General features: G+C 64.7%; 97 protein-coding genes (2 of these 97 cut by a window edge). 49 read left to right on the plus strand and 48 right to left on the minus strand.

The genetic code is table 11. The features are described from left to right. From H8B03_RS08750 to H8B03_RS08790, 9 genes are all read left to right on the plus strand, one after another. Positions 1-998, plus strand: partial view of a LacI family DNA-binding transcriptional regulator gene (locus tag H8B03_RS08750; protein WP_193141361.1) — the 3' portion only. It extends 31 nt beyond the left edge of the window; 998 of the gene's 1,029 nt are visible here — the last part of the coding sequence; its start codon lies beyond the left edge, outside the window; it ends in the stop codon at positions 996-998. A 134-nt stretch (positions 999-1,132) separates the two neighbouring features. Further along, positions 1,133-2,155 carry a hydroxyacid dehydrogenase gene (locus H8B03_RS08755; RefSeq protein WP_193141362.1) on the plus strand — a complete coding sequence of 341 codons (1,023 nt, stop codon included), beginning with the start codon at positions 1,133-1,135 and terminating at the stop codon, positions 2,153-2,155. Then, positions 2,152-2,937 carry a TIM barrel protein gene (locus H8B03_RS08760; RefSeq protein WP_193141363.1) on the plus strand — a complete coding sequence of 262 codons (786 nt, stop codon included), beginning with the start codon at positions 2,152-2,154 and terminating at the stop codon, positions 2,935-2,937. The genes H8B03_RS08755 and H8B03_RS08760 overlap by 4 nt, the downstream gene beginning before the upstream one ends. 29 nt (positions 2,938-2,966) lie before the next feature. Further along, positions 2,967-4,856 (plus strand): ABC transporter substrate-binding protein, encoded by a 1,890-nt coding sequence (locus H8B03_RS08765; protein ID WP_193141364.1) that lies wholly within the window; start codon positions 2,967-2,969, stop codon positions 4,854-4,856. 66 nt (positions 4,857-4,922) lie between these two features. Next, the gene (locus tag H8B03_RS08770; RefSeq protein WP_193141365.1) at positions 4,923-5,921 is read left to right on the plus strand and encodes an ABC transporter permease; all 999 of its coding nucleotides are present in this window, start codon (positions 4,923-4,925) and stop codon (positions 5,919-5,921) included. After that, entirely contained in the window at positions 5,921-7,111 is a 1,191-nt protein-coding gene (locus H8B03_RS08775) for an ABC transporter permease (protein WP_193141366.1), read from the plus strand. Before H8B03_RS08770 ends, H8B03_RS08775 begins: the two co-directional genes overlap by 1 nt. Positions 7,112-7,121: 10 nt before the next feature. Continuing rightward, complete coding sequence (locus tag H8B03_RS08780; protein ID WP_193141367.1) at positions 7,122-8,804, plus strand: ABC transporter ATP-binding protein; 1,683 nt, start codon at positions 7,122-7,124, stop codon at positions 8,802-8,804. A gap of 17 nt (positions 8,805-8,821) precedes the next feature. Next, positions 8,822-10,702: a DUF2264 domain-containing protein gene (locus H8B03_RS08785; protein ID WP_193141368.1), complete on the plus strand. Its 1,881-nt coding sequence runs from the start codon at positions 8,822-8,824 to the stop codon at positions 10,700-10,702. A 210-nt stretch (positions 10,703-10,912) separates the two neighbouring features. Beyond that, on the plus strand, positions 10,913-12,559 hold the full coding sequence (locus H8B03_RS08790) for a serine hydrolase (protein ID WP_193141369.1): 1,647 nt from the start codon (positions 10,913-10,915) through the stop codon (positions 12,557-12,559). Positions 12,560-12,584: 25 nt separating this feature from the next. On the opposite strand, the gene H8B03_RS08795 is transcribed toward H8B03_RS08790, so the two are convergent. From H8B03_RS08795 to glpD, 9 genes are all read right to left on the minus strand, one after another. Beyond that, positions 12,585-13,733 carry an iron-containing alcohol dehydrogenase gene (locus H8B03_RS08795; protein ID WP_193141370.1) on the minus strand — a complete coding sequence of 383 codons (1,149 nt, stop codon included), beginning with the start codon at positions 13,731-13,733 and terminating at the stop codon, positions 12,585-12,587. A gap of 3 nt (positions 13,734-13,736) precedes the next feature. After that, on the minus strand, positions 13,737-15,221 hold the full coding sequence (gene glpK / locus H8B03_RS08800; RefSeq protein WP_193141371.1) for a glycerol kinase GlpK: 1,485 nt from the start codon (positions 15,219-15,221) through the stop codon (positions 13,737-13,739). Between the two features lie 99 nt (positions 15,222-15,320). Further along, on the minus strand, positions 15,321-17,030 hold the full coding sequence (locus H8B03_RS08805) for an ABC transporter substrate-binding protein (protein ID WP_193141372.1): 1,710 nt from the start codon (positions 17,028-17,030) through the stop codon (positions 15,321-15,323). Positions 17,031-17,112: 82 nt separating this feature from the next. Next, complete coding sequence (locus H8B03_RS08810; RefSeq protein ID WP_193141373.1) at positions 17,113-17,385, minus strand: DUF2160 domain-containing protein; 273 nt, start codon at positions 17,383-17,385, stop codon at positions 17,113-17,115. 22 nt (positions 17,386-17,407) lie between these two features. After that, positions 17,408-18,250 (minus strand): carbohydrate ABC transporter permease, encoded by an 843-nt coding sequence (locus tag H8B03_RS08815; RefSeq protein WP_394355459.1) that lies wholly within the window; start codon positions 18,248-18,250, stop codon positions 17,408-17,410. A gap of 12 nt (positions 18,251-18,262) precedes the next feature. Next, a complete protein-coding gene (locus H8B03_RS08820) occupies positions 18,263-19,132 on the minus strand; it encodes a carbohydrate ABC transporter permease (protein ID WP_193141375.1) in 870 nt (289 codons plus the stop codon). Between the two features lie 94 nt (positions 19,133-19,226). Further along, positions 19,227-20,303 (minus strand): ABC transporter ATP-binding protein, encoded by a 1,077-nt coding sequence (locus tag H8B03_RS08825; RefSeq protein WP_193141376.1) that lies wholly within the window; start codon positions 20,301-20,303, stop codon positions 19,227-19,229. 11 nt (positions 20,304-20,314) lie between these two features. Beyond that, positions 20,315-21,403 (minus strand): ABC transporter ATP-binding protein, encoded by a 1,089-nt coding sequence (locus tag H8B03_RS08830; protein WP_193141377.1) that lies wholly within the window; start codon positions 21,401-21,403, stop codon positions 20,315-20,317. Between the two features lie 13 nt (positions 21,404-21,416). After that, on the minus strand, positions 21,417-23,021 hold the full coding sequence (gene glpD, locus H8B03_RS08835; RefSeq protein ID WP_193141378.1) for a glycerol-3-phosphate dehydrogenase: 1,605 nt from the start codon (positions 23,019-23,021) through the stop codon (positions 21,417-21,419). A 250-nt stretch (positions 23,022-23,271) separates the two neighbouring features. Here glpD and H8B03_RS08840 point away from each other — a divergent pair, with 250 nt between their 5' ends. The 9 genes from H8B03_RS08840 to H8B03_RS08880 all read left to right on the plus strand — a co-directional run bounded on the left by H8B03_RS08840 (position 23,272) and on the right by H8B03_RS08880 (position 34,258). Then, positions 23,272-24,054, plus strand: a complete 783-nt coding sequence (locus H8B03_RS08840; protein WP_193141379.1) for a DeoR/GlpR family DNA-binding transcription regulator — start codon at positions 23,272-23,274, stop codon at positions 24,052-24,054. A 206-nt stretch (positions 24,055-24,260) separates the two neighbouring features. Continuing rightward, positions 24,261-25,271 carry an IS30 family transposase gene (locus H8B03_RS08845; RefSeq protein WP_193141380.1) on the plus strand — a complete coding sequence of 337 codons (1,011 nt, stop codon included), beginning with the start codon at positions 24,261-24,263 and terminating at the stop codon, positions 25,269-25,271. 187 nt (positions 25,272-25,458) lie between these two features. Continuing rightward, the gene (locus H8B03_RS08850; RefSeq protein ID WP_193141381.1) at positions 25,459-26,556 is read left to right on the plus strand and encodes a LacI family DNA-binding transcriptional regulator; all 1,098 of its coding nucleotides are present in this window, start codon (positions 25,459-25,461) and stop codon (positions 26,554-26,556) included. Between the two features lie 22 nt (positions 26,557-26,578). Then, entirely contained in the window at positions 26,579-27,928 is a 1,350-nt protein-coding gene (locus H8B03_RS08855; RefSeq protein WP_193141382.1) for an ABC transporter substrate-binding protein, read from the plus strand. 71 nt (positions 27,929-27,999) lie between these two features. Next, positions 28,000-29,244 (plus strand): carbohydrate ABC transporter permease, encoded by a 1,245-nt coding sequence (locus H8B03_RS08860; RefSeq protein WP_193141383.1) that lies wholly within the window; start codon positions 28,000-28,002, stop codon positions 29,242-29,244. Next, positions 29,241-30,449, plus strand: coding sequence for a carbohydrate ABC transporter permease (locus H8B03_RS08865; RefSeq protein WP_193141384.1), 1,209 nt, complete (start codon positions 29,241-29,243; stop codon positions 30,447-30,449). Before H8B03_RS08860 ends, H8B03_RS08865 begins: the two co-directional genes overlap by 4 nt. Next, the gene (locus tag H8B03_RS08870) at positions 30,446-31,681 is read left to right on the plus strand and encodes a hypothetical protein (protein WP_193141385.1); all 1,236 of its coding nucleotides are present in this window, start codon (positions 30,446-30,448) and stop codon (positions 31,679-31,681) included. The genes H8B03_RS08865 and H8B03_RS08870 overlap by 4 nt, the downstream gene beginning before the upstream one ends. Next, positions 31,681-32,727 carry an ABC transporter ATP-binding protein gene (locus H8B03_RS08875; protein WP_193141386.1) on the plus strand — a complete coding sequence of 349 codons (1,047 nt, stop codon included), beginning with the start codon at positions 31,681-31,683 and terminating at the stop codon, positions 32,725-32,727. The genes H8B03_RS08870 and H8B03_RS08875 overlap by 1 nt, the downstream gene beginning before the upstream one ends. A 301-nt stretch (positions 32,728-33,028) precedes the next feature. Then, a complete protein-coding gene (locus tag H8B03_RS08880; RefSeq protein ID WP_193141387.1) occupies positions 33,029-34,258 on the plus strand; it encodes a PAS domain-containing protein in 1,230 nt (409 codons plus the stop codon). A 9-nt stretch (positions 34,259-34,267) separates the two neighbouring features. On the opposite strand, the gene H8B03_RS08885 is transcribed toward H8B03_RS08880, so the two are convergent. Further along, the gene (locus H8B03_RS08885; RefSeq protein WP_319022455.1) at positions 34,268-35,455 is read right to left on the minus strand and encodes a GAK system CofD-like protein; all 1,188 of its coding nucleotides are present in this window, start codon (positions 35,453-35,455) and stop codon (positions 34,268-34,270) included. Between the two features lie 77 nt (positions 35,456-35,532). Between H8B03_RS08885 and H8B03_RS08890 the strand changes: the two genes are divergently transcribed. The 5 genes from H8B03_RS08890 to H8B03_RS08910 all read left to right on the plus strand — a co-directional run bounded on the left by H8B03_RS08890 (position 35,533) and on the right by H8B03_RS08910 (position 39,932). After that, a complete protein-coding gene (locus H8B03_RS08890) occupies positions 35,533-35,991 on the plus strand; it encodes an NUDIX domain-containing protein (RefSeq protein ID WP_193141388.1) in 459 nt (152 codons plus the stop codon). Next, positions 35,984-37,621, plus strand: a complete 1,638-nt coding sequence (locus H8B03_RS08895) for a phosphotransferase (protein WP_193141389.1) — start codon at positions 35,984-35,986, stop codon at positions 37,619-37,621. The genes H8B03_RS08890 and H8B03_RS08895 overlap by 8 nt, the downstream gene beginning before the upstream one ends. After that, positions 37,614-38,495: a GAK system ATP-grasp enzyme gene (locus H8B03_RS08900; RefSeq protein ID WP_193141390.1), complete on the plus strand. Its 882-nt coding sequence runs from the start codon at positions 37,614-37,616 to the stop codon at positions 38,493-38,495. The genes H8B03_RS08895 and H8B03_RS08900 overlap by 8 nt, the downstream gene beginning before the upstream one ends. Beyond that, complete coding sequence (locus tag H8B03_RS08905; RefSeq protein WP_193141391.1) at positions 38,492-39,583, plus strand: HprK-related kinase B; 1,092 nt, start codon at positions 38,492-38,494, stop codon at positions 39,581-39,583. The genes H8B03_RS08900 and H8B03_RS08905 overlap by 4 nt, the downstream gene beginning before the upstream one ends. A gap of 79 nt (positions 39,584-39,662) precedes the next feature. Further along, positions 39,663-39,932 carry an amphi-Trp domain-containing protein gene (locus H8B03_RS08910; RefSeq protein WP_193141392.1) on the plus strand — a complete coding sequence of 90 codons (270 nt, stop codon included), beginning with the start codon at positions 39,663-39,665 and terminating at the stop codon, positions 39,930-39,932. Between the two features lie 52 nt (positions 39,933-39,984). Here the strand turns inward: H8B03_RS08910 and H8B03_RS08915 are convergent, their stop codons facing one another. The 6 genes from H8B03_RS08915 to pedF all read right to left on the minus strand — a co-directional run bounded on the left by H8B03_RS08915 (position 39,985) and on the right by pedF (position 45,175). Beyond that, entirely contained in the window at positions 39,985-41,049 is a 1,065-nt protein-coding gene (locus H8B03_RS08915; protein ID WP_193141393.1) for a TRAP transporter substrate-binding protein, read from the minus strand. Between the two features lie 26 nt (positions 41,050-41,075). Further along, positions 41,076-42,629, minus strand: a complete 1,554-nt coding sequence (locus H8B03_RS08920; protein ID WP_193141394.1) for a TRAP transporter large permease subunit — start codon at positions 42,627-42,629, stop codon at positions 41,076-41,078. Beyond that, positions 42,619-43,035, minus strand: coding sequence for a TRAP transporter small permease subunit (locus H8B03_RS08925; RefSeq protein ID WP_319022456.1), 417 nt, complete (start codon positions 43,033-43,035; stop codon positions 42,619-42,621). The genes H8B03_RS08920 and H8B03_RS08925 overlap by 11 nt, the downstream gene beginning before the upstream one ends. A 160-nt stretch (positions 43,036-43,195) precedes the next feature. Beyond that, complete coding sequence (locus tag H8B03_RS08930) at positions 43,196-43,414, minus strand: hypothetical protein (RefSeq protein WP_193141395.1); 219 nt, start codon at positions 43,412-43,414, stop codon at positions 43,196-43,198. A gap of 154 nt (positions 43,415-43,568) precedes the next feature. After that, the gene (locus H8B03_RS08935) at positions 43,569-44,483 is read right to left on the minus strand and encodes an ABC transporter substrate-binding protein (RefSeq protein ID WP_193141396.1); all 915 of its coding nucleotides are present in this window, start codon (positions 44,481-44,483) and stop codon (positions 43,569-43,571) included. After that, positions 44,483-45,175, minus strand: a complete 693-nt coding sequence (pedF, locus tag H8B03_RS08940) for a cytochrome c-550 PedF (RefSeq protein WP_193141397.1) — start codon at positions 45,173-45,175, stop codon at positions 44,483-44,485. The genes H8B03_RS08935 and pedF overlap by 1 nt, the downstream gene beginning before the upstream one ends. Before the next feature lie 152 nt (positions 45,176-45,327). Between pedF and H8B03_RS08945 the strand changes: the two genes are divergently transcribed. The 5 genes from H8B03_RS08945 (at position 45,328) to H8B03_RS08965 (ending at position 49,625) form a co-directional block, all read left to right on the plus strand. Next, entirely contained in the window at positions 45,328-46,494 is a 1,167-nt protein-coding gene (locus tag H8B03_RS08945) for an ABC transporter substrate-binding protein (protein ID WP_193141398.1), read from the plus strand. A 145-nt stretch (positions 46,495-46,639) separates the two neighbouring features. After that, positions 46,640-47,599 (plus strand): YVTN family beta-propeller repeat protein, encoded by a 960-nt coding sequence (locus H8B03_RS08950; RefSeq protein WP_193141399.1) that lies wholly within the window; start codon positions 46,640-46,642, stop codon positions 47,597-47,599. A 52-nt stretch (positions 47,600-47,651) separates the two neighbouring features. Next, the gene (locus tag H8B03_RS08955) at positions 47,652-48,095 is read left to right on the plus strand and encodes a hypothetical protein (RefSeq protein WP_193141400.1); all 444 of its coding nucleotides are present in this window, start codon (positions 47,652-47,654) and stop codon (positions 48,093-48,095) included. Further along, a complete protein-coding gene (locus tag H8B03_RS08960; RefSeq protein WP_193141401.1) occupies positions 48,092-48,832 on the plus strand; it encodes an ABC transporter ATP-binding protein in 741 nt (246 codons plus the stop codon). The genes H8B03_RS08955 and H8B03_RS08960 overlap by 4 nt, the downstream gene beginning before the upstream one ends. After that, on the plus strand, positions 48,819-49,625 hold the full coding sequence (locus H8B03_RS08965) for an ABC transporter permease (RefSeq protein ID WP_193141402.1): 807 nt from the start codon (positions 48,819-48,821) through the stop codon (positions 49,623-49,625). Before H8B03_RS08960 ends, H8B03_RS08965 begins: the two co-directional genes overlap by 14 nt. Before the next feature lie 46 nt (positions 49,626-49,671). Here H8B03_RS08965 and H8B03_RS08970 read toward each other — a convergent pair whose 3' ends face one another. Further along, a complete protein-coding gene (locus H8B03_RS08970) occupies positions 49,672-50,319 on the minus strand; it encodes an ATP-binding cassette domain-containing protein (RefSeq protein ID WP_193141403.1) in 648 nt (215 codons plus the stop codon). A gap of 5 nt (positions 50,320-50,324) precedes the next feature. Further along, a complete protein-coding gene (locus H8B03_RS08975) occupies positions 50,325-51,302 on the minus strand; it encodes an ABC transporter substrate-binding protein (protein ID WP_394355457.1) in 978 nt (325 codons plus the stop codon). A 158-nt stretch (positions 51,303-51,460) separates the two neighbouring features. Between H8B03_RS08975 and H8B03_RS08980 the strand changes: the two genes are divergently transcribed. Both H8B03_RS08980 and H8B03_RS08985 read left to right on the plus strand, forming a co-directional pair. Next, on the plus strand, positions 51,461-51,880 hold the full coding sequence (locus H8B03_RS08980) for a c-type cytochrome (RefSeq protein WP_394355458.1): 420 nt from the start codon (positions 51,461-51,463) through the stop codon (positions 51,878-51,880). Positions 51,881-52,160: 280 nt separating this feature from the next. Beyond that, positions 52,161-53,927, plus strand: a complete 1,767-nt coding sequence (locus H8B03_RS08985) for a PQQ-dependent methanol/ethanol family dehydrogenase (protein ID WP_193141404.1) — start codon at positions 52,161-52,163, stop codon at positions 53,925-53,927. 240 nt (positions 53,928-54,167) lie between these two features. On the opposite strand, the gene H8B03_RS08990 is transcribed toward H8B03_RS08985, so the two are convergent. Then, positions 54,168-54,944, minus strand: a complete 777-nt coding sequence (locus H8B03_RS08990) for an ABC transporter permease (RefSeq protein ID WP_193141405.1) — start codon at positions 54,942-54,944, stop codon at positions 54,168-54,170. 104 nt (positions 54,945-55,048) lie between these two features. Between H8B03_RS08990 and H8B03_RS08995 the strand changes: the two genes are divergently transcribed. From H8B03_RS08995 to H8B03_RS09005, 3 genes are read left to right on the plus strand one after another with little or no spacing between them, the layout of a single operon-like run. Further along, complete coding sequence (locus tag H8B03_RS08995; RefSeq protein WP_193141406.1) at positions 55,049-57,172, plus strand: 4Fe-4S binding protein; 2,124 nt, start codon at positions 55,049-55,051, stop codon at positions 57,170-57,172. Continuing rightward, positions 57,169-58,068, plus strand: coding sequence for an FAD:protein FMN transferase (locus H8B03_RS09000; protein WP_193141407.1), 900 nt, complete (start codon positions 57,169-57,171; stop codon positions 58,066-58,068). Before H8B03_RS08995 ends, H8B03_RS09000 begins: the two co-directional genes overlap by 4 nt. A 53-nt stretch (positions 58,069-58,121) precedes the next feature. Beyond that, on the plus strand, positions 58,122-59,039 hold the full coding sequence (locus H8B03_RS09005; protein ID WP_193141408.1) for a glycosyltransferase family 2 protein: 918 nt from the start codon (positions 58,122-58,124) through the stop codon (positions 59,037-59,039). Here H8B03_RS09005 and H8B03_RS09010 read toward each other — a convergent pair. The 8 genes from H8B03_RS09010 to H8B03_RS09045 form a co-directional block, all read right to left on the minus strand. Further along, a complete protein-coding gene (locus H8B03_RS09010; protein ID WP_193141409.1) occupies positions 59,030-61,429 on the minus strand; it encodes a glycosyltransferase in 2,400 nt (799 codons plus the stop codon). The genes H8B03_RS09005 and H8B03_RS09010 overlap by 10 nt on opposite strands. Before the next feature lie 184 nt (positions 61,430-61,613). Further along, positions 61,614-64,079 (minus strand): glycosyltransferase, encoded by a 2,466-nt coding sequence (locus H8B03_RS09015; protein WP_193141410.1) that lies wholly within the window; start codon positions 64,077-64,079, stop codon positions 61,614-61,616. 95 nt (positions 64,080-64,174) lie between these two features. After that, the gene (locus H8B03_RS09020; RefSeq protein ID WP_193141411.1) at positions 64,175-64,591 is read right to left on the minus strand and encodes a hypothetical protein; all 417 of its coding nucleotides are present in this window, start codon (positions 64,589-64,591) and stop codon (positions 64,175-64,177) included. A gap of 18 nt (positions 64,592-64,609) precedes the next feature. Continuing rightward, positions 64,610-65,173 carry a membrane integrity-associated transporter subunit PqiC gene (locus H8B03_RS09025; RefSeq protein ID WP_193141412.1) on the minus strand — a complete coding sequence of 188 codons (564 nt, stop codon included), beginning with the start codon at positions 65,171-65,173 and terminating at the stop codon, positions 64,610-64,612. A gap of 2 nt (positions 65,174-65,175) precedes the next feature. Next, positions 65,176-67,860: a PqiB family protein gene (locus H8B03_RS09030; RefSeq protein WP_193141413.1), complete on the minus strand. Its 2,685-nt coding sequence runs from the start codon at positions 67,858-67,860 to the stop codon at positions 65,176-65,178. Then, positions 67,832-68,461, minus strand: a complete 630-nt coding sequence (locus H8B03_RS09035; protein WP_319022457.1) for a paraquat-inducible protein A — start codon at positions 68,459-68,461, stop codon at positions 67,832-67,834. Before H8B03_RS09035 ends, H8B03_RS09030 begins: the two co-directional genes overlap by 29 nt. Beyond that, entirely contained in the window at positions 68,458-69,102 is a 645-nt protein-coding gene (locus tag H8B03_RS09040) for a paraquat-inducible protein A (protein ID WP_193141415.1), read from the minus strand. Before H8B03_RS09040 ends, H8B03_RS09035 begins: the two co-directional genes overlap by 4 nt. Positions 69,103-69,169: 67 nt before the next feature. Next, entirely contained in the window at positions 69,170-70,147 is a 978-nt protein-coding gene (locus tag H8B03_RS09045; RefSeq protein WP_193141416.1) for a zinc ABC transporter substrate-binding protein, read from the minus strand. 79 nt (positions 70,148-70,226) lie between these two features. On the opposite strand from H8B03_RS09045, the gene H8B03_RS09050 reads away from it, so the two are divergent. The 4 genes from H8B03_RS09050 to H8B03_RS09065 all read left to right on the plus strand — a co-directional run bounded on the left by H8B03_RS09050 (position 70,227) and on the right by H8B03_RS09065 (position 74,802). Continuing rightward, a complete protein-coding gene (locus H8B03_RS09050; RefSeq protein ID WP_226925812.1) occupies positions 70,227-70,709 on the plus strand; it encodes a Fur family transcriptional regulator in 483 nt (160 codons plus the stop codon). Between the two features lie 166 nt (positions 70,710-70,875). Further along, positions 70,876-72,867, plus strand: a complete 1,992-nt coding sequence (locus tag H8B03_RS09055) for a hypothetical protein (protein WP_193141417.1) — start codon at positions 70,876-70,878, stop codon at positions 72,865-72,867. Next, positions 72,864-73,904 (plus strand): hypothetical protein, encoded by a 1,041-nt coding sequence (locus H8B03_RS09060; protein WP_193141418.1) that lies wholly within the window; start codon positions 72,864-72,866, stop codon positions 73,902-73,904. Before H8B03_RS09055 ends, H8B03_RS09060 begins: the two co-directional genes overlap by 4 nt. Further along, a complete protein-coding gene (locus H8B03_RS09065) occupies positions 73,897-74,802 on the plus strand; it encodes a hypothetical protein (RefSeq protein ID WP_193141419.1) in 906 nt (301 codons plus the stop codon). The genes H8B03_RS09060 and H8B03_RS09065 overlap by 8 nt, the downstream gene beginning before the upstream one ends. A 41-nt stretch (positions 74,803-74,843) precedes the next feature. On the opposite strand, the gene H8B03_RS09070 is transcribed toward H8B03_RS09065, so the two are convergent. Beyond that, on the minus strand, positions 74,844-76,868 hold the full coding sequence (locus H8B03_RS09070; RefSeq protein ID WP_193141420.1) for a DEAD/DEAH box helicase: 2,025 nt from the start codon (positions 76,866-76,868) through the stop codon (positions 74,844-74,846). Positions 76,869-77,113: 245 nt separating this feature from the next. On the opposite strand from H8B03_RS09070, the gene H8B03_RS09075 reads away from it, so the two are divergent. Then, positions 77,114-78,529, plus strand: coding sequence for an alkaline phosphatase D family protein (locus H8B03_RS09075; RefSeq protein WP_193141554.1), 1,416 nt, complete (start codon positions 77,114-77,116; stop codon positions 78,527-78,529). Between the two features lie 53 nt (positions 78,530-78,582). Here the strand turns inward: H8B03_RS09075 and H8B03_RS09080 are convergent, their stop codons facing one another. Further along, the gene (locus H8B03_RS09080; RefSeq protein ID WP_193141421.1) at positions 78,583-79,902 is read right to left on the minus strand and encodes an aspartate aminotransferase family protein; all 1,320 of its coding nucleotides are present in this window, start codon (positions 79,900-79,902) and stop codon (positions 78,583-78,585) included. After that, entirely contained in the window at positions 79,899-80,657 is a 759-nt protein-coding gene (locus H8B03_RS09085) for a 3-keto-5-aminohexanoate cleavage protein (protein WP_193141422.1), read from the minus strand. The genes H8B03_RS09080 and H8B03_RS09085 overlap by 4 nt, the downstream gene beginning before the upstream one ends. A 93-nt stretch (positions 80,658-80,750) precedes the next feature. Between H8B03_RS09085 and H8B03_RS09090 the strand changes: the two genes are divergently transcribed. Further along, a complete protein-coding gene (locus H8B03_RS09090) occupies positions 80,751-81,641 on the plus strand; it encodes a MurR/RpiR family transcriptional regulator (protein WP_193141423.1) in 891 nt (296 codons plus the stop codon). A gap of 6 nt (positions 81,642-81,647) precedes the next feature. Here H8B03_RS09090 and H8B03_RS09095 read toward each other — a convergent pair whose 3' ends face one another. After that, positions 81,648-83,105, minus strand: a complete 1,458-nt coding sequence (locus tag H8B03_RS09095) for a glycosyltransferase family 39 protein (protein ID WP_193141424.1) — start codon at positions 83,103-83,105, stop codon at positions 81,648-81,650. 257 nt (positions 83,106-83,362) lie between these two features. Here H8B03_RS09095 and H8B03_RS09100 point away from each other — a divergent pair, with 257 nt between their 5' ends. From H8B03_RS09100 to H8B03_RS09125, 6 genes are all read left to right on the plus strand, one after another. Further along, complete coding sequence (locus H8B03_RS09100) at positions 83,363-84,310, plus strand: lysylphosphatidylglycerol synthase transmembrane domain-containing protein (protein WP_193141425.1); 948 nt, start codon at positions 83,363-83,365, stop codon at positions 84,308-84,310. A 355-nt stretch (positions 84,311-84,665) separates the two neighbouring features. Then, positions 84,666-86,096: a circularly permuted type 2 ATP-grasp protein gene (locus H8B03_RS09105; protein WP_226925813.1), complete on the plus strand. Its 1,431-nt coding sequence runs from the start codon at positions 84,666-84,668 to the stop codon at positions 86,094-86,096. A 6-nt stretch (positions 86,097-86,102) separates the two neighbouring features. Then, a complete protein-coding gene (locus tag H8B03_RS09110) occupies positions 86,103-87,044 on the plus strand; it encodes an alpha-E domain-containing protein (RefSeq protein ID WP_193141556.1) in 942 nt (313 codons plus the stop codon). After that, positions 87,037-87,855 carry a transglutaminase family protein gene (locus tag H8B03_RS09115; protein WP_226925814.1) on the plus strand — a complete coding sequence of 273 codons (819 nt, stop codon included), beginning with the start codon at positions 87,037-87,039 and terminating at the stop codon, positions 87,853-87,855. Before H8B03_RS09110 ends, H8B03_RS09115 begins: the two co-directional genes overlap by 8 nt. A 34-nt stretch (positions 87,856-87,889) precedes the next feature. Then, positions 87,890-88,654 carry a proteasome-type protease gene (locus tag H8B03_RS09120; protein WP_193141426.1) on the plus strand — a complete coding sequence of 255 codons (765 nt, stop codon included), beginning with the start codon at positions 87,890-87,892 and terminating at the stop codon, positions 88,652-88,654. A 136-nt stretch (positions 88,655-88,790) separates the two neighbouring features. Continuing rightward, positions 88,791-89,939, plus strand: a complete 1,149-nt coding sequence (locus H8B03_RS09125) for a fumarylacetoacetate hydrolase family protein (protein WP_193141427.1) — start codon at positions 88,791-88,793, stop codon at positions 89,937-89,939. 58 nt (positions 89,940-89,997) lie between these two features. On the opposite strand, the gene H8B03_RS09130 is transcribed toward H8B03_RS09125, so the two are convergent. From H8B03_RS09130 to H8B03_RS09185, 12 genes are all read right to left on the minus strand, one after another. Then, entirely contained in the window at positions 89,998-90,900 is a 903-nt protein-coding gene (locus tag H8B03_RS09130) for a 5-dehydro-4-deoxyglucarate dehydratase (protein ID WP_319022462.1), read from the minus strand. Between the two features lie 21 nt (positions 90,901-90,921). Beyond that, the gene (locus H8B03_RS09135) at positions 90,922-91,722 is read right to left on the minus strand and encodes an NAD(P)-dependent oxidoreductase (protein WP_226925815.1); all 801 of its coding nucleotides are present in this window, start codon (positions 91,720-91,722) and stop codon (positions 90,922-90,924) included. Between the two features lie 124 nt (positions 91,723-91,846). Next, entirely contained in the window at positions 91,847-92,725 is an 879-nt protein-coding gene (locus tag H8B03_RS09140) for an SMP-30/gluconolactonase/LRE family protein (protein ID WP_193141429.1), read from the minus strand. 1 nt (position 92,726) lies between these two features. Further along, positions 92,727-93,449 (minus strand): FadR/GntR family transcriptional regulator, encoded by a 723-nt coding sequence (locus H8B03_RS09145; protein ID WP_193141430.1) that lies wholly within the window; start codon positions 93,447-93,449, stop codon positions 92,727-92,729. A gap of 111 nt (positions 93,450-93,560) precedes the next feature. After that, the gene (locus H8B03_RS09150; protein WP_193141431.1) at positions 93,561-95,189 is read right to left on the minus strand and encodes an MFS transporter; all 1,629 of its coding nucleotides are present in this window, start codon (positions 95,187-95,189) and stop codon (positions 93,561-93,563) included. Positions 95,190-95,414: 225 nt separating this feature from the next. Next, positions 95,415-95,996 (minus strand): cytochrome c, encoded by a 582-nt coding sequence (locus H8B03_RS09155; protein WP_193141432.1) that lies wholly within the window; start codon positions 95,994-95,996, stop codon positions 95,415-95,417. Then, entirely contained in the window at positions 95,993-97,252 is a 1,260-nt protein-coding gene (locus H8B03_RS09160) for a sorbosone dehydrogenase family protein (RefSeq protein ID WP_193141433.1), read from the minus strand. Before H8B03_RS09160 ends, H8B03_RS09155 begins: the two co-directional genes overlap by 4 nt. A 164-nt stretch (positions 97,253-97,416) precedes the next feature. Beyond that, on the minus strand, positions 97,417-99,288 hold the full coding sequence (locus H8B03_RS09165) for a sigma-54-dependent Fis family transcriptional regulator (protein WP_193141434.1): 1,872 nt from the start codon (positions 99,286-99,288) through the stop codon (positions 97,417-97,419). A gap of 215 nt (positions 99,289-99,503) precedes the next feature. After that, on the minus strand, positions 99,504-100,937 hold the full coding sequence (gene cls / locus H8B03_RS09170) for a cardiolipin synthase (RefSeq protein ID WP_193141435.1): 1,434 nt from the start codon (positions 100,935-100,937) through the stop codon (positions 99,504-99,506). Positions 100,938-101,025: 88 nt separating this feature from the next. After that, positions 101,026-102,261 (minus strand): efflux RND transporter periplasmic adaptor subunit, encoded by a 1,236-nt coding sequence (locus H8B03_RS09175; protein ID WP_193141436.1) that lies wholly within the window; start codon positions 102,259-102,261, stop codon positions 101,026-101,028. Positions 102,262-102,264: 3 nt separating this feature from the next. Next, positions 102,265-104,628: an FtsX-like permease family protein gene (locus H8B03_RS09180; RefSeq protein ID WP_319022459.1), complete on the minus strand. Its 2,364-nt coding sequence runs from the start codon at positions 104,626-104,628 to the stop codon at positions 102,265-102,267. Continuing rightward, positions 104,625-105,353 carry an ABC transporter ATP-binding protein gene (locus H8B03_RS09185; RefSeq protein WP_193141559.1) on the minus strand — a complete coding sequence of 243 codons (729 nt, stop codon included), beginning with the start codon at positions 105,351-105,353 and terminating at the stop codon, positions 104,625-104,627. Before H8B03_RS09185 ends, H8B03_RS09180 begins: the two co-directional genes overlap by 4 nt. Positions 105,354-105,563: 210 nt before the next feature. Here H8B03_RS09185 and H8B03_RS09190 point away from each other — a divergent pair, with 210 nt between their 5' ends. From H8B03_RS09190 to H8B03_RS09205, 4 genes are read left to right on the plus strand one after another with little or no spacing between them, the layout of a single operon-like run. Further along, positions 105,564-106,442, plus strand: coding sequence for a metal ABC transporter substrate-binding protein (locus H8B03_RS09190; RefSeq protein ID WP_193141561.1), 879 nt, complete (start codon positions 105,564-105,566; stop codon positions 106,440-106,442). Continuing rightward, positions 106,439-107,323: a manganese/iron ABC transporter ATP-binding protein gene (locus H8B03_RS09195; protein WP_193141437.1), complete on the plus strand. Its 885-nt coding sequence runs from the start codon at positions 106,439-106,441 to the stop codon at positions 107,321-107,323. Before H8B03_RS09190 ends, H8B03_RS09195 begins: the two co-directional genes overlap by 4 nt. Continuing rightward, complete coding sequence (locus H8B03_RS09200) at positions 107,320-108,216, plus strand: metal ABC transporter permease (RefSeq protein ID WP_193141438.1); 897 nt, start codon at positions 107,320-107,322, stop codon at positions 108,214-108,216. The genes H8B03_RS09195 and H8B03_RS09200 overlap by 4 nt, the downstream gene beginning before the upstream one ends. Beyond that, positions 108,213-109,046 (plus strand): metal ABC transporter permease, encoded by an 834-nt coding sequence (locus tag H8B03_RS09205; RefSeq protein ID WP_193141439.1) that lies wholly within the window; start codon positions 108,213-108,215, stop codon positions 109,044-109,046. The genes H8B03_RS09200 and H8B03_RS09205 overlap by 4 nt, the downstream gene beginning before the upstream one ends. 41 nt (positions 109,047-109,087) lie before the next feature. Here the strand turns inward: H8B03_RS09205 and H8B03_RS09210 are convergent, their stop codons facing one another. The 5 genes from H8B03_RS09210 to H8B03_RS09230 form a co-directional block, all read right to left on the minus strand. Beyond that, a complete protein-coding gene (locus H8B03_RS09210; RefSeq protein WP_193141440.1) occupies positions 109,088-111,148 on the minus strand; it encodes a TRAP transporter fused permease subunit in 2,061 nt (686 codons plus the stop codon). Position 111,149: 1 nt separating this feature from the next. Continuing rightward, a complete protein-coding gene (locus tag H8B03_RS09215) occupies positions 111,150-112,169 on the minus strand; it encodes a TAXI family TRAP transporter solute-binding subunit (RefSeq protein WP_193141441.1) in 1,020 nt (339 codons plus the stop codon). Positions 112,170-112,272: 103 nt separating this feature from the next. Next, complete coding sequence (locus H8B03_RS09220) at positions 112,273-113,736, minus strand: exopolysaccharide biosynthesis polyprenyl glycosylphosphotransferase (RefSeq protein ID WP_193141442.1); 1,464 nt, start codon at positions 113,734-113,736, stop codon at positions 112,273-112,275. A gap of 122 nt (positions 113,737-113,858) precedes the next feature. Continuing rightward, complete coding sequence (locus H8B03_RS09225) at positions 113,859-115,016, minus strand: Gfo/Idh/MocA family protein (RefSeq protein ID WP_193141443.1); 1,158 nt, start codon at positions 115,014-115,016, stop codon at positions 113,859-113,861. Next, positions 115,016-115,343, minus strand: the 3' portion of a protein-coding gene (locus H8B03_RS09230) for a sugar phosphate isomerase/epimerase (protein ID WP_193141444.1). The gene runs 728 nt beyond the window's last position; only the last 328 of its 1,056 coding nucleotides appear in the window; the start codon falls outside the window, past its right edge; it ends in the stop codon at positions 115,016-115,018. Before H8B03_RS09230 ends, H8B03_RS09225 begins: the two co-directional genes overlap by 1 nt.

Raw genomic sequence — 115,343 nt, forward strand, 5'->3', positions numbered from 1 at the left:
TCGCGCGCGTCGTGGGGGTTTCGATATCCACCGTGTCGCGGGTGCTGTCGGGGGCACCGGGGATCAGCCCGACTACAACGAAGAAGGTTCTGCAGGCCGCAGCGGACCTTGGCACCCCGCTGCCGCACGTGCACCATACGCAGCCACCGGCGCAAGGCCACGGCCTGAAGCGCGCCTTGCTGTTTCTCAACCAGGTGGACATCAACAGCGGATCCGGATCGATCTATCATTTCGTGATGACCGGCATCCAGAAGGCCGCACAACGGATCGGGCTGCCGGTTGAACTGGCGCTGCAAAGTGAAGACGGCGAAATCCCCGATCAATTCCTCGATCGGGCGGATACGGGCATTCTTTTCGCCGGGGTGGATCCATCCGCAAGCCTGTCAAAGAAGCTTAAAAACAAGGGGCTTGCGACGGTGTTCGTCAATGGTCTGGATCCAGACATGATCCACGATCAGGTCGCCCCCAACAATTTCTACGGCGGTCGGTTGGCCGCGCGGCACCTTGTGGGCATGGGTCATCGGCGCATTCTTCATTTTGGCACAAAGCGTCGCGGAACCCTGCGCGCCCGCACCGAGGGGTTTCGTAACGGGATCGAAAATGCAGGTGTTGGCGGCATTGAATACGACTATGTCGAACTGGGAAACGTCACCGAAATCGACGCAGGCACCGCGCTTAGGGAACTGCTGAAAGACGGGCAGTTTCCCTTTTCCGCGGTGTTCTGTTCGGCCGACAATGTGGCGCTGACCGCCCTGCAGGCGCTGCGCCTGCGCGGGATTGATGTGCCGCGCGATGTCTCGCTGCTGGGATTCAACGGGCTGCCCGTGGCCGAACTGTCGTCACCGCTGCTCAGCACCCTTGCCGTGGACTGGGAGTTTCTTGGCACGGAAGCGATTCGTCTGTTGGCCTTGCGCAGCCTTGAACCGGACCGTCCGGCGCAACAAACCCTCACGCAAGTTATCCTGAAGCAGCGGGACACCGTTCTGGATGTGAATTAAGCAATTTAAAACAGTGATATAAACGCCAGTCCACAAGTTACGCAAGTAATTTGCATGATCACGGAAAAACTTGCGATATAACGCAATCTGTGCAAGGTTCTTTGCAGTCGCACTGACGCTGCAAGGAGACCTGAATGCGCCTTTCCTCTCTGATCCAACTGGCAAGGCCGCAGTTCGACATCCATTTCCCGGCCAGTTGCCGTACCCGCAACACCGACCGGCTTGCGTCCCTGACCAACCTTTTGCACCCCGAACCTGTGGCCGATCTGCGCTGCAACGCGGTTGCCGGGCTGCTGCCGCAGGTGGAAATCCTGGTGACCGGCTGGCGTTCCCAGACTGTCGATGCCGACCTGCGCCGCAGGATGCCGAACCTGAAGATGATCGCCCATCTGGCGGGAACGGTGAAAGGGGTACTGACGCAACAGGTGGCCGGCACGGGACTGGTGGTGCTCAGCGCCGCCGACGCCAACGCCCGCCCCGTTGCCGAATTCACCCTTGCCCACATCCTGCTGCACCTGAAGCGCGTTTCCGAATGGCGCAGGGTCTATCAGGCAGAGCGGTCGCATATCGCCACGCGGGACATCCAGCTTGCCGGTCCGGTGGGCAATTCCGGCCGTACGGTCGGCATCGTCGGAGCCTCGCGCATCGGCCGTCGTGTGACTGCGGAACTGCGCCGTCACCGCGTGTCGGTCCTGCTGCACGATCCGTTTGTCAGCGCCGAAGCCGCTGCCGCCATGGGGGCCGAAAAGGTCTCGATGACCGATCTGCTGATGCGCAGCGACGTGGTCAGCCTGCACCAGCCGCTGCTGCCCACGACCGAAGGCAGTTTCGGCGCCCGCGAATTTGCACTGATGCGGGATGGCGCGCTTCTGATCAACACGGCGCGCGGCAAGATCATCGATACCGCCGCGCTTGAGACGGCCATGGCCGACGGTCGCCTGTTCGCCGTACTGGACGTGACCGAACCCGAACCGCTGAACGACGACTCTCCCCTGTGGGACATGCGGAATGTCACGATCACACCCCATATTGCGGGCTCTTTCGGCTGCGAGGTCTGCGACATGACCGAACAGGTGCTGGACGATATCGAGCGCTTCTCAAACGGCCAGCCCATGCAAAACGAAGTCGCGATCTCGGATTGGGAGCGCGTGGCATGATCCACCCCGGCCTGTGCTCTGTCACATTTCGGGCGCTCGACGTCCCGGCGCTGATCGATCTGGCCGCCACCACCGGCGTGCAAGTCATCGAATGGGGCGGCGACAAGCATGTCCCGCCGGGGGATCCGGACTTTGCCGCGCAGGTGCAAACGCTGTGTGACACCAAGGGCATCCTGCCGGCCTCCTATGGGTCTTATGTCCGGGCCGGGATGCCGGGTGCCCGCGCGGAGTTTGCCAAAGTGCTGGCGTCCGCCCGCGCACTTTGCGCCAGAAATATCCGGGTGTGGGCCGGTGACGCAAAGCGTGCCGATGCCGGAGCACAGGCCTTCGACACCGCCGCTGCCGACCTTGCGCATTTCGCCCGCAGCGCGGCCCAGGACAACATCACCGTCAGCGTCGAATACCACCGCCGCACCCTGACCGAAGAGGCCGAGGATGCCCTGGCGCTGCTGAACGCCGCCGCCGAGGACAATCTTTACAGCTACTGGCAGCCGGTTCCGGGGCGCGGTCTGGCGCGCTGGCTGGAAGAACTCGACATGCTCTCGCCGCATCTGGGCGATCTGCACGTGTTCCACTGGATCATGACCGATGGTGGACAGAAGCGGCGTCCGCTGGCCGAAGGCCTGCCGGACTGGCGCGTCCTGTTCGATGCCTGGACACCCGCGCCGCGCTGGCCGCATCCGCGCACGGCCTTTCTTGAATTCGTCCGCGACGACGAGATCGGCCAGTACCTCGACGACATGCACAACCTGAAAACGCTGTGCGGTCTGTCCACGGACTGACCGCGAACCAATCAAGGGAGGAAACCATAATGTTCAAACGCAACCCAATGGCCGTATCGCTGGCAGCCTTGCTGGCCCTGGCCGGTCCGGCGCTGGCGCAGGACTACACCCAGGCGCCCGATCTGAAGGCCGCCGTCGATGCCGGCGATCTGGCCCCAGTGGCCGCGCGTCTGCCGGCCAACCCCTATGTTGTCACCCCGCTGGACTCGGTGGGCACCTACGGCGGTGTCTGGCGGTCGGCCTTGAAGGGCACCTATGACACCGGCTGGATCCGCCGCACGATAGGCTATCAGCCGCTGGTGGCCTATGATTTCGAATGGACCAAGGTCGTCCCGAACGTGGCCGAGAACTTCGAGGTCAACGAGGACGCCACCGAATTCACCTTCCACCTGCGCGAAGGCCACAAATGGTCGGACGGAGAACCCTTCACCGCCGAAGATCTTCTGTTTGCCCTGAACGTGATGAAAAGCCCGGCCTACGGCGGCCGCAAGGCAAATGGCTTCGAATGGGACAAGATCACCGGCGAAGTCATCGATCCGCAAACCTTCAAGATCACCCTATCGGACCCCAACGGCCTGCTTCTGGAACGTCTGGCCTCGGTCGAAGGGCAGTTCATCGTCAATGCCGCCAAGCATTATTGCGGCAAGTATTTCCCGGATGTGACCGCCGATGCGAACGACATCGCCAAGGCCGCGGGATTTGAAAGCTGGTCGCAAGCGATGGAGCAAAGCTGCTTTTTCAACTTCGTTGACGAAGACCGCCCGCTGCTGTTCGCCTGGCGGCAGGTCACGCCCTATGACGGGCTGAACCAGCTGATCGAATGGGAACGCAACCCCTATTTCTTCAAGGTCGACACCGACGGCCAGCAGCTGCCCTATATCGACAAGGTGCAGATGGTGCAGACCGAGAACGTCGAGGACATCGTTCTGAAGGTCGTCAACGGCGAGATCGATTTCTCGAACCGGCATTTCGCCACCGTCACCAACAAGCCGGTGATCTACGATGGTCAGGAACAGGGCGGCTATACGCTCAAGCCCACAACCGACGCCCGGATGAACCACGCGATCTTCCAGCTCAACCTGACCCATGAAGATCCCGAGAAGCGCAAGCTCTACAACGAAAAGGACTTCCGCGCGGCGCTGTCGATGGCGATGGATCGCGAAGAGATCATCGACGTGGTCTTTGCAGGTCAAGGCGAGCCATACCAGGCCGCGCCGCGCCCCTCGTCGCAGTTCTACAACGAAACCCTGGCCAAGCAGTTCACCGAGTATGATCCGGACACCGCCAACGACCTGCTCGACGGGCTTGGCCTGACCGAGCGCAACGGCGACGGCATCCGTCTGGGCTTTGACGGCGAACCGATCCGCATCCAGCTGTTCTCGCCCTCGGACCAGACCGAGTTCAACGACATCGCGCAGCTTGTGGTCGAGCAGTGGAAAGAGATCGGCATCGATCTGGATGCCCGCAACGCCGAACGCAGCCTGGTCTATGAACGGATCCAGAACAACAGCCACGACATGCACATCTGGTGGGGCGACGGCGGCATGAGCGACGCGCTGCTCGACCCGCGGTTCTACTTCCCGTTCAACCTGGAGTCCGCCTATGCCGAGAAATGGGCGCAGTACTTCATGAAGAACGGCAGCACCCTTGCCGAGGCCCCGCCGGCTGATGTTCAGAAACAGATGGATCTTTACATCGAGCTGATCGCTTCGCCGGACAAGGAAGAGCAGAAGAGGATCTTCGGCGAAATCCTCGATATCGCGGCTGACCAGTTCTACGTGATGGGCACGGTCCTTCCGGCGGATGGCTACATCGTGGCCAACAACAAGCTGGGCAACGTGCCGGAGCGTCAGGTCTATACTTGGGTCTACCCGCAGCCCGGCCCGATGGAAACGTCGCAGCTCTACTACAAGAAGTAAGTCTCTTCCGGGCGCGGCCGCTGGCGGTGCCCGGACCACCCACATGCAATACTCGGGGGAAAGAGCATGTTGAATTATCTGGCCCGCAGACTGGTGACCATGATCCTGACGCTTCTGGCATTGTCCGTGGTCGTCTTCGTCGTGATCCAATTGCCACCGGGAGACTTCGTCACCTCCTACATCGCGAGCCTTTCGGCAGCCGGCGAAAGCGTCGATCAGGAAACGATCATTGCGCTGCGCGACCGCTACAAGCTGGATTCCCCGGTCCTGGTTCAATACGCGGCCTGGCTGTCGGACATCCTGCGCGGCGATTTCGGCTACAGCTTCGAAATGCAGCGCCCGGTGTCCGAGATCTTCTCGCAGCGGATCGGCATCTCGCTGGCCGTGGAACTGACCGCCGTCATCGTCATGTGGGCCGTGTCGATCCCGATCGGCATCTATTCCGCCGTGAACCAGTATTCGGTGGGCGACTACATCGCCACGATCCTCGGCTTCCTTGGACTGGCGATCCCCAACTTCCTGTTCGCGCTGGTCCTGATGTATGTCTGCTACAACTGGTTCGGCGTGACCATCACCGGCCTGTTCTCGGCCGAATACATGAACGCCCGCTGGTCCGTGGACCGTTTCCTTGATTTCGCCAGCCACGTCTGGGCGCCGATCCTGGTAATTTCCACTGCCGGGGCCGCACAGTTGGTCCGGGTGCTGCGCGCCAACCTGCTGGATGAGCTGAACAAACCCTATGTCCTGACCGCCCGCGCCAAGGGGCTGACCAAGCGTCGTCTGATCTGGCGCTATCCGGTGCGCGTGGCGATGAACCCGCTGGTGTCGACGATCGGCTGGGTGCTGCCCACGGTGATCTCGTCGTCTTTCGTGACCGCCATCGTGCTGAACCTGCCGACCCTGTCGCCCATCCTTCTGCGCGCCCTGCTCAGCCAGGACATGTACCTTGCCGGGGCGCTCATCATGTTCATGGGGCTGCTGACACTGGTCGGCACCCTGATATCCGATCTTCTGCTGGCCTGGATCGATCCGCGCATCCGGCTTGGCATGGTGGGAGCCACCTGATGACCCTCACAACCCCCGCAAACTCTCCTGACGCCCGCATCGGCCAGGTCCGGGACACCCCCGAGCTTGCCGTGGGCGAAATCGATCCCCGCATCGACCTTACCCACGGCACCGAAAGCCAATGGCAGCTGATCCGCCGTCGTTTTTCCAAGCATCGGCTGGCGGTCGTCAGCCTCTGGATCCTGTCCCTTTTTGTGTTCGTCGCGATCTTCGCGGGCTTCGTGGCCCCCAACGATCCCGGCAACGTCAAGGCGCGTTACACCTATGCGCCGCCGCAGGCGCTGCATTTCATCGACAAGACAGACGAGGGCTGGGCCTTCCGCCCCCATGTCTATGGCTACACCGTCGAGATCGAGCCCGAGGCCCTGCGCCGCACCTTCGTCATCGACGAAGACAAGAAAATCTACCTGACGTTCTTCAAGCGCAGCTGGGAGTACAAGCTGTTCGGCCTGATCCCGACCGACATCCACCTGATCGGACCCGAACGGTCGCGCGATCCCTTCTATCTGTTCGGTGCCGACCGTCTGGGCCGGGACATGTTCTCGCGGCTGGTCTATGGCACCCAAATCTCGCTGTCGGTCGGCCTGGTCGGGGTGATCATGAGCCTTGTTCTGGGCGTCATCATCGGCGGGGCGGCCGGGTATTTCGGCGGCTGGTTCGACGCCGTGACACAGCGCGCCATCGAATTCCTGCGCTCTTTGCCCACCATCCCGCTGTGGATGGGCCTGGCCGCCGCGATGCCGTCGGACTGGTCACCGCTGCAGACGTATTTCGCCATCACCCTGATCCTGTCGTTCCTTGGCTGGACCGAACTGGCGCGGGTGGTGCGGGGCCGGTTTCTGGCGCTGAACGGCGAAGACTACGTGGCCGCGGCCCGCTATGACGGCTGCTCGCACCTGCGGGTCATCGTCCGCCACATGGTGCCGGCCTTCACCAGCCACATCATCACCGCAGCATCCTTGGCGGTGCCCGCCATGATCCTTGCGGAAACGGCGCTGTCCTTCCTTGGGCTGGGGTTGCAAGCACCGGTGATTTCCTGGGGCGTGCTGCTGCAAGAGGCGCAGAACATCCGGACGCTGGCCACCGCCCCCTGGCTGCTGCTGCCGGGCGCGGCCATCGTGATCGCCGTGCTGGCGATGAACTTCATCGGCGACGGGCTTCGCGACGCCGCAGATCCCTATGCCAAGTGAGGACACAGCCATGACTGCACAGACCGGCAAGACGGTTCTGGAAGTGCGCGGCCTCAGCGTCGCCTTCCCCGGCCGAAAGGGCGAAACCACGGCCATCTCGAACGTCAGCTTCGACCTGAATCTGGGCCAGACCACCTGTTTCGTGGGTGAATCCGGATCGGGCAAATCGGTGACGGCACGGGCGGTTTTAAACATCGTCGAACCCGCCGTCATCAAAGCGGGCGCGATCAACCTTGTGGATGTCGAGGCCGGCCAGCGGATCGAACTGTCGGGCCTGAACCCGGACGGGGCCGAGATCCGCGCCGTGCGCGGTGCCCGGATCGCCATGATCTTCCAGGAGCCGATGTCCTCGCTCAGCCCGGTGCACACCATCGGCGAGCAGATCATCGAGGGGATCATGCTGCATCAGGACGTGGACACCGCCACCGCCCGAGATCGCGCGATCAAGGCGCTGCGGGCCGTGCAGATCAAGAACCCCGAAGACGCCATCGACCGCTATCCGTTCGAGTATTCCGGCGGCATGCGGCAGCGGGCGATGATCGCCATGGCGCTTGGCTGTGAACCGGACATCCTGATCGCCGACGAGCCGACCACGGCACTGGACGTGACGACCCAGGCCGAGATCCTGAAGCTGCTGAAAGGCTTGCAGGAAAGCCACGGCATGGCGGTGATGTTCATCACACACGATATGGGTGTGGTGGCCGAGATTGCCGATCAGGTCGTGGTCATGCTGCACGGCTCGGTGGTGGAAACCGGCGCGGTGGATCAGGTGTTTCATGCCCCCGTGCACGCCTACACCAAGAAGCTGCTGAAGGCCTCGATGGGATTGGACGAAGCCGCGCACGGTCGCGGCGCGGCCTCCTCTGACGAGATCCTGATCGAAACCCACAATCTGTCGCTGGCATTTCCGTCGAAGAAAAAACTGCTCAGGAAGCCCGGCAGCGGCGTGCAGGCCCTGGACGAGGTGTCGGTCGAACTGCGGCGCGGGGAAATCCTTGGCATCGTCGGCGAATCCGGGTCGGGCAAGACAACGCTGGCGCGGGTGCTGATGGGCCGCTTCCAGCCGCAGTTCGGCGAGGCGATCTATCATACGCGCGACGGCGTGGCCAAGGATCTGAACGATCCCGCCACGTTCCGCGACGGGCAGGTCTACCGCGAGATGCGGATGATCTTCCAGGATCCCTATGGCTCGCTCAACCCGCGCATGACCGTGCAACAGATCATCGGCGAGCCGCTGCTGGTCAACGGTCTGCTGAAGGGCGCCGCCCTGCGTGACCGGGTGGGCGAACTGCTGGAGCGCGTCGGCCTTCCCGCCAGCGCGATGGAGCGCTATCCGCACGCCTTTTCCGGCGGTCAGCGGCAGCGGATCGGCATTGCCCGGGCTATCGCGCTGGACCCGCGCGTCATCATCGCCGACGAGGCGACAAGCGCGCTGGACGGATCGATCCGGGCGCAGATCCTTGATCTGCTGCTGGATCTGCGCAGCGAACTGGATCTGTCGATCCTGTTCATCGCCCATGACATCGGCGTCGTGCGCTATTTCTGTGACCGGGTTGCCGTGATGCACAAGGGCCGGGTGGTCGAAACCGGCACCGCCGTCCAGATCTGCGACGCCCCGCAAGACCCCTATACACAGCGCCTGATTTCCGCCGTGCCGATCCCTGATCCGCGCAAACGGCATCTGGTGGCCTGATGAAAGGCCTCAATCCCATGTCCAACGTGCTTCTGACCGAAACCCCGATCACCGGGAATCCCTTTGCGACCCGCGCCGATGCGCAGCGGGCGGTGGTGGATCTGATCGCACCATTGAAGGTCGGGTTTTCGCCCGGTCGTGCGCGGGTGAAACTGGGCGATACCTCGGCCCATTTCCACGATGCCGCCGCCCATCTGGAGGGGCTGGTGCGCCCGTTCTGGGGGTTGGCGCCGCTGCTGGCCGGGGGCGGAACCTTTGACGGCATCGAGATGTTCGTCGAAGGCCTGCAATACGGCGCGGACCCCGAGCATCCGGAATACTGGGGGCCGGTGACCGACTTCGATCAACGCATGGTGGAAAGTGCTGCCATCGGCTATGCGCTGGCGCTGGCGCCCGAGGTATTCTGGGATGGCATGACGCAGCGTGGGCGCGATTGCCTCGGCGACTGGCTGTTGAATTCTCTGCAACACAGGCCAGCGGCCAACAACTGGCACTTCTTTCACGTGCTGGTCTCGTTGGGCCTGACCCGCGTCGGGGTCGCGCATGACCTGTCGATCATCGAGGCCGATCTCGATCGGCTGGAAAGCTGGGACATGGGCAACGGCTGGTACCGTGACGGCGGCAAACGGCAGGCGGATCACTACATTCCCTTTGCCATGCATTTCTACGGCCTGATCTACGCGCAATACGGCCCCGAAGCCGACGCCGCGCGCCGTGACCGATTCCGCGACCGCGCCCGCACTTTCGCGCCGCAGGTTGCCCATTGGTTCGCCGCCGATGGCGCGGCGCTGCCCTATGGCCGATCGCTGACCTACCGCTTCGCCCATGCCGGATTCTGGGGCACGCTGGCGATGGCCGGGGAAGAGGCTCTGCCCTGGGGCGAGATCCGCGGGTACTGGGCGCGCAATCTGCGCTGGTGGTCGGACAAGCCGTTCACCGACACGCGCGGGGTGATGACCATCGGGTACGGCTATCCGCAGTTGCACATGGCCGAACGCTACAATTCGCCCGGCTCGCCCTATTGGGCGATGAAGGCCTTCGCGCCGCTGGCACTGCCGGAAACCCATCCGTTCTGGGCCGCCGAAGAAGCCGCCCCCTTAGCGCGTGATCAGGTTGTCACCCTGCCGGAACCGGGGATGGTCAAATTCGAACATCTGGGCGATGTGACGGTTCTGTGCGGCGGCCAGCACCCGCCGGCCCTTGGCCGCTCGGCCGAGAAGTACAACAAGTTCGCCTATTCCACCCGCTATGGCTTCAGCGTGGACTTCGAAGCGCGCGGCTTTGCCAATGCGCCTTCCGACAACATGCTGACATTTTCCGAAACCGGCGAATATTCAGCGCCGCGCAGCGGGGAAACCATGGCGCGGATCGGGAACGGCTGGCTTTACTCGGCATGGTCGCCCATGCCCGAGGTGGAGGTCGAAACCTGGCTGCTGGCCCATGCGCCCTGGCATCTGCGCCTGCACAGCATTCGCACCAAGCGCGGGGTACAGACGGTCGAGGGCGGTTTTGCGATACGCAAAAGCGATGCAATCCCCGGACCGGACCTGCAACCGGACGTTCGCGCCGAAGGCCCCGGTGCCTATGCCCGAATGACCAATGCCACAGATACGACCACCATCGTCGATGTGGCGGCACCGATCGACACCCCCGTTGCACGGGCGGGTCGGGTCATTGCGCCGGACGCCAATACCAACCTGATCGCCCCGCGCACCTGGGTGCCGCAACTGACCTGCGATCTGGCCCCCGGCACCTGGTCGCTCGGGGCCTGGGTCTATGCCGGCCGCACGGTGGGTGCGGTGCCAGCCTTGCCCGATGCCGACAGCCTTCCCACAAGCGCCGATCTGGACCAGATGCGCACGGGCGGAGAGATCATCCGGGTCTGGGACCTGCCATGAACCCTGCCCGGTGTTCCTGACATCGGCCGGGGCAGGGCGTACCACATGCGCCCCAGCGCAGGCCGGAATGCACGGTGGGCCGCGCGGCCCCCACATACGGCCATACAACTTGAAATTGATCCGTTTTCCAGAGACCTTGAGGACATTGCAAACCCACGCGAGGCTCGGGCGCATTCTGCCCATCGGTCTGGCATAGCGGAGAGAGATGTCATGTCGTCTGCCCGGACCATTCCAGACTTTGCACGTAAGACGCGCCTGCGCCTTGGCACCCTGTCCGCCTGTCTGTGCGCCGCGCTGTTTCTGTCGCTTCCCGGCACCGCTCAGGCCGATGCAGACCTGCCCCGGATCGCCCTGCCAGACCCGATGCCCGCCCCGCCGTTGACCATGCTTCTGCCCGTGCCTGAAACGCGGATCGACGCGGCGATTTCCGCGCTGGATGAGCTTGGCCAGTCGATCCTTGATCGCTCTGGCGTGCCCGGTCTGGCCGTCGCGGTGGTCCACGGTGGGCAAACCGTCTATGCGCGCGGTTTCGGCCTGCGGGCGGTGGGCGATCCGGCGCTGGTTGATGCGGACACCGTGTTCCTGCTGGCGTCAGTGTCGAAACCTGTCGGTGCCACGGTGGTGGCCACCCAAGTTGCGGCGGGCCGGGTGTCATGGGACGATCCGGTGCGCAGCTATCTGCCGTGGTTCGATCTGGGCGATCCGTGGATCAGCGAACATGTCACCATCGGCGATCTCTATGCGCACCGTTCCGGTCTGCCGGATCATGCGGGCGACGATCTGGAGGATCTGGGCTTTGACCGCCGCGCGGTGCTGGACCGCCTTGCCCTTCTGCCCAAGGGGCGTTTCCGCCTGGACTATGCCTATACCAATTTCGGCCTCACCGCCGCTGCCGAGGCCGTGGCCAGCGCGGCGGGAACGGATTGGGCCAGCCTGTCCGAACAGACGATCTATCAGCCGCTGGGCATGACCGCGACCAGTTCGCGCCACGTCGATTTCATGGCGCGCGACAATCGCGCGTCCAGCCATGTTCCGAACGGCGACACTTATGTGATCGCGGACCGCCGCCAGCCTGACGCGCAAAGCCCGGCGGGCGGGGTCAGTTCCAGCGTGCACGACATGGCCCGTTGGATGGCGATGGTGCTGGGCAATGGCACATTGGACGGCACCCCGGTGATCGCGCCCGAGGCCTTGCGCCCGGCGTTGTCACCGCAAATGATCCCAGGCCTGCCGATGCAGGTTTCGGCCCGCAGCGGCGCCTATGGCTACGGGTTCAACGTCGGTGTCCGGCCGTCGGGCCGGGTCGAGCTGAGCCATTCCGGCGCTTTCGCCCTGGGAGCGTCGACCAGCATCTCGATGCTGCCCGATCTGGGGCTGGGCATTGTCGTTCTGACCAACGCCCCGCCGACGGGAGCGCCCGAGGCCCTTGCGGCGGCCTTTCTGGACCGGGTGGAGCTTGGCCTTGAAACCCGCGACTGGCTGGCAGGCTACAGCCGCCTGATGGCGCCGCTGTCCGCACCGGTGGGGCAGCTTGTTGGGGCGACCCCCCCGACCGACCCGGCCCCCGCCCAGCCTGACCCGGCCTATCTGGGCACCTACCACAGCGCCTATTTCGGACCTGCCGAAGTGTCGGCCGGGCCAGACGGGCTGGAACTGGCGCTTGGCCCGGACAAGCAGACGCTGGCCTTGCAGCACTGGGATGGTGACAGCTTCGTGGTCACCCCCGATACCGAGAACCAGCCGACGGGATCAATCTCGCAGGTGACGTTCCAGATCGATGCAACGGGCGCGGCTGCAAACATGTGGGTCGAGCATCTGGACGGCGACGGGCTGGGCGCGTTTCTGCGGCAAGACTAGGGTCGCAGGCCGCCCGCCGGAGATCTCAGCCCCGTGCCGCCTGGGCCAGAATGTCGGTGATGTCCTGCGCCGAAAGCGGCACCGGGTTGCCCTTGGTGGAGGAGGCGGTCAGCGCCTGTTCGGCAACCGCATAGAAATCCGCCTCGGGCACGTGAAGCTGCGCCAGGGTCGGCACCCGTTGCGCAGTCACGAAGGCTTGCAACGCCACGATGCCTTGACCGGGGTTCGCGCCAAGCGCCTCTGCAAGCCAGCGTTCAACCGCCTCGAACCGCTGCATCGACATGTCCAGCTGCCGCGCTTTTTGCGCGTTCACGGTCAGGGCTGCGGCCAGCAAGCGCCCGCAGATGGCACCATGCGCCCCGCCCCGGCCACCGATGACCGAGGCCAGACCATGCACCACGCCCAGCCCCGAGTTGGCCAGCGCAAGACCGCTGAGATGACTGGCCCGCGCCATGGTGTCCCGCGCGGCGGGATCTTCCGCCTTGGCCAGTCGGCACAGGGCCCGCATCGCGTCGGGAATGGTGGCGCTGCACAGGGCATCGGTCACCGGATTGGCGCGGATGCACAGGTAGCTTTCGATCAACTGGGTAATCGCATCCAGTCCGGTGGCCATGGTCAGCGCCGAGGGCGCACCATCGGTCAGGGCCGGGTCGACGATGGCCAGATCCGGTAACAGGCGCGGATCGCGCAGGCTGATCTTCATCTGCCGGTCCGGCACGCCGATGACCGCGTTGCGCGTGGCCTCCGCCCCGGTGCCGGCGGTGGTGGGCAGCGCGACGAAGGGCAATGGATCGGACAGGTGGCGCGGCCTGGCATTGCCAAGTTCCAGGAAGTCGGCCGGATCCCCGTCACTGGGACACAGGCCCGATATGGCCTTGCCCAGGTCGATGACCGCGCCGCCGCCAACGGCCAGGATGCAATCGGCCCCGAAGTTGCGCGCCGTCTCGACCCCCTGCCGAACTTCGGGCAGGCTCGGCTCACCCTGTGACAGCAAGCTTTCGACCGCGATCCCGGCGGTGGCGAGGGCGGTTTCCAACTCGCTCACCCAGGCCACGGATCGACCGCGCACCACAAGCACGCGGGCCCCCAGCGCGCCCACTTCGGCAACCGTCTGGTCCCGGCATCCGCGGCCAAAGATTGTGCGGTCCGGGGCGGTCAGCGCGAAATCCGCCATGTTTCAGGCCCGCGTCGTTGCGTCGACGGCGCGACGCCAGGCGGCGTATTTGGCCTCGCGGGTATCATCGGGCATGGCCGGTTCGAAACTGCGCTCCAACGCCCATTGAGCCGCGAATTCGGCCTGTGTAGGATAGATGCCCGCGCGTTGCCCGGCCAGCCAGGCCGCGCCCATGGCGGTGGTTTCCAGCACTTTCGGCCGGTCGACGCGGGCGCCCAGGATGTCGGCCAGAAACTGCATCGTCCAGTCCGAGGCGCTCATGCCGCCATCGACACGCAGGATGGCATCCCCGGCACCGCCCATGTCGGCATGCATCGCCTCCAACAGGTCGCGGGTCTGGTAGCCGACGCTTTCCAGTGCGGCGCGGGCGAATTCGGCGGGCCCCGAATTCCGCGTCAGACCGAAGATCGCACCGCGGCAGTCGGGCCGCCAATAGGGCGCGCCCAATCCCGTGAAGGCGGGCACCAGGATGACGTCCTGTCCCGGATCGGCGCTTTGCGCCAGCGGCTGGGTCTCGCGCGCGTCGTTGATGATCTTCAGCCCGTCGCGCAGCCATTGCACCACCGCGCCCGCGATGAAAATCGAGCCTTCCAGCGCATAGGTCGGTTTGCCGTCCAACTGGTAGGCGATGGTCGTCAGCAGCCGGTTTTGCGAGGTCACCGGCGTATCGCCGGTGTTCAGCAGCGCGAAACAGCCGGTGCCATAAGTGGATTTCAGCATGCCGGGTTTGAAACAGGCCTGCCCGACGGTGGCGGCCTGCTGATCGCCGGCAATGCCGCAGATCGGGATCGGACGGCCAAACAGGTCGGCGCGGGTTTCGCCGAAATCGGCGGCGCAATCACGCACCTCGGGCAGCATCGACATGGGGATGTTCAGCCGGTCGCAGATCGTTTGCGACCAGCGGCCCTTGCGAATGTCGTACAGCATGGTGCGGGCGGCATTGGTGGCATCGGTGACATGCACCTTGCCGCCGGTCAGGTTCCAGACCAGCCAGCTGTCGACGGTGCCGAAGATCAGCTCTCCGGCCTCGGCGCGGGCGCGGGCGCCTTCGACGTTGTCCAGCAGCCAGGCCAGCTTGGTGCCCGAGAAATAGGGATCCAGCAGCAGACCGGTGCGGGTGGTCACCGCCGCTTCGAACCCGTCGTCCTTCAGCGTCTTGCACTGGGCGGCAGTGCGGCGGTCTTGCCAGACGATGGCGTTGTGAATGGGTTTGCCGGTCTTGCGATCCCAGACCAGCGTGGTTTCGCGCTGGTTGGTGATGCCGATGGCGGCGATGCCCTCGGCGCCGATCCCGGCCGTCTTGATGGCCGCGCGGCAGGTGTCCACGGTGGTCGACCACAGATCGTTCGCGTCATGTTCGACCCAGCCCGAGGCCGGGTAGTGCTGGGCAAATTCTTCCTGCGCCGATGCAACCGCCGTCAGCGACGTATCGAACAGGATCGCGCGGGTCGATGTGGTGCCCTGATCGATGGCCAGAATGTGGGACATGACCGCCTCTCCTCAAAGCGAATTCGGGGCGCTCAGGCGGCGCCTCTGGATCTTGCATGCAGATGGTCGGGGCCCCGAGGAGCCCCGACCGGGGGGAGGTTACTGCCAGGAATTGATCAGCTCGTCATAGCTGACGGTCTGGGGCTCTTCGTCCTCGTTTTCCAGCTTGGCGTAAGGCGCGCCGGGCTGGGAGAACCAGTATTCCGCGTCACGCTCTTCGTTCAGCTTCGGACCGATATCGCCCTGGATGCCGGCGCGTTCAAGCCGCTCCAGCACGCGTTCCTGGTCGGCGCACAGCGCATCCAGCGCTTCCTGCGGGGTCTTGGCCCCCGACATGGCGTCGCCGATGTTCTGCCACCACAGTTGTGCCAGCTTCGGATAGTCCGGGATGTTGGTGCCGGTCGGCGACCAGGCCACGCGGGCGGGCGAGCGGTAGAACTCGACCAGACCGCCCAGCTTGTCCGCACGTTCGGTGAAGCTGTCATGCTGCACGGTGGATTCGCGGATGAAAGTCAGACCGACGTGGGATTTCTTCACGTCCACGGTCTTCGAGGTCACGAACTGGGCATAAAGCCAGGCCGCCTGCGCCCGATCGACCGGGGTCGATTTCATCAGCGTCCAGGAACCCACGTCCTGATAGCCGACCTTCTGGCCATCCTTCCAATAGACCCCATGCGGCGAAGGGGCCAGGCGCCACTTCGGCGTGCCGTCTTCGTTCATGACCGTCTCGGAGGCCACCAGCGGCGGCACGAAGGTGGTGTACATGAACATCTGCTGGGCAATCTGGCCCTGCGCGGGGATCGGACCCGCCTCGGAGAAGGTCATCCCCATGGATGCGGGCGGCGAGTACTTCTGCAACCATTCAATGGCTTTGGTCACCGCATAGACCGCCGCCGGCGCATTGGTTGCCCCGCCGCGCGCCACGCAGGACCCGGTGGGCTGCGAGTTCTCGTTCACGCGAACACCCCATTCGTCCACGGGCAGGCCGTTCGGCTCGCCCACGTCGCCCATACCGGCCATCGACATCCACGCGTCGGTATAGCGCCAGCCCAGCGAGGGATCTTTCTTGCCATAGTCCATGTTGCCATAGACGTCGCCTTCGATACCCATGTGCGACAGGTCGCGGCCAGTGAAGAATTCGGCAATATCCTCATAGGCCGACCAGTTGACCGGAACGCCCAGATCATAGCCGAAGGCTTCCTTGAAATCGGCCTTGTTCTTCTCGTCGTTGAACCAGTCATAGCGGAACCAGTACAGGTTGGCGAACTGCTGGTCAGGCAGTTGGTACAGCTTGCCATCCGGTGCGGTGGTGAACTGGGTGCCGATGAAATCATCCAGGTCCAGTCCAGGGTTGGTTACATCCGCGCCTTCGCCCGCCATCCAGTCTGTCAGGTTGCGCACCTGCTGATAGCGCCAATGGGTGCCAATCAGGTCAGAGTCGTTGACGTAGGCATCATAGATGTTCTCGCCCGACTGCATCTGGGTTTGCAGCTTTTCGACCACATCGCCCTCGCCGATCAGGTCATGAGTGACCTTGATGCCGGTGATGGCTGTGAAGGCCGGGGCCAGAACCTGGCTTTCATAGCTGTGGGTGTCGATGGTTTCGGAAACGACCTTGATTTCCATCCCTTCATAGGGCTTGGCCGCATCCACGAAGAACTGCATCTCGGCTTCCTGCTCGGCGCGCGACAGCGTCGACTGATCGCCGATTTCCGCATCCAGAAACGCGGTCGCCGCGTTCATGTCGGCGAATGCCGGACCCGCCAGCACCAGCAAGGCTGCCGTGGTGGATTTGAGGTTGAGGTTCATGTGAGTCCTCCCGTTTGAACCATAGTTGAGGATGTCTTATGCGCGACCGGGTCTCCTCCTTCCCCGGCCACGGGGCCTGTCCCTACACCCAGCGGAACACCGCGGCGGCGTAGATCAGGCAGACGATCAGGGCGTATGGTTGATGCGCCCCGACGATCCCGAGCCAGGCCAGATTGATGAAGGCCGAACCCAGAAGAGTGATGAAGAGCCGGTCGCCCCGCGTGGTTTCGATCCGCAGAATGCCCGTCCGGGGCGATTCCGGGAACTTGATTGCAAGCACCGTAAAGGTCACCAGCAACGATGCAATCACCATGAAGAAGATCGCGGTCGGCCAGGTCCATGCCATCCATGCCATTGTGAATCCTCCCTTTTCTGTCTTACACGCGGCCCAGGGCAAAGCCCTTGGCGATGTAGTTGCGGACAAAGTAGATCACCAGCGCGCCGGGAACGATGGTCAGCACACCGGCGGCGGCCAGCACGCCCCAGTCGATACCGGCGGCGCCCTGCGTTCGGGTCATGATCGCGGCGATGGGTTTGGCATCCACGGTGGTCAGCGTGCGGCTGAGCAGCAGTTCCACCCATGAGAACATGAAGCAAAAGAAGGCCGCGACCCCGATTCCGCTGGCGATCAGCGGCATGAAGATCTTCACGAAGAAGCGCCCGAAGCTGTAGCCGTCGATATAGGCGGTCTCGTCGATCTCTTTCGGGACACCGCGCATGAAGCCTTCCAGGATCCAGACCGCCAGCGGCACGTTGAACAGGCAATGCGCCAGCGCCACCGCGATATGCGTGTCGAACAGGCCGACCGAACTGTAGAGTTGGAAGAAGGGCAGGGCGAAGACCGCCGGCGGCGCCATCCGGTTGGTCAGCAGCCAGAAGAACAGATGCTTGTCGCCCATGAAGGAATAGCGGCTGAACGCATAGGCCGCGGGCAGGGCCACCGCCAGGCTGATGGCGGTGTTCATCACCACATAGATCAGCGAGTTCACATAGCCCATGTACCACGCCGGATCGGTCAGGATCGTGGCGTAATTGGCAAAGGTCAGGTTGCGCGGAATCAGGGTGAACTCGTTCAGGATCTCGGTGTTGGTCTTCAGGCTCATGTTCAGCAGCCAGTAGATCGGCAGCATCAGGAACAGCAGGTAAAGACCCATTACCACGGCGCGGCTGTTGACCTTCGGCAGCGACAGGCGGCGCGGGCTGGATTGGTTGACGGTCATGTCGGCCATGTCTCAGCTCTCTCGCTTTTCAAGGGTGGTCATCACGGTGTAGAACACCCAGCTGACCAGAAGGATTACAAGGAAATACATCAGCGAGAACGCCGCCGCAGGTCCAAGGTCGAATTGTCCCAGCGCCATCTTCACAAGGTCGATCGACAGCAGGGTCGTGGCGTTGCCCGGTCCACCGCCGGTGACGACGAAAGGTTCGGTGTAGATCATGAAACTGTCCATGAAGCGCAGCAGGATCGCGATCATCAGCACGCCGGTGATCTTGGGCAGCTCGATGTAGCGGAACACCTTCCAGCGCGAGGCCTGGTCGATCTTGGCGGCCTGATAATAGGCATCCGGGATCGACTTCAGCCCGGCATAGGCCAGCAGCGCCACCAGCGAGGTCCAGTGCCACACGTCCATGACCACCACGGTGATCCAGGCGGCAACGGTGTCCTGCGTGTAGTTGTAGTTGATACCGAGGCCGTCCAGCGCATAGCCCAGCAGGCCGATGTCGACACGTCCGAAGATCTGCCAGATGGTACCCACCACGTTCCACGGGATCAGCAGGGGCAGGGACATCACCACCAGGCAGAAGCTGGCCCAGAACCCAGATTTCGGCATGTTGAGCGCCACGAAGATGCCCAGCGGCACCTCGATTGCCAGAATGATCCCCGAGAACATCAGCTGACGCCCCAAGGCATCCCACATTCGTTCGGAGTCCAGCATTTCCTTGAACCATTCCAGGCCGGCCCAGAAGAACTGGTTGTTGCCGAAGGTGTCCTGCACGGAATAGTTGACCACGGTCATCAGCGGGATCACCGCCGAGAAGGCCACCAGCAGCAGCACCGGCAGTACCAGAAACCATGCCTTTTGGTTGACTGTCTTTTCCATTAGCTCGCCCCCTCCTCGGACGATTGCGCCGCATGGCGCGCTGTCACAGCGGATGCCCGGCCGATGCCGCGACCCGGTTGGTCGCGCGGCGGTGTCATCCGGCCTCTCCCTGTACGCGCCAGTCGTTGGCGTAGACGTTCACATGCGCCGCATCGAAGCTGACGCGGTTCATGTCGGCGCTGACGTGATCGTCCTCGCCGGCGATGATGTTGATGTCGGTGCCAAAGAACTCGGCCCGGATGATCTTGTGGCGGCCCACGTCCTCGACCCGGCGCACCTTGACCGGCAGGCCCTCGGTCTGCGACAGCCGCGCGAATTCCGGGCGCACGCCGATCTCGACCTTGCCTGACAACGGCTTGTAACCCTGCGCCAGATCCATATGGGCACCGTTCAGATAGGCCTTGTTGCCGTCGATCCGCACCGGGATCACATTCATCCCCGGCGAACCGATGAAATAGCCCACGAAGGTGTGCTCGGGGCGCTCGAACAATTCATCCGGTGTGCCGATCTGCACGACGCGGCCGTCGTACATGACCACCACCTTGTCGGCGAAGGTCAGTGCCTCGGTCTGGTCGTGAGTCACATAGATCATCGTGTGACCGAAATCGTGGTGCAGCTTTTTCAACTGGGTGCGCAATTCCCACTTCATGTGCGGGTCGATGACGGTCAGCGGTTCGTCGAACAGCAGCGCGTTGACGTCCTTGCGCACCATGCCACGGCCCAGGCTGATCTTCTGTTTGGCATCCGCCGTCAGGCCACGCGCCTTCTTGCTCAGCATGTCCTCCATGCCGATCATGCGGGCGATTTCCTGCACGCGCTCGGCCACATAGGCCTCGTCGCGGCCCCGGTTGCGCAACGGGAAGGCCAGGTTGTCGCGCACCGTCATGGTGTCATAGACCACCGGGAACTGGAAAACCTGCGCGATGTTGCGTTCCGCCGTGGGCGCAGCGGTCACATCCTTGCCGTCGAACAGGATGCGCCCCTGCGAGGGATGCAACAGCCCCGAAATGATGTTCAGCAACGTGGACTTGCCGCACCCGGACGATCCCAGCAGGGCATAGGCGGCGCCGTCATCCCAGTCGTGGTTCAGCTCTTTCAGCGCGTAGTCATCCTCGCTGGTCGGGTTCGGCAGGTAGGAATGGGCGAGGTTGTCGAGTGTGATCTTGGCCATCTGTTTCTCCCTCAGGCCGCCAGCGCATAGGCGGCGGGCGCAACCAGCTTGCCATCTTCACCGAAGATGTAGACGTGACGCGGATCCAGCCAGACCGACAGGGCCTCGCCGATCGGCAGGTCGTGAATGCCGTGCACCAGCCCGACCCAGCGGTCGCCGTGATGATCGAGATGAATGAAGGTCTCGGACCCGGTCAGCTCGGTGACGTTCAGCGTGGTCTTGAATTCCATGGCGTCGCCGACATGCTGGCCGATTTCCAGATGGTTGGGCCGGAACCCTGCGGTATAGCGGCCATCCGCCAGATCGCCCAGCTTGCCCGCGGCAGGCGTGCTTTGGCCGTCGCCGAACATGATGCGGTCGCCGGTTTTCGAGATCTGCAGGAAGTTCATGGGCGGATCGCTGAACACCCGCGCGGTGGTGGCATCCACCGGCCGGCGATAGACATCGGGTGTCGGACCGAACTGGGTGACGCGACCTTCCCAAAGGGCGACGGTATTGCCGCCCAGCAGCAGCGCCTCTTCGGGTTCGGTGGTCGCGTAGACGAAGATCGCGCCGGAGGCCTCGAATATCTTCGGAATCTCGACGCGCAATTCCTCGCGCAGCTTGTAGTCCAGGTTGGCCAGCGGTTCGTCCAGCAGCACCAGGCCGGCGTTCTTGACCAGCGCGCGGGCCAATGCGCAGCGCTGCTGCTGCCCGCCGGACAGTTCCAGCGGCTTGCGGTCCAGCATCGGCGTCAGTTGCATCAGCTCGGCGGTTTCACGCACCCGGCGATCCACCTCGGCCTTGTCGATCCCCAGCAGCTTCATCGGCGACGCGATGTTGTCGTAGACGCTCATCGACGGGTAGTTGATGAACTGCTGATAGACCATGGCCACCTTGCGATCCTGCACGCGTTGCCCGGTGACGTCCTCTCCGTTCCACAGGATCTGACCCGCCGCGGGCGCATCCAGCCCGGCCATCAGGCGCATCAAAGATGTCTTTCCCGACAGCGTCGGCCCGAGAAGCACGTTCATCGTGCCGTTTTCCAGCGTCAGATCCGTGGGATGGACATGGGTTTGTCCGTCCTTGATCTTGGATACGCCTTTCAGTTCCAGCGTCATCAGGTCCTCCTCCTTATCCCACGGCCGATGTTTGGGTCGTGGTGTGGCGGCGCTCTGCCATCCAGGTGTTCAATGCGGTGATCTCGTCGCGCGTCAGGCGCAGGCCCAGCTTGTTGCGGCGCCAGACCACATCTTCGGCGGTTAAGGCAAATTCGTGCACCATCAGCCAGGTGACCTCGGTTTCGGTCAGGGTCGCGCCGAAATTGCGCCCCAGATCGCCAGCTTGGGTTGCATTGCCCAGAATGTCACGCGCTTGTGTGCCGTAGGCGCGCGCAAGGCGGCGGGCCCAGAACGCATCCAGGAACGGATAGACCCGGCGCAGGCCCTCGACCAGCGCGTCAAACCCGTCCACCGGAAAGTCACCGCCCGGCAGGGGTACACCGGCGGTCCACGGCTTGCCCTTGCTGTCCAGATGATGCGCGATCTTTTCCAGCGCGTGTTCGGCCAACCGGCGATAGGTGGTGATCTTGCCGCCAAAGATGTTCAACATCGGCACGCCGCTGCTGGTGTCCACCTTCAGGGTATAGTCGCGCGTCGCCGCCGTGGCGCTGCTGGCGCCGTCGTCATACAGCGGGCGAACCCCGGAATAGGTCCAGACCACGTCGGACTCGTCCAGGTCCTGCTTGAAGTACTGGTTGGCGAATTTCAGCAGATAGCGCCGTTCCTCAGGGGTGCATTCCGGCTTGGCTGAGGGGGCGGGATGTTCGGCATCGGTGGTGCCGATCAGGGTGAAGTCGGTTTCATAGGGGATGGCGAAGATGATCCGACCATCAGTCCCCTGGAAGAAGTAGCACTTGCCGTGGTCGAACAGCTTGCGGGTCACGATATGGCTGCCGCGCACCAGCCGTACGCCTTCGCGCGAATTCAGCCGCACCTTGGTCTGGATGATGTCCCCGACCCAGGGACCGCCGGCATTGACCAGCATCCGGGCGAAATGGGTGTGCTCCGCGCCGGTTTCGCTATTGCGCGTTTTGACCCGCCACAAGGCGCCATCCTTTTCGGCGCTGACAACCTGCGTGCGGGTCATGATCCGGGCGCCGCGCGCCTCGGCATCGCGGGCGTTCAGCACCACGAGACGCGAGTCCTCGACCCAGCAGTCGGAATACTCATAGGCGGTAGAGAACCGGTCCTGAAGCGGCGCACCTTCGGGCGTGCCGGTCAGTGCCACGGTCGAGGTTCCCGGCAGGATCTTCCGCCCGCCAAGGTTGTCGTACAGGAACAGCCCCAACCGGATCAGCCACGCGGGCCGACGTCCCTTCATCCATGGCATGAAGATGCCCAGAAGTTTCGACGTTGGCGTGTCGGATTCGAAGCGCATATCTTTATGATAAGGAAGCACAAACCGCATCGGCCAGCTGATGTGCGGCATGGCGCGCAACAGCACCTCCCGCTCGATCAGGGCCTCACGCACAAGGCGGAACTCGAAGTATTCCAGGTACCGCAGCCCGCCGTGGAACAACTTGGTCGAGGCGGAAGACGTGGCCGAGGCCAGATCGTTCATTTCGGCCAGGGCCACCGTCAGACCGCGCCCCGCGGCGTCGCGGGCAATGCCACAGCCGTTGATGCCACCGCCGACGATGAACACGTCCGTCGTCTGGTCTTCGGTCGCTTGAGCCACGCGAATCTCCCCCTAACGCGTCTACGAGGCGGTTATCTCAAACAGTGACGCTTCGAGCAAGAAGAATGTTCGTTTATGATCGTTTTATAGGGTTCAGCCAAGATTTCGCGGATTTCTCGGGGGAAAGACTCCGCAAAACACCACAGAAACGAAAATCCTTCAGCCGTTTGTTGCTTTTCTGCGCGCAGTACGCCCTGATGACGGGTACGCAAGAATAGAACCGAACACTCTTCAGGACCACGCCAGATCCATGTCGCAGACCTTTCGCCATCCGGAGATCCTTGAAATCGCGCGCCGCGAGGGCAAGGTGACCGTCGAAGGTCTGGCGGCGCATTTTAGTGTCACCCTTCAGACGATCCGGCGCGACCTGACCGATCTGGCCGAAGCCGGGCGGCTGGAGCGTGTGCATGGCGGCGCCGTTCTGATGTCGGGCACCACCAACATCGGGTATGAAGAGCGCCGCTCGCTCAATCCCTCCGCCAAGCAGGCCATCGCGCGGGCCTGCGCGGCACGGATTCCCAATGGCATTTCCCTGTTTCTGAACATCGGCACCTCGACCGAGGCGGTGGCACAAGAGTTGCGGCATCATGAAAACCTCATGGTGATCACCAACAACATGAACGTGGCCAACATCCTGGTCGCCAACCCGTCCTGTGAAATCCTGGTGACGGGGGGCCAGTTGCGCCGCGCCGATGGCGGGTTGGTGGGCAATCTGGCGGCCGAAACCATCCACCAGTTCAAGTTCGACCTGGCGGTGATCGGCTGCTCGGCCCTCGATCAGGACGGGGATCTGCTGGATTTCGACATTCAGGAGGTCAGCGTCAGCAAGGCCATCCTGCACCAGTCGCGCAAGACCTACCTGGTGGCCGACCACACCAAGTTCTCGCGCAGCGCGCCCGCCCGGATCGCCTCGATCGCCGATGTGGATGCCTTCTTCACCGACCGACACCTGTCTGCAGATCTCGCGGCCTCCTGCAAGGACTGGCGCACGGAAGTTGTGGTGGCCGAACAGGATGATCCCGACCGCTCATGATCCCGCGCCTTCGCGCGGCCACGAGACCGGGGCATCCCACACGAACCGCTTCACACGCTGAACCGCCCGGGACTTGCGCCAAGGTGAAAAACTGCACTCCAAATATTACATAATTCGGTTTACGGGTATCTTGCGGCACACGCGGTGGATTCACAAACGAAGTGCAAATTCTGTACTGAAACAGAGAGTTGCATGGAGCAAGAAGAATGGGAAGCCACTACTGCCACCTGAATTTGGATGAACGACGCAAGATAGCAAAGTGGCTTGAAGCCAAAATGCCGGTTGCTGAGATTGCGGATCGACTGGGCCGTGACCCCTCCACGATCTACCGAGACATCAAGCGGAACCGATATACGGACAACGAGCTGCCAGACCTGAACGGCTATTACGCGCTGAATGCACAGGACATGTACGAGAAGCGCCGTGCCATCCATCGAAAGATGATCGTGCATCCGGAACTCAAGGAAGCCATTGAAGATCGCCTGAAGGCTGGATGGTCGCCCGAACAGATAGCCGGACGCATGCGACTTGAACACCATCCGATCCGCGTGAGCCACGAGACCATCTATCGGTTTGCCTATTCCAAGGATGGTCGCGACGAACAGTTTTATCGCCACTTGCCTGAACATCGCCGTCGCCGCAGGCCGCGTGGGTATCGCAGGCACAACCGGACCCACATCTTTGATGCCCGAAGCTTGTCACACAGGCCTGACCGCATCTCAGAACGCGCTGAATTCGGCCATTGGGAGTGTGATCTGATGATGTTCCGCAAAGAACATGGGAAGGTAAACGTGACGTCCCTGGTCGAGCGCGTGAGCCGATACGCCGTCGTCATGCGCAACGAGGATCGCCAAACCAAACCCATCATGGAAGCGCTGATCCAGGGGTTGGCTCCCCTGCCCGCCGATGCCCGCCAATCGATCACCTTTGATCGCGGCACCGAGTTCTCAGCCTGGCGGCATCTCAAGGTCGGGATCGGCGCGGATGCGTGGTTCTGTGATCCACAAGCGCCGTACCAGAAAGGCACCGTAGAAAACACGAACAACAGGCTGAGGAAATACCTGCCCCGCTCAACCGAACCGACGGCGCTGACAAATCGATACTTGAGGTCGATTTGCCACCGCCTCAATGCAACGCCGCGCAAATGCCTCGGGTATCACACGCCAGCAGAAGTCTTCGAAACCAAGCTGATGGAAATCCAGAACCGACCGGGATAGATCGACATACTAGGACCTGCACTTCAGTGTGAGTTCACATCACAAGCCCGTGCCACATTCGCAGGCATCCGTACCGCCGTTGTGCGCCGACCCTTCCCTGATCCCAGGCTTTTTTGCATTTTCTTGTTGCCGAAACCGGTTTCGGAATGGATCGTGAAGCCCAGGAGGATGAAATTTGCAGCCCAACATGGAAAACCCAGTACGGCAACCCACCGCACGGCGTGTCACGATTGCGGATGTGTCCGAGGCTCTGGGCCTGACCAAAAGCACGGTCAGTCGTGCCATGAACGGCTATCCCGACATTGCCGAAAGCACGCGCGCCCGGGTCATGCGCATGGCCGAGAAGATGGGCTATCGTCCGCTTTCCCACGCGCAGGCGATCCGGACCGGACGTGTGCGCTCCATCGGGTTCATCATCGAAACCGCCGAGCATGACGCGCACCGCCCGTTTCTGGCCGAGTTTCTGGCCGGGATATCCTCGGCCGCCAGTCTGGAGGGCTGGACCCTGACCGTCGCGGCCGCCTCCAGCCCCCTCAACACCTTGCAGATCATCGAAGGCCTGTGCGCCGATCGAAAGGCCGACGGCTTCATCCTGCCGCGCACGTTGCGCACCGACGACCGCATTGCCACCCTGCGCCGGTTGCAAGTGCCTTTTGTCATGTTCGGACGCACTGGCGATCCCACCGATTGCGCCTGGTACGACATTGCCGGCGAGGATGCGATGCAATCCGCCGTGCAGAAACTGGCCGCTTCAGGACACCGGCGCATTGCTTTCGTGAACGGTGGAAAACAATACAATTACACACACTTGCGACACGAAGGTTATGCTGCTGGCCTGCAAGCCGCCGGTCTGACTTTCGATGCGGCGCTGGTGCGTGAAAACTGCATGTCCCCCGAAGATGGCCGCCAGGCCGCCCGCGCCCTGCTGGCGCTGGACCAGCCGCCCACGGGGTTCGTCTTTGCGATGGATCGCGCCGCGCTGGGGCTCTACGACGCCGCGCGGGACCTGGGTCTGCAAGTGGGACGGGACATTTCCGTCATCGCCTATGACGGCATCATCGAGGGGGCAACCATGACCCCACCCCTGTCCACCTTTTCGGTCAACATCCGCCGGGCCGGCGAACGTCTGGGTACGCTTCTGATCCGCCGCGTGCGGGGGTCCGCCCCCGAAACCCTGCGCCGGGTGGAACAGGCAACCTTTCTGGATCGCGGCTCGGCAGCAACGCCGGCCCGATCTTCCGAGCAACTTGCAAACCTGCTTCGCGACACTGCTGCGAAGCCCTGAACTTTCAATGGGAGGTAGAACAATGACGAAACCGACTCTGCGCTTGTGGTCCACTGCGGCCCTTGCCCTTGTGCTTGCCGCACCCGGTATCTCCGCCGAGGAGCTGCGCTTCTGGACCACCGAAGAGCAGCCAGACCGTCTGGCCAAACAGCAAGAGATGGCCGCCGCTTTCGAAGCCGCAACCGGCCATTCGGTGGAGGTCATCCCGGTCACCGAAAGCGACCTTGGCACCCGGGCCACGGCAGCCTTTGCCGCGGGCGATCTGCCGGACGTGATCTATCACACTCTGCAATATGCCCTGCCCTGGTACGAAGCCGGCATCCTTGATCCGGATGCCGCCACCGATGTGGTCGAGAATCTGGGCGCCGACACTTTCGCGCCGGGCGCTCTGGCGATGGCGGCCACTGAAGACGGCTATGCCTCGGTTCCGGTGGACGGCTGGACGCAGATGATCGTCTATCGCAAGGATCTGTTCGAAGCGGCCGGGCTTGAGCCGCCCTCCTCCTATGGCAACGTATTGGCCGCCCTGGAAGCCCTCCACAACCCGCCCGAGATGTATGGTTTCGTGGCCGCCACCAAGGTGGATGAAGCCTTCATGAGCCAGGTTCTGGAGCATGTGTTCCTTGCCAACGGCGTCAGCCCGGTAGACGAGAACGGCTTCGCGCCGCTGGACGAAGCCAGGACCACCGAGGTTCTGGACTTTTACAAGGCGATCGCCAAGGCTTCGCCTCCGGGCGAGTTGTACTGGGATCAGTCGCGCACGATCTATTTCGCCGGCGATGCCGCGATGATCATCTGGTCGCCCTTCATCCTTGATGAACTGGCCGGTCTGCGCGACAGCGCACCGCCCACCATCAACGATGATCCGACTTCGACCGACCTGGCCTCGAAGACCGGCATCGTGACCAACTTCGCCGGCCCGTCCAATCCCGACGGTGCTGCCTGGGGCGACGTTCGGTACTTCGGCATCACCAACGATGCGTCGACCGACGCGGCGATGGAGTTCGTCGAGTTCAACCTGAGCGACGCCTACACCCAGACCTTGTCGATCGCGCCCGAGGGCAAGTTCCCGGTCCGTCGTGGCGATGGCGAAAACCCCACCGCCTATATCGACGCCTGGGCCACCCTGCCCGTCGGCGTGGATCGCAAGGCACCGCTGGGCGAACTTTACGATCCGGCGATGATTGCCGAGATCGTGGGCGGTCTGGATGTGGCGCAACGCTGGGGCGTGGCTGAAGGGCAGCTGTCACTGGCTTCGAAGATGATCAACAGCCAGGTCATCAACCGCATCGTGCGGCAGTATATCGACGACGAACTTGATGCCGCGGCCGCGGTTGCCGCGCTGAACGAGGAGCTGGGCGCGATCCAGTAGGGACCGCTTGCTGCCAACGGGGGTGCCGTGACCCAACGGTGCCCCCACCCCGAACACATCGGACTGTCACCATGACCACTGCATTGCCGCCTACGGGCACCGGGCCGCTCGCCAAGCGCGAGGCCCGGCTGGCCTGGGGTTTGCTTTCTCCCACCATCACGGCGGTCGCCCTTGTGGTGATCCTGCCGCTGCTGGCGGTGTTCTGGATCAGCGTCAAGCCCGTGGGGCTGGCCGATCTGCGTGCCGCCGCCCCCATTGTGCGCGCCGACCTGCGCGGCGACGCCGCTGCTGCGGGCGATCAGGTCAACCTGCGCTACCGCATCCGAAACTCCAGCCAGGACAAGGAAATCCGCAACGTCACCATGATCGACGGCTGGCCCGACGGCCTGACCCCGATCGAACTGGATCCGCGCTGTACCATCGACGGGGCGCAGTTGCGCTGCAACTTCGGCACCATGGAGGGCGGGTTTCGCGACCAGATCCTCATCCCCGTCACCGTTGGACAGGCCTTTCTGGACGCCGGCGGAGACCTGGACGACATCGATCCGGTGCTGACCGGCAAGGCCGACAGCATCCTGACCAACAGCCAATTCACCTTCGACAACTTCTCGCGCATCTTCGATGGGGACGAGTTCTGGGGCGTGCTGGGCGTCACCCTGTTCTACACGGTCTTCGGCACCATTGGCGCGCTGGTCTTCGGCCTGTTCGCGGCGCTGTTGCTGAACAAGTCGTTCCGGGGTCAGGGCATTCTGCGCGGGCTGTATCTGTTTCCCTATGTGGCGCCGGTGATCGCCGTGGCCTTTGCCTGGATCCTGCTGTTCGACCCGTTCTCCGGCTCGGCCAACGCGCTGCTGATCCAGATGGGCGTGACCGAAGGGGCCATCAACTTTTTCGGCGAACGCCCGCTGGCCCTGATCATGGTCACGGTGTTCGAGATCTGGCGCTATTTCCCGCTGTCCTTCCTGTTCATCCTCGCCCGGATGCAATCCATCGACGGCGACATGTACGAAGCGGCGGACATGGACGGTGCCTCGCCCTTCCAGAAGTTCTGGTATCTCTCGGTGCCGCAGCTTGTGGGTATCCTGTCGGTGCTGTTCCTGCTGCGCTTCATCTGGACCTTCAACAAGTTCGACGACATCTTCCTGCTGACCGGCGGCAACGCGGGCACCCGGACGCTGACCGTGAACGTCTATGAACAGGCCTTCGCGATCTCGAACATCGGCGCGGGCGCGGCGGTGGCGGTGGTGATCTTCTTCTGCCTGCTGATCTTCTCGTACGTCTTCTTCCGTTATGGCAATCAGGAGGAAGGGCTATGAGCTTCCTGCGCAACGGCCTTGTCACCAGCCCGCTTCTGGGCGCGCTGTGGACTTTCATCATTGCCACCACGGTGGCCGTGGCCATGTCCTTCATCACCGGGGCCGAGTTCCGCCCATCGCTGCTGCTCTCGCTGTTTTGGGGCGCGGGGCTGGGCGTGTTGTGCCTGCCGGGACCGCGGTGGAAACCGTTGGCCGGTCTGGCCGTCTTGACACTTCTGTCGCTGGTGGGTTTCGGCCCGCTGGTGATCGGACCCAAGGTATCCTTTCTGTCGGGGCTGATCGGTGCGGCAGCAATGGCCGGGTTCAGCACGCTGGGAATGCTGCGTATCCTGACGGAGTGCCCGCAAGGCACATTGAACCGGCATGAGTTCGAGGCGGCGGTGATCCGCTTCCTGACCGGCTTTGGCTACATCTTCTTCACCGCCATCGTCGTCATCCCCTTTTACGTGATGGTGATGACCAGCCTGAAGAACCAGTCCGAGCTGATCCAGAACCCGCTAGATTTCTCGCTGGACCTGTCCAAGGGCTTTGACCTGTTCCGCAGCTACACCGAGTTGTTCAGCCAGTTCAGTTTTGGTTCCTACCTGTGGACCTCGTTCTACATCTCGGTACTGACGGTTCTGATCACCCTGGCCTTCGCCATTCCCGGCGCCTATGCGGTGGCCCGGCTGCGGTTCAAGGGGCGGGCGGCGTTTTCACGCTCGATCCTATTGATCTACATGGTGCCGATGATCGTTCTGGCGCTGCCCATCTACATCGCCTTTTCCATGGCCGGGCTGCGCAACTCGATCACCGGGATCGTGATGATCTACCCGGTCACCACCATCCCCGTGGCATTGTACATGCTGCAGGGCTATTTCCGCGGCCTGCCCGCGGAGGTCGAGGAAGCCGGGCTGATGGACGGGCTGTCGCGTCTGGCGGTGATCTGGAAGATCACCCTGCCGCTGTCGCTGCCGGCCATGGCCTCGGTCTCGCTCTATGTCTTCATGATTGCGTGGAACGAATTCCTGCTGGCCTTCATGCTGCTGGATGATCCCACGAAATTCACCCTGACGCGCGGCATCGCCTCGCTCAACTCTTCGGAAATCCCTCGCCAGCACCTGATGGCCGGTTCGGTGATCGCCACCGTTCCGATCATGGCGCTGTTCCTGGGGCTTGAACGTTTCATGACCAAAGGTCTCACAGCAGGATCCGTCAAAGGATGACACACATCAACGAAACTGCCCGCCAAATCCTTCGCAAGAACGATCGCGGAGGCTACACCGTGCCCACAGACGGGCTGTATCCCTACCAGTGGAACTGGGACAGCGTCTTTGCCGCCTGGGGGTTCGCCACCTTCGACAACGACCGCGCCTGGACCGAGGTCGAGACCCTGTTTTCGGGCCAATGGGACGACGGGATGGTGCCGCACATCATCTTCCACCAGTCCGATCCGGGATACTTCCCCGGCCCCGATGTCTGGGGCACCAACAAGACGCCGCAGACGTCGGGCATCAGCCAGCCACCGGTGGCCGCGACGCTGGTCCGCAAGATCTACGAGATGGATCCGGAAACCGGGCGGACCCGCCTCGCCGCGCTCTATCCCAGGATGGTGGCCTGGCATCGCTGGTGGCACGAGGTGCGCTGCGCCCCCGGCCCGGCCTGCATCACCCATCCGTGGGAATCGGGCCGCGACAACTGCCCCGACTGGGACGTGGGCATGGCCAATGTGGATGGCTCCAACGTCGGCCCCTACCAGCGGCGCGACACCGGCCATGTGGATGCCTCCATGCGCCCGGGAAAGGAGGATTACGACCGCTACATCGCGATCCTGCAATTCGGAAAGGCCTGCGGCTGGAACCATGCCGAGATCATGGCAAACGGTCCCTTCCTGATGGCCGATCCCGGCATCACTTTCATCCTGCTGCGCGCCCATCGCGACCTGATCGCACTGGGGCAGGAGCTGGGCGAGGATGTGTCCGAGATCACCGGCTGGGCCGACGCGCTGGAAGCCGCCGTGCCCAGCATCTGGAACCCCGATCTTGGCGCCTATGACGCGCGCGACATCCGCACCGGCACCTGGGCCAACAATCTCAGCTCGGCCGCCTATCTGTTCCTCTATGCCGGGATCGAAAACCCCCAGATGGACGCGCAGATGCAACGCACCTGGGACGCGGTGACCTACGGCATCCCCTCGTCCGATCCCGAGGCTACGCATTTCGACCCCCGCCGCTATTGGCGCGGGCCGATGTGGCCGGTGGTCAATTCGCTGATCGCCGTGGGCCTGAAGGACAGCAGCCGGGATGCCGACGAAGCCCGCCTGCGCCGCGAAACCGCCACCTTGATCAAGAAATCGGGGTTCTACGAATATTTCGATCCCGTCGACGGCACCCCCTGCGGCGGATCAAACTTCACCTGGACAGCCGCCATCTGGCTGACCTGGGCCGGGAGGGACTGATGGCATCCATCGAACTGAAAGCGGTCGAGAAATGGTTCGGCGAGGTTCAGGTCATCAAGGGCGTCGACCTGACCATCAACGAAGGTGAATTCGTCATTTTCGTCGGCCCCTCGGGCTGCGGGAAATCTACGCTTCTGCGCATGATCGCGGGGCTGGAAGAAACCTCGCGCGGGCAGATCATCATCGACGGGCGCGACGCCACTGCCGAACCGCCGTCGAAACGCGGACTGGCCATGGTGTTCCAGTCTTACGCGCTGTACCCGCATATGTCGGTGCGCGACAACGTGGGCTTTCCACTGAAATCCGCCGGTGTTCCCAAGGAGCAGATCGACGCCAAGGTCGCCGAGGCCGCGCGGGTGCTGAAGCTTGACCCCTATCTCGATCGCCGACCCAAGGATCTTTCGGGCGGACAGCGCCAGCGGGTGGCCATCGGGCGTTCCATCGTGCGCGACCCCACCGCATTCCTGTTCGACGAACCGCTGTCGAACCTCGATGCGTCCCTGCGGGTCGAGATGCGCTACGAGATCGCCAAGCTGCACCAGACCCTGAACGCCTCGATGATCTATGTGACCCATGATCAGGTCGAGGCGATGACACTGGCCGACCGCATCGTGGTGCTGGAGTTTGGCAAGATCGCGCAGGTCGGCACCCCGCGCGAGCTGTACGATCGTCCAGCCAACCTGTTCGTGGCGCAGTTCATCGGCAGTCCCAAGATGAACATCCTGCCTTGCTCCTCGAACGGCGGGCAGTACACCGTCGCCGGCGGGCGCGGCGGGCCGGTTTCGGGCGCAGCCGTGCATCTGGGCATCCGCCCCGAACACATCGTTCTGGGCGCCGAAGGCACCGGTCAGGTCGATGGCGTGGTGGACGTTCTGGAATACCTCGGCGCTGACACTTTCCTGATCTTCGACTGCGGCGACGCCGGGCAGGTGACAGTGCGGATCAATGGCGACACCGACCTGAAGCCGGGTGACCGTCTGGGGCTGACCTTCGACCCGGACCGGCTGCATTTCTTCGGCGAGGACGGCTTGGCAATCCGGAGCTGAGCGGAAGCTGGCACGACATGGATGCCGCCCGAAGTTTGGGCGGCATCCGGCACTCTCAATACCTCATGTTGTTTATTACGTTATTTCATTTATTTGCACTGGTTTTCTCTCGCAATTTTGCATCCTTTGGTCTGACGATCCCCCGTCATATCCCGTTGCCTGACCCCAGCCCGACCCGCCGCCTCGCCTTCCGCCCTTGCAGGTCTCGCGCCGGGCGGGCAAGAACCTAGGCAAGGATCGCACGCCACGCGATGCCACGGGAAGGGAGCGGGACATGTCGCCCACAGGCCGGCGCCCATATATGACAACACGCGCCTCCGGCTTTCGGGACGTTGGCGATCGCTGGGCCGTCTGGCTGGCATCAGGCCTTTGGGCGATCTGGGCCTGGGCCACTGCATCGGGCGGTTGGGCCGCATCCACAACGGCGGACTTCCCCCTTGCCGGCCTTCCACACCCCGTTGCGGCGGCGGCGGTACTGGCCGTGGTCTTGTTTTCTGCAGGCCGCAAGTTTCTGGCACTGGTCCTGCCGCTGATGCCCCTGGCAACGCTGGTGCATCTGAACGGCGGCCTTCTGGCCACCGTCCTGACCCGATCCGACCTTGTGCTGCTGGTCCTGAACCTGATCCTCGGCACCTGCATCGGCATGGCGGCCCTGCGGCTGTCGCGCCTGCGGATATTGCCTGATCCGCACCCGGTGTTGATTGGGGCAGCAGCCGCCGGTTTGGCGGCGCTTGGGCCCGGGCTTTGGGGCATCCTGTGGTTGCTGTCACAGGCCGAGCCCTCGATGCGCCCCGATCCCTTGACCTTGCCACTGGCGCTACAAAAATCGGTTCTGGCTGCCCTTGTCACTACGGCCGCGTTTGTTCTGATGGCCAGCGCGCATCGCTGGCTGCTGCGCCTGTCGGACCTGTTCGGCCTGCTCCTGCTGGGGGTTGCGGCAACCCTTCTGACCCTTCCCGGCACAGCCCCCGGATTGACCCCGATCTTGCTGGCGCTGCTGCCTGTCCTGTTCCTGCCGCTGCCGGTGGCCACCTTGGGCCTGATGCTGGTGGCCGGCGCGGTGGTGCTCTGGCCGTCGATCCTGACCGTCCTGCCGACGCCGGTGCCCATGGCCGGCCAGATGATGCCCCTGGTCGTGTTGATGGCGATCTGGGTCCTGGTCAGCCGTCTGGCGGGTTTGCGGATGCAGGACGGTCTGGCCCGATCAGGGGCCGAATTCCGTCAACTTCTGCGCGTCACAGACAGCGGGCGCCTGACCATCGACCCGGACAAGGGCGTCGTCCACGCCGATCCCGCCGCTGCGCGACTGTTGGGTCTGCCGCAAGAATTTCCCCTGCAAACCCTGCTGGCCCGCCTGCCCGGCACGCCCAATATCGAGGAATTTCTGGACGGCATTGCCCTGCCACCGACCCCGACCGAACGCACCTGCCTGCACGGCGCGGGCGAGACGGCACTGGCCGGGTTCTGGCACACCCCCCGGGGCCGGATCGAGGGCGTGGTCAGCGCCCTGCCCGCCAAGCCCAGTTCCTGAGCCAACATCTCAGACCAGCGACACCAGCGCATCGCAGAACCGCGCCGGGTCATAGCGCGCGATCCCCTCGGCCCCGCACAGGTCCAGGCCGACGCAGGGCAGACCGTGGTCGTCGTGGATCCGCCGGACATCCGCATCACGCAGCCCCCGCTTGTCGCACACAACCGCCGTCAGCAATCGATCCGCCGGACAGTCCTGCCCGGCATCGGCACGCAGCGCCGCCAGCAGGGCCCTTACCTGATCGGGCAAATCCATCCCCAGGCATTCGGGATCGGCGCCGAGGCTGGTGAAATAGACCTTGGGCACCGCCCGCTGCGCCACGCTGCGGCCCACGCCGCGCGGCAGAAGGTTGGCGATGACGCTGGTGAACAGGCTGCCCGGCGGATAGCAGATCAGGTCCGCACGCTCGATCAGCCTGCGGTTGCGTTTGGGCAGTTTCACCGCGTTGCGCTCCAGCCGCGCGCCATCGCGGGTCAGGAACAACTCGCGGATCGGCGCAGCGATGGGCGGCACTTCCTTGCCGGTGATCTCCCGCTGGCCCACCACCGTCTGGCCATCCGCCAGTACCGCGCCAAGGCCAAGATTGCTGTCGATGATCGACCGCACGGTGCCCTGCACCGCCACCATCTTGGACATGATGAACAACACCGGCTCCAACGCCCGGTCGTGGGTCAGATAGCCGCCCGCCAGGATCAGGTTGCCGACGCTGGCCCCGGCGAAATCGAACCCCTGCGGGCAATGCGCCGCGAAGGCCCGCAGGTGCGACAGGATCAGGCTGCGCATGGGCTGGGACACCGCATCCATCAGCGGATGGGTGGTGTCCAGAAGGGCCGCGAACTCGCGCTCCAGCTTTGCCCGGCTGGCCCCGACGGGAAAGCGATGGGTAAACAGGGCGAAGATATCGGGCTGGCCCAGATCGCTTTCATCGGCCAGCGCCATCAGACGGCTGCGCAGATCGCCTACCGCGGGCATGTCGAAGGCCGTGCGCAGCACTTGCGAACTGCCGCCGCTGTCGAACGGGGTCATCAGGTGGATCGAATTGTGGGTATAGGCCTTCAGGCGGCGTGAAATGCCGTTCAGGGCGCTGCCGCCGCTGAAAAACAGCAGTCGCGGCCCAAGCCCCGGCAGACTGCGCGCGCGGGCCACCCGCAATTCGTCGGGGATTTCGGCAATGCGCGAGATATGCAGTTGTGACACGGTAGGTCTCCCGGAAAATCGCGACACGGCCAGAGAATTGACATGCATCTGTTCTGTCATGGCTATATCACCCGCCCATGTCCGGCTTGAACCGCTTTCTCGACCAGATCCGTCCCACCGTGCGCGCCGTCATCCGGCGCGACGGGCGTCTGCTGGTGCAGGTCAAGCAAAAGTCCGGAAAACCGCCCTATCTGACCCTGCCCGGCGGGCGGCAGGATCCGGGCGAGACCATGGAAGCCGCTGTCGCGCGCGAATGCCTTGAAGAAATCGGCGCCGAAGTCGCGGTCGGCCCGCTTCTGCATGTGGCCGATGTTTTCAAACCCAAACACGGCAAGCTGCGCCACCAGATCGAGGTTCTGTTCGCCTGCGAGGTGGCTGCGAACTACATCCCGCGCCTTGGGCCGCAGCCCGACAAGTCCCAGATCGCCACCATCTGGGTATCGCCGGACGATCCGGTGCGCGCCTTTCATCCGAATTACGGCACGGCCCTCGGCGACAGCGCGGCGCCGCTCTATCTGGGGCGGCTGGATGGCTAGGCTGCCGCATGCGATGGACGAGAACCTGCATTTCCTCTGCGCCGAGGTAGAGGGGCAACTGACCAGCCTGCAGGAATATTTCGCCCGACCCGACACCGCGACGGCGCGGAAGGTGCTGCTTCGGGCGGGCTATTCCCACAACCTGCAAACCCGGATTCAGCGCGCCAGCCAGCAAGCCTTGTCCCGCAGCAAACCGGGGGCCGCGCGGCAGCTCGTGCTGCGCAACACGGCCCTTGTGGCACGCAACCTTGACCTGATCAGCCGCATGGCGCGCCGCAGCCTGTTGCATGCCGAGGAGGTCCGGCACACCCCGTTGCTGCGCCCCGAGGCCTATCCCAAACCCATCAAGCGCGTGCGTCAGGCGGTGACCGGGATCAATGCGGCCATCGATGCGCGTGACAGCGGTGGTGCGGTGAAAATCGGGCAGGTGAAAGGCGATCTGGACGCGCTTTATAAGCATCTCTTCGCGACCTACACGCAGGACATGCGCAAGTCCAAGCACACCGAAGATCTGTCGAACGCCCTTCTGGCCGCCAATGAAATCAGACGGATGGGCGACGCGCTTCAAGGGATCAGCGAGGCGCTGCTGTCGGTCTCCATCGGTCAGCCGGTGCAATTCGAACGTTATTTCGCCCTCAAAGGCATCCTGTCGGATCAGAACGTGGACGAGGCCGATCTGACCCTGAAACCGCTTGCCGAGACCCGCTCGGGCAGTGGCATTTCGGGGCTGCATGGCAAGACAGCCGCAGGCGACGAGATCAACGCGGTGTTCAAGGATGGCGAGATCGCCAAGGTGAAAGAGGAACGTCAGGGCGTGAAGAAATGGGACTCGGTCTATCCCGGTCTCGCGCCCAAGATCCTGTCCTATGAAAAGCGCGGCCAATCGGCGGCGCTGTTGATCGAATACCTGCCGGGCCATACCTTTCAGCATGTGCTTCTGAACGCAAGCGACGCGCTGCTGGCCGAGGCCCGAACCGCCCTGACCCGCACCCTGCGCGATGTCTGGCGGCGTACCCGCACCGAGGAACCGGCCGACATGGCTTCGATGCGGCAGTTGGCGCAGCGGATGCCCGATGTCTACCGAGTGCATCCCGAGTTCCGGCGCGGCGAGACGCGCCTGGGCAAACTGTCCCTGCCCGCGTTCGACACGCTGGTCGAACTGGCCGGGGGTCGGGAAACCGCGCTGCCCGCGCCCTTCTCGGTGCACATCCATGGCGACTTCAACCTCGACAACGTGATCTATGACCCGGCGGATCGAAAGATCCATTTCATCGACCTGCACCGATCGCGCTTCATGGACTACGTGCAGGATGTGTCGGTGTTCATGGTGTCGAACTATCGCCTGCAGATCCAGGACGCGCAGTTGCGCAACCGGGTGGCGGATGTGGCGGGCGATGTGCACGCCATGGCCACGAAATTCGCCCGCGCGCAGGGCGACAAGACTTTCGAATACCGGCTGGCGCTGGGGCTGGCGCGCTCCTTTGCGACCTCGACCCGTTTCGTCTTCGACAAGGCGCACGCCCGGCGGATGTTCCTGCGCGCGCGCTATCTGCTGGAGCTGGCGCTGGCCTGTCCGGACGGCAAGGAAGCGCGGCTGCGGCTACCCATCAAGGACCTGTTTTGTGACTGATCTGCGTATCGGCGTAATCGGCATTCCCGGCAAATGGTCGACCGAGGCGCTGGCCGATGCGGTCGCGGCGCGCACCGGGTTCCGGCTGGTGATCGACATGGCCCAGGTGGTGCTGGACCTGAGTACGGGCCGATTGCTGCACGGCGATCTGGACCTGTGCGAGTTGGACGGGCTGATCGTCAAGAAGATCGCCGAGGTTTACAGCCCCCACGCGCTGGACCGGCTGGAGATGCTGCGGCTGGCCGAGGCGCGCGGCGTGCGGGTCTTTTCGCGCCCCGAGGCGATCCTGCGTCTGATCGACCGGCTGGCCTGCACCATGTCCCTGACCCTCGCCGGCACACCGATGCCCGACACTGTGGTGACCGAGGACCCAGGCAAGGCACGGGAAGCGGTCCGGGTCTTTGGCACCGCCGTCTTCAAACCGCTCTACAGCACCAAGGCGCGCGGCATGTGCCTGATCCCGGACGGGCCTGACGCCGCTGCCGAAATCGCCACCTTCGCCGCCGACAACCCGGTCATGTACATCCAGAAGAAGCTGAACCTGTCGGGGCAGGATCTGGGCATGGTGTTTCTGGGCGGCGACCACCTGTGCACCTATGCGCGGGTGTCCGGTGGCGGCACCTGGAACACCACCATCCACAGTGGCGGAAAATACGCGCCCTTTACCCCAGACCCGGCCCTGATCGCGTTGGGCCGCAAGGCACAGGCCCCCTTCGGCCTGGCCTTCACCACCGTCGACATCGCCCTGACCGACGACGGCCCCATCGTGTTCGAAGTGTCGGCCTTCGGCGGGTTTCGCGGCGTGCGGGATGGCTGCGGGATGGATGCCGCTGCCCTGCTGACTGACCATGTTCTGGCAAGGATCACCGCATGACGCCCTCTACCACCGCCGAGGTTCTGGCCCGGCTTGACCGCACACCGCTGGACGACGTGCCACCGCTTTGGATCACGGTCGGCCCGTGGCGCCTGCGCCTGCTCTGCCAACCGGCCCTGCGCGCGGAACTGGCCGAGTACTTCACGGAAACGCTGACCGGAGACGGCCCGGTTGCGGCGACCATCGAGGTTCTGGAAGGCCAGACCCTGGACCCAGCCCCGACGTGGCACGACTGGCGGCGCGACGCTGGCAAGATCGGGCGCAAGGATGCCACCTGGGACCTGTCCGATGGCCGGCTGATCCACAAACGCCGCACTGGCATGACCTTCCTGCAATCGCCCAAGGCGCTGGTCGCCTTCGGCCCTTGCCGCGCCAACCCGCAGCAGATCATCAATTTCGTCAACACCCAGATCCTGAACCACGGCCAGCGCGCGGGCTGGCAGATGTGCCATGCGGCGGCGGTGACCAACGGCCCCTGCGGTCTGGCCATTGCCGGGCTGTCGGGGGGCGGGAAATCAACCTCGATCCTGCGGATGCTGGACATTCCCGGCACCGCCTTTGTCACCAACGATCGTCTGCTGGTGCGCGCGGCGGACCGGGGCACCAGCGCCCTTGGCATTCCCAAGCAGCCGCGCATCAACCCCGGCACGATCCTGCACAACCCGCGCCTGCATCCGCTGCTGTCCACGGCCCGGCGGGCAGAGCTTGCCGCGTTGCCGCCGGCAGACCTCTGGACGCTGGAGGAAAAGCACGACCTGATCGTGCCCCGGATCTATGGGCCGGGGAGGGTGCGCCATGACTGCGCGCTGACCGATTTCTGGGTGCTGAACTGGCAGCACGACAGCTCCGCGCCCACCACGGTGCGCGACGTTTCCTTGCCCGACCGCCCCGATCTTCTGGCCGCGATCATGAAGGCCCCCGGTCCGTTCTATCAGGATGCGCAGGGCCGCTTTCGCGCGGACTCCGACCCGCTGGACCCGGCGGCCTATCTGGCCGCGCTGGACGGGGTGCGGGTGTGCGAGATCGCGGGCCGGGTCGATTTCGACAGGCTTTTCCGGGCAGGCGCGGATCTGCTGACGCCTGTTTGAAGGGGGATTGGCGCAAGTCGCGCCGTGGTCTATCCCCCACCCAACCGCGCATAAGCACGCAACAGGAGCAGGCAGCCCCATGGCCGCGACCGACGGAAAGTTTCGCCACGAATCCCTGCAGGATCGCAAATCGATCAAGGCGCTGCTGGAGGCCATCACCAAGGGCATCGGCAAGGGTGAACTGACGCTGAGCGAGGGCGATGACAGCCTGACCCTGCCGCTGGACCAGTTGATGACCCTGCGGGTCAAGGCCGACCGCTCGGACGGGACCTGTCGCGTCGATCTGCGTATTTCCTGGAGCGAGCGTCAGGCCGATCTGGCCGAACGCCCGGCCCCCACGGTCAAGTGACCCACGAAAAAGGCCGCCCCGAAAGGCGGCCTTGAAACGCGGATTTCCCGGCTCAGGCGCGTTGCGAGAACACCGCACCCTTCACCATGGTGCCATAGGGGCGCGCGAGGGCGAGGTAGGCGTTGTAGCTCTCCTGCACTTCGGCGAACACCGGGTTCTCGGTCGCGAGGTCTTGCATGACCTCGGCCACGGCGGTTTTCAGGGCGGCGATGACATCCACGGGGAAAGCGTCGAACTGTACGCCCTGTTCCTTCAATTGCTTGTAGGCCACGGCGTTGAAATATTCGAACTGTGCCGTGGTCTCGACCGAGGCCGCTTCGGCCGCATTGGCGATGACCGCCTGAAGATGGGCCGGCAGGCTGTCATAGGCTTCCTTGTTCACCACAACCTCCAGCGCCGCCGAAGGCTCATGGAACGCCGGCATGTAGCAATAGTTGGCCACCTTCTGCAGGCCGAAGGCCTGATCCAGCAGCGGGCCAACCCATTCGGCAGCGTCGATCGCACCGGACTGGAAGGCTGGGAAAATCTCGGGCGGCGGCAGCAGAACCGCGTTGACCCCCAGCTTGCGCATGGCCTCGCCGCCCAGACCGGCGATGCGCATGTTCAGCCCCGCCAGATCGTTGACGGTGGTGATCGGGTTCTTGAACCAGCCCGCCGCCTGCGCGCCCGAGTTGCCCGAGTAGAACGGCACCAGCCCGCGTTCGGCGTAGATCCGGTTCCACAGATCCTGCCCGCCGCCATAGCGCAGCCAGGCCGTGGTTTCGACGGCGGTCATGCCGAAGGGCACCGCCGAGAAGAAATGCAGCGCCGAGTTCTTCGAAGCCGCGTAATAGGGTGTCGAATGGCCGATCTCGGCCGTGCCCTGCTCGACCGCGTCCTCGACGCCGAAGGGCGGCACCAACTCGCCGCTGGAGAAGACCTTGAGGGTCAGCTGGCCATCCGACATGGCCGCCACACGCTCGGCAAAGGTGGTGGCATTGGTGCCCACCCCCGGCGCGCGGGCCGGAAAGGATGTCGGCATTTTCCAGGTGATCTTGCCCTGGGCAATCGCCGGCGCGGCCAGCGCGGTGGCGGGCAGCGCAAGCGCGCCGGATTTCAGAAGGTCACGCCGTTTCATCACGGTCTCCCTGTGGTTGGACTTGGTCAGAATAGTACTCCGGGCAGCCATGTCGCCAAGCCCGGAAACAGCGCCAACAGCCCGATTGCGGCAATCTGGATCGCCACGAAGGGCACGATCGCGCGATAGATCGAAGCGGTGCGGATTTGCGGGGGTGCGACCGAGCGATAGTAGAACAGCGCAAAGCCAAAGGGCGGTGTCAGGAAACTGGTTTGCAGGTTCATCGCCACCAGCACCGCGAACCACACCGGGCTGATGTCCTGTTGCAGCAGGATCGGCCCGACGATGGGAATGACGATGAAGATGATCTCGACGAATTCCAGCAGGAAGCCCAGCAGAAAGATCACCAGCATGGTCAGCGCCAGCATCCCCCAGGTGCCGCCGGGCAGACCGTGCAGCAGGTCGGCCACCATCTCGTCTCCGCCAAAGCCGCGAAACACCAGCGACAGGATCGACGCCGCGATGATGATGCCGAAGATCATGCCCGAGACGATCAGCGTCTCGACAATGGCCGGGCCAAGGATCCCGGCGCGCAGCAGCACCGTGCAGGCATAGAGCAAGCCCAGCCCCAGAAGGGCCACCAGCCCCGCCAGCAGCAGGGTTTGCGGCCCCATCACCAGCGCGCCTGCGGCGAAATCGGCCCGGATCCCCGCGCCCGAGGCCAGCAGCAGCAGGCAGGTCAGCCCGGCCAGCATTCCGGCCAGCCACGCATGGCGGCGTCCGGTCTGGGCCAGCGCGATCAGCAGGGTTCCGGCCACGCCCACGCCTGCGGCCTCGGTCGGCGTGGCGACCCCCATCAGGATCGACCCCAGAACCGCCACGATCAGCGCCAGCGTCGGCAGCGTCCCAAGAAGCAGTTCGGACAAGGCCATCGGTTCGGGGGCGGGCGCCTTGGGCGCAGGCGTGGCCCCGCCGCGCAAGCGGACCACCGCATAAAGTGCATAGAGCCCCACCAGCAGCAGCCCCGGCAGCAGCGCGCCTGCGAACAGGTCGCCCACCGTCACCGGATCTGGGGCGAAATTCCCGGCGATCTGTTGAGCCTCGATATAGGCATTGGACACCTGATCCCCCAGCAGGATCAGCACGATCGACGGCGGAATGATCTGGCCCAGCGTGCCGCAGGCGCAGATCAGCCCGCTGGAAGTACGCTCGTCAATCCCGGCGCGCAGCATGCTGGGCAGGGTGATGGTGCCCAGCATCACGATGGTCGCCCCGATGATCCCGGTCGAGGCCGCGATCAGGGCCGAGACAAGGATCACCGACAGCGCCAGCCCGGTCCGCGATCCGCCCACGGCGCGGGTGATGTTGTTGAGCATCCGCTCGGCCTGCTTTGAGCGGTCCAGCATCACCCCCACCAGCACGAACAGCGGCACCGCCAGCAGCAGGCGGTTTTCCATGATGCCGAAGATCCGTTGCGGCACCGCCTGGAAGTAGACCGGCTCGAACGCGCCGAACAGGGCGGCGATCAGCGCGATCAGGGTCGGCACTCCCGCGATCACGAACAGCACCGGCAGCCCGGTCAGCAACCCGGCCAGCAGCGATCCGGCCAGAAACAGCACCCACAGGGTTTCAGCTTCCATGACCTGCCCTCTGCCGTCGCAGCAGCGGCACCAGATCGGCCAGCGCAACCAGGATGACCAGCAGGCACAACACCACCACCGTAGACTTGACCAGGAACAATCCCGCCAGCCCCCCGGTCTCGCGCGAGCCTTCGTGGATCGCCCAGGACGCCGTGACCAGCGGCCACGCGTTGACCAGCAGCAGGGCGAACACCGGCAGGGTCAACAGCAGATGCCCGGCGCGATCCACGCCCGCCTGCCAGCGCGGCGGCATCCGTTCGCGCAGCACATCGACGCGCACATGACGGCCCGCGCGCATCGCCAGCGGAATGGTCAGCACCACGAGGCAGGCGAAGGCATAGCTGACCGCGTCCTGAAGCTCCAGAAACCCAACGCCCAGCACATAGCGCAGCAAAACGATTGTCACTTGTCCGGCAAACATCACGGCGAAAAGCCCGATGCAAAGGGCCAACAGGCCTCGGTTCAAGACATCGACCAACTGGTTCACAACACGGCCCCTTTCTTGGGCGAGCCATGCCCGAAATCCGACGCCGACGCAAACCGCTTTGCACCGGGCCAGCGCCCCTTCACCCTTGAAACCGCAGCCGTGCCGCGACTTGCCGGGCCAGATTGCCCTGTACCTCGATCATCATGATGGCGCGGATCAGGCCGTCGGCACTGGTGTCGGCCAGATCGACGGGAAACCACTGGATCACGCCACGGCGCATCAGCCGGTCCAGATGGGTTTGCGGCCCGACGATCCCGCCGAACAAGCGCGGCTGCAGGGTCCGGGCATGTCGGTGCACGACTTGCGCGCGCTGGACGAACGCGGAGTCAGCGCGCCGTTGCTGGCCTTCCTCGACCGGGTCGAACAGGCATGCAACAAACTAGTTTTTTCCGGACCGGTCGTGTTCCACAGCCACATCTTTTCCGCGATCCTCTGGCGCCGCGGCCGGGCCCCTAGCGCTCGGGCCTCAGATGCGTCAGGCCCTGGTCGGCATAGATTTCGGCGATGCGCCCCGATTGCAGCCCCTCCAGAACGGCGTCATCCACCATGTAGGACAGCGGGCGATAGCGGAAATGCACCCCCACGCCCAGTGTCCAATCGCCCACCGCAAGCCCCGGCAAGGGCGGCTGGTGCAGGGCGGTGGCATCGGTCAACCCGTGCTCCAACTGGCCGCGCGGGCCCATCACCGCCATGACCTCGCCCGCCGTCAAGGCCGCCATGGCCTCGGCCACGCTGGCAAAGCGGCTGATGTTTCCGCCCATCTGTCCACCGGCAAAACTGGTCAGGTAGAAATCGGCAATCGAGTCGTTCTCCACCCCCACGGTGTCGAAGCGGAAATAGGCCGGGGTCGGAAGATCGTCCGGGTCTGGATAGGCGGCGGTGGCATAGGCGATGGCCAGCGCCTCGCCCGCGTATTGGCCGGTGAACACCACCTGCTCCACCCGGCACTTGAAGGCGCTGTCATAGGGGATGCGCATCATGACGTTGGACACCGCCCCACCGACGATCGGACCTTTCCAGATGTTGTTGCGCAGGTCGGCCTCAAGGTTCTCGCCCGCCGCCACGAAATGAAACCGCGGCGCGACACCGATGTAGTCGGCGATCAGGCGCGCGATTTCCACGTCGACCCCGCGCGCGGTGCTGCCGTCCTGCCAGGAATAGGGCGGATAGTCCTCGTACAGCGCGAAGGTCATGAAGCCCCGCTCAAGGATCTGGTCCAGATCCTGCCCGACGATATCGCGCGAGGCATTCTGCGGCTTGGCCTGCGGCACCCAGTCGGCACAGGGATCGGCGGCCCATCCGGGGGCCGCCGACAGGACCAGCGCCAGCAGGGCGCCGCCCAGGGGGATCGTGAAGCCCCGTCGCATCAATGCGCGGCGGACAGGCCGACGGTCAGGATCTCGGCCGCCTGATCCAGGTTGCCACCATCCAGGTTCAGCACCAGTGCCGCGCGCAGGGCCACGCTGTCGGCCACCGGTGCGCCGGACAAGGTTTCGATCTCGTTGGCGATCTCCATCAGCCGGTCGGCGGTGGCCGCGGGATCGACCTCCGCCGTCCCGCTGGCGGCGGTGGCCAGGCGATCGCGGATTTCCTTCAGCTCGTCGGACCGCTCGGCCACGGCTTCGTCATCGGGGCGGGTCTCGATGAAGGTACGGATCGCCCAGGCGGCTTTCTGGCCCAGCAGTTCGCCGAAGGCCGGCATCTTGGTGGTGCCGTTCTGGGTGTAGCCGAACTGGAAACGTTCCACGTACCATTCGTCGCCGTATTCCTCGGCCTCAAGGAAGCGCAGGTCCGGGGCGAGCCCGCCCGAGATCACTTCCAATCCATGGCAACGGGCGCAGTTCTGGTTGTAGCCAGAAGCGCCGATCTTGACAGCTTCGCTCCAGACATCCTCGCCCACTTCTTCGACGCGGTAGGGATTTTCGGTCAGCCATTCCTCGCCCACATCGGGCAGGACATCGGTGTTCACCGGTTGCGGGGCGACATCGCCATGGGCAAGCGCCAGGCTTGGGGCCATGGCCAGGGTCAGGGCGGTCAGCGCGGGACGGATCAGGGTCATGTCGGGTCCTCCTCAGGGCAATCCATGCCATCGAGAGCCGTTTTACGCAGTCCGCGCCGGTAGCGATATTCGACCTTGGTTGGCCCCGCGACCATGGTCGTATGGCTGAGCCTGACGCGATCCGTAACCTTGGCGGCGGAGGAGATGATCGCATGAAACCACTTGCCGCCCTGATGCTGTCGCTGGTCCTGCTGCCCTGGGCAGCGGTCGCCGAAACCCGCATCGATGTCACCTACCTGCACGTGGAAACGCCGCAACCGCCGGTCCTGTCCAACCTTGACCCGGAGCCCGCCGACCTTGGCCTGGCAGGCGCGCAACTGGCCCAGCAGGACAATGCCACCACCGGCCGGTTCCTGGGCCATGTCTACACGCTTGACGCGGTTTCGATCCCCTTGGACCAAGATCCTCTGGCCGCTGCGCGCCAGGCGCTGACCGGCACCGACCTGCTGATCGTCGATGCCCCGGCTGATGTGCTTCTGGCCATTGCCGATCTGCCGGAGGCCGCCAAGGCACTGATCTTCAACACCTCCGCCGAGGACATCTCTTTGCGCAGTCAGGACTGCCGCGCCAACATCCTGCACAGCGCACCGTCGCTGGCCATGCGCACCGATGCGCTGGCGCAATTTCTTGTGAAGCGGCGCTGGACCAAGCTGGCTATGATCGAAGGCAGTCATCCCGAAGACATGGCTTTCGCCACAGCACTGGAGCATTCGGCAGAAAAATTCGGCCTGAAGATCGGGGCGCGGAAAACATGGGCTTTCGACGCCGACATGCGGCGCCAGGCGGCCCAGGAAGTCCCGCTCTTCACCCAGGATCTGGGCACATACGATGCCCTTCTGGTGGCCGATGAAACCGGTGATTTCGGACGCTACATCGCCTACAACACATGGCTGCCGCGCCCGGTCGCGGGTTCTGAAGGGCTGACCGCAACGGCCTGGGCACCCGTGGTCGAACAATGGGGCGCGGCACAGCTGCAGTCCCGCTTCCGGGCGCTGACAGGCCGCCAGATGCACCCCCAGGACTACGCGGCCTGGGCCGCCCTGCGCAGCATCGGCGAGGCCGTGACCCGCGGCGCGACCAGCGACGCGCCCACGCTGCACGAGTTCCTGATGTCCGCGGACTTCGAACTGGCCGGGTTCAAGGGCCGCCCCCTGACCTACCGCGCCTGGAACGGGCAATTGCGCCAACCCATCCCGCTGACCCACCCCCGTGCTCTGGTGACCCAGGCACCGCTGGAAGGCTTCCTGCATCAGCGCACCGAGTTGGACACGCTCGGGCTCGATGCCCCCGAATCCGACTGTGCCGCCTATGCGGCCTGATCCCTTCCATGCGGGGGCCAGCCCCCGCACCCCCGGAGTATTGTCACCAAGAAGAAACGCCCACTCTTCTTCTTGGTTCGAAGTACTCGCCGGGGGTGTGGGGGTGGCAAACCCCCACGCTGCCCTTCGAGAAAAAGGACCGACCATGACCATTCTTCGAACTGCTGCCCTGCTTGCCTTGGTCACGATGCCCGCCAGCGGCGCGGAGATCTGGGTGACCAACGAAAAGGATGACACCATCAGTGTCATCGACGTGGACACGCTGGAGGTGATCCGCACGCTCCCGACCGGAGAACGGCCGCGCGGCATCACCTTTTCCCACGATTTCAGCCGGGTCTATATCTGCGCCTCGGACAGCGACACGGTGCAGGTCATGGATCCTGTTTCGGGCGAGATCCTGCACGATCTGCCATCGGGGGAAGACCCCGAACAGTTCGTGCTGCATCCCGATGACCGCCACCTCTATATTGCCAATGAGGATGACGCGATCACCACCGTGGTGGACACCGAAACGCGCCGGGTCGTGGCGCAGATCGATGTCGGCATTGAGCCGGAGGGCATGGCGGTCAGCCCCGATGGCAAGGTCGCCATCACCACCTCAGAGACCACCAATATGGCGCATTGGATCGACACCGAAACGCAGAAGCTGTTTGCCAACACGCTGGTGGATTCCCGGCCCCGGCACGCGGAGTTCGTCAAGGACGGGCGCGAATTGTGGGTCAGTTCCGAGATCGGCGGCACCATCACCGTGTTCGACACCGCGACACAGGCCGAGATCGCGAAGATTGCCTTCGAGGTGGACGGCATCCATCCGGACCGGGTTCAGCCCGTGGGGTTCGAGTTCACCCAAGGCGACAGCCATGCCTTCGTGGCGCTTGGGCCATCCAACCATCTGGCTGTCGTCAACGCCGAAACCTACGAGGTCGAGGACTACATCCTGGTTGGGCGCCGGGTCTGGCACATGGCGTTCTCGCCCGACAAGGACCTGCTGTTCACCACCAACGGTGTGTCGGGAGATGTGACCGTCGTGGACGTGGCCAAACGCACGGCGATCAAGTCCATCAAGGTGGGCCGCTTTCCCTGGGGCGCGGCCCTGCGCCCCTGACACTCGGGCCCCCTGGATCCGAAACATTCCAACTAGACACGAGGAACACACCATGAAAACCCTGATCACCGCCCTGGCCCTGTTCGCCCTGCCCCTTGCGCCCGCGGCATTGGCCGATGATGACGATGGCTTCGGTCTTGCCGGCATCCTGTCGGCCAGCAACAAGGAAGATCTGCCGCCCATCCAGCTTTCGGCAGGGGTGCCATTGACCGACGCACCGTGGGAGTTGGCATCGGGCACCTATTACGAATTCGAAATCCAGGGCGACGGCAGCCAGGAACTGGCACTGGTGGGACCGGAGTTCTTCCGCGCGATCTGGATCGACGAGATCGTGGTCGAGGGGCTGGAGATCCGCCCGCTGGGACTGGACAGCATCGAGTTTGACGAGGCCGGCGAAATGGAGATCGGTTTTGTCGCCATCAAGCCCGGCCAGTACTACCTGAAGATCCCCGGCTCCACAGGCGAAACCCAGCGGCTGGAGATCACCATCAAGTGACGGCGGCACCCGCTCTTTCCGTTCAGGGCCTGGGGTTTTCCTATGGTGCGAAGCGGGCCTTGGACGGGGTTGGCTTCGACCTGGCGCCGGGGGCTTTCTGCGCCCTGCTGGGGCCGAACGGGGCGGGGAAATCGACACTGTTCAGCCTGATGACCCGGCTGTTCACGACGCCCGAGGGGCGGATCGAGGTCATGGGTCACGATCTGTCGCGGGCGCCCAATGCGGCGCTGGCCACCATGGGTGTGGTGTTTCAGCAAACCACGCTGGACCCTGACCTGAGCGTGCGCCGCAACCTGGCCTATTTCGCGGCGCTGCATGGGATCGCGGGCCGTGACCGCGAGCATCGCATCGACGCGGTGCTGGACCGGCTGGCGATGCGCGCCCGGGGGCACGAGCGGGCGCGCGACCTGAACGGCGGGCACAAGCGCCGGGTCGAGATTGCCCGCGCGCTTCTGCACGATCCCAGGGTGCTGCTGCTGGACGAGGCCACAGTCGGGCTGGACGCCGCCACGCGGGCCGATATCACCGCCCATGTGCACACGCTGGCCGCGGAACGGGGCATCACCGTGCTGTGGGCCACGCATCTGACCGATGAGGTCTTGCCCGAGGACCGGCTGCTGGTGCTGCACCAGGGCCGCATTCTGGCCGATACCACCGCCGCCGCTTTTGCGCCGCAGGGTCCTCTGCGCGACGTCTTTCTGGACCTGACCGACGGGACGCAACATGGCGCCATTTGATCCCCGCGCCGCGCGCATCGCCCTTGTGGCCATTGTCACGCGCGAGGCGCTGCGCTTTGTGCACCAGCGCGAGCGGTTCCTGGCAGCACTGGTGCGTCCGCTGGTCTGGCTTGTGGTCTTTGCCGCCGGGTTCCGGGCCGCACTTGGCCTGTCGATCATCCCGCCCTACCAGACCTATATCACCTACGAGACCTACATCGTGCCGGGATTGTGCGGGATGATCCTGCTGTTCAACGGGATGCAATCCTCGCTGAGCCTTGTCTACGATCGGGAAACCGGCGCCATGCGCTTGCTGCTGACCTCGCCGCTGCCACGCTGGTGGTTGCTGACCTGCAAGATCCTTGCTTCGACCCTGATCTCGATGCTTCAGGCGCTTGTGTTTCTGGCCATTGCCGCCGCCTTCGGGGTGCGGGTGGGCTGGACCGGGTATATCGCGGTGCTGCCCGCCCTTCTGGTGGCGGGGCTGATGCTGGGCGGTCTGGGGCTGGCCCTGTCGAGCCTGATCAAGCAGTTGGAGAATTTCGCGGGCGTGATGAATTTCGTCATCTTCCCGATGTTCTTCCTGTCGTCGGCCCTGTATCCGTTGTGGAAAATGGCCGAAAGTTCGCAGATTCTTTATGTGATTTGTGCTACAAACCCATTTACTTACGCGGTGGAGTTGATCCGATTTGCCTTGTACGGGCAGTTCAATTTGCCGGCGCTTCTGGTCACCCTTGGCGCGGCTGCTGGCTTCATGGGGCTGGCCTTGTGGGGCTATGACCCGGCCCGTGGGATGATCCGGCGCAAGGGGTAGGATGTGCGCCGCCGCACCTGGCGTCCGGCACAGACTCTCGGCCCGGTCAGGCGGGCAACAGAGTCGCGGGTTTGCCGTCCAGCCGCAGGACGCGGGTTGCGAGCCTGCCGATTTCAACCTGGGAATGGGTGACGAGGATGGCCGCACTGCCGCGGGCGGCACGCATCCGGGCAAACAAGGCCATCATGTTGTCGGCCAGATCGGGATCCAGCGACACGAAGGGCTCATCCAGCAACAGCAATTGCGGCGCGCGGGCAAAAGCGCGGGCCAGCGACAGCCGCCGCTGCTGGCCCAGCGACATCTGACCCGGAAACAGGTGATCCTTCCCGGCAAGCCCGACCTCGGCCAGGGCCTTGCCGGCGGCGGCACGGGACAGGCCGGTCGTCAGGGTGAGATTGTCACAAGCGCTGCGCCAGGGCAGCAGGGTCGGGCTTTGAAACACCATGCCGATGCTGCCACGCGTGGTCAGTTGCTGACCTGGCGCGGTGATCTGCCCGGCGATGAGGTTGAGAAGCGTGGACTTGCCGATGCCCGAGGGGCCGGTCAGCGCCAGGGTCTCTCCCATGGCCACCGACAGGGACACGGGGCCGAGAATTTCGGCCCCGTTCAGCGACAACCCCGGCAAGGACAGATCCAGCACCGGGCGCCCGGCATCGGGCGTGTTCAGAACGATGTCGCGGGAATGCCGGGTCATCGGGCTCAGGAGCCGGGCCGCAGGAACACGCCGTCGGGCAGTTGCGTGGCACTGCCAAGCAGGTCTTCGCCGCCCAGCTCGGCCATCAGCCGCAACATGCGGTCGGCGGCGGCTTCATCCACCGGACCGGGGGCCGGGATACCGGCCCGGAAGCCCGCCTTCAGCGCCTCGAACTGCACATCCGTCTTGGCATTCATGCGCGGGCGCAGGCGATCCCATTCGGCATCATCGCTGGCCAGAAGCGCCTTGGCATCGCCCGAAGCCGCCGCAAGCGCCTGAACGATCGCGGGGTTTTCGGCCACCAGGTCGCCGGTCACCACATAGCCCAGAAGCGGGGTTTCCGGGTCCAGCCCAAGGGCGGCGGCGGCGTCGGAGACATCGACCAGCCGACGCATCCCGGCGGCCTCCATCTTGGCCATGAAATGCCAGTAATTTATTGCACCCTGCGTCTGCCCCTGCAGCGCGGTCTTGAAGATCAGCGGCGGCGCGCCGAACACCTGTTCGGTGTCAGCCGCCAGATCCATGCCGTATTCCTGCGCCGCATAGGCCCGCAGGATCAGCCAGCTTTTGTCGAGCGGCCCGCCGGCAATGCCGATCTTCATCCCCTTCAGATCCTCGATCGTCTGGGCCGGGCTGTCCTGGCTGACCAGAATGCCGCCCACCGCCTTGGAATAGGGAATGAACACATAGTCCTTGCCCGCCGCGCGCTGCCGCGCCACCCAGAGCCAGTCCGAGACGATCACATCCGCCTCGCCGGCCTGGAAGGCAACCTTGGCGGCGGCACCCCCGGCCAGACCCTGCACCTGCAGGTCAAACCCGTGGGCAGCGTCGAGACCGTGATGCTGGATCGTATCCAGCTCCCAGTTGACGGTGCCGAATTCCAGAACGGCGGCACGCAGGACCGGCGTTTCCGCCATTACCGCGACGGCGCTCAGGGCCAGGCCGACGGCCGCGCCGGTCAGGGATTTCATCATCATCATCATTCCCTCCTCCAAGGTCTGCGGGAACGTACCACGATCAGACATGTCGGGAATTACGACCAAAGCACCGCCTGCCAGATGGTCGTAGTTTTGACTCCGATCAAGATCGGCTCTGTGGAGGGCGCGATAGCTGACACCCACCCAAACCACAGGAGAATCCCATGACCAGGACCAAACGGTTCATGACACCCCTCGCTCTGGCGCTGGCCTGCACCGGGGCCATGACGCTGCCCGCCGGGGCCGATATCCGCTATGAGCAGATCAAGATCGACGCCGGGGCGGCCCTGTTCGACGCCGAATGCCGCCGCTGCCACGCGGTCGATGTAGAGCATGCCTCGTACGGGCCGCCGCTGGAAAACATCGTGGGCCGCACCGCGGGCAGCTGGCCCGACTTCGACTATTCCGACGCGCTGGTCGCCTCGGGCATCGTCTGGACCCCGGCGGCCCTGCGCGCCTGGATGGAGGACAACGACGGCTTCATGCCCGGCACCAAGATGCGCCACGTCGGCATCGAGGATCGCACAGTGCAGGACTTCATTCTGGCCTATCTGGACAGCCTGAGTGTCGAGACGTCAAACTGAACCGTCAGGTACAGATCCGGCTTCGGGGACGCCCGGCGGCCACAAGCAAGATCAGGGGGGCGTTGCGGCGCCCCTTGCCATGTCGCGGGTACAGTCGGTGTCCACCGGATCGGGGCGGCAGATCTGAATCACCCCGTGTGGACACCCTGTGTGCGCTGTCAACAGGGTCAAAGTCGTACGACCTAAGCAGCGTTGAAGGAAATGTCCCCGCCCGTAGGCTTGCGGTCAGACAGATGTGCCCGAACCGGCCCATCTGCACCGGAACCCGAGGGAGGACCCCATGAATCGATTCATTGCCACCGTTGTCTTGACGACCTTGGCTGCTGGCGTGGCCCAGGCCGACGTCACCGAGACCGACCTGGCCAACGACCAGACCGTCACCACCAGCGTGCTGACCAACGGCATGGGCCGCCACCTGCAGCGCTACAGCCCGCTGGAGACACTCAACAAGGACAACGTTGCCAACCTGGTGCCGGCCTGGGCCTTCAGCCTGGGGGGAGAAAAGCAGCGCGGGCAGGAAGCCCAACCGCTGGTGCATGACGGGATCATGTATGTCACCGGCTCCTATTCGCGGCTCTATGCCATCGACGTGAAAACCGGCAAGGAAATCTGGCAGTATGACGCGCGTCTGCCCGAAGGCATCCTGCCCTGCTGTGACGTGATCAACCGGGGCGGCGCCATCTACGGCGACAAGATCTTCTTCGGCACCCTGGATGCGCGCATCGTGGCGCTGGACCTGAAGACCGGCGATGTGGTGTGGCGCGACAAGATCGCCAACTACAAGGAAGGGTATTCCTACACCGCGGCCCCCCTGATCGTGAACGGGCTGGTCATCACCGGCAACTCGGGCGGTGAATTCGGCGTGGTCGGCGAGGTGCAGGCTCGCGATGCCGACACCGGCGACGTGGTCTGGACGCGCCCGGTGATCGAAGGTCACATGGGCACGCTCAACGGCGAAGAAAGCACCATGACCGGCACGCTGAACGCCACCTGGCCAGGCGACATGTGGAAGACCGGCGGCGGGGCAACCTGGCTGGGCGGCTCGTATGACATCGACACCGACACGCTGATCTTTGGCACCGGCAACCCGGCCCCCTGGAACAGCCACCTGCGCAACGCCGGCACGCCGGTCGAAGGCAACAAGGGCGACAACCTGTATGCGGCCAGCCGCCTTGGTATCGATCCGGCCACCGGCGAGATCAAGTGGCACTTCCAGACCACCCCGCGCGAAGGCTGGGACTATGACGGTGTGAACGAGGTCGTCGCCTATACCGATGCCGATGGCAACAAGCGCTTCGGCACCGCCGACCGCAACGGGTTCTTCTACGTCCTGAACCGCGAGGATGGCAGCTTTGTCGATGCCCATCCCTTCGTGAAGGACATCACCTGGGCCTCGGGCATCGACGAGACCGGCCGCCCGATCTTCGTCGAGGAAAACCGCCCCGGCAATCCGGCGGAGGCAGCCGAAGGCAACAAGGGCCAGACCGTGTTCTCGGCCCCGGGCTTCCTGGGTGGCAAGAACTGGATGCCGATGGCCTTCAGCCAGAAGACCGGCCTGTTCTACGTGCCCTCCAACGAATGGGGCATGGACATCTGGAACGAGCCGATTTCCTACAAGAAGGGCGCTGCCTATCTGGGATCGGGATTCACCATCAAGCCCATGTACGAAGATCACATCGGCAGCCTGAAGGCGATCAATCCGGCCACCGGCGAATGGGTCTGGGAATACAAGAACGACGCGCCGCTGTGGGGCGGGGTGATGACCACCGCGGGCGGTCTGGTCTTCACCGGCACCCCCGAAGGCGAGTTCCTGGCGCTGGATGACGCAACCGGCGAGATCCTGTGGAGCTTCCAGACCGGATCCGGCATCGTCGGCCAGCCCATCACCTGGGAACAGGATGGCGAGCAGTATGTCGCCGTGATGTCCGGCTGGGGCGGTGCCGTGCCGCTGTGGGGCGGGGAAGTGGCCTCGAAGGTCAACTACCTGAACCAGGGCGGGCTGCTGTGGACCTTCCGTCTGCCCAAGCAGCTGGCCGCGGCCAACTGAGCCACGCCACAACCACGGGCCCAGGGCCCTGCGACGCACTCCGGGAGACCGGGGTGCGTTTTGCTATTCGGGGATTGCGGGGCGCGGGGCGAAAGAGATTTCATGCCTCCGGCGGGAGTATTTTTGCCAAGAAGAATTGGCGGGGGGGGGCGCGTCACCACGGCGGCGGCGCCTGTGCCGGGGATGGCGGGTCGGACGGGTTGCGGCGGTCGACTTCGGCCCTGACAGGAAGCCCCGCGATCAGCTTGCGGTGGCGGTGGCCTGCCAACGCCGGCTGCGACGGTCGAGTGGTTGCAGCAGACCATATTCAAGGGCCAGCATCACCGCCACGAAACTGAGCGCATAGGCCAGCACATGGCCGGTTTCGAACAATTGGAAATAGAGGTGGATCTGGAAACCGACGCCGTTTGAGCGGCCAAGGAATTCCACCACCAGCACGATCTTCCAGATCATCGCCAGACCGTTGCGGGTGCTGGCCGCCACATAGGGCCAGAGCTGCGGCCAGATCACATGGGCGAACCGGGCCAGAGGCGACATGCGGTGCAGGCGCGCCATGGCGCTGAGCTGGGGATCAAGGCTGCGCACCCCCTCCCGTACAGTCACGGCCACCATCGCGGTCTTGTTGACAGCAACCGCCAGGATGGCCGCGGGTTCGTTCAACCCGAACCAGAGATAGCACAGCACGATCACCACCAGCGCCGGCAAGTTCAGAAACACCGTGACCCAGGGCGATATCCAGCGGTCGAGCGCGGACCAGCTTCCCAGAGCAAGACCCAGGGCCCCGCCCAACCCCATGGCCAGCGCAAAGGCTACCGCCACCCGGCCCAATGTGGCCAGCACGTGATACTGAAGCTTGCCAGAGGCGAACTCTTGCCCGGCGATGGTCAGCACGGTCAACGGACCGGGCAACACCGAGGGATCGTCGGTCAGATGCGCGGCCACGATCCACAGCAGCAGAAGACCGGCCAGAGAGACAACGGGCTCGATGCCCTTGGGACTGCGGTACGGTGTTGACATGACGGCCTCCTCTGGCTGGTTGCGATCATAGTCGAAGACGCAAGCGGCCACGTTTCGACCTAAGTCGCATTTGGGCGCACGGGGGCGGCGTCTAGGGTTGGCCCATGACCCTTCTGTCGCGCCTTTTGCTGTGCCTTGCCCTGTGGACCTGCGCCCTGCCGCTGGCCGCCGAGCCGCTGCCGCGCGACGAGATCGCAGCGCGAATCGTGCCGCCGTTTTCGCTGGGCGAGCCGTTGAATGCCCAAGGGGTCTACAGCCTGCTCAATTCGGGGGGTGCGGAAGCCGGGTTCGTGTTCGAGACCGAGCCGATGGCGCCCCTGCCCGGCTTTTCCGGCGCGCCGATCAACCTGCTGGTCACGCTGGATCTTCAGGGCACTTTTCAGAACGTCCAGCTTGTCAGCCACAACGAGCCGATTTTCGTCTCCGGTCTTGGTGAGGCGGCGTTTCACAGGTTCTTCGAACAGTATCGCGGCCATTCGATCAGCGATGTGCTGGTGGTGGGCACGCCCTATGGCGCCGGCGGCGATGGCAGCGAGTTGGTGTATCTGGACGGGGTGACCAAGGCCACCGCCAGCGTGCGCATCGCCCACGAAAGCCTGATGGCCGCTACCCTGCAGGTCGCGCGTGAGAAGATGCAGGGGATTGCCGCCGGTCCCCCGGCCCATCCCGACCCCGACCATACCGAGGATCTGGACTGGCAGACGCTGGTCGATCAGGGGCTGGTCGGGCATCTGCACGTCACCAATGCCGAAGTGCAGCAGGCCTTTGCCGGGACGATCTGGGCCACGGATGATCCCGAGGCGCTGGCCGATCCTGCTGGCGCCTATCTGGATCTTTGGGTCATCGACATCGGCCCGCCGTCCATCGCGCGGGCGGTTCTGGACCCCGACTCGCTGGAGGACTTGGCGCGGTTCAAGGCCGTGTCGGGCAGCGACGAGCCGCTGCTGGTCATCGACACCGCCCGTCACGGGCTGGTGTCGGATGACTTCGTGCGCAACACCGCGCCTGACCGGCTGACCGCGGAACAGGACGGGTATCCGGTGGCACTGCGCGATGCCGATCTGTTCGTGGAACTGGCCGAGGATCTGCCCGAGGCGCTGCACGATGGGGTGAGCATGATCCTGCGCACCGACCGGCGGTTGGGGTTCGACCCGACCCGGCCCTGGCAATTGCACGCCCAGGCGATGCGCGCGCATGGCATGTTCCAGCCCGAACTGGGTTCAGCCAGTTTCAGCCTGACCCACACCACGGATCCACGGTTCTTCATCCGCCCCGAACCGGTCACCCCCCTGCCGCCATGGCGCGAGGCGCTGCTGAACCGGCAGGCCGATCTTCTGGTGCTGGGGGCTTTTCTGGCCGGGCTGCTGCTGGTGCTGGGGACCGCGCAAAACCGGGTGGCGGCCCTGCGTGGTTTCACGCCGCTGCGGCTGGCCACATTGGCCTTCGTGCTGGGGTTCGTCGGCTGGTGGGGCCAGGGACAATTGTCCATCGTCACCGTGCTGGGCGTCCTGCGCACGATGACCGAGGGCGGCAGCCTGTCGTTTCTTCTGTATGATCCGTTCTCGCTGCTGGTCTGGATCGCCGCCATACTGGGTCTGATCGCCTGGGGACGCGGATTCTTCTGCGGCTGGCTGTGCCCTTTCGGCGCGCTGCAGGAGTTTGCCCATCACATCGGACGGTTGCTGCGCCTGCCCCGGATCGAGCCCGCGCCGCGTTGGGATGCCCGGCTGAAGCTGGTGAAATACGGGCTGCTGGCCGCCCTGGTGCTGACCGCGCTGCTGGTGCCCGCCGAGATCGACACGGTGGCCGAGATCGAGCCCTTCAAGACCGCCATCACCGTACATTTCCAGCGCGACTGGCTGTATGTCGCCTATGCCGGGCTGTGGCTGGCGCTGGGGCTGGTGCTGTTCAAGGGATTCTGCCGCTATGCCTGTCCGCTGGGGGCTTTCATGGCCGGGGCCGGCGCGGTGGGGCGCGTCTTTGGCAAGCGCAGCTGGATCGCCCGGCGGGTGGAATGCGGCAGCCCCTGCCAACTGTGCAAGGTGCGTTGCAACTACGGCGCCATCGATGCACGGGGCAAGGTGAATTATTCCGAGTGCTTCCAGTGCCTCGACTGCGTCTCGATCTACCAGGACGAGACCACCTGCGTGCCGCTGGTTCTGGCCGGGCGCAAGGCCGCGCGGCCGCCACGGAAGGGTGCCGAATCCGGTGGCGTGGTGATCCCATGAGCCAGACCCGCCGCCGCTTCCTGACCATTCTTGCCGCAGCCACCGCCGCAGGCGTGGCCCTGCCCGCGCAGGCCCACGCTGTCTGGACCGGACATGCCCTTGGCGCCGAGGCGCGGCTGGTGCTGCAGGGGCCCGCCGATCAGACCGCCGCCGTGATGGCCGAGGTGCAGGGCGTGCTGCGCCATGTCGAGGCCCAGTTCAACCTGTTCGACGACGCCTCGGCCCTGTCGCGCTTGAATCGCACGGGGCATCTGGCCGACCCGCACCCTGATTTCATCCGCCTGCTGGCCTTGTGCGACCGGCTGCACCGGGCCACGGGCGGCCTGTTCGATCCCACGGTACAACCGCTGTGGCGCGCTTTGGCGGAAGGGCGGCCGACTGCCCCGGTGCAAGCACTGGTGGATTGGACCGGGGTGCAACAGGGACCGTCTGCGATCACCCTGCAGCCCGACCAGCAACTGACCCTGAACGGCATCGCGCAGGGGTTGGCCACGGATCTTGTGGCCGATGTCCTGCGTCGGCACGGCATGGCACGGGGGTTGGTGCAGGTCGGCGAACTTGCGGCCCGTGGCGGGCCGTGGCGCATCGGGGTCGAGGATCCGACCCTTGGCCCTGTCCTGACACGCCGCCTGACCGATGGGGCGATGGCGACTTCCAGCCCCGATGCCATGCGTCTGGGTTCCCGGGGGCACATCCTTGGCCCGCAGGGCCAGCCCGCGCTGTGGTCCACCGTCAGTGTCGAGGCCGAAACCGCAACGCTGGCCGACGGGATGTCCACGGCGCTGTGCTTTGTCCCGGCCCGCGCCCTGCGCGAGATGGCAGCACAACTGCGCCGCGATCTGGGCCTGCGGCAGATCATAGCCATCAGCCCCGACAGCGATATCCGCACTTTCTAGCCCGAACGCATCGTCCTATAGGGGGGGCATCCGCCCCAATTGCCCGGTTCCGCGTGTCCTCTGTCACCATCCTTCTTTGCACCCACAACGGCGCCCGCTTCCTGCAGGCGCAACTGGAGTCCATCGCGGCCCAGACCCTGACCGACTGGGCCCTGTGGATAAGCGATGACGGCTCGACCGATGGCACGCTGGAAATCCTGAAGGACTTCCGCGAGGCCCATCCCGATCGCGAGATTCGCCTGCTGAGCGGTGCGGGGCGCGGGGCGGCGGCCAACTATCTGGCCCTGCTGTGCCACCCGGACCTTGGCCCCCGCCGGATTGCCTTTTGCGATCAGGATGATGTGTGGCTGCCCGAAAAGCTCGCGCGCGCCGTGGCAAGCCTGAGGAATCACGGGGACGACACCCCCGCTTGTTATGCGGCGGGCAGCACCGTCACCGATGCCGACCTGACACCGATCGGACGCCTGCACACCAACGGCACCACGCCCAGCCTGCACAATGCACTGGTGCAGAACGTCCTGCACGGCAGCACCATCGTCCTGACCCCCGCCGCCCATGCCCTGCTGCGGCAGGCCGGCCCGGTGTCGGTGCCGTTCCACGACTGGTGGTGCTATCTGGCGCTGTCTGCCTGCGATATCCCCATTGTGCTTGAGGATGACCCGGTGCTGCTCTACCGGCAGCATGGCGACAATCACATCGGCTATAACAAGGGCACGGGCGCCGGGCGCAAGCGGTATCGGCTGATCGCCGAGGGCATCTATCGCGGCTGGCTGACGCAGAACGCCGAGGCGCTGTTGCAGGCCGATCTGCCGGCGACACCCGAGGCCCGGTCATTGTGCCATGACTATCTTGCCCTGCAGGAGCGTCCGGGCGTTGCACGCATGGTGGGCTATCGCCGGTTGGGCCTTTGCCGGCAGTCCCGGCGCGCCACGCTGATGCTGCGGGCCTTCGCCGGCCTGGGCTATGTCTGAGCGGCCAGCCCGGCGCGCCTGAGCATCGGCACCCGTTCTTGCGCAGCGCCGATCACGCCGGCCTGTTCCAGACCTGCGGCAAAGGTCATTGCATCACCCCCCGGCACGAAGGGCAGCGGGTGACCATTGGGCGCCGCCCGCAAGGCATCGCCCTGCCCGCCCAGATCATAGGCAAAGACCGGCAACCCGGTGGCCAGCGCCTCATGGGTGACGAAGGAGAAGGTCTCGGGCCAGATCGACGGAATCATCCAGCAGGTGATGCCATAGCGCCGGACCAGCGCGGGAATGTCCGAGGTTCGGTAAGCGCCATGAATGGTCGCGCTGCGCGCCAGACGGAACGACGGCTCTACCGTGCCCAGCACGACCACTCGCGCCTGCCCCCCGCGCGCCAGAAGTTGCGACATGTCCCGCAACAGGGCCGCGCCCTTGTGTTTGCGGATATGGCCCAGCACCCCGATCACCGGCGCGGCGGCGGGGTCGGGCCGGGGCAGCACGGGTGGCAGGTTCTTCAGCGGGTGCGGCTGCACGACCATCCGATCCACCGTCTTGGGAAAGACCTCTGCCATGATGTCGAAACTGGAGTGCGAGAAGACGGTGACGCGACTGGCCGCGCGCATTACGCCCTGCCAGGTCTCTTGCCAGGTCTCCAGCGACACCCGCAACCCGCGGCGGCCCCGGAACACATGTGCGCTGCCCGCGTCCGGGGGATGCGGAACCCCGTTGTAGAAGCCCTGCCCGTCCAGCAGGGTCTGGGACGGCGAGATCGGGAAGAAGTCATGTACCTCGATCTCCAGCAGATCCGAGGGACGCCGGCGCAGACAGGCCAGATGACGCGGCAATTCATGTGCCCAGGGGTCGCCGACCCCGCAAGAATAGATCACGTGGCGCGTGGTGACCCCGGACAGCAACTTCTCGATCATGGCGAAATCGCCGGTCGCACCCTTGGTGACACCTTGCGGGGTGTGCGCCTCCAATTGCCAGCGCTGCACACCGCCCACGCGCAGGACCACGGCACCCAGGCCGGCCCGCGTGCGCGCCTTGATCCGTGCCTGTACCATGGCATCGGCCCCGCCACCCAGCGAATGGGCCAGAAACACCGGCACCGGCGTGTCCCCATGGGCGCCGATCCAGGCACAGGCCAGAAACAACCGTTCGGTCAGCAGCGGGTCGTCGCTGACAAAGCGCTGCACCTGCCGGGCAAACTCAGGATAGCGCTGCGCGATCAGGCGATCGTTCTTGCGTATACGCGCGGCCTTCTGTTCGGTCCCGAAGGACGCCGCGCCGCGATGTTCGACGAAAACGCCGGGATGGGCACAGTGAAAGCCGCCCAGGGCGCGGATCTTCTGGCACCAGTCGACCTCCTCGCCATAGCCCGTGCCGAAGGCGGTGTCGTAAGCCGGAACCTTGAGCAGATAGTCGATGTCGATGGCCATACAGAAACCAACGCCCGTGGGCAGCGGCGTCAGCGAGGGCGGCAGGTCGGCCAGGCGGGCCGCAGCGTCGATACGGTCCACCGCGCCTTCGGCCAGCGGTCCGCGCCGGGCCAGCATCGGCACCGACAGAAGCTCGGCATCATTGGCCATGGGGGTGACCGTGGCCACATGGCGTTGCGCGCGCAGCGGCGACAGCAGGCGGCTGGCCCAGGCGTCCGGCAGGAAGCAATCGGAGTTCAGCAGCACAACGTCCTGCCCGATCTCGACCGCCCGTGAAAACGCCAGGTTGACGCTGCCGACAAATCCCCGGTTCTCGTCCTGCTCGATCAGCTCGACACGCCCCTGTTCGATCTGGTTCATCTCGGCCGCCCAGTCCCGCAGCAAGGGCCGGACCCTGTCGTCGGTCGAGGCGTCCTCAATGAGGATCATGCGCCATTGCAGATCGGTGTGGCGCTGGATCCGGTCCAGAACCGGGGACAGCAGATCAAAAGCGTTGTGGACGGGCAGGATCAGGGTGATGGGCGTCGGGTCGGGCGCGTCGGCTTCGTCGGACGCAGGCTCCAGAAAGCGAGGATCCAGATCGGTCCAGACGGCTTGCTGCGCAAATCCCAGACGGCGCTTGATGCGCTCGCGCGCCTCAAGATCCTGCGTAAACCGCCAGCGGATGCCGTCGGGCACAAGCCGCGCCGTGGTGACCAGAAAACGCGGCAGTACCGCCACGCGCGACCACATCCGACGCGTCCGCGAGATCGGGGGCAGCGGATATTCATGGCGTTCCCCGTCGACCTTCAGAACCAGCCACGGTGTCGAATGGCCGACCGGCAGGTCCAGCACAAAGCGTCCGTCGGCGGACATGGTGCCCAGGTCCGCCCGCGCCTCGGCGCGCGTGGATTTGCACACCAAGGCCACCTCGGCCCCCGGTGCAACACCCTCCACGATGCGGCGACAGCGCTCCACCCGGCAGCCCGCAACCGTCCCGAATTGCCCGCCGCCCGGTGCCTTCAACGGAAAGCCCGGTTGCTCAATTCGAGCCTGTTCATCGGCAAACCGATGGAAAAGGCGCACAAGAAGGGTCAAAAAATCCTGCCAGTCATCTGAAATCCTGCGACAATGAAGCGATGCCGCGACTGCGAAAACCCTACTACTCTGCCGCGCTGGAATCCAAGCCAAGTTTTTTTTGTGGCTCAGTCCGGCGGATCAGCGCCTGTGCCAGGGCTTTGGGATCGTCGGCCAATGCCAGCGGCAGCAGGTGACCGTTGACAGCCGGGGCCACCCCCTCGGCCTGGCCGCCCAGATCGAAGCAGAAGACCGGCAACCCGGTCGAGATCGCCTCGCGCGTGGTATAGGAGAATGTCTCGGGCCAGATCGACGGGATGAACCAGCGGTCGATGCCGTATGTGGCGGCAAGCCGGGGAAGATCGTCCAGCGCATAGCGCCCGTGCACAGTCACATGGGCAGGCGGCGTATGGGCCGGATCGACGCGGCCGATGATGGTCAGACTATGCCGCGCGGGATCCAGCACACCGCCCAGCCGCGCCACGACCTCGGCCCCTTTCTGGAACCCGATGTCGCCCAGCACACCGATGCCCGGCGTGCCGGTGGCCGGCGGGGTGATCCGCGGCACCACGTGGGTGTCGCCATGCGGCAGCAGCCGAATACGATCCGCGGCCTGCGGATAGGCTTGCGCCACGATGTCCCGGCTGGCGCGGGAGAACACCACCAGCGCCCCGGCAGCCGCTACCAGACGCCCCCATTCGGCCCGCCATTGCTCCAGCGACACCGGCGTGCCATCGGGCCGCGACGTGGCATGGGCGTCGTCTTCCGTACCCGGATGCGGAACGCCGCGATAGTGTCCGTCCCTGTCCAGCAGGGTGTAGGACGGGCTGACGGGGAAGTAGTCGTGGAACAGAACCTCGATCACGTCCCGGTCGGGCTGGATCAGGTCCAACAGCGCGCCGGGCAGGCCAACCGGATCGCCGTCGCCAACGCCGCAGGAATAGACCAGCCGGCGCGTGCCAGGACCCGCGAACAGGCCCCGCAGGGTGTCGCTGCTGCCGGTTGCGGCAGAAAGAACCTCATCCGGCGTGTGCAATTCGATCCGCCAACGGCGATCTCCGCCGACACGCACCACGATTGCGGCACCGTAGTCGTCCAGATCTTCCAACACGCGGCGCGCCAGATAGTGCTCGGCCCCGCCGCCCAGCGAATGACCCAGATAGATCGGCAGCGGCGCATCCTTCAGGGTCAAAGCCCAGGCGATCCCAAGCGCCAATCGGGGCGCGGACAGGGGGTCGGCACGGATGAAATCCTGCACCTCGCCATCATAGGACGGATAGCGCCGGGCCACGGTGGCGTTGTTCTTCGCCACCAGCGCCTGCTTGGTGGCACTGCCGAACGAGGCGCCGCCGCGATGTTCCACGAACAGATTGGCCAGCCCGATGTGCCGCCCGCCAAGCGCGCGCGCTTTCTGGCACCAGTCGACTTCTTCGCCGTATCCCTTGCCGAAGACGGTATCGAAGCTTGGCAGCTTCTCAAGGAAGTCGCGGTTGAGCGCCATGCAGAAGCCCACGCCGGTGGGCACCACGACCCTCGCCAGCCTTGGTGACAGGGCGGCTGCGGCTGCGTCCAATGCGTCGACCTGATCCGGGGCAAGATCGCTGCGGCTCACGATCCTTGGAACCGAGAGGATCTCGGCATCGTTGGACATCGGCGTGACCGAGGCCACGTTTTCCATGTCCGTCAGCGGCGCCAGCAGGCGCGACGCCCAGCCCGCAGGCACCATCGCGTCCGAGTTCAGAAGGATGACCGGATCAGGACACTCCAGCGCCCTTGCGAACGCGCGGTTGACGCTTCCGATGAAGCCGAGGTTTTCGGGGTTTTCCAGCAGTTCGACCGGCATCGGCAATCGCGCGGCCTCGGGCCCCTTGATCCAGTCGCGCAGGAAGGGACGCACACGTTCGTCGGGCGAGGCATCTTCGACCAGTACCAACCGCCCTGATACGTCCGTGTGCCGTGACAGGCGCGACAGCAGGTCCGGCAAAAGATCGAAGGCGTTGTAGATGGGGACGATGATCGTGGCGGCAAGGTTCGGGTTGGCCGTGACGGCAGAGGCTTCAAACAGGCCATCCGGCAGGTCCAGCGTGCGCGCAGTCAGCGCCGCGGTCAGCCCCAGCCTGTCGCGCATTCGCGCGTAGGCGGCCTCGTCGCCGTGTACCACTGCCGCGATGACGTCCGGCACATTCCGCAGCCCCAGCCACGCCAGCCTCAGGGCCGCGCCGGGCAGTCGGACGCGACGCTGCCACTTGCCGGGACAGGGCAGATCGATCACTCGTACCCGCGCCGCTGTTTCGCAGGCCAATCTCAGGGCCCGCCCATCCCAGGGGGCTTCGATCAGGAAGCCCGGATCGGCGGTGATGTCACCCGCCGGCACATCCGGCCGGGCAAAGCGGTCGCTGACCGGCAAATCCCCTGTCGTCATCAAGAGGTGAAGGGTCTGGTCCTGCGACCATCCTTCGATGCGCACGCGGCCCTGCGCAAAACCGAGGGTATCCACGCAGCCAACAATCTCGCCATGCCGGTCCCGGATGACCTTGGGGCCAAGCTGCATCTGCAACCCTGCAGTAGAGAAGCGACGAAACAGGGAGAGAGCTCTGCTAAGCATTGGTAGGACCCGGTACGAGAGCGCCGTCAGGCGTGACGGTGTTACAGGTTGGCCAACTCGTAAACAAACATCTGGCCGCGGAATGGAACCGACAGATGCACCACTCCGCCGGTGCAGTCCAGATCCTCCCGAAACCCGGCTATATTCTGTGCGCCGAGGCACAGTTTGGGATCGGGGTCGGGGATCGGGAACCGCTCGGTGATCTTGATCTGGCCGGTTCGGGTCTCCAGGAAAAGGCTCTCGCTTTGGCACCAGCCTTCCACACGCACCGATCTTCCGTTGAAGACCAGCTTGTCGACCCGGCCAAGTGTCTTGCCGTTGAAGCCGGCCAGAACAACGGGCGTGAACCATGCGCCGCCCAAAAGACCGCGGACCCGTCGCAGTATGCGCCGTCTGACCCCGGTCACGGTCATGGATGCGCCCACATCGGCCCCGTTGGTCTGGCCTTGCGTCGTCATCCGGGACCCTAGGCCTGCTTAGCGCGCAATGCGGCGGGCGATGGTTTCCGCCAATTCCGTGATGGCGCGCGATTGGGCCTGCGCGACGGCGTGCGGCGTGTCACCTGTCAGCGGCGTGGTGATGTCAAACTGCCCCGAACGGTCGGCCAGCCCCGAGGCCACCGGCGAGATCGCATACTGGCCTTTCAGGCGAAACACACCGCTGGCATCGCCGTGCATCTGGCTGACGCGCACCTGCACCTGCGCGGCGGGCGAATCGGTGAAGGGCCAGGGTTCTGCCGCCACCCTTGCGCCGGTGATGGTGCCAAGGGCATCGGCCAGCGCATAAGTGCTGGCGCGCGACGGGGTGTCGGCCCAGAGGTTGCCAGACAGCGTTTCCAGCCCGCCATCTTCGTTCAGCAGAACGATCTCATCGGCATCCGCATAGCGTGGCAGCGACATGTCGCGCACCTCGATCGAGGACACCAGCGGGCGCAGACGCAGACTGGTCGACGCCTCGGGCAAGGGGATCTGCGTGTCGATGCCACCGCATCCGGCAACAAGGCCAAGCAGGATCACGGCGAAAGGGCGGAAAAAGCGCATGGTCATCGTCCAACAAGCAGGGAATTGGGTTTGCGTTCAATGGTGCGGGCCAGCGAGGTCACAGCCTGCGCCGCATCCCGCATGTCGCGGATCGCGGCCAGGGTCTGGGCGCTGAACTGCGACCGCTCGCCATAGGTGGCCATCAGGGCCTCGGACTGGCGCACCAGCCCGTCCAGACGTGCCGCTAGTTCAGGCAGATCGGCGGCGGCGGCGGCCACTGCGTCGGCGGCGGAACTGGCCGAGGCCAGCATGGCGTTGGTATTGGCCACCGCCCCGCCTTCGCGCAGTTCGGCCAAGGCCGCACCCAACTCGTCCAGCGCATAGGCCAGCGCCGGCGGGATCTGCGCGGTTTCATCGGAACTGACCAGCGCTTCGGCGCTGTTCACCAGACTGGTGGCCGAGGCCATCAACTCGTTCAGCGGCAGTTCCTCGGCGGTGCGGGCAACCGCGTCGATGCGCGCCACAAGGTCCGGCAAGCCGGCAGAGGCGGATTCGATGGACTGGGCAATCTCGTCCGTCCGGCCCAGGGCGGCCAGAAGCGCGTCCACCTCGGGGCCTTCACGCAGGCGGCTTGTGATCTGTTCCACATCCGCCACCGTTGCCGTCACCGTCTGCAGCGCCGCGTTCAACTGACCCGGCAGCGCCTGCGTATCGGGCGAGGACGCCACCGCATCGACCGAGGCCACCAGCGTCGCGGCCCGCGACACCAGATCCTGCAACGGCAGCCCGGCGGCGGTGCTGGCCAGCGTCTGGATGTTGGCGATGATCGGGTCCAGCCCGGACACCGTGCCTTCGACGTCCTTCGCGATGGTATCGACCCGCGCCATGGCCGCCACCAGCGAGTCCACGGCGGTCGAGGCGGCAAATTCGTTGACCATCTTGCGCACGTCGCCGACCGAGGTTTCCACATCCGCAAGGATGCGCGTCAGGCTGTCGGGCATGGTGGTGAAATCGGGACTGCTGATGACCGTATTGGCCGATGCCACCACGGCCGTGGCTTCTTCGATCAACTGGTCCAGCGGCAGATCATTGGCCTTGACCAGCAACGCCTGAATTTCGGCGGTGATCTGGGGCAGGCCGTTGCTGACCTCGGCCACCCGGCTGGCGACCTGTTCGGTGCTTTTCAAGGTGGCCACCAGGCTGGCGGCAGCCTCGCTCTGCTGCACCTGATCAAGGATGGATTTCAGGCTGACCAGCGAGGCCGCGGCATCGGTCACGGCTTCGGTCACCGCATCCGACCCGACAAGCTTGCGGAAATCCTCGATCAGTCCCAGCACTTCGGCCGGGGCATCCTGCACGCCGTCCGAAGCCACCACGCTGTTGACATGGTCGATCAGGTCGGTGACCGCCTTGAACATGTCCTCGTAAGGCAGGTTCACGATCCGCTCGGCGGCGGTCTGCATGGAGCCCGCAACATCGGTGATGTTGGACGCCGTGGCCGGGATCACCGGACGTCCGGTGGTCAGGCTGGCCAGATTGGCGGGTGGCGCATCCGCCACCTGCACGAGATCGACGCGCAGCGAGGTGCCCAGCAGCCCCTGGCTGACCAGTTGCGCCCGGTACCCCTTTCCGACCTGTTCGGCCACAAGTTCGATCGTGCGGACCTCTGCATCATCGCCCGAGATCCCAAACCGGTCCGGCAGCAGGCGCACATCGACGCGCATCATGACTTTCGGCTCGTCGCCGCTTTCATCCAGAAAACTGCCCAGCCCGATGACGGACCCAACCGTCAGGCCGCGAAACTTCACCGGAGCGCCCGTGGCCAGACCATCGATGGACCCATCGAAAAGGATCGAGAACGGCACTTCGGCGCCGACAACTTCGATCACCGAGGCACTTCCGGCAGCATCGCGCGAGGCAAAGACGCTGAAGGAATGCCCCTTGCCGATTTCCTGGGCATCCAGCGCCAGGTTTTCGAAGGCGACCCCGCCCTTGATGATCGACGTCAGGTTGCCGATGTCCAGCTTCAGACCGCCGGTGCCCAGCGAGACATTGATGCCCGACGCGCTCCAGAACCGTGTGCCGGTTGTAACGAGGTGATGATAAGGGGCGCGCACGAAGGCCTGTGCCGTCACCAGCGAACCGTCGTCCGACAGCACCGGACGGTCGATCAACCCGACCTCGACACCCTTGTAGAGGATCGGTGCCCCGGCCGCGATGCGCCCGCCCAGCGGCGCGGTCAGCAGGAACTCGACCCCCTCTTCGTTCTGCGAAAACAGCGGCTGCTTGGCCAGACCGACGAATGTCGACCGTGGCATGCCAGGATCCGCATCCCATGCGCCTTCCAGAAACACACCGCCCAGAAGCGTTGCCAGACCGCTGACGCCCTGTGCGGAAATCTCGGGCCGGACGATCCAGAACTCGGCATCGGCATCCACGTAAGGCGCGATGGATTTGTCGAGCCGCACCTCGACGATCACATTGGTCAGCCCGGTGCCGAAGGTCACGTTCTCGACCTTGCCAACGGTGACATCCCGAAATTTCAGCTCGGTCTCGCCCGCGACCACCCCTTCACCGTTGTTGAAGGTGATCTCGATCAGCGGGCCGCGCCCGGCCAGCGATTGCCATGTCATGAACCCAGCCAGCGACAGCGCGATCAGCGGCACCAGCCAGATCATGGTCAGCCCGGCCATACCGCGCGGCTTGCGCATTTCGACTTCAAGCTCGCTCGGTCCGCTTTCGCTCACTCGGTTTATCCCCGTAGGCGTCCCAGATCAGCCGTGGGTCCAGACTGAGTGCCGAGAACATTGTAAAGATGACGGTCGCTGCAAAGCAGATCGCCGCGATGCCGGGATAGATGTCGGCAACGCCGCCAAGATGGACCAGCGCCGACAGAATGGCCACGACGAATACGTCAATCATCGACCAGCGACCGATGAATTCCACCACTTCATACAGAAGATGCAGCCGATGCGGGTCCCGGTTGCCGGGAAACTGGATCATCAGGGCCAGATAGGCGACGGCAAAGAACTTCGCCACCGGGATGACGACCGAGGCCAGAATCACCACGGCGCCGACAAAAACGTCGCCATGGTGGATCAGCTCCAGCGCGCCGCCCAGGATGGTCGAGGAAAACCGCGCCACAAGGGTATCGGTGATCATCATCGGATAGATGTTGGCGGGGATGAAGGCGATCAGCCCGGCAAGCCACCAGGCCCAGACCCGTTGCAGGCTGTTGACATACCGGCTTTGCAGCGGCGACCAGCAGCGCGAACACTCTGTTTGCGTGATCGGCGCAACCAGACCGCAATGGCCGCAACCGACCAGCCCGGCCTGTCGCGCGGTCACCTTTTTCCCAGAACGCGCCATATGGACCTTTCACAGATCATGGTGTCTTTGGCAGCGATCAGCAGGACCAGCCCGACGAACGCCCAGAAGGCCGACCCGAAGCCGACCGATGCCAGGCCGACGATCTTGACCAGAGCGACGGCGACGCCAAGGATGAAAATCTCGGCCATGGCCCAGGGGCGCAGACGCATCGCCACGCGAAACGCCAGCCCGGCATGGGCCGCGGGCGGGCGCCCCAAGGCCAGCGGCCCCAGCGCATAGATGATGCCCGCAAGACGCCCCACCGGCAGCAGGATGATCAGCGCAGCGACGATCACCGATAGCGGCGCCATCATGCCCGATGCCTCGGCAAAGGCGGTCACCGCGTCAAGGACCGAAGCTGCGCTGGAGAGGCCCGACGCCTCGATTTCGAGAAACGGAAAGGACACCGCTGCGATCATCAGGATCAGCGCCCCGAAGGCCAGCGACACGATGGTGGCAATCGCCCCGCGACGGGGCGACAGCAGGACAGAATGACACCGCGCACAGCGCGCCGTGGCGCCAACCGGCACAGAGGCCAGGTTGTGCAGGCAATCGCAGTGCGGGCAAGCAATCAGATTGTCCAGCCGATCAGGGCGCAGGGACGGTTCAGCAAGGGTCATGCGCGGATAGTGGGATGTGTCGCGCCCCGGCACAAGCCCCGCCATTGCTTCGGGCGCGGCAAACTTGTCATGAGGACAGGCATTCGACCAGCGTTTCGGCCAGCCCGGACAGCAGGTGCGGGTAAAGCTGCGGGCCGGGAACAAGACCGGCGCCCAGCGGATCCATGACGCGCACCGCGACACCGCTGGTTTCGAACACGGCTTGCACCAGCTTGGGATCGAACTGCGGCTCGGTAAAGACACAGACAATGCCATGCTCGGCCACCGCCGCCTTGATGCTTGCGATCCGGGCCGCTCCCGGATCGACGGCGTCCGATACCGCCACGGCGCCGGTGGCCGGGATGCCGAAGGCGGCTTCGAAGTATTGATAGGCGTCATGGTAGACAATGAAGGGTCGATCCCGGACCGGCGCCAGTGCGGTTTCGATCTGCGCCGTCAACCGCACGAGGTCATCCCGCGCCGATTGCGCGTTGTCGCGATAGGTCGCGGCATTGTCAGGGTCTTGCGCCGCAAGGCTGTCGGCAATGATGTCGAGCCACGTCATGGCATTGGCCGGGTCCAGCCACATGTGCGGATCGGTGCTGCCGTGATCATGATTGTCGTGGCCTTCGTGATCATCGTGCCCCTCATGATCATCGTGCCCCTCATGGTCATCGTGGTCGTCATGGGGCTCCCTGTCCTCGGCAAACACCGGGATATCGCGGCTGGGCAATTGCAGCACGCCCGGCGCGTCGGACAGCGTGATCACCGCCTCTTCCGCCGCCAGCGATCCCAGCGCTTTGTCCAGCCAGGGCGTCAGCCCTGCCCCCACATGAAAGATCACGTCGGCCTGTTGCAGCGCCCGCGCCTGCGAGGGCCGCATGGCATGGTCGTGCGGACTGGCACCGGGCAGGACCAGCATTTCCGGCGCGCCGACGCCGTCCATCACGCGCGCGACCAGTGCATGCACCGGCGCGATATCCGTGACCACATCCGGCGCGGCCTGGACGGGGGCGGTGGCCAGAAAGCCAACAGCAAGAACGGGGACGAGACGGGAAAAGGGCATCGGGCGCACTCACGTTATTGTATAACAATTGTGCCTCACGTAGAACCTTCTCACCGCCAGCGCAACCCGGAGCCTGTCCTTGTCCGACCCAGCCCCCCCCTTGGAAGGGTTTGCCGCCCATGATCACCGGCGCTGCCGCACCGAAACCCTGGCCGTCGCCGAACGCCTGAGTACCGAACGCGGCCTGAAGCTGACACCGATCCGCCGACGGGTGCTGGAGATCCTGCTGGAAGGCCACCGCGCCCTTGGTGCCTATGACATCCTGCACCGGCTGGCGCAGGACGGGTTGGGCAGCCAGCCGCCGGTGGCCTATCGGGCGCTGAACTTCCTGCGGGATCTGGGCGTTGTGCATCGCATCGAGAAACTCAACGCCTTCGTGGTGTGCACCCATCCGCGCGATGCCCATGTGCCAGCATTCCTGATCTGCCGGAAATGCAGTTCGGTGGCCGAAGCCTCGGCGCCCTCACAAGGCGGCTTGCTGGGTGCTGCGGCGCAGGCCGGGTTTGCCATCGAAACCTCGGTCCTGGAGGCCGAAGGCCTGTGCCCGGACTGCCAGGGATAGGCCTGGGTAAAACTGCATCCCACAACCCCCTGGCCCACCCGCATCGGGTCAATCAATTCCCGTCGTCTGTTTGACAAAACCCACAGATGCTTTGTAAGCCCGTTGAACCCCGGTCATCCCAGCCAGCCCGACCGGACCCACCGATGACGTACGCGGGACTTCATGCATGAACCGATCTGCCCTTGCTGCCCTGTTTTCAAAGAAGTCGACGGGCAAGGCAGCCTCGGACGATGGCGGTGACGAGTCCCTTTCGGATGTCGAACTGATCGCGCGCGAGCTCGATGCGATCTACTATGCCGCGCAGTTGAAAGACGCCTTGCCGCCGGATCAGAACGCGCCCGAACACTATCTGACGACCGGCTGGCAGGACGGGCTGGATCCAAGTCCAAGTTTTTCCACCCGGTTCTATCTCGACGTCAACGAGGACGTGCGCGAGAACGGCATCAACCCGTTTCTGCACTACCTGCGCTACGGACGCGCCGAGGGCCGGCTGTCGCAGGACTCGGACGCCGCTCCGGATCTGCCGACGTCGGAATCGACCTCGGAAGCCGTCGACGACGCGCCGCAGGATCGCGCACCGGACGTGCACAAGCTTCAGCACATCGCGCCGCATTTCGACGAAACCTACTACCGCTCCAACAACCAGCACGTGGATTTCACCGAACTTTCCCCGGTACAGCATTACGCCACCGTGGGCTGGCGCGAGGGGCGCAATCCGACGGCCAAGTTCTCGATCAGCTACTACCTGATGACCAATCCGGACGTGGCCGAGCATGACATCGATCCGTTCTGGCACTATATCGTGGCCGGCCGCAAGGAAGGCCGCGCGGCGACCCATCCGGCGGGCTTCAAGCACGAGGTTCTGCGCCGGTTGCGGCCGCTAGACGAACAACGCGCGGCCTGGCGTGTGGCCCATACCGAAACCCCGCCCAAGCCCGGTGACGACGATGTCCTGAACGCGGCCCTGCGCAGCGCCCTGATCGACACCGGCACGCTGGTGCTGAGCATCGGGCACGATGATTTCCAGGCCAACGTGGGCGGCGTGCAGCTTTGCATCCAGCACGAACGCGATCTGTGCCGGGACCAGGGCGTCACCCATCTGAACCTGCGTCCCGCCATCCCGCTGCCGACCTTTGCCGATCCGGGCACCGACACGACATTCGTTGTAACGCTGGACGGCCAGTCCCTGGGCGCGTTCGACCCCGCGACCCTGATGGACATGCTCGCGGCCCGAACCGACGATGTGGCGGTGACCATGGTGATCCATTCGCTGATGGGTCATGCGCCCGAGACCATCATTGATCTCGCCCGGCAGGTGCATCCGGCGTCGGTCCTGGTGTGGGTGCATGACTATCTTACGCTGTGCCCGTCCTATGCGCTGCAACGCAACAACGTGGCCTTCTGCAATGCGCCCGACCTGGCCTCGACCGCCTGCACGATCTGCGTTTACGGCGCCGAGCGGCGGAACCATCTGGACCGCATGGGCCAGCTGTTCGCGGCGCTGACCCCGCATGTGCTGGCGCCGTCGCGCGCGGCGGCGGATGTCTGGACCCGGCACAACAGCTATGCCCCGGCGCCGGTCTCGATCCTGCCGCATCTGACCCTGACCCATGGCGCCGCGGCACAAGCCGAACCCGCCGACGACGGGCCCATTCGCATCGGCTTTGCCGGAAGCCCGGCCCCGCACAAGGGCTGGAGCGCCTTTCTGGAAATGGCCGAGCGCTTTGCCCTGCGCGACGATATGAGCTTTCACTACCTGGGCAGCGAGGATCCGGGCATCGGCGCGATCCGGTTCCACCCGGCGTCAGTCTCGACCGACGATCCCCGCGCCATGATCAATGCCATCCGCGACGCCCGCATTGATCTGGTCCTGAACTGGGCCAGTTGGCCAGAGACCTTCTGCCTCGCGGCCTATGAAGCCGTCACCGGCGGCGCGCGGCTGATCACCCGGACCGGGTCGGGCAATGTGGCCGATCTGATCGCGGCAGAGGATTGCGGCATCGTGCTGCCCTCGAAAGCCGCCCTGATCGGGTTTTTCGAAACCGACGCAGTGGTCGAGGAAGCGCAGAAGGCCCGCGCCGGACGCACCACCCGAAGCTTCGACATGCAGCTGTCGGACATGGGGCTGAGCCACGTCAAGATCGGGGAATTCGCATGACCATCGCGGCATTCACCAGCTTCTCGCTGAACTACTTCGGGCGTGCGAAGACCTGGGCCGACAGCGTGCGGCGCGTGCATCCGGACTGGAAACTGGTGGCGGTGCTGGTGGATGAAGCCCCCGAAGGCTTCGACATGGCCCCGATCGCGGCGGCTTTCGACGAGGTGCTGACCCCCGACCGTTTCATGGACGAGGATCATCGCCCGTGGCTGTTCGGCCATGACATCGTCGAGGCCTGCACGGCGGTCAAGGGCGCGGCCCTGCGCCATCTGCTGGATGACCCCGCGCACAAGAAGGTGCTGTATTTCGATCCCGACACGGCGGTGTTTTCGCCGCTGGATCCTCTGATCGACCGGCTGGACGATTGCAACATCATCCTGACACCGCACCAGGTGGAACCGGACGAAACCCCGCTCGGGATCTCGGACAACGAGATCACCTCGCTGCATTACGGCACCTACAACCTTGGTTTCATCGCCGTGGCCAACACCGCCGAAAGCCGCCGCTTTGCCGCCTGGTGGGAGGCCCGCCTGCACGACTGGTGCCATGATCGCCTGGATGTGGGCCTGTTCGTGGATCAGAAGTGGTGCAACCTGGTTCCCTGTTTCTTCGACGGCGTGGTGACCTGGCGCGATCCGGGCTACAACGTGGCGAGTTGGAACATCAGCCGCCGCGACATTCGCTTTGATGACGACGGCGCGCTGCTGTCCAACGACCGTCCGCTGACCTTCTTCCATTTCACCAAGCTGGGACCGGTCGGGGACATCATGACCCAACGCTACGCCGGCAGCGACTCGGACGTTTACGAGCTTTGGGCCTGGTACAAGATGGCCGTCGAGGCGAACGAGCCCGAGGGCCTGCCGGAGAAATGGTGGAAATACGCCCAGTTTTCCGACGGCGAGAAAATTCCCAAACCGGCGCGGGTTCTGTACCGCGACCGCCCCGACCTGCGCGACACCTTTCCCGATCCCTTCGACAGCGACGGGGACAGCTACAGTGCCTGGCTGCGGCAGAACACGGACCTGATGAATGCCTGAAATCACGCCGCTTGCGGACAAGCCCACCTATGCCGTCGTCTACCAGTTCGGAAAGGTGGCCAGCACCTCGATCGTGGCGGCGCTGAACCTGCTACCGGACGTCGAGGCCGTGCAATCCCATTTCATGGGCAAGCAGGCCCTGGGGCAGATTCTGGACAGCCTGTTTGCGCCCGGCATGTCGGACTATTTCTATTTTCATCAACGCGGCCAGCTTGTTGAGAACATTGATATTACACGAAAGTTCACCCAGCTGCGCACAGGGACGGACACCGGCCAGAACCTTCTGGTGTTGTCCATGTGCCGCGATCCGATGGATTGGTTCCGCTCGGCGCTGACGCAGGATGCACAGGCGCATCTTGAGACCATGAAGACCTATCTGGGCCAGACCAGCCGGACCGTGCCAGAGGATGGCGATGCGGTGATCCGGGCGGCCCTTCCGGCCATGCTCGACGAGATTTCCACGCTGTTCACCACCTCGGACACATTTTGGGACATCTCGGTGCAATCGCGGGCCTCGGCGGCCGAGATCAAGGAAGGTCTGACCCCGGCGTTGGTGCCCTTCACCTATCTGGTCCTGCGCCCGTTCAACTGGTACCGCACCCATTTCCAAAGCGCCCTTGGCGTCGGGATCGGAGAGTTGAGCGCGCAGGATGGTCTGTGGCTGCGCCAAGACGACAGCGAGACCATCGCCGTGCTGCGGTACGAGGATATGGCCGAGCAACTGCCGGGTCTGATCGCCGGGCTGGGGCTGGGCGACATCGACCTGGGCGTGTCGGAAAACCGCAGCACCGGCAAGCTGCACGCGGACACCATCCGCGACGTGCTGGACGCCTATGACGACAGCCGCCTGCGCGAGGTCTTCGCAAGGTCCTTCTACGCCCGGTTCTTCGGCTATTGATCGCCGGGCCGGAGGGGGTTTCATCCCCCCGGCCCTGAGGTTCAGGGCTTGCGGCGGCCGCGGTTGTCCATGCGCTTGCTGGTGTCCATGGCGCTGACCGGCTTGCCGGTGCTGGCGCGGGCCTTGTTTTTCTTGCTGGTCGGCTTGCCCGCAGGTGGCTTGGGGCCCTTCTTGGAATAGCTTTCCTTGTCCTTGCGGTAAGGGCTGTCCGATTTCGCCGCGCCGTCCTTCTTGAACGGCTTGTCCTTCTTGTAGGGGGACGCGGGTTTGTCGCCATCCTTCTTGAAGGGTTTGTCTTTCTTGTAAGGCTTGTCCGCCCGGTCAGGGTCGAATTTCGCCTTGGGACGGCCACCCGCAGGCTTGGACCCGGCATCGTCGCGCGGGCGGTCAAAGCGTTTCTCACCGTCCTTGCCGCCTTTCGCGTAATGGGGCTTGTCGGCCCCGCGATGCGGCTTGCGCGGGCGATCTTCATAGGGCGTGCGCGTCATCGGGGCCAGCGTCGGGGCGCTGTCCAGACGTTCCAGCTTGATCCCGTCTTCCAGCACACGCTCGGGTCCTATGGCGGCCAGGAAGGCCTCGGCATTGGGTTCGCGGATCTCGAACACGGTGTGATCGTCCTGGATGCGGATCGCGCCGATTTCGTTCTTGGTGATGTCGCCGGCCTTGCACAGCATCGGCAACAGGCGGCGCGGTTCGGCCCGCTGGGTGCGGCCCACCGAAAGTTGGAACCAGACCGAGGGCCCGAATTCGGCGCGCTTGGCGGGGCGTTCGTCGGTGGCCGCCGACAGTTCCTCGGGCGCGGTATGCTGTGCCCGGTACAGCGTCAGATAGGCGCGCGCCAGTTGTTCGGGCGTGAACTTCTCGGCGAGACGGGTGACGGTCTCGGGGTCGGCATCGCCGGTTTCGGTCCAGATCGGGTCGGCCAGCATCCGCTCTTCATCGCGGGCCAGCACGTCCTCGGCCGAGGGCGCATCGCCCCATTCCGCCGTCAGTTGCGCCATGCTGAGAATGCGGTTGGCCTTGCGGCGGTTCTTGTAGGTCACCACCATCGCGCTGACGCCCTTGCGCCCGGCGCGCCCGGTACGGCCCGAGCGGTGCAGCAGGGTTTCGAAGCTGTTGGGTAGTTCCGCGTGGATCACCAGATCGAGGTTCGGCAGGTCGATGCCGCGCGCCGCCACATCGGTGGCCACGCAAACCCGCGCCCGCCCGTCGCGCATCGCCTGCAAGGCGTGCGAGCGTTCGGCCTGCGACAGCTCTCCCGACAACGCCACCACCTGGAACCCGCGGTTCGACAGGCGGGTGGTCAGGCGGTTCACCATCTCGCGGGTGTTGCAGAACACGATGGCATTGGGGGCCTCGTAGAAACGCAGCGTGTTGATGACCGCGTTCTCGCCATCACGATCCGACACCGACATCGCGCGATAATCGATATCGGCGTGCTGGGTCGTTTCCGACTTGGTGACGATGCGCTCGGCGTTTTTCTGATAGCTTTTGGCCAGTTCCGCGATCGAACGCGGCACGGTGGCCGAGAACAGCAGGGTCTGACGCTCGTCCGGGGCTTCGCCAAGGATGAATTCCAGATCCTCGCGGAAGCCCAGGTCCAGCATCTCGTCGGCTTCGTCCAGCACGATGGCTCGGATGCCGCTCAGGTCGATGGAGCCGCGGGTGATGTGGTCGCGCAGACGGCCCGGCGTGGCGACGACGACATGCGCGCCCCGTTCCAGCGTGCGCCGTTCGGTGCGCATGTCCATGCCGCCCACACAAGACGCCATGACTGCCCCGGCCTTTTCGTACAGCCAGCCCAGCTCGCGCTTGACCTGCAACGCCAGTTCCCGCGTCGGCGCGATGATCAGCGCCAGCGGTGTGTCCGCCCGCCCGAAGCTCTCGTCCTCGCCCAGAAGGGTCGGCGCGATGGCCAGGCCGAATCCCAGGGTCTTGCCCGACCCGGTCTGGGCCGATACCAGAAGATCCACGCCCACCAGTTCGGGCCGCGAGACGGCCTCTTGCACCGGGGTGAGCGTTGTATAGCCGCGCTGCTGAAGCGCATCTGCGAGAGCTTGTTTCACGAAGTGGTCGTCTTTTCTGGCAAAGCCGGAGCGGCTGCTGTTGCAAACAGCCGCGCGGTCCGGGGACCCACGGCGGCGCGAGTCAAAAATGGGTGATCGATGGCACCTAACGGGTTCTGCGCCCGTTGTATAGGTTCAAACGTTGCGGCGCGCCGCGACGGGACTTGAACGCCGGGGGGCACGATGGCACTTGAAAAGCTGGACCCGACCCGTGGCACGCCTGAGAAAGGGCCAGATACGTGACAATGCACCCCTTCCCCGACCGCGCCGGTCCGTTCCTGTATTTTCGCGGGTGGGGCGACGGGCGGCTGGCGCTGGCCGCCCTGAGCCTTTTGCCGCCGGGCGAAACCCCGCCGCCGGTTCAGGCCGGCGGGCGCGAGATCGCGGCGGTCAAACTGCGGGAGCTGGGAGAGGTCACCGCCTGGCGGCACGACTTCGACCTTGGCCCGCAGGACGACGGCTATGGTCTGGGCGACAGTCACTATCCGGTGCAGACCGATCTGACCGGCGATCTGCGCATCGCCTTCGCCTCGTGCAATGGCGAGGAAAACGGCGACATGGATCGTGCGCCCGAAGAACGCAATGCCATGTGGGAACGGCTTGGCCGGAACCACGACCACGCGCCCTTCGCCCTGTTGTTGCAGGGGGGCGACCAGATCTATGCCGATGAAGCCACCCACGGCCACCCGCTGACCGAAGGCTGGCCCGGCGAAACCCCGCCCGATCTGGACGAGGCCCAGCAGGCTGAAATCACCGAGCACCTGCGCGCGGCCTTCGTGCAGCGCTATCTGGGGGCCATGGGCAGCCAGGCCTATGGCTGGCTGTCGGCGCGCGTGCCCAGCCTGTGCGTCTGGGACGATCACGATATCTGCGACGGCTGGGGCTCGCTGCCCCGCGACCACACGTCCTCGACCCTCGGGCAAACCCTGTTCCGGGTGGCTCGCGAGATGTACTTGCTGTTCCAGCATGCCGCCACCGAGGACGACGTGGCCACCCTGTTTCTGGACCCGCAGGGGCGCAGCCTGAGTTGGGCGCATGAACTGCCCGGCCTGACCCTGTTTGCTCCCGATCTGCGGTCCGAGCGGGGCCGGCGCCATGTGATGCGCGAGGCCGGTTGGCAGTCGGTCGAGGCTCTGGAACCGCAGGGCGATCATGTGATGATGGTGTCCTCGGTGCCGCTGCTGGGGCCGCGCCTGTCGTTGCTGGAAGGGGTCATGCTGATGATCCCGAAGATCCAGCAATACGAGGACGACCTGCGCGACCAATGGCAAAGCCGTGCCCATCGCACCGAATGGGTGCGGATGCTGAAACAGATGCTGCGCCTGCGCAAGAAGGCCCCGGTGACGGTGCTGTCGGGCGAGATTCACCTGGCCACCCGCGCCGAAATGGGGCGCGGCCCGACCCTGATCCATCAGCTCGTCGCCTCGGGTATCGCCCACCGGGCCCCGCCGCAGGCCTTTGCGCGGTCGCTGGGAACGCTGGCCGGGCTGGGCGCCTCGCCGATCCCTGACCAGAAGATCCGCATCCACCCGCTGCCGGGGCAAAAGCAACGCTATATGGCCGAGCGGAATTTCCTGGTGCTGGCGCGGACGGGGCGCGACTGGCAGGCGGTCTGGCACCTGGAAGACAGCGGCCCCACACCGGCCCTGCCTTTGACCTGAAACAGATCCGGGCCGGGGAAGATCCCTCCCCCGGCCCGGATGATTTTGCCAGATCAGCCCAGAGCTTCGGTCAGGGCGGCGGTCAGCTTGGTGACCAATTCGTCTATCTGATCGTCCTCGATGATGAACGGCGGGGCCAGCAGGATATGGTCGCCATACTTGCCGTCGCGGGTGCCCGACATCGGATAGCAGATCAACCCGTGCGCCAGGGCCGCTTTCTTCACCTTCGCCGCCGTCCCCAGCGCCGGGTCAAGCGGGGTCTTGCTGTTGCGATCGGCCACCAGTTCGATGCCCCGGAACAGCCCGCGCCCACGAATGTCGCCGACGTTGGGATGCTGGCCAAGGGCGGCTTCCAGTGCCGATTGCAGCTTCTCGCCCATCTGTGCCGCGCGCGCCGGCAGGTCGCGCGTGGTCAGTTCCGTCACCACCGCAAGGGCCGCCGCCGTGGCCACCGGGTGACCCACATAGGTGTGCCCGTGCTGGAAGAAGCCCGAGCCGTCGCGGATCGCCGCGTAGATGCGGGCGCTGCACATCATGGCACCGATGGGCTGATAGCCCGCGCCCAGGCCCTTGGCGATGCACAGGATGTCGGGGGCCACACCGTCATGATCGCAGGCAAACAGGTGGCCGGTCCGGCCCATGCCGCACATGACCTCGTCCAGGATCAGCAGCACGCCGTATTGGTCGCAGATTTCGCGGATGCGCTTGTAGTAGCCATCCACCGAGGGCACCGCCCCCAGCGTCGCGCCAACCACCGGTTCGGCCATGAAGGCCATGACCTTTTCCGGGCCGACGCGCAGGATCTCGGTCTCCAATTCGTTGGCGACCCGCTGACCATAGTCGAAGCTGCTCTCGCCCTCGGCCTTCTCGGCGTATTCATAGCAGGGCGCGATATGGGTCATGTCCACCAGCAGCGGCGCGAATTGCGCCCGACGCCATTCGTTGCCCCCGGCCGACAGCGCGCCCAGCGTGTTGCCGTGATAGCTTTGGCGGCGGGCGATGACGTGGCAGCGCTCGGGCTGACCGATCTCCATGTAGTACTGGCGGGCCAGCTTGATCGCGGCCTCGGTGGCTTCGGAGCCGCCCGAGACGAAATAGACCCGGTCCAGATCGCCCGGCGCATGTTCGATCAGCAGATCGGCCAGCGCCTCGGCGGGTTGCGAGGTCATGAACCCGGTGTGGGCAAAGGCGATCTTTTCCACCTGCGCCTGCACGGCGGCGATGACGGCGGGGTTGGAGTGGCCCAGGCAGGACACGGCCGCATCGCCGCAATCCAGATAGCGCTTGCCCTGATCATCGATCAGGTAGGGGCCATCGCCGCTGGCCGCGACGGGCAGGACAGATTTGGTGTGGCGGGGGAAAACATGGCTCATGTCCGGGCTCCTTCCAGACGGGTGACAAGGGCCGCGATCGAGGCGGCGTTATCTTTCCAGGCACTGCCGTTTTCATCGGTCAGGCTGTTTTCGAAACCGACCCGCGCCTGTCCGCCCAGGGCGGCAGCGGCGGCAAGGCAGGCGTGTTCCTGCGGCCCGAAGGCGCAGACCATCCACGGCGTCTCGGGCAGGCCCGGCGCAGTGAAAACGTCCAGATCGGCGGGTGTGGACACCTGGCCCGTCGTATATCGGCCCAGCACGAAGATGCGTTCGGCCTGTTCTGGGCGCACGATGCCCTCGGCCTGCCAACGCGCCAGCAGGCCTGCGTCCTCGGCGTCATACAGGATGTGCTGCACCCGCGTGCCCTGCGCTGCGCAGGTGCCGTACAGCGTATCGGCCAGATCCGGCGCCCGCGCCACTTCGCGCACCGAGATCGACGCCCAGCCCGGTTGCACCGCGCGCAGGCAGGCCAGTTGTTCGGGCACATCGAACTTGCCCGCGGATTCGGTGGTGATTTGCAGATCCATGTCCGGCACGGCGCGGGCAAGCTCGGCCAGCGCTTCGGTATACCGACCCGCGTCCAGCGAATGCTGACCGGCGTCATCGCGCACATGCAGATGCAGCCCCTGTGCGCCGGCGGCAAAACAGGCGGCAGCGGTGGCGGTGATCTCATCCAGTGTCACTGGCAGGGCGGCATGGTCGGCGTGACCACGGCGCGCGCCGTTGGGGGCGGCAAGGATATAGGTCTGGGGCATGGGTGGACGCCTTTCTGCGGTGTGCCCAACAGATCGCCCATCCCGCGTTCGTTTTCAATTTGCCATTTTCAGAACATATGTTCTTTATATGGCATGGATCCGCAATCCGACCTGACCCGCCGCCTGAAGGCACAGATCGACGATCTGCCGCCACGGTTGAAGCATGTGGCCAAGTACATCATCGACCACCCCAGTGATTTCGCGCTGGACCCGGTCCGTGTCACCGCCCGAAAAACCGGGGTCAGCGCCAATTCGCTTGTAAGGCTGGCCGAGAAGATGGGGTTTACCGGCTTCGATGCCTTCCGCACGCCCTTTCGGCAGGCGCTGGCCTCGGACCCCGGCACACAAAGCGGCAACTGGCTGGAGCGGTTGGAGCAAGACACCCAGACCAGCCAGGCGCAAGCCGCCATGGCCCGCAACGAGATCGACATCGTGACCCGGTCGCTGCGGCTGCTGTCGCAGGATCGGCTGAACCGCACGGTCACCGCCCTGACCCGCGCCCGCACGGCCTATGTCACCGCCACGCGCGGCAGCTATGCCCTGGCCTATTATCTGCACTATGTGGGCCGCATGGCGCTGCCGGGGCTGGAACTGATCCCCCGCCACATGGGCACGGCCACCGACGAATTGCTGGACATCGGCCCCGAGGATTGCCTGCTGGCGATCACCTTCTCGCCCTACTCCACCGAAACAATCCAGTCGATGCGGCTGGCGCGGGAGCGTGGCGCAACGCTGATCCTGCTGTCGGACAGCGAGGTCATCGCCCCAAGGATCGACCCCGACATCGTGCTGCATGTGGCCACCCGCAGCGCCCATGGCTTTGACTGCTATGCCGGGGCGATGGCAGTGCTGGATTGCCTTGTGGGGCATCTGTTCGAAACCGGCGGGGCTGCGGCGCAAGACCGGATGACCCGCTATCAGGCGCTGCGCGATACCACCGGCGCCTATTGGAAGCCGCCCCGCGCGCCCAAACTGCGCGGATAACACCTGTCAGGGGCGGCGCAGGATCACGATATTGCCGTCGCCAAGGGTGCCGCGCAGCAAGGTCAACTCTTGCAAGACGCCCTCCTGATCCACGGCGAATTCCGGGATGGCGCGGCGCACGCGCTGTGGAAACGGCACCACCAGCAGCACCGGGGAGGGATCTTCCATCATCGCCATGTATTCCGGCGAAGTGCGCACCTCGCCCCAGTCGGCCCCGAAAAAGCTGCGGTACAGAACGCCGCCCGGCCCCAGCGAATACACGCGCTCTCCCGGCTGGCGCTGGCTTTCGGCATAGGCCAGCGCGCCCGCAAGATCCTGCTTCGGAGCAAGGTAGTTGCGGCTGAGCAGCACCGCCGAGATCAGCACCATAGCCAGAACGCCGCCCCGCCACAGCAATGGGCCCAGACGGTCGCGGCCCAGGACCGCGGCAATCCAGTCGGCAATTTGCGCCACCCCGGCCACAATCAGGATCATCATCAGCCCGATATCGACGAAGAAGAACCGTGGCCAGATGCGCATGTTCACGGCCATCAGCAGTCCGATGGTGACCACGATGTGCAGCACCACGGCCGGCGCGAACAGCGGCGCGTGGGGATGCGCCCTCCAAGCCCCGGCAGCGCAAACCACCAGCACCGCCAGGGCCACCAGCGCGGTCAGCCCGCCACCACTGCCCAGGGCCGTGCGCACACCCTCCAGCACCGTCCACAGCGGGTTCTGGTATTCCTTCATCGGATCGACTGCCGAGGTGCCGCTGACCCCGCCCACGGTGTCGAGCATGCTGGGCACCATCGGCAGATACACCGCCGCCAGAACCACAAGCCCCAGCCCGGCCCCGATCAGCGGCTGCACCAGCGTTTCGCGCGTAAATTGCCCGCGCAGGGCCCGAACCGCCACCGTGGCCAGCCACAGCACGCCAAGCGCCAGAAAGAAGGTGGTGCCGGTCAGATGGGTAAAGCCCGCCGCCGCCAGCGCGCCACCGAACCATAGCCACGGCGCAAGGCGCGTGGCGTCCATCCCGCGCAGGAAGGCGATCAGCCCCAGCCCGCACCAGAAGGCCAGTTCCGCATAGCCACGCGCGTTCTGCGAAAACCAGACCTCGTGATAGGACATCGCCACCAGCAGCCCCGAGACATGCGCGATCCGCACCCCCAGAACATCGCGCGCCAGCACCCAGACCGCCGCCACCGTTGCGGTGCCGAACAGGATCGAGGGCAGGCGCAGCACCCAGGGCGCCTCTCCCCAGACCGCCATCGCCGCCTTGGCTTGCAGGCTGAACAGGTAGTGATGGTTCATCTCGAAGTCGTGCATCATCTGCGACCACGGCAGGCGCAGATGTGTGTGCAGTGTCGTCAACTCGTCAAACCACAGCGGCGCATTGGCCCCGATCAGGCGCAGCCCCAAGGCCAGCACAAGGATCCCCGCAAGGATCGCGTATTGAGATTTCGTCCCGCTCTGCCCAGACACTGTCGATCACCTACACACAATCGCCCGGGAAATCCGGCAGGTTCCGGGGCCGCTGTTTACCAGACCGTCATGCCCCGCGTGGCGCGCCACCGCTTTCATGGCATGACAGGCTGATCTATGGCATGGTTCGGCGACTCAATCGAGTGTCTCTTGCATCGCACTTAACTTTGCGTCATCGCGACGCGCCATTTCGTGCGGTTGCTGTTTTTCCGGGCCGTTGCGTGCCGCGTGTGTCTTGCCTTCAAGGGTCGTGTATTATGGCGATGTCGAAAACCACCAAATCCTGGCTTGTGCGGATTGCCGGCTCGGCCATTGCCCTGACCATCCTGTTCTGGCTGCTGCCCGACGACGCCATCTTCGATGCGCTGAAGGCCCTGCCCGCCGGGGTGTTCGTGCAGGTGCTGCTCCTGTTCCTGCTTGCCCATGTGGGCGCGGCCCTGAAATGGTGGTGCCTTCTGGGCCGGATCATCCCGGCGACCGTGGCCATTCGCGCGCATTTCTCGGGACTGGCGGCGAACCTGTGTCTGCCCGGTGCCATTGGCGGCGACGCGGTGCGCGCGGCCATCGCACAATCGTCGGCACGCGACGGCGCGCGGGTCGTGGCCGTGGCGGCGGCGGATCGGCTGATCGACATGGTATCGCTGCTGACCATTTCCGTCGTCGGGCTGATGCTGGCCGCTGAGGGCGGCGGCGATCCGGGCCTGCTGCTGGTGGCCGCCCTGTTTGTAAGCGCGGTATTCATCGGCCTGCTGCTGCTGCCCTGGCTGGTGGATCACCTGTGGCGGCTGGTGCCGCGCCTGCCGGGACAGGGGTTTGCGCGCAAGACCGTGGCGTCGCTGGGCGATCTGCTGCGCCAGCCCGGTCTTCTGGCACTGGTGCTCTCGGCCTCGCTGGCGGTGCAGACCGCGCTTGTTCTTCTGGCCTTTTGGCTGGCCACGGCGGCCGGTGCGGATGTGGGCGTGGGGCCTTGGCTGTTCGCCTGGCCACTGGCCAAGATCATCGCCGTGCTGCCGGTGGCCCTGAACGGGCTGGGCCTGCGCGAGGGCGTGCTGGCGGCGATCCTTGCCCCGTTCGGCGCCGATCCCGCGGGCATCGTGGCCGCCGGGCTGGTCTGGCAGGCCATCATGTTTGCCGCCGGTGGCTTGGGCGCGCTGCTGCTGTTCCTGGCCCGATCGCAAAAAAAATCGACGGCGTCCGGGGCTTGAGCCGCGGCGGCTTCGACGCCATGCGGGACGGTCTTGGCAAGCAGGATAGTGTGGCCTGACAATGCCGGGGTCACAGTGACGGCACGCCCACCAACTTCATTTTATATATATCTATTTATCAACTGGTTACAGGCTGTTTCTCAGATGATCTGGCGCATTTTTTGCGGCCTGATTCTTGCACCTGATCCAGGGAAACCTTCCGGCTGCCAGGCCCAAATTCGTCGCTGTTTCCAAAGGCCTCGCAGGCATCGGATTTCCTGAATGCTCAAACTTTGATCGCTTCCCCCCCTATACGCCGCCTGACGGATGGTGAAACTATCGTGTCAATGGTTGACCCCAACTGGCGTGTAAAAAAATGACAACAACACCGCCCTGCTTCGACGAAATGCTGATCTCGCAGGACCAGGTCCGGGATCCCTACAGCGATTACTATGACTGGTTCAGCAAGGAAGATCTGAAACGGCTGCGGTTGAAATCGGCCGAGGCCGAAGCCTTCTTTCGCAAGATCGGCATTACCTTCAACGTCTACGGACAGGATGAGGCCGACGAGCGGCTGATCCCTTTCGACATCGTGCCGCGCATCATCTCGTCCCGCGAATGGGCGCGGCTGGAGCGCGGCATCGACCAGCGCGTCCGCGCCATCAACGCCTTCCTGCACGACATTTATCATCGGCAGGAGATCCTGCGCGCTGGCCGCATCCCCGCCGAACTGATTGCCCGAAACGCGGCCTTCCTGCCCGAGATGATGGGGGTGAACCCGCCCGGCGGCGTCTATTCCCACATCGCCGGCATCGACTTGGTGCGCACCGGCGAGGATGATTTCTTCGTTCTGGAGGACAACGTTCGCACCCCGTCCGGCGTCTCCTACATGCTGGAAAACCGGGAAACGATGCTGCAGATGTTCCCCGAGTTGTTCACCCGGATGAAGATCCGCCCGGTCAGCGCCTATCCGCGCCTGCTGCGCCGGTCGCTGTCCAACTGCGCCCCCGAAAACTCGCCCAACCGCAAGCCGGTGGTGGCGGTGCTGACGCCGGGTATCCACAACTCTGCCTATTTCGAACATGCCTTCCTGGCCGATCAGATGGGGGCGGAGCTGGTCGAAAGCACCGACCTGAGCGTCGTGGACGGCCGCATCGCCATGCGCACCACGCAGGGGTTTCAGCCCGTGGACGTGATCTATCGCCGGGTCGACGATGCCTATCTGGATCCGCTGAACTTCAACCCCGAAAGCCTGCTGGGCGTGCCGGGGATCATGGATGTCTATCGCGCCGGGAACATCACGCTGGCGAATGCACCGGGCACCGGGATTGCCGACGACAAGGCGCTTTATTCCTACATGCCCGATATCATCGAGTTCTACACCGGCGAGCAGGCGATCCTGAAGAACGTGCCGACGTGGCGCTGCTCCGAAGCGGACAGCCTGGCCTATGTGCTGGAGCACCTCAGCGAGCTGGTGGTCAAGGAAGTGCACGGCTCGGGCGGTTACGGGATGCTGGTGGGTCCGGCGGCCAACAAGAAGGAATTGTCGGACTTCGAGGCCAAGCTGCGCGCCAAGCCCGCCAACTACATCGCCCAGCCGACGCTGGCCCTGTCCACGGTGCCGATCCTGGCGAAATCCGGGCTGGCCCCACGGCACGTGGATTTGCGGCCTTTCGTTCTGGTCTCTCCCAACAAGATCGACATCACGCCGGGCGGGCTGACCCGCGTGGCGCTGAAACAGGGATCGCTTGTTGTGAATTCCTCCCAAGGGGGCGGAACCAAGGACACCTGGGTTTTGGGGGACTGAGCGATGATGCTGGGAAAAACCGCAGGCGGCCTGTTCTGGATGTTCCGCTATCTGGAGCGCGCCGAAAACACCGCCCGACTTCTTGAAGCCGGATGGCACATGGCCCTGAACCGGTCGTCTACCGCGTCGAATGAATGGCAATCCGTTGTCACCACCGCAGGGGTGCTGAACGCCTACAACCAGAAGCATGACGAATTCAGCGCCAGCCGTGTCATCGACTTCCTTCTGCGCGACAAGGACAACCCGTCCAGCGTCATGAATTCCATCGACCTGGCACGGTCCAACGCCCGGCAGGTGCGCACCGCCCTGTCCAGCGAGGTCTGGGAAGCCACCAACGAATGCTGGATGATCCTGAAGCAGGAACTGGCCCGCCCGGTGGCCGAGCGCAACCTGCACGATCTGCTGAGCACGATCCGCTATCGCACCTCGGTGGTGCGCGGCGCCCTGTACGGCACCATGCTGCGCAACGACATCTTCGCGTTCTCGCGGCTGGGCACCTTTCTGGAACGGGCTGACAACACGGCGCGGATTCTGGATGTGAAATACTACCTGCTGCTGCCCTCGGCCAGTTTCGTCGGCTCCAGCATCGACAATGTGCAGTGGGAAGTGATCCTGCATTCGGTCTCGGCGCAGCGATCCTATCGCTGGCTGCACGGGGGCGATATCTCGGCGCAGGGGATCGTGGATTTCCTGGTCTTTGACCGCCGCATGCCCCGGTCGCTGGCCTTCTGCGCGGCCGAAACCGTGCGCTACCTGGAACAGCTTGAACAGGAATACGGCACCCGGCAGGAGAGCCAGATCCTGGCCGAGCGCATGTCCGAACGCATGTCGCAGAACACCATCGAGTCGGTCTTCCAGAACGGATTGCACGAATTCCTTGCGGAATTCATCGCCGACACCACACAATTGGCGAAACACATCGAACAGGATTTCAGCTTCTATGGGTGACACGCTGTCCTTCGCCATCACGCACACCACGACCTATTCCTTCGACCAGCCGGTGAAATACGCGCTGCAGCAGTTGCGGATGTTCCCCCGCAACGGGCATGGGCAGCGGGTGGTCGACTGGAAGACCACGGTCACCGGCGGGCAAAAACAGGTCGCCTTTGATGACCAGTTCATGAACAGGACCGAACTGGTGCGGCTGGACCCCGGCGCCATCCGGGTCGAGATCGTCAGCGAAGGGGTGGTCGAGGTCGAGGATCGCAACGGTGTGATCGGCAAGCATTCGGGCTATACCCCGCTGTGGCTGTATGCAGAACCCACCCCGATGACGGCGGCCGGCAACACCGTGCGCAAGATGGCCGGGCAGATCCGCGCCGATTGTGCCGAGATGGATGACATCGCCCGCATGCACGAACTGGCCACCCGCGTGTCAGAGGCGGTGAAATACCAAACCGGCCACACCGATGCGGAAACCACCGCTGAAATGGCCCTGACCGCCGGGCACGGGGTCTGCCAGGATCAGGCCCATGTCATGATCGCGGTGGCGCGGCAACTGGGCTACCCCGCACGCTATGTCAGCGGCTACCTGTTCATGGATGGCCAGGTCAATCAGGACGCCAGCCACGCCTGGTGCGAAGTCTGGACCGAATCCCTGGGCTGGATCGGCTTCGACGTGGCCAACCAGATCTGCCCCGATGCGCGCTATGTGCGGGTCGCCGCAGGGCGCGACTATGGCGATGCGGCCCCCATCCAGGGGGTGCGTCACGGCGCCGGAGACGAGCAGTTGCAAGTGAGCTTGCAGGTTCAGCAATAGCCTGCTTATAGGGTCGGGACCAAAGGAGCGTTCCATGACCTATTGCGTGGGCCTAATGCTGAACAAGGGGCTGGTGTTCATGTCGGACACCCGTACCAATTCCGGCATCGACAACATCTCGACATTTCGGAAGATGCACACCTGGGAGGTGTCCGGAGAGCGGTCCATCAGCCTGATGACAGCGGGCAACCTGGCCACCACGCAAGCCGTGGTCAGCCTGCTGGACGAGCGCAGCAAGCAGCCCGGCGACCGCCAACCCGGCATTCTGGAAGCGGCGTCGATGTTCCAGGTGGCCACGCTTGTGGGCAACGTGTTGAAAGAAGTCATCTCTACCCATGCCCTGACCGGTCAGCAGGCCAATTCGGCCTTCAACGCCACGATGATCCTGGGCGGCCAGGTGGGCGACGGCGAACCGCGCCTGTTCCTGATCTATCCCGAGGGCAATTTCATCGAGGCCAGCTTCGACACGCCTTTCTTCCAGGTCGGCGAAACCAAATACGGCCGCCCGATCCTCGTGCGCGCCTATGATCCGGACATGAGCTTCGAGGATGCCATCAAGCTGCTGCTGCTGTCTTTCGATTCGACGATCAAGGCCAATCTCTCGGTCAGCCTGCCGCTGGACGTGCATGTCTATCACGCGGGCAGCCTGAAGAACGGGGAGGTCTTCCGCATCGAGGCCGACGATCCCTACTACGAGACGATTTCGTCGGGCTGGGGCAGCGCGCTGCGCGATGCTTTCCACGGCTTGCCCGACTTCGCCTTTCCCGACGACGCCAGCCAACCCGCGCCCGGCACCTGATCGACGGGTGCCATCGGCTGGTTGACGGGGCCGCCGGTTCCGGCCAACCCTTCCCGCAATGATCGCGGCCCCCGGCGGGGCCGCGGACGCTGGCCAGTGTCGCCCCCGGCGCGGCCCGGATGTGAAGGAGCCCGGAATGACCGATCAACACCCCGCCCTGCCCGACGGATGCCTGCTGGGCCGAATCTGGCGCCCCGACGCCAAGGGGCCCTCCGTGGTGACGGTGCGCGGCGATCGGGTGATCGACATCACCTCGACCGCAGCACCGCTGGTGCGCGACATCTGCGAGATGGACGATCCCGCCGCCTATGTGCGCAGCGCCGAGGGCGAGGATCTGGGCGAGGCCGCCGCGATCCTCTCCGCCAACCCCGAAGATCCCGATGTGCCGCACCTGCTGGCGCCTTGCGACCTGCAGGCAGTTAAGGCCTGCGGCGTGACCTTCGCCAGTTCGATGGTCGAACGGGTGATCGAGGAACAGGCCGCCGGCGACCCTGCCCGCGCCGAAGAGATTCGCGCCCGCGTCGGCACCGCCATCGGCCAAAGCCTGCGCGACATCCGGGCCGGGTCCGAGGAAGCCGCGCAGGTCAAATCCGCGCTGATCGCCGAAGGGCTGTGGTCGCAATATCTTGAGGTCGGCATCGGCCCCGACGCCGAGGTTTTCACCAAGGCGCCGGTGCTGTCCTCGGTGGGCAGCGGCGCGCGGGTCGGCCTGCATCCGATCTCGAAATGGAACAACCCCGAACCGGAAGTGGTGCTGACCGTGGCCTCTTCGGGCCGGATCGTTGGTGCAACGCTGGGCAACGACGTGAACCTGCGCGACGTCGAAGGCCGTTCGGCCCTGCTGCTGGGCAAGGCCAAGGACAACAACGCCTCTTGCGCCATCGGCCCGATGATCCGCCTGTTCGACGAGGGGTTCTCGCTGGACGATGTGCGCGCGGCGGAACTGACCCTGACGGTGCACGGGCCGGAAGGTTATGTCCTGAACGGCACCTCGCGCATGTCGGAAATCAGCCGCGACCCCGCCGATCTGGTGGGTCAGACGCTGGGACGGCACCATCAGTATCCTGACGGGCTGATGCTGTTTCTGGGCACGCTGTTCGCCCCCACCGAGGATCGGGACGTGCCGGGCGAAGGGTTCACCCACAAGATCGGCGATGTGGTCACGATCTCGGCGCCCGGTCTGGGCGCGCTGCGCAACCGGGTCGATCTGGCCACCGAATGCCCGGAGTGGACCTTTGGCCTGCGGGCGCTGATGAACAACCTGTCTGCCCGCGGGCTGCTCTGACACGCAAGGCGCGGGTAGCGGGACCGGCGGACACCACCGCCGTTGCCATGGCCGCCGACTAGCGCAGATCCCCGATGACGCCCCTCAGCATCTCGCGTTCGTCGTCGTTCAGGTCCGTCAGCGGCGACCGCACCGGCCCGGTGTCGAAGCCGCGCAGCGCCACGCCCGCCTTGATCGCCGACACAGCATAGCCGGTCTTGCGATCCCGCACCTTGGCGAACGGGTAATAGACCGTGCGCAGCAGATCTTCGCAGGTGGCGTCATCCCCGGCGACAAAGGCCGCGTGGAACTTCAGCGCCGTTTCGGGAATGAAGTTGAACACCGCCGAGGAATAGGTATCGACCCCTGCCCCGCGGTAGGCCTGCGCGAACAACTCATGCGTCGGCATCCCGCCCACATAGGCCAGCCGGTCACCCAGCCCGACGGTGATGCGTTTCACGGTGTCGATGTCGCCGGTGCCATCCTTGAACCCGATCAGGTTGGCGCAATCATCGGCCAGCCGGGCCAGCGTTTCGGCCGAGACCACCGAACTGCCGCGATTGTAGACGATGACCCCCATGTTGGTGGCGTTGCACACCGCGCGGATATGGGCCTCGATCCCGTCCTGCGGCGCGCCGATCAGGTAGTGCGGCAGCAACAGGATGCCGTCGCCCCCGGCGGCTTCGATCTCGCGCGCCAGATCGCAAGCCATCCTGGTGCCATAGCCACACCCGGCAATCACCGGCTGTCCGGGCTGGGCGGCGCGGGCGGTGCGCACCACGTCGACCACTTCCGCCGGGGCGAGCGAGAAGAACTCGCCGGTACCGCCTGCCACGATTAACCCGGCGATCTTGTGGGGCGACAGCCACTCCAGATGCGCGGCAAACGCCTGGTCGTTGAAACGGTCATCGTCATCGAACGGGGTGACCGGAAAGGACAGCAGACCGGACCGGATGATGTCCCGCAATTCGGTTGGCGTGATCATGCCGCGTGTCCCCGCGCTTCAATCTTCATGAATGCCGAGAGCGCAGAAAGCGCCGCCATGGTAGAGCGAAAGCACGTCATCGACCGCCGGGCGTGGCATGGCCGCGTCGATCTTCTCGCGAAACGCCTCTGCATTGTCGCGCGGCTGCCAGCCGATATAGCCGACCTCGCGATTGTCCCAGATCCCGGCATCGTTGTTCGAGGCGCCGTAAATGATCGGGCATCCCAGGCGCGGCACCTGGAAGATGCATACGATCAACCGGATCAGGTCGTCATAGCTCAGCCATGTGGACAGCGCGCGATGGTTGACAGGCTCGGGCGCGCAAGAGCCGATGCGGACATTTGCCGTCTCGATCCCGAACTTGTCATGGTACATCGAGGCCAGCCCTTCCCCGAACACCTTGGACACCCCGTACAGCCCGTCGGGCCGGGTCGGAGACTTGGCATCCAGCCGTTCGGTCTGACGATGAAACCCGATGGCATGGTTGGAACTGGCAAAGACGATGCGCGGCTTGACCGAGGACTTGCGCGCGCCCTCGTACAGGTTGAACAGACCGTCGATATTGGCGTTGCGGATGGTGTCCCACGGCGCCTCGATGGCCTGGCCACCCATGTGCACGATGCCATCGCAGCCCTCTACCATGGCTTCGACGGCGGCTTTGTCGCCAAGGTCGCAGTACACGATTTCCTCGTGTGGCGCGGCATCGCCCAGCCCGTGGCGGGCCCCCAGACGGATGGTTTCGGCAAAGGGTTTCAGCCGTGCCCGGCATTCCGCGCCAAGCTGGCCGTTGGCGCCGGTAATCAGGAGTTTTTTCAGCATTCTGGCCTCGATCAAGTGTTTTTCAATGTGTCACGGATTGGCAGCAGCAGGTGATCCCATGTCGACGGTCCCAAGGGCGTATGCGCGGCAGGATGCTGTGCAGACCGGTGATCTCCATGACCCTCTAGCCCGCAAAGCGCGTTTGCGGGACACCGCGCACGCCCAGCCCGGTGATCGCGAACAGGCGCCCCGCATCGGGCTGGTGGCTGCCCTCGGTCAGGCCGCCGGCCAGCGAGGTCACGAACAGGATATCCAGATCGGGACCGCCGAACATCGGTTTGGTCGGTTTCTCGACCGGCATGTCGATGGTCAACAGAACCTCGCCCTCGGGCGAAATTCGATACACCTGCCAGCCGCTGACACCGGCCTGCCAATAACAGCCCTCGGCATCCACCGTGCCGCCATCAGGTCGCCCCGCCACCGCGTTGGTGTCGAAAAACACCTCGGGCGTGCCGGGTGTTCCGGTTTCGGTGTCATAGTCGCAGGCCCAGATCGTGCGCACGGCGGGATAGCTGTCCGAGAAATACATCGTCTTGCCGTCGGGCGAAAACGCCAGCCCGTTGGTGGTATAGATGTTGTCCCGCCAAAGGGTGACAGTCAGGTCGGGATCAAGGCGATAGAATGCCCCGTCCGGCGTGTCGGAGCCGCCGTCCCGCATGGTGCCGGCCCAGAACCGCCCCTGCGCATCGGTGGTTCCATCGTTGAACCGGTTCATCGGCCGGTCGGCTTCCGGATCGCTGATCGGGGTCTTGTCGCCGGTCTCCGGGTCGTAGAACCAGAATCCGGACCTTGTGGCCAGAAGCAACCCGCCTGCTTCGCGCACCGCAAGGCATCCCACCGGTTCGCCCACCTCGTGATGGGTTTCGGCACCGGACACCGGGTCGAGGCTGTGGACATGGCCGCGCGGGATATCGACCCACCACAGCACATTGGCGCGGTCATCCCAGACCGCGCCCTCGCCCAGACTGGCGCGGACCTCGCTGACGCATTCGATGACTGGCATCCTATCCCCCTTTGAACACGCGCCGCTCGGACCCGTGGATATGTTTCACCATCGCGCTGCGGGCGCGGTTGGCATCGCCAGCCTCGATCGCATCGACGATGGCGGTGTGTTCCTCGATCATGCGCTGGCCGGTGCGCGCGCCTGTGAGGCCAAGACTGGCGACAAAATTGCCAACAAACAACCAGTGCGACCGCAGCATGTCCATGGTCTCGATCAGAAACCGGCTGTCTGACAACTCGGCAATTCTTGTATGAAACCGGATATCTTCAGCGGCACCAGCTTCTCCCTTGCCCAACAGATCCTCGGTCTCGGCAATCATCTGGCGCAAGATCGCGACACCCTCGGCCGAAGCGTTTTCCGCCGCCATCTCGACCGAAGCGGCCTCGATGGTCCGGCGGAACTGAAAGAAGCACGCGATGTCATTGATGCTGTGCAGCGGCTCAAAGCCCCGGTGTTCAGCGGGCGCACCGCTGCTGACGAAGGATCCCGCCCCCTGCCGGGACACGATCAGGCCTGAATCCCGGAGTTTGGACAAAGCTGCGCGCACAACAGGGCGTGAAACACCGTATTCGTTGCACAGATCTGCCTCGCTGGGCAGCCGCGCGCCCATGGCAAAGGTGCCAAATCGGATCTTGTCGAGCAGTTGGCGATAGACCTGGCTTTCCAGCCGGTCTTTGGCGGGCGTCTGCCCGTCCAATAGCTTGCTTGCCGAAGTAAGATTCATGACGTTCGCTTGCCACCACTTGACTAACAATATCTACAAATTTGTTAGACAACCCGTCAAGCGGACACCCCGACCTTTGCCTCCTACGCGGCACTGGCCGAATTGCGAAGGTCAGCTTTCCACGGGCGGCGTCTTCTTCAGCGGCATGTCGTCATGCAGCGGCACGGTCTGACGCTCGATCATGCGATGCACAACGGGTTTGGGGCCGCGATGCAGGGCGCGCAGGCGGTCGGCCACCTCGGCATCGGCTTGGGTGCGGCGTTCGTTGTGGCGCACGTATTCGCCCCATGTGGGCACGTGGTAGCTCTCGCTCCAATGGGTGGGTTGTTCCAGATCGCGCAGCATGGCCCAGTTCTGCGCACCGTCGCGGATGCGGATGCGGCGGCGGCGGCTCATCACCGTCAGGAACTCGGGCACATCGGCCTGATCGATGATGTAGTCGACCATCACCATCACCGGCCCGCTGCGATAGTTCAGATCCAGTTGCAACGCGGGTTCGCGAAAGCGGTTCAGCGGATCAAGGTTCAGCCCTTCGATGTTGGGCAGGGGCAGGCGGATGCCGACCAGCGCACTGCAAAACAGCAGTACCGCGGCGGTGGTCAGGGCGCCCGAAGGGCCAGCGCGTTCCGCCACCTCGCCCCACAGCCAACTGCCCGCGGCCATGCCGCCGAAAGCGCCGGTCTGGTACAGGGCCAGCGCCCGGCCCACGACCCATCGTGGCGTCGAAAGCTGGATCGTCACGTTGAACATCGACATGGCCAGCACCCAGCAGGCCCCGGCCAGCAGCAGCGCAGCCCCGCTGAGCAGAACCCAGGGGCTGAGACCCAGCACAAGGCAACCAAGGCCGAAGCCGGTAAAGGCACCACGGGCCAGAAGCTCGTTGCGGAACATTTCGCGCAGGCGCTTGTTCATCAACGCGCCGCCCACGGCGCCCATCCCGAAACAGCCCAGCATCACGCCGTAAAGAAACGCCTTGCCCTGCAAGATCTCTCGCACAACCACCGGCAGCAAAGCCAGCAGGGCAATACCGGACAGGCCGAACAGGAACCCGCGCAGGATGACGCGCAGCAGGTTCGGCGACATTCCAACATAGCGCAGACCTGCCAGAAAGGCCGAACCCATGGGTTCCCGTGGCAGACGGGTATCGCGCACCGGCGCGCGCCATCGGCTGAGCGCCAGGATGATCGCGATATAGCTGAAGGCATTGACGGCAAAGGCGGCCGCCGCCCCGGCCAGCGCGATGATCGCCCCGCCCGCCGCCGGTCCGACGCTGCGCATCAGGTTGAAACCCATGCTGTTCAGCGACACCGCCGAGGGCAGTTCCTCGCGGCCGACGATATCGCCCATCGAGGCCTGCCACGACGGGTTGTGCAACGCCGTGCCGCAGCCGATCAGGAAGGTGAAGGACAACAGCAGCCACGGCGTCAGCATTCCCTGATAGGCCATCACCGTCAGCACGATCGACACCACGAACATGAAGCTCTGGGCGATCAGCATCACGCGGCGGCGGTCGAAATTGTCGGCAAACACCCCTGCCAACAAGGAAAACGCCATGATCGGTAGCGTGACCGAGGCCTGAACCAGAGCAACCATGCTCTCTGACGAGGTCAGCGAGGTCATCATCCACGCCGCCCCGACCGCCTGCACCAGCCCGCCGAAGTTCGACGCCAGTGACGCGATCCAGAGCATCCGGAACGTCTGGTTGGAGAACAGTTGCAATGGCGATGACCGGTCCGTCATGTCGCCCCTCCCCCTCGATACCGCGAAATCACCACGACGCGCTGCGTCGACCCAAGCCACCGTCATTGCGGGCGGGCTTTGGCGCAATGCTAGGCGGCACGCCCGCAAAAGACCAGTGTACGGAGGATCATCGCGATAGACGAAAAAGACGGCCCGCCCGTACGGGGCGGCCCGATCCGGATGCCAAAGACCTTGAACGGATAGCCGGCCTGCCCCGGCGCGTGTTCACTCGTTGGGCTCAACCGTGAAGAATGTCTGCGCGTACCACTCGGCAGCGGCACGAATGTCGGCGTCGCTCATTTCCGCCGCAACGGCGGACATGATGTCATGATGCCGCTTGCCGGTGCGAAACGCCTTCAGCTGCGTGTCGATGTACATCACGGTTTCCCCGGCAAGGTTGGGCGCGTCTTCGATCTGTGCCAGACCGTTGACCCCGTGACAGCTGACACAGGCCTCGGGCGCGCCCCCGGCATCAACCCCCTGCATCAGACCGGCGCTGGCGGTGTGCCCGGCGTACCAAGCAGACACATCGGCAATCGACTGATCGTCCAGCCCCGAGGCCACCACCGACATCATCTCGTGATAGCGGTCGCCATCGCGGAAGGCGGTCAGTTGGCGCACCAGATATCCCTGGGACTCGCCGCCGATGTTGGGCGCGATGGGCAGCTTGGCCACCCCGTCGATGCCGTGACAGGTCTTGCACTGGCGCGCCACGGTCCGTCCGTTTTCCCGGTCGCCCGCAGTTTCGGCCAGGGCGACCTGGGCGGAGAGAACTCCGCCCAGGATCAAGAGTGTTGCGGTCTTCATTCGGACCCCTCGTAGGAGATGCGATACAGCGCACCGGCCAGGTCGTCCGACACCAGCAGCGAGCCGTCGCGCAGCATGGCCACATCCACCGGACGTCCGAGGTATTCCTCGTTCTCGTCGATCCAGCCTTCGGCGAAGGGTTCGATGGTGGCGTTGCCCTCGTCGTCGATGAAGGTCACCATGACCCGCGCACCGACCGGCGTGGTGCGGTTCCACGACCCGTGCTGGGCCGAGAAGATGGCGTTCTTGTACTTCTCGGGGAACATCTTGCCGGTGTAGAACATCATGCCCAGATCCGCGGCGTGGGCCACGGTTTCCACCGCCGGGTGCACCACCTCGACCGGAACTTCGTCGTCGTCATACTCGTTTGTGCGCACGGTGCCGCCGCCGAACCACGGGTGGCCGAAGTGCTGACCGGCGGCGGTCTGACGGTTGATCTCGCCCGGCGGGATGTCGTCGCCCATGCCGTCGACCTGGTTGTCGGTAAACCACAGCTCGCCGGTTTCCGGATGGAAGTCATGCCCGACCGAGTTGCGGATACCGTAGGTGTAGACCTCGCGCTCGGACCCATCCAGGTTCATCCGGATCATGCCACCGATGCCGAACTCGGTGTTGACTTCCAGCTTCTCGGGCGGTGCCACGTTGAACGGCTGTCCCAGCGAGATGTAGATCTTGTTGTCCGGGCCGATCTTGCAGACCCGCGCGGTGTGGTTGTAGCTTTCCTCCTCGGCCGGGATCAGGTCCCCCTTGGCCACCAGGTTGAAGGCCGCCACGTCGGGGCTTTCGTAGAAGAACTCGGCCGCCGGGAACAGCAGCACGCGGTTCTGTTCGGCGATGTACAGGAAGCCGTCTTTCGACATGCACGGACCGTTGGGGATCGAGAAAGTCAGCGACGGGGCAAAATCCTTGACCTCGTCGGCGACGCGATCCTTGTTGCGGTCGGTCACCGACCAGACCTTGTCCTTGCGGGTGCCGACGAAGGTGACAACGCCCTGGGTGCCCACGGCGATATGGCGCGCATCCGGCACCACCGCGTAAAGCTCGATCTTGAAGCCATCGGGCAGCACGATGTTTTCAAGGGTCTTCTTGATACCGTCCGCGAAAGGGCCGGTCTGGTCGATGAAGGTGAACTCGGTTGTGCCGGTGGTCTTGAAGCCCGAGAGCTTTTCAAGATTGTCGGGCACATCGGCGCCTTGCGCAAAGGCTCCACCGGCAAGCAGCGTGGTGGTGGCGAGCGTGGTAAGAAGTGTTTTCACGGTTTTCCTCCTGTTGACGTGAAGTCTCGGTCGTGACCGGCAACCGCTGGGCAGCCGGGATCGGGCGCCCGAAGCGATGTTCGGGCGGTCGTGGGCAGTGGTCAGGGATCGAAAGCGTCAGCCGGGCGGGGGTCCGGTGATGCGGAAGGCGGGATCGCGGCGGGTCATTTCGCCGGGCCCGCGTGTTTGTAGACGGTGTTGCGCGACACGCCCAGACGGCGGGCCGCAAGGCTGACGTTGCCATCGCATTCGCGCATGGTCTTGCGGATGCGGCGGCAGTTCGCTTCGCGGGTGGAATGGCCAAGGCAGGCCTCGCAGACCGGGTCTTGTCCGGCCAGCCAGGACAGCAATTCACGCACGCGGTCGGCGCCGATCAGGCCGGTGGCCTCGCGACGCGAGAGTTGGAACAGCAATCGGCGCAAAGAATAGAAGGTCAGGTGATCGCCCAACTGGCGCATCACCGGCAGGGCGTCTTCGTCAAGCCGCGCGGCGAGGGCGAATTCAGACAGGATGGTTTGCGAGACCGCGCCCAGATCCATGCGCGCGCTCAGCGGCGGCACGGAAAAGCTGTGGCCCCAGAAATCGTCGAAAGCCTCGGCGCTGCTGTCCTGCAAGCAGGCGTCAACCTGCGAACAGCGTTCGATCACCAGAAGGGTCCAGCTTCCCGGCGCGCGGTTGTCGCGCGACACCTGATCCAGCTGCCCCAGAAGCCGCTTGGTCACCGGCAGGGCACGGTCGCCCAGGGCCTCGATCCCGTCGAGGATCAGGGTCACATTGCCCCGCGTTTCCAGAAGCGGCCCGAAGGCTGGCCCGGCGCCGCCCACGACCTGCCCGCGCAACGAGAAATCCAGATGGCTTTCCTTGGCGATGACGCAATCGATCTCGATGCAGCGATCCTTGCCGCGCAGGTGCGCATGAACAGCCCGCGCGGTCTGGCTGAGCCCACTGCCCGAGCGCCCGCAAATCCGCACCGGCAATCCGGCCTCGGCGACTTCGGCGCAAAGCGCGATCTGTTTATTCATATAGTCATCGCCCGTGATCTGCGCCTCGGCGGGTACAGGCGTGTCCGACCGGTCGATCTGAAGCGCAGGCAGGCCCAGTGTCAGCTGCGGCCCGGGTGCGCGCAGTCCCATGACCGGACCGCGGGTCAGCCGGATCCGGACAAAAACGCTGGAGCCGCGCCGATCGCGCAATTGAGCGGTATCACCGGATTGGATGCTGTCCAGGGTCCGGGCATAGCCATCCTGAAAGACATCGCTGAAATGCCGAGATCTGAGTCCCGCAATATCGGGTAGAATGTCGCGCGCCATGGCGGTGGCACCGGTCATGCGCCCATCGCGGTCGAAGGCCAGCAGGCCGGCGCTCTGGGTGGTCAGGTATTCCTCGCGCGGGTGGCAGTACAGGATCAACTCGTTGCGGTGATCTTCCACGAACAGCCGGTTCGAGATGTTCAGCGCCGCCAGCCCCACAAGGGTCGCTGTGTGCCGCTCCCGATCCGACATCGGAGAGGTCACATCCAGCACGCCCGCCAGGCTGCCGTCGCTGCGAAAGACCGGCGCGGCGATACAGGAAATGGTGGCGTTGGCGGCGAAGAAATGCTCCGGCCCCGACACGGTCAGGCGCTTGGCGCGCTTGGCCACCAGACCCAGGGCATTGGTGCCGCGCAGTTCCTCGTTCCACACCGATCCGGGAATGATGCTGCGGGCCATCGGCGTGCCGTCGGCCTGGCTGTCGGTCAGCACGTCCAGCACCACGCCATCGGTGTCGCCGAAGGCGATCAGGTAGTCATGCCCGGCGATCTGGCTGGCCAGAAGCTCCATCTCGGGCCGGGCCAGCATCAGGGGCCGTTCGGCGCGTTGCTTGTGCAGGTGGAATTTCTCATACGTCAGAACGCAATCGGGCGAGTCCCCGCGCGGGTCGAGGCCCTGCTCAAGACAACGCTGCCAACTTGCCGAAATCTCGGGTTGCAGAACGGACTCCAGCACCACGCCCTGTTCGTCAAGCAGCGGTCGCGCGCGATGCAGTCCTTGTATCATGCAGCCTTCTCCCCCATTGCGTGCAGATAATTGGACAACGTGAGACTGCGCAACAATTGCCGGGCAACTGTTCATTTTTGAGCATTCAGGCGCCGGATTGACCGGATCCAGGTGCACGCCGCCCCGACTTTCGGGGGCTTGGGCGCAGGAAAAACAGCCATCAGAGGGGACACCGGTGATCCGGAACATCCCCTCCCCCGGTCATCCCCCGTCGATCACAGCACCGGTCCGATGGTGGCGATGGCGTTGTTCCAGATCCGCATGTGGACAGGCCAGGCGTGCACATGCTCCAGATGCACCGCCTCGGATCGAGCCACATAGCTGGCCTGGCGGTCGCAGACGGCCTGCGTGACACCCGCATCTTGCAGCAGGATGTTGTTTTCATAGTTCAGGTCGAAGCTGCGCAGATCAAGGTTGGACGACCCGATCAGCGTCACCAGACCATCCATCGTCAGGGTCTTGGCATGCAGCAGCCCGCCCTCGTACTCGAAAATCCTGCACCCCGCCGTCAGAAGCTTGCGATAGTAGCTGCGGCTGGCGGCGGCGACGATCCAGCTGTCATTGCGTCGGGGAAAGATCAGCGTCACCTTCACCCCGCGATGGGCCGCGGCGCACAGCGCCTCCAGCACGGTGGCGTCGGGCACGAAATAGGGCGTGGACAGGGTCAGCGTGTCCTGCGCGCAGGCGATCAGGCTGGAAAACATCTGCGGGGTTGCGCCCCGACGCTCGGTCGGACCATCACCGATGACCTGCGCCGGAAAGCCCTCCGCCCCGTCGTTGGGTTTCAGCGAGAAACGGTCCAGCGGCTCGTTGGTCGCGGCGATCCAGTCGCTGAGAAACAGAAGTTCGTTCTGGGTCACGATCGGGCCTTCGAATCGCAGCATGATATCGACCCACGGCGCGTATTTCGCCTTCACCTGAAACTCGGGATCGGCCGAGTTGCGGCTGCCGCAATAGGTGATCCGGCCGTCGATCACGGTGATCTTGCGATGGTTGCGCAGATCGACACGGCTGGTCAGCAGGGTGCGCGGCAGATTGTTCAACGGCAGGGCCACGGCGATCTGGACGCCGGCTTCCTTCATGCGCTCCCACAGCTTTGACTTGATCATCACGCGCGACCCCAGCCCGTCGGCCATTGCCCGGCAGGTCACGCCCCGGCCTGCGGCGCGGATCAGCGCCTCGGCGACCTCGGTACCGGTCTTGTCGGTCAGCCAGATGTAGTAGAGCACATGCACCTGCTCGGTCGCGGCATCGATATCGGCAATCAGGCTGGCATTGGTGTCGGCCGCATCGGCCATCAGCCTGGCCCGGTTGCCGTCAACCGGGTTGAACCCGTTGATCGAAGCGGCATAGCGGAAGGCCGGCCGGTACTTCGGGTCAATCAGCGTATCGGATGTTTGGGGCGAGCCCATCATATCGGCGGCCCTGGCCCGGATCTGGTGGAAGATCCGATTGTGCCGCTTGTCGGCCTCATGCCCTATGTCGATCTCGCCGAACAGGAAATAGATGACGCTGCCGAAATACGGCACCATGATCAGCACCACGAACCACGCCAGTCGCGCCGGCGGGAACAGGTCGTCGCGCAGCAGGATCCGGATGGTAAAGGCGACAACGATACAGAAGTGAAAAATTAGCAGGATCGAAACCATTTGTGCTCCTTGCTGTCCAAGCGGCGCGGGCAGAGACGATGGTTTACCAGTGACGAAGACTGGGCGGATCGGCAACCCCGGACCAAGGTCAATTGACCACCCTGCGGGCAATGGCGGCACCATCCGTGACCGCAGTCGAGGGGTAGAGGATGACCAGATCCCCGGCCTCGAGCCCGGCCAGCACTTCGGCCTGAACGCCGTTGTTGCGGCCAATCTCGACCGGGGTCACGCGGGCCTTGCCCTCCTGCGCCCGAAACACCGCCCAGTCGCCGCCGCTGCGAAACAGCGCGCTTGAGGGTACACGCAGGGCGTCTTCCTGTTTCCAGACCACGATCCGCGCTACCACCCGATAGCCGTGTCCCAGCGCCTTGCGCTCCTCCGCCGGGCCGGACAGGTCGACGGTCACCGGGACGCGCTGTTCCTCGACCCCCAGTGCGGAAAACTTGGTGACGGCCAGCGGGTCGATGCGGATGACCTTGCCATGCAGGGCGGTGGGGCCGCCCCAATCCTCGATGATGACCTGATTGCCGATCTCGACCTGCACCGCATCCGACGAGATCAGATCGACCACCACCTCCAGTGCACCCTCGATATCGCCGATTTCCATGATCGGCGCGCCGGCGGGCAGCGTGGTTTCGCTTTGCTGCATGATGCGCAGGATGCGCCCGTCGGTGGGCGCATGAAGCGGAATGTCGTCGCTGCGCGGATTGCCGATGGCCGAGGCCAGCCCCTGATCGTCAAAGCCGATCAGTTGCGCCCGTGAATTGGCCAGATTGGCTTCGCGCATCGAGATCGCGGCCTCGGCGGTTTCGACCTGGGCTTCGGCCACGCGATACCCCTGCTGGACCCGGTCCAGCGTCGCCGGGCTTGTGTGCTGACGGTCGGCCAGGGTTTCGGCGCGGCGCAGATCGGCCTCGGCCAGATCGCGGTTGGCGATGGCGGCGTTCAGATCGGCGCGCGCAACCCGCAGCGCGGCTTCGGCGGCCTGGACCGCCGCCAGCGCCTGTTCGCGGGTGCGCACGTCCAGGGCCGCCGGGTTGGTGGGCAGCATATGCGCCACCACGGTTTCGCCCCGGATCACCGGATCGCCGGGGTCCACCTCCACCCGCTGCAACCGGCCCGCCACCGGGGTCGAGACGATATAGGCCTCGGCCACGCGGGTGCGGCCCTCTTCGTCGATGGTCACCATCATCGGCCCGCGCGTCACCTCGTCGAGATCGACCATCACCGGTCGGGGCCAGAAGGCCGCCGCCAGCGCCCCGGCGATCAGAAGGCCGGTGATCAGCGTCAGCACCAGCCGCGATCTCTTTCTTGCCCTCGCCATTGTCTACTCCCGTGTTTTCAGCGCCTCGATCAGATCGGCGCGGTCCAGATCGCGTTTTACCAGCCCGCCCGAGACCACGGCGGCCAGCAGCACTACGATCATCGCCTGACCATAGCTGGCGGGATCGAAGACCGCCGGGATCTGGTACAGATCGTTGGAAAAGCCCTGCGCGATCCCGAAGGACAGGTAATACCCCATCACCGCCCCCAACGGCAGGGCCATCACCGTCACGACGGCCAGTTCCCCCAGCAGGACAAAGGCCGCCTCGCCCTTGCTGAAGCCGATCACCCGCAGCGAGGCCAGATCGCGCGCGCGCTCGGCCAGGGCAATGCGGGCGGCGTTGTAGACGATGCCGAAGGTGATGACGAAGGCGATGGAACCCATGACATAGCGGATACTGCCCGCGCCGGTGTTCATCTGCGCCAGCAGCGCATCGCGGGCCTGCGACTTCAGACTGACCCCGACAACCGTTGGCAAATCCTTCAGTGCGGCATAGATCGCGGTCTCGGAGTTCTCGTCGATGGCCAGATAGGCGCCCGACACCCGTCCGGGCTCGCCAAGCGCCCGGTTCAGCGCGGCCATGTTCATGTAGGCGGGTGCGCCCAGCAGGGTCTCGGCCACGCCCGACACCGGCAGATCCAGCACCGGCTGCCGACCCTCGCGCACCTCGACCCGCAGGGTATCGCCGGGCGCGATGTTCAGCACATCGGCCAGCGCACGCGACAGGACCACGCCGTGATCGGGCGGCTCGATCGGGGCCTGATCCCTGTCCAGCGCGCGGTACAGCTCGGCCATTTCCGGCAGGCCGATCAGCCCGCCGCGATAGGTGATCAGCCCGTTGCGCAACACGGCGCCGACATGGCGCAGGGGTTCGACCCGTTCAACACCGGGCAGACGCGCCAGTTCCAGCAGGGTCTTGTCGCTGACCGGATGGGTGAAGGTGACCGTCACATCGCTGCGGTCGGTGACCGAGAAGGTCAGGTCGATGGTGCGGTTGAACCCGGCCATGATGGTGATCATCGACACCGACAGCGCCATGCCCGCAGCGATGCCGATGGTGGCCCCGGCCATGCGTCCGAATTGCCGGGTGATCCGGCGCAGCACCATGCGCGACGGCTGATCCAGAATCCGACCCAACGCCCGACCCACCTGCCCGGTGCGGCTGAAGTCCGGTGGTGCCGGGGGGCGCATGGCCTCGGCCGGGGTCAGGGCAAAGACCCGCCGCAACACCATCAGCCCGCCGCCCGAGGCCGCAAGGATGCTGACCACCACCCCGATGACGAAGGCGGCCGGATCCAGTTGGAAGACCAGAAAGGGAAACTTGAAATAGTCGGAATAGAGCCCGATCATCGCCCGCCCCGCGCCAATGCCGAACAGGCATCCCGCCAGCGCCCCGCCCGAAGCAATGGCAAGGATCAGTTTGAAATAGTGCAGCCCGACCTCGCCGTTGGAATAGCCGAAGGCCTTCATCAGACCGATCTGGCCGCGCTCGGCCTGCACGATCCGGCTGACGACGATGTAAAGAAGGAAGGCCGCCACTGCCAGAAAGATGGGCGGCACCGAGGTCGAGGACGCCTCCAGACCCGCGATCTCCTCGGAAGCAAACCGGTTCGAGGTCTGGTCGGCCAGCGGATAGGCGCCCAGCCCGCCATAGGGCTTCAGCAGACGATCCGCCGCCGCGATCACCGCGTCGTCACTGGCGCCCCGCGCCAGCCCCAGAAGCGCCTCGTTGAAAGCGCCGTCCATGTCATAGGCAGCGGCCAGCCCGCGTCGCCCCATCCAGATCACGCCGAAACGGGCATCATCGGGCACCAGTTCCCCCGGCGCGGTGGTGTATAAAAACTCGGGGCTTTGTGCCAGACCAACGATGTCAAAGCTGCGGCGGGCACCGTTCATGGTGGCGCGCAGATGATCGCCGGGGTGCAGATCATGGGCCGCGGCGAAACTTTGCAGCAGTACGATTTCATCGGGCCGTCCCGGCGCCGGCAGCCGACCATCGGTCAGGTAGACATCGTTCAGCGCCGGGCGGCGATGCTCGGGCAGCGACACCGCCTGCGCGTGCACCGGCAGCACCTCGCCCGGCAGGTCGATCAGCGCCCGCCCCTGCACCCGCGTCTGCACCGCCGACACGCCGGGGATCTCGGCCAGACGATCGCCTAGGTGTTCCGGCGCACGGCTGACCGGCGCAAAGACATCGGCCAGCCGGTACCGTTCATAGTACGCATTGCGGGTTTCGGTCAGCGAGGCCGTCAGCCCGGTCATCATCACCAGCATCATCACGCCCATGGCGATCACTGCGCCGATGGCCGTGGCCTGCCCCTTGATGCGCCACAGGTCGCGCAGCAGCTTGTGATCCAGCGGGCTCACCAGGCGATCTCGGACGGAGGCAGCTTGACGGTGTTGCGCACCACCTCGCGGATGCTGCCGTCGGAAAAATGGATGACCCGGTCGGCCATGGCCGCCGTGCTGGCATTATGGGTCACCATCAAGACGGTGGAGCCAAGCCGTGCGTTCACGTCGTGCAACACCTGCAACACCGCGCGGCCGGTTTCGCTGTCCAGCGCGCCGGTCGGCTCGTCACAGAACAGAACCTCGGGCTGCTTGGCGATGGCGCGGGCGATGGCGACGCGCTGTTGCTCGCCCCCCGACAGTTGCGCCGGAAAATGATCGCTGCGCTTGTCCAGCCCGACCAGCCGCAGCGCCTCGTCCGGGTCCATCGGATCTGCGGCGATCTCGGTCACAAGCTCGACGTTTTCATGGGCGGTCAGGCTGGGCATCAGGTTGTAGAACTGAAACACGAAGCCCACGTGTTCGCGGCGATAGCGGGTCAGGGCCGCATCGCTCATCTCGGACAGGTTCTGGTCACGGAAATACGCAGTTCCGTCCGTGGCCCGGTCCAGCCCGCCGATGATGTTCAGCAGCGTGGATTTTCCCGACCCTGAAGGGCCCAACAGCACCACGATCTCGCCCTGCGGAATTTCCAGATCGACGCCGCGCAGGGCATGCACCGCCGCGCGGCCTTCGCCATAGACCTTGGTCAGACCGTGGGTCGCAAAGGCCAGCCTGGTTGTGTCAGACGCCCCAGTCCGCATTGGCCCGCTGTCGGTCGCTGTCCGATGCATCAGATCCCATCCATAGGTGTCGCGCCAAGGTAAGCAGCAATCACAGCGAAAAGCTAGGCGGTGACCCAAAGCGGATTAACTTGAGACTAATTCGCAATTGCATTGCCAGTTGCGAATGGCTTGCATATAGTGCCGCCATCACCCCCAGCGAGAGGTTGCCCCGTGATCCGTTTGCGTCTGATGTCCAAGGCTCTGGTGCTGTGCTGTCTGGCCGTGCCCCTGCAGGCCGATGACAAGTTCAAGGCGGTGACCACCTTCACCGTGCTGGCCGACATGGCCCGGAACGTCGCCGGGGACGCCGCCGAGGTGGTGTCGATCACCAAACCCGGTGCCGAGATCCACGGCTATTCCCCGACCCCGCGCGACATCGTGCGGGCGCAGGATGCCGACCTGATCCTGTGGAACGGGCTGAACCTTGAACTGTGGTTCGAGCAATTCCTGTCCAACCTCAGCGATGTGCCCTCGGCCACGTTGACCGATGGCATCGACCCGATCCCGATCTCCGAAGGCTCCTATGCCGGCAAGTCCAATCCCCATGCCTGGATGGGCGTCGACAACGCGTTGATCTACATCGACAATATCGCGGCAGCCTTCTCGACACACGATCCGGACAACGCCGCCATCTATGCCGCCAACGCGGAAAGCTACAAGGCCCGGATCACCGAGACACTGGCGCCGCTGCGCGCCCGCATCGCCGAGATCCCCGAGGACAAGCGCTGGCTGGTGACCTGTGAAGGCGCATTCAGCTATCTCGCGCGGGACTTTGGCCTGAACGAGCTCTATCTCTGGCCGATGAACGCCGATCAGACAGGAACGCCGCAACAGGTGCGCAAAGTCATCGACGGGGTGCGCGACAACGCGATCCCGGCAGTGTTCTGCGAAAGCACCGTGTCGGAGGCGCCCGCCAAACAGGTGGCACGGGAAACCGGCGCGGCCTATGGCGGGGTGCTGTATGTGGACAGCCTGTCGAAACCCGACGGCCCGGTGCCGACCTACCTGGACCTGCTGCGCGTGACTTCGGAAACCGTGGTGAACGGGCTGAGCGGGGACGGCACATGAGCCTTGCCGAAACCCTGTCCCCCACCGCCCCCGCGCAGTCCAGCGGCATCTGCGCGCGCGACGTGACGGTGACTTATCGCAACGGCCACACCGCCCTGCGCAATGCCAGTTTCGAGATCCCCACCGGCACCATCGCCGCACTTGTGGGCATCAACGGGGCGGGCAAATCGACCCTGTTCAAGGCGCTGATGGGCTTTGTGCCCGCCGCCGCCGGCACCATCGAGGTGCTGGGCATGAGCGTGCGTCAGGCGCTGCGCCGCAACCTTGTCGCCTATGTGCCGCAGGCCGAAGAGGTCGACTGGTCCTTCCCGGTGCTGGTCGAGGACGTGGTGATGATGGGCCGCTACGGCCACATGGGGTTTCTGCGCCGTCCGTCGAAGGCCGACCATGCGGCAGTGGATGCGGCCCTGGGCCGGGTCAACATGCGCGAGTTCCGCCAGCGCCAGATCGGTGAGCTGTCGGGCGGCCAGCGCAAGCGCGTCTTCCTGGCCCGCGCGCTGGCGCAACAGGGGCGGGTGATCCTGCTGGACGAACCCTTTACCGGCGTCGATGTGAAGACCGAGGATCAGATCATCGCCCTGCTGCGCGAATTGCGCGCCGAGGGCCGGGTGATGCTGGTGTCCACCCACAACCTCGGCTCGGTGCCCGAGTTCTGCGACCGCACCATTCTGGTGAAGGGCACCGTGCTGGGCTATGGCCGCACTGAAGATGTCTTCACCCGCGAAAAGCTGGAACTGGCCTTCGGTGGCGTGCTGCGCCACTTCACGCTGGAGGGCGCCGACCTGCACGACGACGACGATCCGCGCCGCCTGAATGTCATCACCGACGATGAGCGCCCGCTGGTCTTCTATGACGATGACGACGGGGCCGGCCCGCGATGAGCCTGCTTCTGGAGCCTTTCAGCTACGGCTACATGACCAACGCCATGTGGGTCTCGGCCCTTGTTGGCGGGGTCTGCGCCTTTCTGTCGGTCTACCTGATGCTGAAGGGCTGGTCGCTGATCGGCGACGCGCTGAGCCATTCCATCGTGCCCGGCGTTGCGGGGGCCTACATGCTGGGCCTGCCCTTCGCCTTCGGGGCCTTCCTGTCGGGCGGGCTGGCGGCCGGGGCGATGCTGTTCCTGAACCAGCGCTCGGGCCTGAAAGAGGACGCGGTGATCGGGCTGATCTTCACCTCATTCTTCGGGTTGGGGCTGTTCATGGTCTCGCTTTCACCGATGTCGGTCAGTATCCAGACCATCACTTTGGGCAATATTCTGGCCATCACCCCCGAGGACACGCTGCAACTGGTGCTGATCTCTGGCGTGTCTCTGGCCGTGCTGCTGGCCAAGTGGAAGGACCTGATGGTGGTGTTCTTCGATGAAAGCCACGCGCGGTCGATCGGGCTGCGGCCGGGACTGCTGAAAGTGGTGTTCTTTACCCTGCTGTCGGCTTGCACCGTGGCGGCGATGCAGACGGTCGGCGCCTTTCTGGTGATCGCACTGGTGGTCACGCCGGGTGCCACCGCCTATCTGCTGACCGACCGCTTCCCCCGGCTGATTGCCTTGTCGGTGGTGATCGGGGCCTCGACCAGTTTCCTGGGGGCTTATGCCAGCTATTTCCTGGATGGCGCCACCGGCGGGATCATCGTTGTGCTGCAAACCCTGATCTTCCTGATCACCTTCTTCCTGGCGCCCAAGCACGGCATGCTGGCCGCGCGCCGCAAGGCTGCCGCAGCCCTGAAAACGCCGCCGGCCCCGCCGGCCGCCGCGCAACGGGTGGAGCCCGCGGAATGATCGACACCCTGCTGCAACCCTTCCAGTTTCCCTTCATGCAGAACGCCTTCTGGATCGCGGCGATCATCTCGATCCCGACGGCGCTGCTGTCCAATTTCCTGGTGCTCAAGGGCTGGTCGCTGATGGGCGATGCGGTCAGCCACGCGGTGCTGCCAGGGGTGGTGCTGGCCTATGTCGCGGGCATCCCGCTGATCATCGGCGCTTTCGCTGCGGGCATGATCTGCGCCCTGCTGACCGGATTTCTGGACACCAACAGCCGCATCAAGCAGGACACGGTGATGGGGGTGGTGTTCTCGGGCATGTTCGGGCTGGGGCTGATCCTGTTCACCAGCATCGAGACCGACCAGCACCTTGACCACATCCTGTTCGGCAACATGCTGGGCGTCGGCGTGCAGGACCTGTGGACGGCCGGCCTGATTTCGGCGTTTGTGGCGCTGATCCTGCTGGGCAAATGGAAGGACCTGTTGCTGCACGCCTTCGATCCGGCACAGGCGCAGGCCAGCGGTTTGCCGGTGAAATGGCTACACTACGGGCTGCTGTCGATCCTGTCGCTGACCATCGTCGCGACCCTGTCGTCGGTGGGGATCATCCTGGCAATTGCGCTGCTGATCTCGCCCGGTGCCATCGCCTTCCTGCTGACGAAACGGTTCGGGCACATGCTGTGGATCTCGGTTGTGGTAACCCTGATCGCGGCCCTAGGCGGCACCTATCTGTCATTCTTCCTCGACAGCGCACCGGCGCCGACCATCGTGCTGGGGCTGACGGTGATGTTCCTGCTGGCCTTTGCCCGGCGGCTGGTGCTGACCCACCTGTCGGAACAGCGGGTCTGAAGGATCCGTGCCCGGCCGCGAAGGCCGGGCACGAAGAGGTCTTACGCGGCGGCGGCGGCCCGCATGCCACGGACGTTCAGGACCAGAAGCCCGATGACCGCGACGGCCCCGCCCGCCTGGATCAGCGGAGCGCCCGGCCAGAGGCAGGCCAGGCCGGCCACCAGCAGGATGACACGCAACACGGGGCCGACCTTGGCTTCCATGCAGCCCTGCATCCCGGCGGCCAGCGCATAGATGCCCAGCACCGCGAAGCCGAACACCCAAAGCGCCGCCCCCCAATCCCCCGACAAAAGCGGGGTATAGGCGAACAGCACCGGCACGATGTACAGCCCCTTGGCCAGTTTCCAGCTGGCCACGCCGGTCGCCATGGCCGGCGCCTTGGCAATCGCCGCCGCCGTGAAGGCGGCCAGCGCCACCGGCGGCGTGACGTTGCTGTCCTGACTGAGCCAGAAGATGATCATATGTGCCGACAGCAAGGCCGCCAGCGTCACTTCGGGCGGGACGGTCAGATCGCGCAGCGGACCGGCCACTTCCAGCGGCAGGTTGCGCACCAGCTCGCGGGCCGCTTCAAGCGACATGGGCGCGGCGAATTCGGCCATCCGCTCAGGCGCGGCCAGCATCAGCACCGCTTGCGCCGCCGGGTCCAGCGCCCCTTGCACCAATGCGTCGATGACCGCCCGGTCGGCAATCATCCCGGCCAGGGCCGGGGCCGACAGGGTGGCCAGCACGATATAGGCCGCCGTCACTGGCAGGCCCATGCCCAGGATCAGGCTGGCCAGAGCCACCAGCAGGATCGCCACCAGGATATGACCCCCGGCCCATTCGGCGATCATCAGGCTGAAGGTGTTGCCGACACCCGCCGTGGCGATCACGTTGACCACAAGACCCACCGAACACAGCAGCACCGCCGTCATCATCATGTTGCGCGTGCCCAGGGCCAGCGCCTCGATGATGGCGCGGGGGCCCATGCGGGTCTGGGTGAACCAGCTGGACACGATCACCGCGACGATGCCGAAGACCGCCGCATAGGTGGGCGTGAAGCCACTGACCAGCATCCCGATCAGCAGGCCGATGGGAATGACGAAGCTGGCGCCGCCCTTGCGGAAGGCCGAGCCCAGAGTCTCGCCATCCGACGGGATCGGCGGCAGGTTGGTGCGTCGCGCCTCGATCCGCACGAAGAAGGCGACCGACAGGAAATACAGCAGCGCCGGAAGGGCGGCGACCGCCACGATTTTCTCATAGGGGATCTGGGTGAAACTGGCCATCACGAAGGCGCCTGCCCCCATGATCGGCGGCATCAGCTGCCCGCCGGTCGAGGCCGCGGCCTCGACCCCGCCGGCAAAGGTGGGACGGAAGCCCGCGCGTTGCATCAGCGGGATGGTGATGACCCCGGTCGAGGCGGTGTTGGCCACCGCAGAGCCCGAGATGGTGCCGGTCAGCCCGCTGGCGATCACCGCCACGATGCCGGGTCCGCCGACCCAGCGGCCCGCAACGGCGCGCGCCAGGGCAATCACGAAATCGCCCGCGCCCGAGCGCAACAGGAATGCCCCGAAGATGATGAAGAGGAAGACATAAGTTGACGAGATCCGCGCGATCGAGCCGAACATCGCGTCATCGCCGTAGATCGAGCGGAAGATCACGGTCTCCCAGCTCAGCCCTGAAAAGCTGAACACGCCGCCAACCCAACTGCCCCAGACCGTCACATAGGTGATGGACAGAATGATCAGCGAGGGGATGATCCAGCCGGTCAGGCGGCGGGTCAGTTCGATGGCGCCCAGGATACAGATACAGGCCGCGGCCCAGTCCACCGGCGCCAGCTTGACGCCGCGGGCGTAGATGGCGTTTTCGGCAAAGCTCAGGTGAACCGCCGCGATGGCCACCACGGCCCCGAATACCGCATCGATGGCTTGCGCCGTCTGTGTCCGATGGCCGCTTTTTGTCATCGGTGTCAGCAGTGCTGCGAGGAAGGCAAAGCAGGCGAAGTGCCAGGCGTTGCGCTCCAACTCGGACACCACGGGGAAAATTGCGAGGTAAAGATGCGCCACCGCTACGGTGGCGCAAAAGGCAGTCAGCACATGCTGAGCCAGGGTTTTCAGGTCCATCTTACTTGGCGATCAGACGCTCGGGGATCTCGACCCCGGCTTCCTGATAGTACCGCGCGGCACCGGGGTGCAGGGGCAGCGGCAGGCCCGAGATTGCCTTTTCGATGGCCATCGCCTTGGTCGCCGGATGGATCGCCTGCAGAAACGCAAGGTTCTCGTAGATCGCCTTGGTGATCAGGTAGATGTTTTCTTCCGGAACATCTGCGTTGGTGGCCAGGAAGTTGGGCTGCGCGATGGTGGTCACGTCCTCGGCCTGACCCGGATAGGTGCCGGCGGGGATCAGGTATTCGGTCCACAGTTCACGACCGCCATCGGCGGCAGCGCGTTGTTCGGGCGTGAAGTTCAGCAACGTGACCTTGTCCCCCGCCGAGGCCAGCAGCTTGCTGACGGCGCCCACGGGCACACCGGCCGGGGTGCTGATGCCCGAAACCTGGCCGTTCTGCAGTGCTTCGGCCGAGGGGCCATAGCCCGCGTGCACCAGCTCAAAGTCAGTGTAAATGTCCACCCCGAGCCCGGCCATCAGCGCCGCGTTGGACCCGATGGTGCCCGAATTCTGGGTGCCAAGCGCCATCGAGTCGCCTTTCAGCGCCACCATGTCGGCGACGGTGCCGGTTTCGGCCTTGTCGCTGGCCAGCACGAAGTGTTCGACGTTCTGCCACAGCATGGTGACCGAGCGCAGATTCTCCTGCACGCCCGAGCTTTCCAGCGGGCCGGTGCCGGTGGCCGCGTAGTGGCCATAAAGGCCCTGAAGGATGCCGAACTGGGCTTCATTTTCGCGCAGCAGGCGCACGTTTTCGCCCGAACCGGCCGAGTTGATGGCCGACATGCCGATCCCTTCGGTCGGCTGCAGCTTCACTTTCACAAGTGTCGCCAGCGCCACGCCGACCGGATAATAGGTGCCGCCGGTCGATGCGGTGGCAAGGATGTAGTTGCCTTCTTCGGCCTGCGCCACTGGGGCGGACAGTCCGGCGGAAACGGCCAGAGTCAGCGCGGCCGCGGTCGCGCGTGTGAACATGTTCATTCAAGAACCTCCCGGTTGTTCAGCGGGCCGATCCCCGTCGGCCCTTGGGCGAACCGTAAGGTGGGCACGGCACGACGCCAACCCCTTCAAGGCGTTCAGCTGACTAATAGGCGCGTCGGGTGTCCAACAAGCTTAGCGGTGTGCGTAAAAGAATGGCAAGATCGAGCCAGAGTGACCAATTTTCGATATAGAAAAGATCATGGGCGAACCGGTGGCGCAGGCTTTCGGGGTCATCGACCTCGCCGCGCCAGCCGTGGATCTGCGCCCAGCCGGTGATGCCCGGCGGCAGCCGGTGGCGTGCGGAATAGCCCTGAACGATCTGCGCGAAGCGTTCCTGCCGGCTGGAGCGGGCATCGACGGCATGCGGGCGCGGCCCGACCAGAGACAGCGATCCATCCAGCACATTGAACAGTTGCGGCAGTTCATCCAGCGAGGTCTTGCGCAGGATGCGGCCCACCCGCGTCACCCGCGGGTCACCGCGGGTGACGATCCGGCTGCCGCGTGCGTCGCATTGATCGGCAAACATGGTGCGGAACTTCCAGACCCGGATCAGGCTGTCGTTGAAACCGTGCCGCTCTTGCCGGAAGAAGATCGGACCGCGACTGTCGAGGCGGATCGCGAGCGCCACGGCCAACATCACCGGGGCAAGACTGACCAGCATCGCCGCACCAAGGGTCAGGTCGAACACGCGCTTGGCCAGGCGCCGCTCCGCCCGGAAGGTCGCGGGCAGCAGCGCGGTGCCATCGGGGGCATCGGCAAAACTGAAATCCTGACTGAAGGCGCTCAGGTGCACCGGCACCGGCAGCACCCGGAATTTCTCCAGCAGTTGCCCGATCCGTTCCTCTGCCGTGGGCGGCAGGCACAGGATGATCAGATCGATCTCGGCCAGCCGGCAGAATTGCACCAGATCGTCGAAACTGCCGATCTTGGGCACATCCAGCACCACGTCCGGCGCGCGCTTGCCGGTGCGGTCGTCGAAAATCCCGCAGATGCGCACCTCGTTGCCGCTTTGCTCGGACAGGCCACGCACCAGCCGCTCGGCCTCGGGGCCGCCGCCCGCCAGCACCGCACGGCGCGCCGTCAGCCCGCTGGCCACGGCCCAGTCGGCCACCAGCGACAGGCAATACCGCAGCGGCACAAGGACCAGCGCAAAGCCGGTCAGTCCGGCCCAGAACACGCCGCCGGGCAGGCTTTGACCCAAGCCCGCCACGCCCATCGCCACAAGGGCGAACAGGTATCCAGGCAGGGTGCGCGGTAAGCTGCGCCGCGCGTCCACCATCACCCGCAGGGCATAGCCGCCAAAAGCCGCCGTCAGCCCAAGCGCCAGCATCGCCATGCCGATCCCGGCCAGACCGGCCATACCGGGATGGAACAGCGCGACCGGGGTGGCCGCGTATTGCACGAACCAGAAGGTCACCGACAACACCAGCCCTTCGATCCCGGCCGCTATGGCAGCCAGGCGGATCGGCGCGAGAGAGGGACGGGCCAGCCCCTTGGCGACCTGTGCGGCAGCAGCACTCAGGCTTTCGGGCGGGGGGACAGCAATGGACAACTCAGGACGCGACATGACAGTTTCCCAGACGACACGGATGGCGCGCAGCCTAGGGGGCAGAGGTTAAACCTTTCTCAGCGCCGGTCGCGGCGGCGCAAACGCGGGCCGGGCGATCCGCAGATCCCCGGCTCGACGCGCTACTTGTCCAGCGACACCCAGGCGGCGTTGCGCTTGGAGCTTTCGACGCAGGCGGCCACGAATTGCACGCCCTTCAACCCGTCCTGAATGGTGGGATAGGTCACCGCCGGGTCAGGCGCGCTCCCGTCGCGATGGGCGATGATCGCCTCGGCGGCCTCGCTGTAGATATTGGCGAACCCCTCCAGATAACCCTCGGGATGGCCCGGCGGTACGCGGCTCATGCGACCGGCGGCGGCCCCGGCCCCGGCACCGTTGCGGGTGATCAGGCGCTTGGGCTCTCCGAACGGCGTGAACCACAGGTTGTTGGGATTCTCCTGCTCCCATTCCAGCCCGCCCTTTTCGCCGTAAACCCGCAGCTTCAGCGCGTTCTCGTTGCCCGGCGCCACCTGGCTGCACCACAGCATCCCACGCGCGCCGCCCACATAGCGCAGCATCACATGAGCGTTGTCATCCACCTGCCGCCCCGGCACGAAGGCCTGGATGTCGGCGGCAAGGCTTTCGGCGGTCAGCCCGGTGACGAAACAGGCGAGGTTGTAGGCATGGGTGCCGATGTCGCCGGTCGAGCCCCCGGCCCCGGTGCGCGCCGGATCGGTGCGCCATTCGGCCTGCTTGAAAGTTTCGTCCTGTGTCAGCCAGTCCTGCGCATACTCCACCTGCACCACGCGCAGCGCCCCCAGTTCGCCCGCATCGACCATCTCTTTCGCCTGCCGGATCATCGGATATCCGGTGTAATTGTGGGTCAGGATGAACAGCGCGTCCGAGGCCTCTGCCGCCTTCACCAGCTTCTTGGCGTCGGCCAGGGTCGAGGTCAGCGGCTTGTCGCAGATCACATGGATGCCGCGCTTCAGAAACTCGCGCGCGGCGGCATAGTGCACATGGTTCGGGGTGACGATGGACACGGCCTCGATCCCGGTCTTCAGCCGCGCCTCGCGGATCGCCATCTGCTTGTAGTCATCATAGATGCGCGGCAGGCCAAGCGCCGCGCCGCTGGCCTGCGCCTTTTCCGGGGTCGCGGACAGGGCGCCTGCCACCAGTTCAAACTTGTCGTCGATGCGCGATGCGATGCGATGCACCCCGCCGATGAAGGCATCATTGCCACCGCCGACCATGCCTAGACGGATACGGCGGCCAAGGTTTTCGTTGCGTCCTGTCACCATCAGTCGATCCCCAGCATCTTGCGGTTGGCCGCGTCATCGGTGCCGCCGTCGGCGAAATCGTCGAAGGCTTTTTCGGTGACCCGGATGATGTGGTCGGTGACGAACTGCGCACCTTCGCGGGCACCATCCTCGGGGTGCTTCAGGCAGCATTCCCATTCGACCACGGCCCAGCCGTCGAAATCATTGGCGGCCATCTTGGAGAAGATCGCCGCGAAATCCACCTGCCCGTCGCCCAGACTGCGGAAGCGCCCGGCCCGGTCCACCCAGCTTTGATAGCCCGAATAGACCCCCTGCCGCCCGGTCGGATTGAACTCGGCATCCTTGACG

It is taken from the genome of Meridianimarinicoccus sp. MJW13 (genome assembly GCF_014901205.1).
Lineage (GTDB): Bacteria > Pseudomonadota > Alphaproteobacteria > Rhodobacterales > Rhodobacteraceae > Meridianimarinicoccus.

Bases quoted from the DNA above. Each gene is read 5' to 3' on its own strand.
- H8B03_RS08860 (WP_193141383.1), top strand. From the start codon at position 28,000: ATGACCACTGCATTGCCGCCTACGGGCACCGGGCCGCTCGCCAAGCGC.
- H8B03_RS08795 (WP_193141370.1), bottom strand. From the start codon at position 13,733: ATGGCGGATTTCGCGCTGACCGCCCCGGACCGCACAATCTTTGGCCGC.
- H8B03_RS09215 (WP_193141441.1), bottom strand. From the start codon at position 112,169: ATGAACATGTTCACACGCGCGACCGCGGCCGCGCTGACTCTGGCCGTT.
- H8B03_RS08980 (WP_394355458.1), top strand. From the start codon at position 51,461: ATGACCAGGACCAAACGGTTCATGACACCCCTCGCTCTGGCGCTGGCC.
- H8B03_RS09040 (WP_193141415.1), bottom strand. From the start codon at position 69,102: ATGACCCTTGCTGAACCGTCCCTGCGCCCTGATCGGCTGGACAATCTG.
- H8B03_RS08890 (WP_193141388.1), top strand. From the start codon at position 35,533: ATGTCCGGCTTGAACCGCTTTCTCGACCAGATCCGTCCCACCGTGCGC.
- H8B03_RS08990 (WP_193141405.1), bottom strand. From the start codon at position 54,944: ATGTCAACACCGTACCGCAGTCCCAAGGGCATCGAGCCCGTTGTCTCT.
- H8B03_RS09060 (WP_193141418.1), top strand. From the start codon at position 72,864: ATGACCATCGCGGCATTCACCAGCTTCTCGCTGAACTACTTCGGGCGT.
- H8B03_RS09190 (WP_193141561.1), top strand. From the start codon at position 105,564: ATGTCCAAGGCTCTGGTGCTGTGCTGTCTGGCCGTGCCCCTGCAGGCC.
- H8B03_RS09140 (WP_193141429.1), bottom strand. From the start codon at position 92,725: ATGCCAGTCATCGAATGCGTCAGCGAGGTCCGCGCCAGTCTGGGCGAG.
- H8B03_RS08810 (WP_193141373.1), bottom strand. From the start codon at position 17,385: ATGGCATGGATGGCATGGACCTGGCCGACCGCGATCTTCTTCATGGTG.
- H8B03_RS08820 (WP_193141375.1), bottom strand. From the start codon at position 19,132: ATGGAAAAGACAGTCAACCAAAAGGCATGGTTTCTGGTACTGCCGGTG.
- H8B03_RS08985 (WP_193141404.1), top strand. From the start codon at position 52,161: ATGAATCGATTCATTGCCACCGTTGTCTTGACGACCTTGGCTGCTGGC.
- H8B03_RS08765 (WP_193141364.1), top strand. From the start codon at position 2,967: ATGTTCAAACGCAACCCAATGGCCGTATCGCTGGCAGCCTTGCTGGCC.
- pedF (WP_193141397.1), bottom strand. From the start codon at position 45,175: ATGACCCTGATCCGTCCCGCGCTGACCGCCCTGACCCTGGCCATGGCC.
- H8B03_RS09220 (WP_193141442.1), bottom strand. From the start codon at position 113,736: ATGTCGCGTCCTGAGTTGTCCATTGCTGTCCCCCCGCCCGAAAGCCTG.
- H8B03_RS08965 (WP_193141402.1), top strand. From the start codon at position 48,819: ATGGCGCCATTTGATCCCCGCGCCGCGCGCATCGCCCTTGTGGCCATT.
- H8B03_RS08970 (WP_193141403.1), bottom strand. From the start codon at position 50,319: ATGACCCGGCATTCCCGCGACATCGTTCTGAACACGCCCGATGCCGGG.
- H8B03_RS09175 (WP_193141436.1), bottom strand. From the start codon at position 102,261: ATGGCGAGGGCAAGAAAGAGATCGCGGCTGGTGCTGACGCTGATCACC.
- H8B03_RS08920 (WP_193141394.1), bottom strand. From the start codon at position 42,629: ATGGAAGCTGAAACCCTGTGGGTGCTGTTTCTGGCCGGATCGCTGCTG.
- H8B03_RS08830 (WP_193141377.1), bottom strand. From the start codon at position 21,403: ATGACGCTGGAACTGAAAGGCGTATCCAAGATCAAGGACGGACAAACC.
- H8B03_RS08955 (WP_193141400.1), top strand. From the start codon at position 47,652: ATGAAAACCCTGATCACCGCCCTGGCCCTGTTCGCCCTGCCCCTTGCG.
- H8B03_RS09000 (WP_193141407.1), top strand. From the start codon at position 57,169: ATGAGCCAGACCCGCCGCCGCTTCCTGACCATTCTTGCCGCAGCCACC.
- H8B03_RS09015 (WP_193141410.1), bottom strand. From the start codon at position 64,079: ATGCAGCTTGGCCCCAAGGTCATCCGGGACCGGCATGGCGAGATTGTT.
- H8B03_RS09225 (WP_193141443.1), bottom strand. From the start codon at position 115,016: ATGGTGACAGGACGCAACGAAAACCTTGGCCGCCGTATCCGTCTAGGC.
- H8B03_RS08950 (WP_193141399.1), top strand. From the start codon at position 46,640: ATGACCATTCTTCGAACTGCTGCCCTGCTTGCCTTGGTCACGATGCCC.
- H8B03_RS08815 (WP_394355459.1), bottom strand. From the start codon at position 18,250: ATGACCGTCAACCAATCCAGCCCGCGCCGCCTGTCGCTGCCGAAGGTC.
- H8B03_RS09185 (WP_193141559.1), bottom strand. From the start codon at position 105,353: ATGCGGACTGGGGCGTCTGACACAACCAGGCTGGCCTTTGCGACCCAC.
- H8B03_RS08905 (WP_193141391.1), top strand. From the start codon at position 38,492: ATGACGCCCTCTACCACCGCCGAGGTTCTGGCCCGGCTTGACCGCACA.
- H8B03_RS08895 (WP_193141389.1), top strand. From the start codon at position 35,984: ATGGCTAGGCTGCCGCATGCGATGGACGAGAACCTGCATTTCCTCTGC.
- H8B03_RS08780 (WP_193141367.1), top strand. From the start codon at position 7,122: ATGACTGCACAGACCGGCAAGACGGTTCTGGAAGTGCGCGGCCTCAGC.
- H8B03_RS08910 (WP_193141392.1), top strand. From the start codon at position 39,663: ATGGCCGCGACCGACGGAAAGTTTCGCCACGAATCCCTGCAGGATCGC.
- H8B03_RS08935 (WP_193141396.1), bottom strand. From the start codon at position 44,483: ATGCGACGGGGCTTCACGATCCCCCTGGGCGGCGCCCTGCTGGCGCTG.
- H8B03_RS09210 (WP_193141440.1), bottom strand. From the start codon at position 111,148: ATGGACCTGAAAACCCTGGCTCAGCATGTGCTGACTGCCTTTTGCGCC.
- H8B03_RS08770 (WP_193141365.1), top strand. From the start codon at position 4,923: ATGTTGAATTATCTGGCCCGCAGACTGGTGACCATGATCCTGACGCTT.
- H8B03_RS09125 (WP_193141427.1), top strand. From the start codon at position 88,791: ATGACCGATCAACACCCCGCCCTGCCCGACGGATGCCTGCTGGGCCGA.
- H8B03_RS09065 (WP_193141419.1), top strand. From the start codon at position 73,897: ATGCCTGAAATCACGCCGCTTGCGGACAAGCCCACCTATGCCGTCGTC.
- H8B03_RS08945 (WP_193141398.1), top strand. From the start codon at position 45,328: ATGAAACCACTTGCCGCCCTGATGCTGTCGCTGGTCCTGCTGCCCTGG.
- H8B03_RS09145 (WP_193141430.1), bottom strand. From the start codon at position 93,449: ATGAATCTTACTTCGGCAAGCAAGCTATTGGACGGGCAGACGCCCGCC.
- H8B03_RS09080 (WP_193141421.1), bottom strand. From the start codon at position 79,902: ATGAGCCATGTTTTCCCCCGCCACACCAAATCTGTCCTGCCCGTCGCG.
- H8B03_RS08775 (WP_193141366.1), top strand. From the start codon at position 5,921: ATGACCCTCACAACCCCCGCAAACTCTCCTGACGCCCGCATCGGCCAG.
- H8B03_RS08845 (WP_193141380.1), top strand. From the start codon at position 24,261: ATGGGAAGCCACTACTGCCACCTGAATTTGGATGAACGACGCAAGATA.
- H8B03_RS08875 (WP_193141386.1), top strand. From the start codon at position 31,681: ATGGCATCCATCGAACTGAAAGCGGTCGAGAAATGGTTCGGCGAGGTT.
- H8B03_RS08855 (WP_193141382.1), top strand. From the start codon at position 26,579: ATGACGAAACCGACTCTGCGCTTGTGGTCCACTGCGGCCCTTGCCCTT.
- H8B03_RS09105 (WP_226925813.1), top strand. From the start codon at position 84,666: ATGACAACAACACCGCCCTGCTTCGACGAAATGCTGATCTCGCAGGAC.
- H8B03_RS09020 (WP_193141411.1), bottom strand. From the start codon at position 64,591: ATGACGACGCAAGGCCAGACCAACGGGGCCGATGTGGGCGCATCCATG.
- H8B03_RS08870 (WP_193141385.1), top strand. From the start codon at position 30,446: ATGACACACATCAACGAAACTGCCCGCCAAATCCTTCGCAAGAACGAT.
- H8B03_RS09025 (WP_193141412.1), bottom strand. From the start codon at position 65,173: ATGCGCTTTTTCCGCCCTTTCGCCGTGATCCTGCTTGGCCTTGTTGCC.
- H8B03_RS08785 (WP_193141368.1), top strand. From the start codon at position 8,822: ATGTCCAACGTGCTTCTGACCGAAACCCCGATCACCGGGAATCCCTTT.
- H8B03_RS09165 (WP_193141434.1), bottom strand. From the start codon at position 99,288: ATGATACAAGGACTGCATCGCGCGCGACCGCTGCTTGACGAACAGGGC.
- H8B03_RS09085 (WP_193141422.1), bottom strand. From the start codon at position 80,657: ATGCCCCAGACCTATATCCTTGCCGCCCCCAACGGCGCGCGCCGTGGT.
- H8B03_RS09045 (WP_193141416.1), bottom strand. From the start codon at position 70,147: ATGCCCTTTTCCCGTCTCGTCCCCGTTCTTGCTGTTGGCTTTCTGGCC.
- H8B03_RS09090 (WP_193141423.1), top strand. From the start codon at position 80,751: ATGGATCCGCAATCCGACCTGACCCGCCGCCTGAAGGCACAGATCGAC.
- H8B03_RS08865 (WP_193141384.1), top strand. From the start codon at position 29,241: ATGAGCTTCCTGCGCAACGGCCTTGTCACCAGCCCGCTTCTGGGCGCG.
- H8B03_RS08840 (WP_193141379.1), top strand. From the start codon at position 23,272: ATGTCGCAGACCTTTCGCCATCCGGAGATCCTTGAAATCGCGCGCCGC.
- H8B03_RS09075 (WP_193141554.1), top strand. From the start codon at position 77,114: ATGCACCCCTTCCCCGACCGCGCCGGTCCGTTCCTGTATTTTCGCGGG.
- H8B03_RS08825 (WP_193141376.1), bottom strand. From the start codon at position 20,303: ATGGCCAAGATCACACTCGACAACCTCGCCCATTCCTACCTGCCGAAC.
- H8B03_RS09195 (WP_193141437.1), top strand. From the start codon at position 106,439: ATGAGCCTTGCCGAAACCCTGTCCCCCACCGCCCCCGCGCAGTCCAGC.
- H8B03_RS09205 (WP_193141439.1), top strand. From the start codon at position 108,213: ATGATCGACACCCTGCTGCAACCCTTCCAGTTTCCCTTCATGCAGAAC.
- H8B03_RS08915 (WP_193141393.1), bottom strand. From the start codon at position 41,049: ATGAAACGGCGTGACCTTCTGAAATCCGGCGCGCTTGCGCTGCCCGCC.
- H8B03_RS08755 (WP_193141362.1), top strand. From the start codon at position 1,133: ATGCGCCTTTCCTCTCTGATCCAACTGGCAAGGCCGCAGTTCGACATC.
- H8B03_RS09055 (WP_193141417.1), top strand. From the start codon at position 70,876: ATGAACCGATCTGCCCTTGCTGCCCTGTTTTCAAAGAAGTCGACGGGC.
- H8B03_RS09120 (WP_193141426.1), top strand. From the start codon at position 87,890: ATGACCTATTGCGTGGGCCTAATGCTGAACAAGGGGCTGGTGTTCATG.
- H8B03_RS08805 (WP_193141372.1), bottom strand. From the start codon at position 17,030: ATGAACCTCAACCTCAAATCCACCACGGCAGCCTTGCTGGTGCTGGCG.
- H8B03_RS08995 (WP_193141406.1), top strand. From the start codon at position 55,049: ATGACCCTTCTGTCGCGCCTTTTGCTGTGCCTTGCCCTGTGGACCTGC.
- H8B03_RS09100 (WP_193141425.1), top strand. From the start codon at position 83,363: ATGGCGATGTCGAAAACCACCAAATCCTGGCTTGTGCGGATTGCCGGC.
- H8B03_RS08760 (WP_193141363.1), top strand. From the start codon at position 2,152: ATGATCCACCCCGGCCTGTGCTCTGTCACATTTCGGGCGCTCGACGTC.
- H8B03_RS09150 (WP_193141431.1), bottom strand. From the start codon at position 95,189: ATGACGGACCGGTCATCGCCATTGCAACTGTTCTCCAACCAGACGTTC.
- H8B03_RS09200 (WP_193141438.1), top strand. From the start codon at position 107,320: ATGAGCCTGCTTCTGGAGCCTTTCAGCTACGGCTACATGACCAACGCC.
- H8B03_RS08850 (WP_193141381.1), top strand. From the start codon at position 25,459: ATGGAAAACCCAGTACGGCAACCCACCGCACGGCGTGTCACGATTGCG.
- cls (WP_193141435.1), bottom strand. From the start codon at position 100,937: ATGGTTTCGATCCTGCTAATTTTTCACTTCTGTATCGTTGTCGCCTTT.
- H8B03_RS09110 (WP_193141556.1), top strand. From the start codon at position 86,103: ATGCTGGGAAAAACCGCAGGCGGCCTGTTCTGGATGTTCCGCTATCTG.
- H8B03_RS08790 (WP_193141369.1), top strand. From the start codon at position 10,913: ATGTCGTCTGCCCGGACCATTCCAGACTTTGCACGTAAGACGCGCCTG.
- H8B03_RS09155 (WP_193141432.1), bottom strand. From the start codon at position 95,996: ATGAAGACCGCAACACTCTTGATCCTGGGCGGAGTTCTCTCCGCCCAG.
- glpK (WP_193141371.1), bottom strand. From the start codon at position 15,221: ATGTCCCACATTCTGGCCATCGATCAGGGCACCACATCGACCCGCGCG.
- H8B03_RS08975 (WP_394355457.1), bottom strand. From the start codon at position 51,302: ATGATGATGATGATGAAATCCCTGACCGGCGCGGCCGTCGGCCTGGCC.
- H8B03_RS09115 (WP_226925814.1), top strand. From the start codon at position 87,037: ATGGGTGACACGCTGTCCTTCGCCATCACGCACACCACGACCTATTCC.
- H8B03_RS09135 (WP_226925815.1), bottom strand. From the start codon at position 91,722: ATGCTGAAAAAACTCCTGATTACCGGCGCCAACGGCCAGCTTGGCGCG.
- H8B03_RS08880 (WP_193141387.1), top strand. From the start codon at position 33,029: ATGACAACACGCGCCTCCGGCTTTCGGGACGTTGGCGATCGCTGGGCC.